Annotated in this window: 101 protein-coding genes and 1 tRNA gene (2 of these 102 only partly in view); 48 read left to right on the forward strand and 54 right to left on the reverse strand. The window is 72.8% G+C overall.

Annotation, left to right across the window (positions count from 1 at the left end; translation table 11 throughout):
- From HD595_RS01030 to HD595_RS01040, 3 genes are all read left to right on the forward strand, one after another.
- On the forward strand, positions 1–621 hold the 3' portion of the coding sequence (locus HD595_RS01030) for a VOC family protein (RefSeq protein ID WP_253765058.1). The gene continues 153 nt to the left of window position 1, outside the view; 621 of the gene's 774 nt are visible here — the last part of the coding sequence; the start codon falls outside the window, past its left edge; it ends in the stop codon at positions 619–621.
- Positions 618–1817, forward strand: coding sequence for a cytochrome P450 (locus HD595_RS01035; RefSeq protein WP_253765059.1), 1200 nt, complete (start codon positions 618–620; stop codon positions 1815–1817). Before HD595_RS01030 ends, HD595_RS01035 begins: the two co-directional genes overlap by 4 nt.
- 83 nt (positions 1818–1900) lie before the next feature.
- On the forward strand, positions 1901–4177 hold the full coding sequence (locus HD595_RS01040) for an ATP-binding cassette domain-containing protein (RefSeq protein WP_253765060.1): 2277 nt from the start codon (positions 1901–1903) through the stop codon (positions 4175–4177).
- On the opposite strand, the gene HD595_RS01045 is transcribed toward HD595_RS01040, so the two are convergent.
- Positions 4151–4654 carry a DUF6790 family protein gene (locus HD595_RS01045; protein WP_253765061.1) on the reverse strand — a complete coding sequence of 168 codons (504 nt, stop codon included), beginning with the start codon at positions 4652–4654 and terminating at the stop codon, positions 4151–4153. The genes HD595_RS01040 and HD595_RS01045 overlap by 27 nt on opposite strands.
- Positions 4655–4834: 180 nt before the next feature.
- On the opposite strand from HD595_RS01045, the gene HD595_RS01050 reads away from it, so the two are divergent.
- The gene (locus tag HD595_RS01050; RefSeq protein ID WP_253765062.1) at positions 4835–5575 is read left to right on the forward strand and encodes a metallophosphoesterase family protein; all 741 of its coding nucleotides are present in this window, start codon (positions 4835–4837) and stop codon (positions 5573–5575) included.
- A 12-nt stretch (positions 5576–5587) separates the two neighbouring features.
- On the opposite strand, the gene HD595_RS01055 is transcribed toward HD595_RS01050, so the two are convergent.
- From HD595_RS01055 to HD595_RS01065, 3 genes are all read right to left on the reverse strand, one after another.
- Complete coding sequence (locus HD595_RS01055) at positions 5588–6472, reverse strand: SAM-dependent methyltransferase (RefSeq protein WP_253765063.1); 885 nt, start codon at positions 6470–6472, stop codon at positions 5588–5590.
- 645 nt (positions 6473–7117) lie between these two features.
- Complete coding sequence (locus tag HD595_RS01060) at positions 7118–7336, reverse strand: tautomerase family protein (RefSeq protein ID WP_253765064.1); 219 nt, start codon at positions 7334–7336, stop codon at positions 7118–7120.
- 213 nt (positions 7337–7549) lie between these two features.
- Positions 7550–8209, reverse strand: coding sequence for an ArsR/SmtB family transcription factor (locus HD595_RS01065; RefSeq protein WP_253765065.1), 660 nt, complete (start codon positions 8207–8209; stop codon positions 7550–7552).
- Between the two features lie 68 nt (positions 8210–8277).
- Between HD595_RS01065 and HD595_RS01070 the strand changes: the two genes are divergently transcribed.
- From HD595_RS01070 to HD595_RS01080, 3 genes are all read left to right on the forward strand, one after another.
- Positions 8278–9891: an MFS transporter gene (locus HD595_RS01070; protein WP_253765066.1), complete on the forward strand. Its 1614-nt coding sequence runs from the start codon at positions 8278–8280 to the stop codon at positions 9889–9891.
- 56 nt (positions 9892–9947) lie between these two features.
- Positions 9948–10754, forward strand: a complete 807-nt coding sequence (locus HD595_RS01075) for a serine/threonine-protein kinase (RefSeq protein ID WP_175599181.1) — start codon at positions 9948–9950, stop codon at positions 10752–10754.
- A 277-nt stretch (positions 10755–11031) separates the two neighbouring features.
- Positions 11032–11244: a hypothetical protein gene (locus tag HD595_RS01080; protein WP_253765067.1), complete on the forward strand. Its 213-nt coding sequence runs from the start codon at positions 11032–11034 to the stop codon at positions 11242–11244.
- Positions 11245–11276: 32 nt separating this feature from the next.
- Here the strand turns inward: HD595_RS01080 and HD595_RS01085 are convergent, their stop codons facing one another.
- Both HD595_RS01085 and HD595_RS46550 read right to left on the reverse strand, forming a co-directional pair.
- Positions 11277–12023: a lysophospholipid acyltransferase family protein gene (locus HD595_RS01085; RefSeq protein WP_253765068.1), complete on the reverse strand. Its 747-nt coding sequence runs from the start codon at positions 12021–12023 to the stop codon at positions 11277–11279.
- Positions 12016–13224, reverse strand: a complete 1209-nt coding sequence (locus HD595_RS46550; protein ID WP_253765069.1) for a cytochrome P450 — start codon at positions 13222–13224, stop codon at positions 12016–12018. Before HD595_RS46550 ends, HD595_RS01085 begins: the two co-directional genes overlap by 8 nt.
- A gap of 55 nt (positions 13225–13279) precedes the next feature.
- Between HD595_RS46550 and dhaK the strand changes: the two genes are divergently transcribed.
- The 3 genes from dhaK to HD595_RS01105 all read left to right on the forward strand — a co-directional run bounded on the left by dhaK (position 13280) and on the right by HD595_RS01105 (position 15505).
- Positions 13280–14260, forward strand: a complete 981-nt coding sequence (gene dhaK, locus HD595_RS01095) for a dihydroxyacetone kinase subunit DhaK (RefSeq protein WP_253765070.1) — start codon at positions 13280–13282, stop codon at positions 14258–14260.
- Positions 14260–14958: a dihydroxyacetone kinase subunit DhaL gene (gene dhaL, locus HD595_RS01100; RefSeq protein WP_253765071.1), complete on the forward strand. Its 699-nt coding sequence runs from the start codon at positions 14260–14262 to the stop codon at positions 14956–14958. Before dhaK ends, dhaL begins: the two co-directional genes overlap by 1 nt.
- Positions 14959–15127: 169 nt before the next feature.
- Positions 15128–15505 carry a PTS-dependent dihydroxyacetone kinase phosphotransferase subunit DhaM gene (locus HD595_RS01105; RefSeq protein ID WP_253765072.1) on the forward strand — a complete coding sequence of 126 codons (378 nt, stop codon included), beginning with the start codon at positions 15128–15130 and terminating at the stop codon, positions 15503–15505.
- A 17-nt stretch (positions 15506–15522) separates the two neighbouring features.
- On the opposite strand, the gene HD595_RS01110 is transcribed toward HD595_RS01105, so the two are convergent.
- The 5 genes from HD595_RS01110 to HD595_RS01130 form a co-directional block, all read right to left on the reverse strand.
- The gene (locus tag HD595_RS01110; RefSeq protein ID WP_253765073.1) at positions 15523–17214 is read right to left on the reverse strand and encodes a thiamine pyrophosphate-binding protein; all 1692 of its coding nucleotides are present in this window, start codon (positions 17212–17214) and stop codon (positions 15523–15525) included.
- A complete protein-coding gene (locus HD595_RS01115) occupies positions 17211–18020 on the reverse strand; it encodes a cyclase family protein (protein WP_253765074.1) in 810 nt (269 codons plus the stop codon). The genes HD595_RS01110 and HD595_RS01115 overlap by 4 nt, the downstream gene beginning before the upstream one ends.
- Before the next feature lie 75 nt (positions 18021–18095).
- Positions 18096–18980, reverse strand: coding sequence for an endo alpha-1,4 polygalactosaminidase (locus tag HD595_RS01120; protein ID WP_253765075.1), 885 nt, complete (start codon positions 18978–18980; stop codon positions 18096–18098).
- Between the two features lie 88 nt (positions 18981–19068).
- Positions 19069–19641 carry a hypothetical protein gene (locus HD595_RS01125; protein ID WP_420540679.1) on the reverse strand — a complete coding sequence of 191 codons (573 nt, stop codon included), beginning with the start codon at positions 19639–19641 and terminating at the stop codon, positions 19069–19071.
- Positions 19642–19681: 40 nt separating this feature from the next.
- Positions 19682–20110, reverse strand: coding sequence for a CBS domain-containing protein (locus HD595_RS01130; RefSeq protein WP_253765076.1), 429 nt, complete (start codon positions 20108–20110; stop codon positions 19682–19684).
- Between the two features lie 175 nt (positions 20111–20285).
- Between HD595_RS01130 and HD595_RS01135 the strand changes: the two genes are divergently transcribed.
- Together HD595_RS01135 and HD595_RS01140 are read left to right on the forward strand one after the other, a co-directional pair.
- Positions 20286–21680 carry an aminopeptidase P family protein gene (locus HD595_RS01135; protein WP_253765077.1) on the forward strand — a complete coding sequence of 465 codons (1395 nt, stop codon included), beginning with the start codon at positions 20286–20288 and terminating at the stop codon, positions 21678–21680.
- 157 nt (positions 21681–21837) lie between these two features.
- On the forward strand, positions 21838–23385 hold the full coding sequence (locus HD595_RS01140) for an alpha/beta fold hydrolase (RefSeq protein ID WP_253765078.1): 1548 nt from the start codon (positions 21838–21840) through the stop codon (positions 23383–23385).
- Between the two features lie 52 nt (positions 23386–23437).
- On the opposite strand, the gene pdxR is transcribed toward HD595_RS01140, so the two are convergent.
- A complete protein-coding gene (gene pdxR, locus HD595_RS01145) occupies positions 23438–24835 on the reverse strand; it encodes a MocR-like pyridoxine biosynthesis transcription factor PdxR (protein ID WP_253765079.1) in 1398 nt (465 codons plus the stop codon).
- A gap of 69 nt (positions 24836–24904) precedes the next feature.
- Between pdxR and HD595_RS01150 the strand changes: the two genes are divergently transcribed.
- On the forward strand, positions 24905–25642 hold the full coding sequence (locus tag HD595_RS01150) for a metallophosphoesterase (protein ID WP_253765080.1): 738 nt from the start codon (positions 24905–24907) through the stop codon (positions 25640–25642).
- Positions 25643–25654: 12 nt separating this feature from the next.
- Here HD595_RS01150 and HD595_RS01155 read toward each other — a convergent pair whose 3' ends face one another.
- Positions 25655–27052: an FAD-binding oxidoreductase gene (locus HD595_RS01155; protein ID WP_253765081.1), complete on the reverse strand. Its 1398-nt coding sequence runs from the start codon at positions 27050–27052 to the stop codon at positions 25655–25657.
- 97 nt (positions 27053–27149) lie between these two features.
- Here HD595_RS01155 and HD595_RS01160 point away from each other — a divergent pair, with 97 nt between their 5' ends.
- The 4 genes from HD595_RS01160 (at position 27150) to HD595_RS01175 (ending at position 30685) form a co-directional block, all read left to right on the forward strand.
- Complete coding sequence (locus tag HD595_RS01160; RefSeq protein ID WP_253765082.1) at positions 27150–27818, forward strand: 4'-phosphopantetheinyl transferase family protein; 669 nt, start codon at positions 27150–27152, stop codon at positions 27816–27818.
- Positions 27819–27911: 93 nt separating this feature from the next.
- Positions 27912–28370 carry a MarR family winged helix-turn-helix transcriptional regulator gene (locus HD595_RS01165; RefSeq protein WP_253765083.1) on the forward strand — a complete coding sequence of 153 codons (459 nt, stop codon included), beginning with the start codon at positions 27912–27914 and terminating at the stop codon, positions 28368–28370.
- An 88-nt stretch (positions 28371–28458) separates the two neighbouring features.
- Complete coding sequence (locus HD595_RS01170; protein ID WP_253765084.1) at positions 28459–29109, forward strand: LppX_LprAFG lipoprotein; 651 nt, start codon at positions 28459–28461, stop codon at positions 29107–29109.
- A gap of 4 nt (positions 29110–29113) precedes the next feature.
- Positions 29114–30685, forward strand: a complete 1572-nt coding sequence (locus HD595_RS01175; protein WP_253765085.1) for an MFS transporter — start codon at positions 29114–29116, stop codon at positions 30683–30685.
- Between the two features lie 83 nt (positions 30686–30768).
- On the opposite strand, the gene aspS is transcribed toward HD595_RS01175, so the two are convergent.
- From aspS to cmk, 3 genes are all read right to left on the reverse strand, one after another.
- Positions 30769–32040 (reverse strand): aspartate--tRNA(Asn) ligase, encoded by a 1272-nt coding sequence (gene aspS, locus HD595_RS01180; protein WP_253765086.1) that lies wholly within the window; start codon positions 32038–32040, stop codon positions 30769–30771.
- Between the two features lie 326 nt (positions 32041–32366).
- Complete coding sequence (gene der, locus HD595_RS01185; protein WP_308211089.1) at positions 32367–33782, reverse strand: ribosome biogenesis GTPase Der; 1416 nt, start codon at positions 33780–33782, stop codon at positions 32367–32369.
- 32 nt (positions 33783–33814) lie between these two features.
- Positions 33815–34534: a (d)CMP kinase gene (gene cmk / locus HD595_RS01190; protein WP_253765087.1), complete on the reverse strand. Its 720-nt coding sequence runs from the start codon at positions 34532–34534 to the stop codon at positions 33815–33817.
- 477 nt (positions 34535–35011) lie between these two features.
- On the opposite strand from cmk, the gene HD595_RS01195 reads away from it, so the two are divergent.
- The 3 genes from HD595_RS01195 to HD595_RS01205 are packed head-to-tail and all read left to right on the forward strand — an operon-like array spanning position 35012 to position 36681.
- Positions 35012–35851, forward strand: coding sequence for a glycosyltransferase family 2 protein (locus HD595_RS01195; RefSeq protein WP_253781002.1), 840 nt, complete (start codon positions 35012–35014; stop codon positions 35849–35851).
- Complete coding sequence (locus HD595_RS01200) at positions 35848–36057, forward strand: glycosyltransferase family 2 protein (protein WP_253765088.1); 210 nt, start codon at positions 35848–35850, stop codon at positions 36055–36057. Before HD595_RS01195 ends, HD595_RS01200 begins: the two co-directional genes overlap by 4 nt.
- Before the next feature lie 33 nt (positions 36058–36090).
- Positions 36091–36681 carry a glycosyltransferase family 2 protein gene (locus HD595_RS01205; RefSeq protein ID WP_253765089.1) on the forward strand — a complete coding sequence of 197 codons (591 nt, stop codon included), beginning with the start codon at positions 36091–36093 and terminating at the stop codon, positions 36679–36681.
- Here HD595_RS01205 and HD595_RS01210 read toward each other — a convergent pair.
- From HD595_RS01210 to HD595_RS01250, 9 genes are all read right to left on the reverse strand, one after another.
- Positions 36669–37772 (reverse strand): prephenate dehydrogenase, encoded by a 1104-nt coding sequence (locus tag HD595_RS01210; protein WP_253765090.1) that lies wholly within the window; start codon positions 37770–37772, stop codon positions 36669–36671. The two genes, HD595_RS01205 and HD595_RS01210, sit on opposite strands and share 13 nt — an antisense overlap.
- Positions 37773–37823: 51 nt before the next feature.
- Positions 37824–38183, reverse strand: a complete 360-nt coding sequence (aroH, locus tag HD595_RS01215) for a chorismate mutase (protein ID WP_175599203.1) — start codon at positions 38181–38183, stop codon at positions 37824–37826.
- Between the two features lie 73 nt (positions 38184–38256).
- Positions 38257–40110 (reverse strand): pseudouridine synthase, encoded by a 1854-nt coding sequence (locus HD595_RS46555; RefSeq protein WP_253765091.1) that lies wholly within the window; start codon positions 40108–40110, stop codon positions 38257–38259.
- Positions 40107–40613: an SMC-Scp complex subunit ScpB gene (scpB, locus tag HD595_RS01225; RefSeq protein WP_308211357.1), complete on the reverse strand. Its 507-nt coding sequence runs from the start codon at positions 40611–40613 to the stop codon at positions 40107–40109. Before scpB ends, HD595_RS46555 begins: the two co-directional genes overlap by 4 nt.
- Before the next feature lie 343 nt (positions 40614–40956).
- A complete protein-coding gene (locus tag HD595_RS01230; RefSeq protein WP_253765092.1) occupies positions 40957–41820 on the reverse strand; it encodes a segregation and condensation protein A in 864 nt (287 codons plus the stop codon).
- The gene (locus HD595_RS01235; protein ID WP_175591871.1) at positions 41817–42758 is read right to left on the reverse strand and encodes a ParA family protein; all 942 of its coding nucleotides are present in this window, start codon (positions 42756–42758) and stop codon (positions 41817–41819) included. Before HD595_RS01235 ends, HD595_RS01230 begins: the two co-directional genes overlap by 4 nt.
- Positions 42759–42874: 116 nt before the next feature.
- Positions 42875–43780, reverse strand: a complete 906-nt coding sequence (locus tag HD595_RS01240) for a site-specific tyrosine recombinase XerD (protein WP_253765093.1) — start codon at positions 43778–43780, stop codon at positions 42875–42877.
- Between the two features lie 64 nt (positions 43781–43844).
- Entirely contained in the window at positions 43845–44456 is a 612-nt protein-coding gene (locus HD595_RS01245; RefSeq protein ID WP_253765094.1) for an NUDIX domain-containing protein, read from the reverse strand.
- Positions 44453–46117 carry a CTP synthase gene (locus HD595_RS01250; RefSeq protein WP_253765095.1) on the reverse strand — a complete coding sequence of 555 codons (1665 nt, stop codon included), beginning with the start codon at positions 46115–46117 and terminating at the stop codon, positions 44453–44455. The genes HD595_RS01245 and HD595_RS01250 overlap by 4 nt, the downstream gene beginning before the upstream one ends.
- A 110-nt stretch (positions 46118–46227) precedes the next feature.
- Between HD595_RS01250 and HD595_RS01255 the strand changes: the two genes are divergently transcribed.
- The 3 genes from HD595_RS01255 to HD595_RS01265 are packed head-to-tail and all read left to right on the forward strand — an operon-like array spanning position 46228 to position 48929.
- The gene (locus HD595_RS01255) at positions 46228–47070 is read left to right on the forward strand and encodes an acyltransferase (protein ID WP_253765096.1); all 843 of its coding nucleotides are present in this window, start codon (positions 46228–46230) and stop codon (positions 47068–47070) included.
- Positions 47071–47086: 16 nt separating this feature from the next.
- Positions 47087–48235: an NAD(P)H-dependent flavin oxidoreductase gene (locus tag HD595_RS01260; protein ID WP_253765097.1), complete on the forward strand. Its 1149-nt coding sequence runs from the start codon at positions 47087–47089 to the stop codon at positions 48233–48235.
- A 55-nt stretch (positions 48236–48290) separates the two neighbouring features.
- Positions 48291–48929, forward strand: coding sequence for a DUF4126 domain-containing protein (locus HD595_RS01265; RefSeq protein ID WP_253765098.1), 639 nt, complete (start codon positions 48291–48293; stop codon positions 48927–48929).
- A 360-nt stretch (positions 48930–49289) separates the two neighbouring features.
- Here the strand turns inward: HD595_RS01265 and HD595_RS01270 are convergent, their stop codons facing one another.
- Positions 49290–50123 carry an alpha/beta fold hydrolase gene (locus tag HD595_RS01270; protein WP_253765099.1) on the reverse strand — a complete coding sequence of 278 codons (834 nt, stop codon included), beginning with the start codon at positions 50121–50123 and terminating at the stop codon, positions 49290–49292.
- 138 nt (positions 50124–50261) lie between these two features.
- On the opposite strand from HD595_RS01270, the gene HD595_RS01275 reads away from it, so the two are divergent.
- Both HD595_RS01275 and HD595_RS01280 read left to right on the forward strand, forming a co-directional pair.
- On the forward strand, positions 50262–50873 hold the full coding sequence (locus HD595_RS01275) for a hypothetical protein (RefSeq protein WP_253765100.1): 612 nt from the start codon (positions 50262–50264) through the stop codon (positions 50871–50873).
- Positions 50874–50987: 114 nt separating this feature from the next.
- A complete protein-coding gene (locus HD595_RS01280) occupies positions 50988–51503 on the forward strand; it encodes a Uma2 family endonuclease (RefSeq protein WP_253765101.1) in 516 nt (171 codons plus the stop codon).
- A gap of 15 nt (positions 51504–51518) precedes the next feature.
- Here the strand turns inward: HD595_RS01280 and HD595_RS01285 are convergent, their stop codons facing one another.
- The 6 genes from HD595_RS01285 to HD595_RS01310 are packed head-to-tail and all read right to left on the reverse strand — an operon-like array spanning position 51519 to position 57380.
- A complete protein-coding gene (locus HD595_RS01285; protein WP_253765102.1) occupies positions 51519–52073 on the reverse strand; it encodes a hypothetical protein in 555 nt (184 codons plus the stop codon).
- 31 nt (positions 52074–52104) lie between these two features.
- A complete protein-coding gene (locus HD595_RS01290) occupies positions 52105–53076 on the reverse strand; it encodes a glycosyltransferase family 2 protein (protein WP_253765103.1) in 972 nt (323 codons plus the stop codon).
- Positions 53073–54302 carry a hypothetical protein gene (locus tag HD595_RS01295; RefSeq protein ID WP_253765104.1) on the reverse strand — a complete coding sequence of 410 codons (1230 nt, stop codon included), beginning with the start codon at positions 54300–54302 and terminating at the stop codon, positions 53073–53075. Before HD595_RS01295 ends, HD595_RS01290 begins: the two co-directional genes overlap by 4 nt.
- Positions 54299–55324 (reverse strand): hypothetical protein, encoded by a 1026-nt coding sequence (locus HD595_RS01300; RefSeq protein WP_253765105.1) that lies wholly within the window; start codon positions 55322–55324, stop codon positions 54299–54301. The genes HD595_RS01295 and HD595_RS01300 overlap by 4 nt, the downstream gene beginning before the upstream one ends.
- Before the next feature lie 17 nt (positions 55325–55341).
- A complete protein-coding gene (locus tag HD595_RS01305) occupies positions 55342–56361 on the reverse strand; it encodes a hypothetical protein (RefSeq protein WP_253765106.1) in 1020 nt (339 codons plus the stop codon).
- Positions 56358–57380 (reverse strand): GNAT family N-acetyltransferase, encoded by a 1023-nt coding sequence (locus HD595_RS01310; RefSeq protein WP_253765107.1) that lies wholly within the window; start codon positions 57378–57380, stop codon positions 56358–56360. The genes HD595_RS01305 and HD595_RS01310 overlap by 4 nt, the downstream gene beginning before the upstream one ends.
- Positions 57381–57533: 153 nt before the next feature.
- Between HD595_RS01310 and HD595_RS01315 the strand changes: the two genes are divergently transcribed.
- The 4 genes from HD595_RS01315 to HD595_RS01330 all read left to right on the forward strand — a co-directional run bounded on the left by HD595_RS01315 (position 57534) and on the right by HD595_RS01330 (position 61409).
- Positions 57534–58532, forward strand: coding sequence for an NAD-dependent epimerase/dehydratase family protein (locus tag HD595_RS01315; protein ID WP_253765108.1), 999 nt, complete (start codon positions 57534–57536; stop codon positions 58530–58532).
- Positions 58529–59713 carry an ATP-grasp domain-containing protein gene (locus HD595_RS01320; protein ID WP_253765109.1) on the forward strand — a complete coding sequence of 395 codons (1185 nt, stop codon included), beginning with the start codon at positions 58529–58531 and terminating at the stop codon, positions 59711–59713. The genes HD595_RS01315 and HD595_RS01320 overlap by 4 nt, the downstream gene beginning before the upstream one ends.
- The gene (locus HD595_RS01325) at positions 59703–60629 is read left to right on the forward strand and encodes a hypothetical protein (protein WP_253765110.1); all 927 of its coding nucleotides are present in this window, start codon (positions 59703–59705) and stop codon (positions 60627–60629) included. Before HD595_RS01320 ends, HD595_RS01325 begins: the two co-directional genes overlap by 11 nt.
- Positions 60630–60704: 75 nt before the next feature.
- On the forward strand, positions 60705–61409 hold the full coding sequence (locus HD595_RS01330; RefSeq protein WP_253765111.1) for a hypothetical protein: 705 nt from the start codon (positions 60705–60707) through the stop codon (positions 61407–61409).
- 9 nt (positions 61410–61418) lie between these two features.
- Here the strand turns inward: HD595_RS01330 and uvrB are convergent, their stop codons facing one another.
- The gene (uvrB, locus tag HD595_RS01335) at positions 61419–63527 is read right to left on the reverse strand and encodes an excinuclease ABC subunit UvrB (RefSeq protein ID WP_253765112.1); all 2109 of its coding nucleotides are present in this window, start codon (positions 63525–63527) and stop codon (positions 61419–61421) included.
- A 134-nt stretch (positions 63528–63661) separates the two neighbouring features.
- On the opposite strand from uvrB, the gene HD595_RS01340 reads away from it, so the two are divergent.
- From HD595_RS01340 to HD595_RS01365, 6 genes are all read left to right on the forward strand, one after another.
- Entirely contained in the window at positions 63662–65263 is a 1602-nt protein-coding gene (locus tag HD595_RS01340; RefSeq protein ID WP_253765113.1) for an SPFH domain-containing protein, read from the forward strand.
- The gene (locus HD595_RS01345; RefSeq protein ID WP_253765114.1) at positions 65260–66510 is read left to right on the forward strand and encodes an SPFH domain-containing protein; all 1251 of its coding nucleotides are present in this window, start codon (positions 65260–65262) and stop codon (positions 66508–66510) included. Before HD595_RS01340 ends, HD595_RS01345 begins: the two co-directional genes overlap by 4 nt.
- Before the next feature lie 38 nt (positions 66511–66548).
- Positions 66549–67322 (forward strand): sporulation protein, encoded by a 774-nt coding sequence (locus HD595_RS01350; RefSeq protein WP_253765115.1) that lies wholly within the window; start codon positions 66549–66551, stop codon positions 67320–67322.
- Between the two features lie 117 nt (positions 67323–67439).
- Positions 67440–68486, forward strand: a complete 1047-nt coding sequence (locus HD595_RS01355; protein ID WP_253765116.1) for a hypothetical protein — start codon at positions 67440–67442, stop codon at positions 68484–68486.
- A 5-nt stretch (positions 68487–68491) separates the two neighbouring features.
- Positions 68492–69106 (forward strand): hypothetical protein, encoded by a 615-nt coding sequence (locus tag HD595_RS01360; RefSeq protein WP_253765117.1) that lies wholly within the window; start codon positions 68492–68494, stop codon positions 69104–69106.
- A gap of 9 nt (positions 69107–69115) precedes the next feature.
- Positions 69116–69916, forward strand: coding sequence for an inositol monophosphatase family protein (locus tag HD595_RS01365; RefSeq protein ID WP_253765118.1), 801 nt, complete (start codon positions 69116–69118; stop codon positions 69914–69916).
- 2 nt (positions 69917–69918) lie between these two features.
- Here the strand turns inward: HD595_RS01365 and HD595_RS01370 are convergent, their stop codons facing one another.
- Complete coding sequence (locus tag HD595_RS01370; protein ID WP_253765119.1) at positions 69919–70374, reverse strand: hypothetical protein; 456 nt, start codon at positions 70372–70374, stop codon at positions 69919–69921.
- Between the two features lie 29 nt (positions 70375–70403).
- The gene (locus tag HD595_RS01375; protein ID WP_253765120.1) at positions 70404–71576 is read right to left on the reverse strand and encodes an ArsB/NhaD family transporter; all 1173 of its coding nucleotides are present in this window, start codon (positions 71574–71576) and stop codon (positions 70404–70406) included.
- Between the two features lie 57 nt (positions 71577–71633).
- Here HD595_RS01375 and HD595_RS01380 point away from each other — a divergent pair, with 57 nt between their 5' ends.
- Positions 71634–77228, forward strand: a complete 5595-nt coding sequence (locus HD595_RS01380; RefSeq protein WP_253765121.1) for a WD40 domain-containing protein — start codon at positions 71634–71636, stop codon at positions 77226–77228.
- Between the two features lie 126 nt (positions 77229–77354).
- On the opposite strand, the gene HD595_RS01385 is transcribed toward HD595_RS01380, so the two are convergent.
- The 9 genes from HD595_RS01385 to polA all read right to left on the reverse strand — a co-directional run bounded on the left by HD595_RS01385 (position 77355) and on the right by polA (position 89389).
- On the reverse strand, positions 77355–78311 hold the full coding sequence (locus tag HD595_RS01385) for a pentapeptide repeat-containing protein (protein WP_308211090.1): 957 nt from the start codon (positions 78309–78311) through the stop codon (positions 77355–77357).
- 124 nt (positions 78312–78435) lie between these two features.
- Positions 78436–79650 carry an HD domain-containing protein gene (locus tag HD595_RS01390; RefSeq protein ID WP_253765122.1) on the reverse strand — a complete coding sequence of 405 codons (1215 nt, stop codon included), beginning with the start codon at positions 79648–79650 and terminating at the stop codon, positions 78436–78438.
- 238 nt (positions 79651–79888) lie between these two features.
- Positions 79889–80236: a PadR family transcriptional regulator gene (locus HD595_RS01395; protein WP_253765123.1), complete on the reverse strand. Its 348-nt coding sequence runs from the start codon at positions 80234–80236 to the stop codon at positions 79889–79891.
- 67 nt (positions 80237–80303) lie between these two features.
- Positions 80304–80906, reverse strand: coding sequence for a dephospho-CoA kinase (gene coaE, locus HD595_RS01400; protein ID WP_253765126.1), 603 nt, complete (start codon positions 80904–80906; stop codon positions 80304–80306).
- Positions 80907–80938: 32 nt separating this feature from the next.
- Entirely contained in the window at positions 80939–81391 is a 453-nt protein-coding gene (locus HD595_RS01405) for a GNAT family N-acetyltransferase (RefSeq protein WP_301309817.1), read from the reverse strand.
- Positions 81392–81443: 52 nt separating this feature from the next.
- Complete coding sequence (locus HD595_RS01410) at positions 81444–82580, reverse strand: epoxide hydrolase family protein (protein WP_253765128.1); 1137 nt, start codon at positions 82578–82580, stop codon at positions 81444–81446.
- A 372-nt stretch (positions 82581–82952) separates the two neighbouring features.
- The gene (gene rpsA / locus HD595_RS01415) at positions 82953–84434 is read right to left on the reverse strand and encodes a 30S ribosomal protein S1 (RefSeq protein WP_175591840.1); all 1482 of its coding nucleotides are present in this window, start codon (positions 84432–84434) and stop codon (positions 82953–82955) included.
- A gap of 213 nt (positions 84435–84647) precedes the next feature.
- Positions 84648–85796 (reverse strand): polysaccharide deacetylase family protein, encoded by a 1149-nt coding sequence (locus tag HD595_RS01420; protein ID WP_253765129.1) that lies wholly within the window; start codon positions 85794–85796, stop codon positions 84648–84650.
- A 902-nt stretch (positions 85797–86698) separates the two neighbouring features.
- Entirely contained in the window at positions 86699–89389 is a 2691-nt protein-coding gene (gene polA / locus HD595_RS01425; protein ID WP_253765130.1) for a DNA polymerase I, read from the reverse strand.
- 116 nt (positions 89390–89505) lie between these two features.
- On the opposite strand from polA, the gene HD595_RS01430 reads away from it, so the two are divergent.
- From HD595_RS01430 to HD595_RS01455, 6 genes are all read left to right on the forward strand, one after another.
- On the forward strand, positions 89506–89889 hold the full coding sequence (locus HD595_RS01430) for a PaaI family thioesterase (RefSeq protein WP_253781006.1): 384 nt from the start codon (positions 89506–89508) through the stop codon (positions 89887–89889).
- Between the two features lie 579 nt (positions 89890–90468).
- Positions 90469–91608 carry a branched-chain amino acid ABC transporter permease gene (locus HD595_RS01435; protein WP_253765131.1) on the forward strand — a complete coding sequence of 380 codons (1140 nt, stop codon included), beginning with the start codon at positions 90469–90471 and terminating at the stop codon, positions 91606–91608.
- Positions 91609–91619: 11 nt separating this feature from the next.
- Complete coding sequence (locus HD595_RS01440) at positions 91620–92606, forward strand: branched-chain amino acid ABC transporter permease (protein ID WP_253765133.1); 987 nt, start codon at positions 91620–91622, stop codon at positions 92604–92606.
- Positions 92596–93552, forward strand: a complete 957-nt coding sequence (locus tag HD595_RS01445; protein ID WP_253765136.1) for an ABC transporter ATP-binding protein — start codon at positions 92596–92598, stop codon at positions 93550–93552. Before HD595_RS01440 ends, HD595_RS01445 begins: the two co-directional genes overlap by 11 nt.
- Complete coding sequence (locus HD595_RS01450) at positions 93549–94424, forward strand: ABC transporter ATP-binding protein (RefSeq protein WP_420540680.1); 876 nt, start codon at positions 93549–93551, stop codon at positions 94422–94424. The genes HD595_RS01445 and HD595_RS01450 overlap by 4 nt, the downstream gene beginning before the upstream one ends.
- 96 nt (positions 94425–94520) lie before the next feature.
- Complete coding sequence (locus HD595_RS01455; RefSeq protein ID WP_253765137.1) at positions 94521–94931, forward strand: hypothetical protein; 411 nt, start codon at positions 94521–94523, stop codon at positions 94929–94931.
- Positions 94932–95019: 88 nt separating this feature from the next.
- On the opposite strand, the gene HD595_RS01460 is transcribed toward HD595_RS01455, so the two are convergent.
- Positions 95020–96315 carry an ABC transporter substrate-binding protein gene (locus HD595_RS01460; RefSeq protein WP_253765139.1) on the reverse strand — a complete coding sequence of 432 codons (1296 nt, stop codon included), beginning with the start codon at positions 96313–96315 and terminating at the stop codon, positions 95020–95022.
- Positions 96316–96686: 371 nt separating this feature from the next.
- Here HD595_RS01460 and HD595_RS01465 point away from each other — a divergent pair, with 371 nt between their 5' ends.
- On the forward strand, positions 96687–97352 hold the full coding sequence (locus tag HD595_RS01465; RefSeq protein WP_253765140.1) for a hypothetical protein: 666 nt from the start codon (positions 96687–96689) through the stop codon (positions 97350–97352).
- 22 nt (positions 97353–97374) lie between these two features.
- On the opposite strand, the gene HD595_RS01470 is transcribed toward HD595_RS01465, so the two are convergent.
- Positions 97375–97959 carry an ANTAR domain-containing response regulator gene (locus HD595_RS01470; RefSeq protein ID WP_308211091.1) on the reverse strand — a complete coding sequence of 195 codons (585 nt, stop codon included), beginning with the start codon at positions 97957–97959 and terminating at the stop codon, positions 97375–97377.
- A 115-nt stretch (positions 97960–98074) separates the two neighbouring features.
- Between HD595_RS01470 and HD595_RS01475 the strand changes: the two genes are divergently transcribed.
- The 3 genes from HD595_RS01475 to dapD all read left to right on the forward strand — a co-directional run bounded on the left by HD595_RS01475 (position 98075) and on the right by dapD (position 99891).
- Positions 98075–98148 (forward strand) — tRNA-Leu (locus HD595_RS01475).
- Positions 98149–98435: 287 nt separating this feature from the next.
- Entirely contained in the window at positions 98436–98855 is a 420-nt protein-coding gene (locus HD595_RS01480; RefSeq protein WP_253765141.1) for a pyridoxamine 5'-phosphate oxidase family protein, read from the forward strand.
- 73 nt (positions 98856–98928) lie between these two features.
- Complete coding sequence (gene dapD / locus HD595_RS01485; protein ID WP_253765142.1) at positions 98929–99891, forward strand: 2,3,4,5-tetrahydropyridine-2,6-dicarboxylate N-succinyltransferase; 963 nt, start codon at positions 98929–98931, stop codon at positions 99889–99891.
- A 401-nt stretch (positions 99892–100292) separates the two neighbouring features.
- Here dapD and pyk read toward each other — a convergent pair whose 3' ends face one another.
- The 4 genes from pyk to HD595_RS46560 form a co-directional block, all read right to left on the reverse strand.
- Positions 100293–101723, reverse strand: a complete 1431-nt coding sequence (gene pyk / locus HD595_RS01490) for a pyruvate kinase (RefSeq protein ID WP_253765143.1) — start codon at positions 101721–101723, stop codon at positions 100293–100295.
- Between the two features lie 35 nt (positions 101724–101758).
- On the reverse strand, positions 101759–102106 hold the full coding sequence (locus tag HD595_RS01495) for a DUF2784 domain-containing protein (RefSeq protein WP_253781009.1): 348 nt from the start codon (positions 102104–102106) through the stop codon (positions 101759–101761).
- Positions 102106–103821, reverse strand: a complete 1716-nt coding sequence (locus HD595_RS01500) for a S8 family peptidase (protein ID WP_253765144.1) — start codon at positions 103819–103821, stop codon at positions 102106–102108. The genes HD595_RS01495 and HD595_RS01500 overlap by 1 nt, the downstream gene beginning before the upstream one ends.
- 64 nt (positions 103822–103885) lie before the next feature.
- Positions 103886–105109 (reverse strand): cytochrome P450, encoded by a 1224-nt coding sequence (locus tag HD595_RS46560; protein WP_253765145.1) that lies wholly within the window; start codon positions 105107–105109, stop codon positions 103886–103888.
- A 55-nt stretch (positions 105110–105164) separates the two neighbouring features.
- Here HD595_RS46560 and HD595_RS01510 point away from each other — a divergent pair, with 55 nt between their 5' ends.
- Positions 105165–105308: a hypothetical protein gene (locus HD595_RS01510; protein WP_253765146.1), complete on the forward strand. Its 144-nt coding sequence runs from the start codon at positions 105165–105167 to the stop codon at positions 105306–105308.
- Between the two features lie 73 nt (positions 105309–105381).
- On the opposite strand, the gene HD595_RS01515 is transcribed toward HD595_RS01510, so the two are convergent.
- Both HD595_RS01515 and gltB read right to left on the reverse strand, forming a co-directional pair.
- A complete protein-coding gene (locus tag HD595_RS01515) occupies positions 105382–106860 on the reverse strand; it encodes a glutamate synthase subunit beta (RefSeq protein ID WP_253765147.1) in 1479 nt (492 codons plus the stop codon).
- Between the two features lie 14 nt (positions 106861–106874).
- The gene (gltB, locus tag HD595_RS01520) at positions 106875–111383 is read right to left on the reverse strand and encodes a glutamate synthase large subunit (RefSeq protein ID WP_253765148.1); all 4509 of its coding nucleotides are present in this window, start codon (positions 111381–111383) and stop codon (positions 106875–106877) included.
- 222 nt (positions 111384–111605) lie between these two features.
- Between gltB and HD595_RS01525 the strand changes: the two genes are divergently transcribed.
- Positions 111606–113150: a bis-aminopropyl spermidine synthase family protein gene (locus HD595_RS01525; RefSeq protein WP_253765149.1), complete on the forward strand. Its 1545-nt coding sequence runs from the start codon at positions 111606–111608 to the stop codon at positions 113148–113150.
- Positions 113151–113236: 86 nt separating this feature from the next.
- Here HD595_RS01525 and HD595_RS01530 read toward each other — a convergent pair whose 3' ends face one another.
- Both HD595_RS01530 and HD595_RS01535 read right to left on the reverse strand, forming a co-directional pair.
- A complete protein-coding gene (locus HD595_RS01530; protein ID WP_253765150.1) occupies positions 113237–113896 on the reverse strand; it encodes a DUF1045 domain-containing protein in 660 nt (219 codons plus the stop codon).
- Positions 113897–114033: 137 nt separating this feature from the next.
- Positions 114034–114942, reverse strand: partial view of an RNA-guided endonuclease InsQ/TnpB family protein gene (locus HD595_RS01535; RefSeq protein ID WP_253765151.1) — the 3' portion only. 312 nt of this gene lie beyond the right edge of the window; the window shows 909 of its 1221 coding nt (coding positions 313–1221); its start codon lies beyond the right edge, outside the window; it ends in the stop codon at positions 114034–114036.

The following is a 114942-nucleotide window of genomic DNA, read 5'->3' on the forward strand; positions in this document are numbered from 1 at the left end:
GGCAAGCTCGTCGCGGCGGTCGCCTACCACCAGATCGACACCCCCTACCACCGCCCGTACGGACCGGACGGGCAGCACGGCATGCCGGCCATCTGGACCGTCTACTTCACCACCGACGACGCCGAGGCGCTCAACGAGCGGGCGCCGAAGGCCGGCGGCGAGACCATCATGACCCCGATGGAGGTCATGGGCCTGGGCAAGATGGCCGTCTACGCCGACCCGGCCGGCGCCGCGTTCGCCGTGTGGGAGCCGATGGCCATGAAGGGGGCCGAGCTGATCGGGCAGCCGGGCTCGGTGCGCTGGGTGGAGCTGGTCACCACGGACGTGGAGGGCTCGGCCGCGTTCTACCGCGACACGCTGGGCCTGACCACCGCGCCCGGAGACGGCTCCCCCGTCTGGCAGGTGGCCGGGAAGACCGTGGGCGGCGTGCGCAAGCTGGGCGAGACCGGGGCGGTGCGGCCGTATTGGGCGGTCACGTTCGGCGTGGAGGACTGCGACGCGACGGCGCGCAAGGCCGTCGAGCTGGGCGGCTCCGTGGAGAACGCGCCCGCCGACACGCCGCTGGGGCGCCGGGCCGACCTGCTCGACCCGCACGGCGCAGGGTTCTCGGTGGTGTCATGAGCGCCGAGCCGGTGGTCGAGGTCAATCCGTTCGAGTGCCCGATGCAGTCGATGCGGGAGAAGCCGCAGGTGCACGACGAGCTGCGGGCCGGCGGGCCGCTGGTGCGGGCGCAGGCGCCCGCGGGCGGCCCGGTGTGGGTGGTCACGGACTTCACGCTGGCCAAGTCGGTGCTGGCCGACCCGCGCTTCGTCAAGGACCCGGGGCTGGCGCCGGAGGCGTGGCACGGCATCGAGGACGGGCTCGACAACCCCGAGCCCGAGTACCGGCCGTACACGCTGATCGCGGTGGACGGCGAGGACCACCGGCGGCTGCGCCGCGTCCACGCCCCCGCCTTCAACCCGCGCCGGCTGGCCGCGTCCACGGACCGCGTCACCACCATCGCCCGCAACCTGTTCACCGACCTGGCCGACGCCTCGGACGCCTCCGGGCAGCCGGCCGAGCTGATCGACGGGTTCGCCTACAACTTCCCGCTGCTGGTGATCTCCGACCTGCTCGGGGTGCCGGTGACCGACCCGATCATGGCCAGGAAGGCCGTCAGCGCGATGAAGCAGCTCGCGCTGGGCACCGCGAGCGACGCGGAGTACGACACCTCGTCGCTGGAGGAGCTGCTCTCCCAGGCGGTCGGGTCGGCGATGGAGGGCACGGCCGACACCATGACCAGGGTGCTGTACGAGCGGGGGCTGGCCGAGTTCGGCGAGCTGCCGCCCGACAAGCTCGTCTACATGATCATGGGGTTGATCTTCGCCGGGCACGACACGACGGGCTCGTTCCTCGGCTTCCTGCTGGCCGAGACCCTGGCCGGGCACCTGGCGAAGGACGCCGACGCGGGCGAGTTCGTGGAGGAGATGCTGCGCGAGCACCCGCCGGTGCCGTACACGCTGTGGCGCTTCGCCGCGCAGGAGGTGGTGCTCGGCGGGGCGGTGCTGCCGCCGGGCGCGCCGGTCCTCATCGACATCGAGGGCATCAACGCGCACCGCGAGGACCCGGCGAGCCGCCGGCTGACCTTCGGCGACGGGGCCCACTACTGCATCGGCGAGCAGCTCGCGCAGCTCGAGTCGCGGGTCATGATCCAGGTGCTGCGGGACGACTTCCCGCACGCTCGGCTGGCCGTGCCGTTCGACGACCTGCGCTGGGGCCGCAAGGGCTCGCAGACCGCGCGCCTGACCGAGCTGCCCGCCTGGTTGCGGCCCCGCTGAAATATGCGGTCAGGAAGTGACCGGGTTCTCCTCTAGCGTGAACACGGAGGCCATGTAACTCGGATACAGAGGCGGGGAACGATATGCAGCCGAAGTACATCACGATTCTCGGAGCCCGCGAGAACAACCTGAAGAACCTCTCGGTCGAGGTGCCGAAACACGAGATCACCGTTTTCACCGGTGTGTCCGGATCGGGGAAATCGTCGCTGGTTTTCGACACCATCGCGGCCGAGTCCCAGCGGCAGCTCAACGAGACGTTCACCGCCTTCGTCCGCAACCGGCTGCCCAAGTACGGGCAGCCGGACGCGGACACCATCGAGGGCCTGTCCACCGCGATCATCATCAACCAGAAGCGGATCGGCGGGAACTCCCGCTCCACGGTCGGCACCATCACCGACCTGTACGCGCTGCTCCGGCTGCTGTTCTCCCGCGCCGGCGAGCCCTACGTCGGCTACTCCAACTCCTTCTCCTTCAACGACCCCGCCGGCATGTGCATGGACTGCGAGGGCCTGGGCCGGCGGGTCCAGCTCGACCTGGACAAACTCCTCGACAAGTCGCGCTCGCTCAACGAGGGCGCCATCGACCATCCGGCGTTCGCGGTCGGCGGATGGTTCTGGAAGTTGTACGCCAATTCCGGCCTGTTCGACAACGACAAGAAACTCCGCGATTACACCAAGCAGGAATGGGAGGCGCTGCTCTACGGCGCCGAGGGCTCCGTCCCGCTCGAATGGCAGGGCGGCCAGATCAATTCCAAGTACGAGGGCCTCGTCCCCAAGTTCGACCGGCTCTACATCCGCAAGAGCCCCGAGGAGATGAGCGCCAAGAACCGCACCGCGCTGGAGCGCGTCGTGTCGGTGTCGGCCTGCCGCACCTGCAACGGCCAGCGGCTCAACAAGGAGGTGCTGGCCTGCCAGATCAACGGCCGCAACATCGCCGAGTTCTCCGCCCTGGAGATCGGCGACCTGATGCAGGCCGTCAGGGAGGTCACCTCGACCCGGGTGACGACGTTGCGCGACAACCTGCTCGAACGGCTCGGCCACATGGTCGACCTCGGGCTCGACTACCTCACCCTCAGCCGCGAGACCTCGACGCTGTCGGGCGGCGAGTCGCAGCGCATCAAGATGATCCGCCACCTCAACAGCTCCCTGGTCGAGGTCGCCTACATCTTCGACGAGCCGACGATCGGCCTGCACCCGCACGACGTCTACAAGCTGACCAGCCTCATGCGCCAGCTCCGCGACAAGGGCAACACCGTGCTGGTGGTCGAGCACGACCGCGACGTCATCGAGATCGCCGACCACGTGATAGACCTCGGCCCGAAGGCCGGGCGCCACGGCGGCGAGATCGTCTACCAGGGCGACATCGAGGGCCTGTACCAGGCCGACACGCTCACCGGAGCCTGCATGCGCAAGCTGCTGCCGATCAAGGAGGAGTTCCGGCAGCCCACCGGGCACCTGACCGTCGCCAACGCCACGATGCACAACCTCAAGAACGTCACCGTGGACATCCCGACCGGCGTGCTGACGGTCGTCACCGGCGTGGCCGGCTCCGGCAAGAGCACGCTGATCCACAAGGTCTTCCGCGAGCAGCACCCCTCGGCGGTCATCATCGACCAGTCGGCCGTGACCACCAACCGCCGCTCCAACCCGGCGACCTACACCGGGTTCATGGACGAGATCCGGCGGCTGTTCGCCCGGGCCAACAAGGTCAGCGCGTCGCTGTTCAGCTTCAACTCCTCCGGGGCGTGCCCGGCCTGCCAGGGCGAGGGCGTCATCTACACCGACCTCGCGTTCATGGACCCGATGATCACGCTGTGCGAGGTGTGCTCGGGCAAGCGGTTCACCGAGGAGGTCCTGAGCTACAAGCTGCGCGGGCGCGACATCAGCGAGGTGCTGGCGCTGAGCGCGGCCGAGGCGGCCGACTTCTTCGCCCGCGAGCCGAGGATCGCCGAGACGCTGCGCTCGATCGTGGACGTCGGGCTCGGCTACCTCCAGCTCGGCCAGCCGCTCAACACCCTGTCGGGCGGCGAGTGCCAGCGCATCAAGCTGGCCACCGAGCTGGGCAAGAAGGGCACCGTCTACGTCATGGACGAGCCGACCACCGGCCTGCACATGTCAGACATCGACAGCCTCATGGCGGTCATCAACCACCTGGTCGACACCGGCAACTCGGTCATCGTCATCGAGCACAACCTCGACGTCGTCAAGAACGCCGACTGGGTCATCGACCTCGGGCCGCGCGGCGGCAGCTCGGGCGGGCAGATCATGTTCGAGGGCACGCCGCGCGCGCTGCTCGACGCCGAGAACTCGCTGACGGCCGAGTGCCTGCGCGCGTCACTGAACGGCGGCCGCCAGTCCTGACCGCTGGTAGCGGCGGTGGACGAGGAGCAGGACGACGGCGACCAGCGGCTGCAGGATGTCGGTCGGGATGGTCCAGACGTTGTTGGGCGCCGTGTTGCCGTGGGCGACGAGCTGCATGACATGGCCGATGGCGTCGCCCCAGTAGAGCACGGTCATGGCGATCACGGCGGCGTTCATGAACGACCCCCGGTTCCAGATGCTCAGGAAGCCGATGAGGCCGACGGCGATGTCGGCCCAGCCGACCTCCCACTGGAAGGCGCTGTGCGCGAATCCGATGCTGTCGGCGACCTCGGGCGCGTACGGGCCGATGTGCGACAGGCCGCCGAGCATCGACAGCACCCCGCCGCCGGCCACGAACCACAGCAGCCACAGCTCGACCACGCGGGGCCGGGTGCGCCGCGCCGGGGCGCGGTCGAGCAGGCTGTGGAGCAGCGCGCCGACGACGAGGCCGAGGAAGGTGACGACGAAGAACGCCATGTCAGCACCCTAGGAACCCGGCGGCGGGGCGCCGGGCACCGGATGGGGCGTGTCGCGGCGCTCTCCACGCATCCGTCGCCGCCGCCCCGCGCGCCCGGACCGTCCGCGACCGGGCACGCGCTGATCGCTGCTCGCGAACGCGGCGCACCGCCGCCCCCGCGCCCGGCCATAGTGAGGGGCATGCGCGTAGCCGTCCTGTCAGATGTCCACGGCGTCCTGCCCGCCCTCGAAGCGGTGCTCGCCGAGCCCGACGTGGCCGCCGCCGACCTGCTCGTCCTCACCGGCGACATCGCGGCGGGCCCGCTACCCGTCGAGACCCTCGACCTCCTGACGTCCCTCGGCGAGCGGGCGCTCTGGCTCAACGGCAACGGCGACCGCGAGCTGGTCGAGGCGGCCCAGGGCAAGGCGGTCCCGTACCCCATCTCGGTATGGGCCGCCGGACAGCTGCGCGACGACCAGGTCGCCCTGCTCGCCGGGCTCCCCGACCGGCAGGTGCTCGACCTCGGCCGGCTCGGCGTCACGCTGTTCGTCCACGCCACGCCACGCCGGGACGACGAGATGATCCTCGTCGACAGCACGCTCGACCGATGGGCCGAGGTCCTGGCCGGCGTCACCGCCGACACGGTCGTGCTGGGCAACACCCACATGCCGTTCGTGCGACTGGTGGACCGCACGCTCGTCGTCAACCCGGGCGCGATCGGCATGCCGTACGGCACGGCCGGCGCCCACTGGGCGCTGCTCGATTCCGAGACCGGCGGGGTGACCCTGCGCCGCAACCCGTACGACGCGGAGGAGGCGGCGCGGCGGCTGATCGCGGAGAGCGGCTTCGACGGGATCGAGACATGGGTGGCCGACTACGTGAGGACCATTCACTCCGACGCCGAGGCCCTGGCGGTGTTCGCCGAGATGGAAGGCCGCTGACGAGTCCCGCCCTCACCCCTCCATGCGCGCGTGAACGTAGAGGAACCCGTGCTGTGAGCTCAGCAGCCGCTCCGGGACGGGGCCGGGCAGCCAGGGGCAGCGGCCGTCGGCCAGCATGCCGCTGTCGTAGGTCTCGACGCGCCACCCGTACGGGCCCAGCCACCCGCGCGGGTCGACGGGGCCGCTGAAGGCCCCGAGGGCGCGCATGTAGGCGAAGAACCGGTCGCCGTAGCCGGCGGTGTAGTAGCCGGGCCCCGTGACGTCGGCCGCCAGCGCCGAGCCGGGCGCCGACACGGCCGACAGGTCGGCTGCCAGCCGGTCGAGGGCCGTGCCGCCGAAGAAGTAGGTCAGGCCCTCGGCCAGCCACAGGGTGGGCGCCCCGGGGTCGAACCCCGCCTCCATGAGCTGCCCGCACCAGCGGCGGGTCAGGTCGGCGGTGACCACGCGGTGGTGACGGTGGGCGAGCGCCCCGGCGGCGGCCAGCATGCGCACCTTGGCGCGCTGGCGCCGGGGGTCGCCGTCCACCTCGAACAGCACGAGATCGGCCGGCAGGGCGCAGCGCCAGGCCCGGGTGTCACAGCCGGCGCCGAGGACCACCACCTGCCGCACCCCGCGCGCCACGGCCCCGGCCAGCACCTCGTCACCGAACCTGCCCCGGATGGCCACGGCGCCACGGGTCATGCCGATCAGGTCGAGCGCCCGCGCCCTGCGCACGGTGGCGTCGTCGACGAACAGGTGCGCGTACGGGTCGGCGAGGATCGGCTCGGGCAGCGCGCACTCCTGGGCCCTGACCGCGGCGGCGATGTCGCTGGTCTGGACGACGTCGAGGTCGAGCCGGAGCACGAGGTCGAGGTCGAGGTCTAGGCCGGCGTCGGGGAAGGCGGGGGCGTCGGGCACGCGGACTCCTTACGGGAGAGGGCGTGGATACGCACCGTACTGTAGCAAACACTTTGCGCATCCATTACCAAGAGCGAGAGTATGCGCACTCTTGGTCATGAGTCGACGATTCTGCGCCGGTTTCCCGTTCAGGCGTCAGGCGAGCGGGCGGCCTCGCGCTGCACGGGCACAGCGCCCGGTTGCGCGGGTGCAGCGCCCAGTGGGACGGCGCCCGGCGGCGCAACGGATGCCGGGGCGGCGGATGTCGGAGCGACGACGTGGGGGCGGCGGGCGGCCCGGCGGGCATCCAGATCGGTGAACTGCGGCTGCTCGGGACGGACGTCGCGGACGCCACATGACGGGAGTCGCCGATCTCCGGCCGATACCGGTGGGTCCGTGACCTCCATCCTGCGGCGGAGGGCTTCAACGTGGCCCAGATGTGTGCCCGACTGGTCCGCTATCTCCGCACCGGCTCGCACAGCGTCCGTACTACGACGCGGGCCTGCGACTGCACCGCCTTGTCGACGCCATCAAGCTCTCCGCGGACACGGGCACCCGCCAATCCGTGAGCTGACCGGCCCAGGCCAGTCCATGAGCCGACCGGATCAAGCCGATCCGTGAACCGACCGGATCAAGCCGGTCAAGGGCACTCATCCCGGGAGCATGTCACCTGCCCGCGGCCGCCGCCTTCACGTCCTCGGTCGTCATCGGCTTCCCGCCGACGCCCCAGTCGCCGCTCTTGACCTCCTCGACGATGACCAGGGTCAGGGGGCGCATGTTCTCACCCTCGATCTCGACCATCGCGTCGGTCAGCTTCTCCACCATCTCGGCCTTCTGGGCGTCACTGAACACGCCCTCGATGACCTTCACACTGACGAGTGGCATGGGTCCCCCTCCCCGCGCGGCACGCCAGGCCCCCGGCGCCGCTCAGCGGAGATGCCCCCTGCGACTCTCGAACAAACCCGACAGACCTTCCACCCGGGCCACCCAGCACGCCCCCCACCGGCCGGGAGGCTCCTCCATTCCAGACGCCCCTCCCTAAAGGACCCTCACGCCGGACGGCCCTCCTGGAGGACCTTCCATGCCAGACGGCCCTCCCTAAAGGACCCCCGCGTCCGAACCCTCTTCGCTGCCTTGCCCCGCCGCGCCGTCGTCGGCGCCGTCGGACAACCCCACCGGGAACGTGTCGAAGTGCACCACCACGTGACCGAGCGCCGGATCCGGCTTCCCCCCGGAGCGTTCCTGCCGCTGATCCGCCATCACGCGGTACCGGTCCAGCACCTCCAGTACCTCGTCCCGCATGTCCTCGGCCTCCTGCGGCGTGAGCCGGAGCGATCGGCGGCCGAAGCCGCTGGCCTGGACCCACTCCTCGGGCGCCGTCGTCGCCTCCGCGCGCCACCGCGCCAGTTCGGCGCCGCGCTGCCGGATCAGGTCGTCGATCAGGAACGAGAACGCGCTCGCCGCCTCCGGGTCGTCCTGCGACGGCTCCCCGTACGAGAAGCCGCCCGGCACGATGCGCCAGTACTTCTCCTTGCCCTTGCCCAGCTCCGGCGCCGTCTCGATCATGCCGTGCCTGGCCAGTTCCCTGAGGTGGTAGCTGGTGGCGCCGGTGTTCTGCCCCACCAGCGCGGCCAGGCGGGTGGCCGTCGAGGGGCCGTGCTCGTCGAGCAGCTCGTACAGGCGCAGGCGCAGTGGGTGGGCGAACGACTTCAGCGCCTTGGCGTCGAGGGTCCGCGCGGAATGGCTCTTGCTTCGCATCGCTGTGCACACCTATCTTTGCAAAGAAATCTATGCACACTTTCCCTTACACACTATCGGAGGGAACCATGCCGGGTCTCGGGCGCGCGTTCACGTTCCTGTGGTCGTCCACGGCGTTGTCGAACGTGGCGGACGGCGTGCTGAAGGTCGGCGCGCCGCTGCTGGCGGTCTCGATGACCAGGTCACCGACGCAGGTCTCGCTGGTGGGAGCGGCGGTCACGCTGCCGTGGTTGCTGTTCGCCCTGCACGCCGGGGCGATCGCCGACCGCGTGGACCGGCGGCGGATCATGGTGCTCGCCAACACCGCCCGCGCCGGGGTGCTGGTGCTGGGCGGGGCGCTGGCCTTGACCGGGACGCTGAACCTGTGGGGGATGCTGGCGGTCCTGCTGGTCTCCGGGGTGTCGGAGGTCTTCGCGGACACCTCCGCCCAGTCGGTGCTCCCCATGACGGTGCCGTCGGACCGGCTCACGGCCGCCAACGGCCGCGTCGTGAGCGCTCAGATGATCGGCAACGAGTTCCTCGGGTCGCCGTTGGCGGGCTTCCTGGTCACGCTGCTGCCGGTCGCCGTCCTGGGCGCGCCCGCGCTGCTGTACGGGGCGGCGGGGGTGTTGCTGCTCGGCATGCGGGGGAACTTCTCCCCACGCCCGAGATCCCAGGAACACGCCAAGGAAGGCGCTGGGGAACGCATTGAGGGAGGCACTGGGGAACGCTCTGAGGAAGCCGCCCGACAAGGCGCCCGCGAAGACACCGGGGAAGGCGCTCGGAGAGGCACCGAGGAAAGCGCTCGGCAAGGCATCCAGGGAAGCTCCGGGGAGGGCGCCCGAGAAGGCACCGAGGAAGGCGCCAGCGAAGGCACCGGGCAAGGCGCCCGGAGAGGCGCCGAAGAGGGAACCGCGAAGGGCTCCGGAGAGGGCGCCGGGAGGAGCGGACAGGCCGCGGGTGCGGGGACGAGCGGACAGGCCGCGGATGCCGGGACGAGCAGGCAGGCCGCGGATGCCGGGACGAGCAGGCAGGCCGCACGTACCGGTGGGCTCGGGCGGGACATCCGGGAGGCGATGCGCTACCTCTGGGCGCACCGGTTCCTGCGCACCCTGGCGATCTCCGCCGGCCTGCTCAACACCGTCAGCGCCGCCTACTTCGGCGTCCTCGTCCTCTGGCTCGTCGGCCCGGGGTCGCGCGTGGGGCTCGCCCCCGAGGGTTACGGCCTCATGATGTCGGCGATGGCCGTGGGCTCCGTGGGCGGGTCGCTGGTGGCCGAGCGGCTGGCCGGGATGCTCGGCGAGGGCCGCACCCTGGTGGTCGCGTGGCTGGTGTCGGCCCTGCTCTACCTGGTGCCCGTGCTGGTGCCCGTCGCGTGGGTGCTCTACCCGACGGCCGTCCTCTGGGGAATCGCCGGCGCCGTGGGGAACGTGCTCGTGGTCTCCATCCGCCAGCGGCTCATCCCGTCCGCGCTGCTGGGCCGGGTCAACTCCGCGTACCGGTTGGTCGGAATGGGCGGGATGCCCGTGGGGGCCGCGCTCGGCGGGCTGCTGAGCGAGTTCGCGGGGCTGCCGGTGCTCTTCCTGGGGGCCGCGGGCGTCGCCCTGGCCGCCGTCGGGCTGGTGTGGCGTGTCGCACGAGGTCCAATTTCCATGCCGTTGACCAGCGATCATTCAGTTCGCCGCACATCCGCGTCTGTTTAGGCACACTATGACCGGTGGCGAGATGACATGATTACCTCGGGCAACGAGGGGATGGCATGCGGGAGATCGGCGGACGGTACCTCCTGACCGAGGAGGCCGGTCGTGGCGGTATGGGAGTCGTCTGGCGGGCATTCGACCAGCTACTCCATCGTGAGGTCGCGCTCAAGGAGCTGACGCTGACCGGTGAGGCCGAGATGGTCCGCCGGCGTGTCCTCCGGGAGGCCAGGATGGCCGCCCGCCTCACACACCCGAACATCATCACCGTTCACGACCTCATCGAAGAGGGCGGCAAGCTCTGGATCGTGATGGAGTACCTCGACGGGCTCTCCCTCCACCAGTTGCTCTCACAGGTGGGCACGCTGCCCGCCCAGTCCGTGGCCGCGATCGGCCAGCACCTGCTCGCCGCGTTACGCACGGCCCACCAGGCGGGGGTGCTGCACCGCGACGTGAAGCCGGCGAACGTCATGCTGACGGGCGACCGCGTGGTGCTGACCGACTTCGGCATCGCCACCGCGGAGGGCGACATCCGGATGACGACCTCGCGCAGGCTGCGGGGCACTCCCGCGTTCATGGCGCCCGAGCGGCTGCACGGCGGGCCGGCCAGCAAGGAGGCCGACATGTGGTCGTTCGGCGCGACGCTGTACAGCGCGGTGGAGGGGCAGCCGCCGTACCCGGGGCAGGACGCGGCCACGGTGCTCGGCATGGCCCGCAGCGGCGGCTACCCGCCGCCCCGCCGCGCCGGAGTCCTGCGGCCGCTCATCGAGGGGCTGCTGCATCCCGACCCGGTACGCCGCTTCACGCCGGAGCAGACGGCGGGCCTGCTGGCGGGCATGCGCGCCAGCAGCTACCAGGCCGCCATCTAGAACGATCCCGGCAAAAGCGGTCCGGGCAGTTCCACCGCGGGCGGGCGTCCCGAGACGGGCCGCCCCCGATCCCGGTCGCGCGATGAATGTTTCACGCCCGGCGGCCGCCGTCCTCCCGTCGGCCCTGCTCAGGTCCGCCCCCACTCCCCCGGACGGTCGCGCGCCTGTCACGCGCGGGCGGCGGGTGCGATAGTGCGATCACCGCTCACCACCCCGTGAGCCGGTCCGCGGACCATCCGCGGCGCGTCCCTCGTGCGATGCCCCTGGGAGGAATCGGATGCGCAAGGTACGGGCCCTACTCGTCTCCGCCGCCGTGGCCACCGGCGTGCTCCTGTCCATGACGGCCGCGCCGGCGCAGGCCGAGAGCATCCGGTACGTCTACTACCTGCAGTCCGACTGCTACAACGGCGGCAGCCTGGGCATCCAGTGGGGCTGGTGGACGTCCTTCCGCTGCTCCTACGAGAACGACCGCTGGTACCTCTACGCCTGAACCGAACACACCCGGACCGGCGGGGGCGCGCGCTACTCCTCCTTGGCGCGGGCCTCGGCCTCGGCGGCGTCCATGGCGGCGGCCTCCTCGGGGGTCGGCGCCGTGCCGCCCAGATGCGCCGGCTGCCACCACACGCCCGGCGGGATCTCCGGGTACGTGCGCTGCGCCCGGTCCACCAGGGCCGTCAGCCGGCCGTGCAGGTCGGCCGTGTGCGCGTTGACGTCCTCGCCGCGCTTGGGGTGCATCGGCTCCCCCACGATGATCGTGATGGGCACGTGCCGCTGCGTCAGCTCCTTCGGCCGGCCCTTGGTCCACAGGCGCTGGCTGCCCCACAGCGCCACCGGGATGACCGGCACGTTGGTCGCCTGGGCCATGCGGATGGCCCCGTTCTTGATCTCCTTCACCGTGAACGACCGGCTGATCGTCGCCTCGGCGAAGACGCCCACCACCTCGCCCGCCTTCAGCTTGCGCAGCGCCGTGGCGTACGAGCCGGCGCCCGCGCCCCGGTCGACCGGGATGTGGTGCATGCCGCGCATGAGCGGCCCAGAGATCCGGTGCTCGAACACGTCCTGCTTGGCCATGAAGCGCACCAGCCGCTTGGACGGCACCGCGGCGAACCCCGCGAAGATGAAGTCGAGGTAGCTGATGTGGTTGCTCACCAGCACCGCTCCGCCGGTCCGCGGCACGTGCTCGGTGCCCTCAAGGTGGAAACGGTAGTCGAGCACGCGAAAGAGGGTCCGCGCGGCGGCGATCACCGGCGGGTACACGATCTCAGCCATGTGCCGAAGGTAGCCTAGGTTTCACCCTGGTGGGCAGCCGCACCATCCCCTGGACGTTGGCGTGGGCGGTGCGCGTGATGCCGCCGGGGTCCACGTCGTAGTCCGGATCCACGGCCCGGACGAGCTCCTCCAGCGTGACCCGCGCCTCCAGCCGGGCCAGCGGCGCGCCCAGGCAGTGGTGGCGGCCCGCGCCGAAGCTGATCGCCCTGGAGGTGTCGCGGGTCAGGTCGTAGACACCGGGTTCGGGGAAGACCCGCTCGTCGCGGTTGGCCGAGCCGATGAGCAGCCACATCCGCGTCCCGGCCGGCAGGAGCGTGCCGTACAGCTCGGTGGGCTCGGTGAGGCGGCGGGCCGTGCCGTGCGCGGGGGTGTCGAAGCGCAGCGTCTCCTCCATCCACGGCACGACCGCCCCGCCGAACGCGGCGGCGCGCTGGGCGGGGTGGCGCCAGGCCCAGTACCACGCGGCGTTCAGCAGGTGGGTGGTGGTCTCGGAGCCGGCGCCCACGAGCAGGAACATGAACGCCACGATCTCCTCGTCGCTCAGCCCGCCGTCGGCGACGAGCACGGAGACGAGGTCGTCGCGCGGCGCGGCCCGGCGCTCGGCCACGATCGAGGCGTAGTACCCGCCCAGGGAGAGCAGGTCGCCCACGGCCTCCTCCGTCATCGCCCCCGGCCCGCCCGCCCCGCCCTCGGAGCGGCCGGTCAGCGGCGCCGAGCGGCGGCGCACGCCGGCCCGGTCGGACGGCGGCACGCCCATCAGCTCGGAGATCACGTCGAGCGGGATCCGGGCCGACAGCTCCCGCGCGAAGTCGAAGGAGCCCTTCTCCACGGCCTGCGCGACGTGCCTGCGGGCGATGTCGCGGATCATGGGTTCGAGCGCGGCGACGCGGCGGGCCGTGAAGCCGCGCGCGACGATCGCCCGCATGCGGGTGTGGTCGGGCGGGTCCATGGCCACGAACGACAGGTAGGCGCGCGCCTGCGGCCCCCACGCGCCCCGGTCGAGCATGGGGCCGTGGTCGCTGGAGTAGCGGGCGCTGTCGGCCAGCGCGGCGGAGACGTCGGCGTGGCGGGACAGCGCCCAGAAGCCGCGCTCCGGGTTGTGGTACAGCGGCGACTCGGCGCGCAGGCGCGCGTAGACGGGGAACGGGTCCGCGTTCACGTCCGGGTCGTACGGATCGTAGGCGAGGCTGGGAGGCTCCACGCCCCACCACGCTACGACGCTTGCGACGGGCTGAAAACGGGCAGATGTTGTGACCATGAAGAAGCTCATCAACGCCGCGGAGTCGCTGGTCGACGACGCCTTGGCCGGCATGGCGGCGGCGCACCCGGCGCTGCGGGTGCGCGAGCGCGTCGTGCTCCGCGCCGAGGGGCCGCTCCCGGGCAAGGTCGGGCTGGTCTCCGGCGGCGGCTCGGGCCACGAGCCGCTGCACGCCGGCTTCGTCGGGTACGGCATGCTGGACGCGGCGTGCCCGGGCGAGGTGTTCACCTCACCCGTGCCCGACCAGGTCATGGAGGCCACCCGGGCGGTCGACGGCGGCGCCGGCGTGCTGCACGTCGTGAAGAACTACACCGGCGACGTGCTGAACTTCGAGATGGCCGCCGAGCTGTGCGACGACGTCACGGTGGCGAGCGTGCTCGTCGAGGACGACGTGGCCGTCCAGGACTCGCTGTACACGGCGGGACGGCGCGGCACGGGGGCGACGGTGTTCGTCGAGAAGATCGCGGGCGCGCTGGCCGAGGAGGGCGCGCCGCTGGCCGAGGTGGCGCGCGTGGCGGAGGAGACGGGGCGGCGCAGCCGGTCGTTCGGCATCGCGCTCACCTCCTGCACGACCCCCGCCGCCGGGAGGCCGACGTTCGACCTGCCGGCGGGCGAGGTGGAGCTGGGCATCGGCATCCACGGCGAGCCGGGCCGCACCCGGGCGCCGTTCGCCCCGGCCGGGGAGCTGGCCGCGGTGGCGATGGACGCGATCCACGGCGACCTGCCGCTGGAGGGCGACCTGCTCGTCATGGTGAACGGCATGGGCGGCACGCCGCTGCTGGAGCTGTACGTGGTGTTCGCCGAGGTGGAGGCGTGCGCGCGGGGCAAGGGGGCGCGGGTGGCGCGCTCGCTGGTCGGCAACTACGTGACGAGCCTGGACATGCAGGGCTTCTCGGTGACGGTGTGCCGGCTGGACGACGAGCTGACGCGGCTGTGGGACGCGCCGGTCGAGACGCCGGCGCTGCGCTGGGGACGCTGATGGGCGCCGGGACGGGGGCCGGGACGGGGGCCGGGGGTGGCGGCGGGCTGGACGCCGCGTTCTTCGTGGCCTGGCTGGAGGAGGCGGCCGGGGAGATCGCCCGGCAGCGGGACCGGCTGACCGAGCTGGACGCCGCCATCGGCGACGCCGACCACGGCACGAACCTCGACCGCGGCTTCTCCGAGGTCCTGCGGACTCTGCGGGAGACGCCGCCGGCCTCGCCCGCGCAGGCGCTCATGGCGGCGGGGGCGACGCTGATCCGCCGCGTGGGCGGGGCTTCCGGCCCCTTGTACGGCTCGGCGTTCCGGCAGATGGGCAAGACGCTGGACGGCGGCGAGGCGCCGCGGCCGTCGGTGACGCCGGCGGAGCTCGCCGAGGCGTTCTCGGCGGGCGTCGTCGCGGTGGAGCGGCTGGGCAAGGCCGCCGCGGGCGACAAGACGATGATCGACGCGCTGGCCCCCGCGTCGCGGGCGCTGTCCCATGCCGTACGGGACGGGCTGGAGGTTCGCGAGGCGCTGACGCGGGCGGCCCGGGCCGCGGCGGACGGGGCGCGGGCGACGGTGCCGATGACGGCGCGCCGGGGGCGGGCGAGCTACCTGGGCGAGCGCAGCGTGGGGCACGAGGACCCGGGGGCGGCGTCGTCGGCGCTGATCGTGACCGCCCTCGCCACCGCGGCCTCACGGACGGCGGCGGGTTGATGACCGCGATGAGACCGACGGCCGGAACCACGGGCCGGATGCGGGACCGGACCGCAGGACGGGTGGCCGGTCCGACCGCAGGACGGGTGGCCGGTCCGACCGCAGGACGGGTGGCCGGTCCGACCGCAGGACGGGTGGCGGGGCCGACCGCGGGCCGGGGGGCAGTCTGATGGTCGGGGTGGTGCTGGTGGCGCACAGCGCCGGGCTGGCGGAGGAGACGGCCGCGCTGGCCCGGGGCATCGCCGGGGAGGAGGTCCCCGTGACGGCGGCCGGGGGCACCGAGGACGGTGGCCTGGGCACGAGCGTGGACCTCGTGGAGCGGGCGATGCGGGCCGCCGACCGGGGCGACGGCCTGGTGCTGATCGCCGACCTGGGCAGCTCGGTGCTGACGGCCCGCCTGGTGGAGGAGCCGGGCCGGGTCGTGCTGGCCGACGTGCCGTTCGTGGAGGGCGCGATCGCCGCGGCGGTGGCCGCGAGCGCGGACCTCCCGCTGGAGGCGGTCCTGGAGGCGGCCGAGGAGGCGCGCGGCTTCAGGAAGCTGACCTGAGCGGTCCCACGACCGCCTCAGTGGCCCCTGAACGCCTCCTCCAGCCACCACGACGCCCGGTCCCGCGTCACCCGGGCGTGCACCAGCAGGGGCCGTTCACGAGCCCCCTCCAGCCACTCCCCCACGCCCGGAAGGTCACCGGGCCCCGTCACCGTGACCGCGTCGAACCCGTACCCCCGTCCGATCGCCGCCAGGTCCGCCGGCGGGAACGTCACCAGCCCGAGCGGGTGCCCGTGCGGCCCGAAGTGGTGGACCTCCGCCCCGTACGCCTCGTCGTCGTACACCACGACCACCATCGGCAGCCCGAGCCGCACGACGGTCTCCAGCTCCGACGCGCCCATGAACGCCCCGCCGTCGCCCAGGGCGGCGACCGTGAGCCGGTCGGGCCGCGCGACGGCCGCGCCGACGGCGGTGGCCAGCCCCAGCCCGACCGACTGGAACGCCTGGGTGAAGCAGAAGCCCCGCTCGTCGGGCACGTCCAGGAACATCGACGGGTAGCCCATGAAGTTGCCCGAGTCGACGGCCACGGTGCGCTCGGCGGGCAGCAGGTCGTCCAGGGCGATGGTGAGCGTGCGCGGGTCGATGCGGCCGCCGCCGCTCCCGTCGGTGTACGGCACGGCGCGCCAGCGACCCTCGGCCGCGAGGCGCGCGGCGATCTCGGGCGACCGGTAGCCCCGCTCGCCGTCGGGCTCCCGGGCCCCCTCGGCGGTGACGGCGGCGATCACCGCGCGGGCCGTGGCGGCCGTGTCGCCGATGACGCCCAGCCGTACGGTGCGGTGCAGGCCGATCGCGGCGTCGTCGAGGTCGACCTGGACGAGCGTCGTGTCCGGCCCGATGAGGGCGCCGTGGCGGGTGGTCCACATGTTGAGGGCGCAGCCCCAGCCGACGAGGAGGTCGGCGCCGCGGATCAGCTCGGCGGCGACCGGCGTGGCGAAGCCGCCGCTCACGTCGAGGTCCCACGGGTTGCCCCGGAACAGCCCGCGCGCGACCGCGGACGTGGCGAGCAGGGCGCCGGTGAGGCCGGCCAGCTCCTCCAGCTCCCGCCGGGCGTGCCGGGCGCCCCGCCCCGCGACGAACACGGGCCGCCGCGCCGTGGCGAGCAGGCCGGCCAGGTCCGTGACCTCGCGGAGCCGGGGCACGGTGTGCGCGGGGTGCGGCCCCGCCGCCGCGGCCCGCCCGCCGGCGACGATCTGGTCCAGGAACTCGCCCAGCCGCCCCCGCCACGGCACGGCGTCGGCCTGCGCGCCGAGCGGCAGGTTGAGCAGGACGGTGCGCCGCTCGTGCCAGGCGGTGCGGAAGGCGAGGACCGTCTGGTCGACCGCGTCGGCGCCGGAGGGGATCCGCAGCGGCACCGCTCCGACGGCCCGCGCCAGGGCGTCCTGGTCGATGTGGAAGTTGGAGCGCGCGTCGGTGGCCTCGCCCGCGAGCACGACCAGCGGGGTGCGGCTCTTGGCGGCCTCGGCGACGCCCGTCATCGCGTTGGTCAGGCCCGGCCCCTGGTGGACCGACACGATCCCGATCTTGCCGCTGGTGCGGGCGTAGGCGTCGGCCGCCGTCGCCGCGCCGCCCTCGTGCCGCGTGGCGACGAAGCGCGCGCCGTGCGCCACGAGGGCGTTGGTGACGTGGAAGTTGCCGCTTCCGACGACGCCGAAGACGACCTCGGCGCCGAGTGAGGCGAGCGTCCGCCCGACCGCCTCGGCGACGATCATCCGGCCTGCCCGGCCTCGGGTCCGGCCGGTGTCTCGTGTTCGACGAGGGCGAGGACGCGGACGGGGCTGCCGGAGCCGCCGACGATGGGCAGCGGCGGCGCGATCACCACGGCGCCCGTGACCGGGAGCCGGTCGAGGTTACGGAGCTGGGTCAGGCCGTACTTGCCGGCGCCCAGCAGGAAGGAGTGGCACGGGAACGCCGGGTCGAAGGAGTGGGCGGCGCCCGCGTCGGTGCCGACGGTCTCGACGCCGATCCCGAGGACGGGCGTCTGCTCGGCGATCCAGCGCGCGCACTCCACCGAGACGCCCGGCGTGTGGGGGCCGCTCTCGTCGGCGTTGAGGAACGCGGCCTGGTCGCCCGAGCGGGTGTCCCAGCCGGTGCGGTAGAGCAGCCAGCCGCCCTCGGGCAGCGGGCCGTTGGCCCGTTCCCACTCCTTGACATGCGCGATCTGGAGCAGGAAGTCGGGGTCCTTGCCCGCCTCGGCGGAGAAGTCGAGGACGACGGCGGGGGCGAGCAGGCTGCGCGGCGGCACCTGGGAGACGTCCTCGCCGTCGCGGGCGGTGACCCAGTGGATCGGCGCGTCGAAGTGGGTGCCGGTGTGCTCGCCGGTGTGGATGTCGTTCCAGTACCAGGCCGGGCCGCGGTCGTCGTAGCGGCTGATCTCCTCCAGCCGGAACGGGATGGTGTTGCCGAACGGCTCGGGCAACCGGAGGATCGGCGTCTCCTCGGACAGCGGGGCGGTCAGGTCGATCACCTCGATCCGCCCGTCGCGCACGCTCTCGATGAGACTCCGCAGCACCGGCATGTCGTCCTCCTCGGGTCGCCTGGGTGCATCCTCCTACGCCGCCCCGCCCAGGTCGAGCAGCTTCGGCGTGGCGGATCAGACGCCGCGGCAGGGGGTGCGCTCGGGGCCGAGCTCCAGCCTCTTGCGCAGGGAGTTGAAGTTCTGCGCGTTCGAACGAGGACAGAAGCGGCTGACCGGCAGCGCGTACTCGACCTGGAACACCGCCTTGCCGGCCTGGACGAACTGGTCGTACCCGTACTCGCCGTCGTTCTGCGCGGTGGTGCACTCGTCGTTGGACCAGCACTCCTCGTTGAGCGCGAAGTCGAAGTACGGCAGGAGCCGCGGGATCTGCTCGACGTCGTTCTTGAGCGCGACCGACAGGCCCCGCCTGTGCGCCTCGTTGGCCAGCCAGGTGTTGTAGGCGAGCTGGTCGGACGCCCTGATCGGGAAGCCCGTGTCGTTCGAGAAGCCGTCGACGTTGTCCGGCTCGACGGCGTCGAACCCGGCCGCCCGGCACATGTCCAGGCGGGCCTTCATGATCTCGCCGAGCCGGCCGCGGTACTGGCGGATGTCGAGCCAGCGCTCGCCCGGCCAGCCGTCGAGTTCCTTGCCGACCACGGACGCGGGGAACCGCCCGGCGTCGGGACGCCAGTCCTCCAGCGAGCCGGCGCTGATGTAGCAGACGACGCCCCGGCCCGGCCTGTCGGCCTTCAGCGCCCTGACGACGGCGCCGTCCCTGGCGTCGAAGCCGTCGATGTCGTACATCTGCACGTCGAGGAACGGCCGCGCGGGCAGGGAGGAGAGCTGCCACTGCCAGCTCGTGTCCAGGGCGGGCCGGTAGCAGGAGTCGCACGCCACGGGTGGAGGGAGGGCGGCCGCGGCGGGTGCGGGCGCCATCGCGTGAGCGATGCCGCCGGTGAGGGCGGTGGCGGTGAGGGCGACGGCGAACGAGACCGTGACCGTGATCGAGCTGTTGCGCATGGCGGAAGGCTCGTATCCGGCCGGACGGGACCGCAACCGCCTTGCCCGAAGGCATGGACGGCGTTTGCCCGGCGCTGGGCGGTCCGCCTCAGCCGCGGGTCCACCCGGTGCAGCCGTAGGTCTGGAACGCCTTGTCCGTGGGGGCTATGACGACGGTGGCCGGGCCGCGGGGCATGTCGGCCGCGATGACGTCGTCGGCCCGCGCCGTAGTGCCCCGCAGGCGCGCCCAGTAGCACATGGGCTGGCCCTCGACGGGGCCGGACGTCCGGTAGGTGCCCGGCTGGATGTCCACGCCGACGAGCAGCGTGCGCCGCGCGCCCGCGGGTCCCTCGGCGAGGGCGGTCACGACGGCACCGGACGGTGACGGCGCGGCGGGCGCGCCGGTGGCCGGGGGCGCTGCGGGCGGCTGCCCGCCGGGCGGCGCGCCGGTGGCCTGCGGGACCCCGGACTGGACCCCGGGCGGGACCGCGGACTCCGAGGGCGGCTCCATCCGCATCGTCATGCGCGGCAGAGGCTCGGCGGCCGTCTCCGTCGCGCCCAGCCCCGCGACGAACCCGATGAGGAACCCCACCAGACCGGTCAGCCCCGACACCAGCAGGATGACGACAGGGCTGCGGGAGGCCCGCGGATAGTCCTCCGGTCGGTCAGGTCCGTACATCACCGATCAAGCGTCCCACCCGTGTCAACGGCCGGGCGGGCCGTCACCGGTGCAGGTAGTCGACCAGCGACGCCTTCTCCGTCTCCAGCTCCTCGATCGCGCTCTTGACCACGTCGCCAATGCTGACGATGCCCGCCAGCCGCCCCTCGTCGACGACCGGCACGTGCCGGAAGCGATGGGTCGTCATGGTCTTGCGCAGCTCCTCGACGTTGTCGGCCATGCCGACGGTCCGCACCTCCGACGTCATGATCGACGAGACGGGCAGGTCGAGGACGCCGGCGCCCCTGTCGTGCAGGTGACGCACGATGTCGCGTTCGGACACGATCCCGGTGATCGTGGCGCCGTCGGAGGAGACCACCACGGCGCCGATGTTGTGCTCGGCCAGCGCCGCCAGGAGCTCGCGGACCGTCGCCTCGGGCGGCACGGTCGTCACCTGGCTCCCCTTGTTGCGCAGGATCGTCTTGACGAGCATGTGCACCACCTCGGCTCTCAGGTACCCGCCGGGCGCCGCTGCCAACCGCCCGTCCGGGGTGTCTACCAGGCAAGCAACCCGGTGGGGACACCGTCAAGGGTTCCCGTAGGCTGCCTGCGTACCGAGGTCCCTCCGCCGGGAGGGGCCGCCCGACCAGCCGTCAGGACCCTCACCCATGACCGAACAGCTCAACACCGGAAGCCACGACCTGCCCGTCACCGAAGCGCTGGCCGCGTTCATGCGCACGGGGTGGGCCGACACCCGGCGCGCCGACGTCGAGCCGCTGCCGGTGGCGCCGTGGGCGGCCAAGCGCCGCGCCGCGCTGGCGGCCCGCTTCCCGGGCGAGCGGCTGGTCGTGCCGTCGGGGACGTTGCGGACGCGCAGCAACGACTGCGACTACCGGTTCCGGCCGCACAGCGCGTACGCGTACCTGACGGGCGCGGGCGAGCCGGACGACGTGCTCGTCGTGGAGCCGTCCGGCGAGGCCACGCTGTACCTCCGGCCGCGCTCGCCGCGCGAGGAGGGCGAGGAGTTCTACCGCGACCGGCGCTACGGCGAGTTCTGGGTGGGCCGGCGGCCCGACCTGGCGGAGGCGGCGCTGCTGTACCAGATGGAGTGCGCGCACATCCGCGACCTCGACCTCAAGGGGCCGGCCCGGGTGCTGCGCGGCGTGGACGCCCGGATCGATTCGCTGGTGCCGGCCGGCGGGGGTGACGCGGAGCTGGAGTCGTTCCTGTCGGAGATGCGGCTGGTCAAGGACGAGTGGGAGGTCGGCGAGCTGCAGGCGGCCGTGGACGCCACGGCGCGCGGCTTCGAGGACGTGGTGCGCGCCCTGCCGGCGGCGCTCGGCCATCCGCGCGGCGAGCGGTACCTGGAGGGCGTGTTCGGGCTGCGCTCGCGGCTGGAGGGCAACGCGGTGGGCTACGAGAGCATCGTGGCCTCCGGCGCCCACGCCTGCGTGCTCCACTGGATCCGCAACGACGGGCGGCTGCGCGGCGGCGACATGCTGCTGCTCGACGCGGGCGTCGAGACCGACACGCTGTACACCGCCGACGTCACGCGCACGCTGCCGCTGTCGGGCCGCTTCGGCACGGTCCAGCGGCAGGTGTACGACCTGGTGTACGAGGCGCAGCAGGCCGCGATCGCGACGCTGCGGCCGGGCGCCCGCTTCCGCGACTTCCACCTGGCGGCCATGCGGGTCGTCTCGGAGGGGCTGCGCGACTGGGGGCTGCTGAAGGACCCGGTGGACGCGCTCATGGAGTCGGGGCTGTACCGGCGCTACACGCTGTGCAGCAGCGGCCACATGCTGGGCCTGGACGTCCACGACTGCGCGCGGGCGCGGGCCGAGACGTACCTGGACGGGGTGCTGGAGGAGGGTCAGGTGCTGACCGTCGAGCCGGGCCTGTACCTCCAGCCGGACGACCTCACGCTGCCGGAGGAGTTCCGCGGCCTGGGTGTCCGCATCGAGGACGACCTGGTGATCACGGCGGACGGCGCCCGCCTGATGTCGGACGCGCTGCCGCGCCGGGCGGACGACGTCGAGTCGTGGATGGCGTCGCTGCTGGGCTGAGCCCGTCCCCGCGCCCGGACGGCTGCCGGAGCCGCCACGGGAGAGCGTCGCGGCCCGCGTGCCCACCGCCGCGGGTATGACAGGAATCTCCTCCCTGAGTCTGATGACCTTGTCGGGGATCTGGTCGATGATCAGGTCCCCGACGATTGGACTCGCCGTGCGAAGACCCCTCCTGGTCCTCACCCTCCTGTCCGCCGTGGCCACCGCCCTGCCGGCCGTCCCGGCCTCGGCGGACGCCCCGGCCTCGGCGGAGGCCCCCATCGCGTGGGCGCCCTGCGCCGAGGACCCGACCGCCGAGTGCGGCACGCTCACCGTGCCGGTCGACTGGAGCAGGCCGGCCGGTGAGACGTTCCAGCTCGCGCTGGCCCGGCGCAGGGCGAGCGACCCCTCGGCCCGGATCGGCTCCATGGTGATCAACCCCGGCGGCCCGGGCGGCTCCGGCGTGGACGCCGTCGTGGACAAGCGGCTCACCTTCACGCCGGAGATCTCCCGACGCTTCGACGTCGTCGGGTTCGACCCGCGCGGCGTGGCCCGCAGCCATCCGATCACGTGCTCGTACGAGCTGGCCACGCAGGCGCCCGACCCGCTGGAGCTGAAGAGCCAGGCCGAGTTCGACGCCCTGCTGGCCCACAACGAGCGCTACCGGCGCGACTGCCGCGCCCGCACCGGGCCGCTGTTCGACCACGTCGACACGGGCAGCGTGGTGCGCGACCTCGACGCCCTGCGCGCCGCCCTCGGCGAGGACAAGCTCACCTACTACGGCGTCTCGTACGGCACCCTGATCGGCCAGCTGTACGCCGAGCGCTACCCCCGGCGCGTGCGCGCCCTGGCCCTCGACAGCGACATGGACCACAGCCTCGGGACCACGGCCTTCCTCGACACCGAGGCGTGGAGCTCCCAGGACTCCTTCGACGAGTTCGTCTCGTGGTGCGAGCGCACCGCGTCGTGCGCGCTGCACGGCAAGGACGTGCGCGCCGTCTGGCGCGGCCTGCTGGAGCGGGCCGCCCGGGGCGAGCTGCCCCTGCCGGGGCTGCCCGACGTCAAGCTGACCAGGCTCGACCTGATCTCGCAGGCGTTCGGCGCGTTCTACGGTCCCGCGTACAAGGAGCTGGCCGAGTTCCTCGCGGCGCTCGACGGCGGGACGGGCACGGCGCGGCCGATCATGGCGCCGCCGGCCGACGACCCGCCGGAGACCGTCAACGACGCGAGCCAGGTCTTCTGCCAGGACTACCTGCTGCCCGTCCGCGACTACCGCGAGTACGCCCGGCACCTGCGCCGCTCGGCGGCCATCGCGCCCGACATGCTGGTGAGCGCGGCGGCGCATCCGCTGACGGCGGCCTGCCTCGGGCAGCCCGCGCCGATCCCCGACCCGCAGCACCGGCTCCGCGTCGACGGCAGCCCCACCCTGCTGCTCGGCAACGCCCTGCACGACCCCGCCACCCCCTACCCGTGGGCGGTCGACGCCGCGCTGCAGATCGGCCGCGAGGCCCGGCTGCTGACGTACGAGGGCTGGGGGCACCGGATCTACGGCCGCGGCGACTGCCCGACACAGGCCTTCGACGCCTACCTGATCGCGCGGACGGTCCCGGCGAAGGGCGCGCGCTGCCCGGCGGTGCCGCCGGCCGAAGTGACGTCGCTCGCCGATCGCCGGCCGATCGGTCCCCTGCCCGGGCTTCCCGGCTACACCTCCGACCTGGCGCGGTAACGCGTCCCACGAGGTGACGTCCCCTTCGGCGGGACGTCACCTCTCCCGCGCGTCACAGCAGGCGGGCCTGGGTGAAGGCCGCGGTCAGTGCGTCGAGAGCCGCCGGGTAGGCGCGTTCGGCCGGTGCCGCGAAGCCGACCAGGACGCCCTCGGGGCGGCCCACGGGGTCGTGGTGGAGCTCGGTGAGGCCGCGCACGGCGACGCCGCGCCGGGCGCAGGCCGCCAGCAGCCGCTCCTCGGTCGAGCCGCCCGCGGCGAGCGTGACGAGGGTGTGCAGCCCGGCGGGGACCCCGTGCGCGGTGAGGCCCGGCAGCGCCGCGACGCGGTCGAGCAGCAGGTGGCGGCGTCTGCGGTAGCGCAGCCGGGCGGCCCGGATGTGCCGGTCGTAGGCGTGGCCGGCGATCAGGTCGGCCAGGACGAGCTGGCCCAGGGTCTCGGTGTACAGGTCGGCCTCCTGCTTGGCCCGCACCACCGGCGCCACCAGGTGGGGCGGCAGGACCAGCCAGGCCAGGCGGAGCGCGGGGCCGAGGGTCTTGGAGGCGGTGCCGCAGTAGACGACGTGGTCCGGGGCCGTGCCCTGCAGGGCGCCGACGGGCTGGCGGTCGTAGCGGTATTCGCCGTCGTAGTCGTCCTCGACGACCAGCGCGCCGGTGGCCCTGGCCCAGGCGGTCAGCGCCTGGCGCCGGCGGGCGTGCAGCGGCACCCCGGTCGGGTACTGGTGGGTGGGGGTGAGGAACGCCGCCCCCGTGCCCGAGGTGAGCGCGTCGATCCGGGCGCCGTGGTGGTCCACGGGCAGGGGCCGGACGGTGATCCCGGCGCGGCGCACGACGTCGCGGAAGAGGTTGTGGCCCGGGTCCTCGGCGGCGGCCGTACGGGTTCCGGAAGCGGCGAGCACGCCGCTGAGCAGGCTCAGCCCCTGGTAGTAGCCGGAGACGACCACGATCCGGTCCGGGCCGGCGACCACTCCCCGGGTGCGGCCGAGATAGCCGGCCAGCGCGGTGCGCAGCTCCGGGTGGCCCTGCGGGTCACCGGCGCCGAAGACGTCCGGCCGGGCGGCGGCGAGGACGCGGCGGGTCGCGGCGAGCCAGGCGCGGGCGGGGAAGGCGCTGACGTCGGGCAGACCGGGACGCAGGTCGTGCCGGGGCGCGGCCGGCGCTCCGGGCCGGGTCGCGGACGCCGGGACCGGCTGGGGGACGTCGGCGACGGTGGTGCCCGATCCGGCGCGGATCGTCAGGTAGCCCTCCTCGGCGAGCTGGTCGTAGGCGGCGCTGACGGTGCCCCGGGCCAGGCCGAGCTGGTGGGCCAGCCCCCGGGTCGAGGGCAGGCGCGTGCCGGGCGCCAGCCGGCCCGTCCTGACGGCGTCGCGCAGGGCGTCCTCCAGGCGGCGCCGCCGCCCGCCCTCCCCGCCCAGCTCGACGTGGAGGTCCCAACTGGCCCAATGTTCCGGCATGTGACCGGATCTTAATGCTGGTCCAGTGTGTCGGTAGGGTCCGGTCCAGACGACGGAAGGACGACAGCCATGATCGTGGTGGCCCATCTCAGCGACACGCACATCGACGGGGAGCCCCGCAGCATCCAGCGCACGCGCAGGGTCGCGGAGTTCCTCGACGAGCTGCCGTACGACTTCGACGCGGTCCTGGTCACCGGCGACGTCGCCGACCACGGCCGCGCCGACGAGTACGAGGAGGCGCGCAAGCTGCTCGACCTGCGCCACCCCACGTTCTTCTGCCCGGGCAACCACGACGACCGGGCGGAGTTCCGGCGCGTGCTCCTGGGCGAGGCGCCGGGCGGCGGCCCGGTCAACCAGCTCCACCGCACCCCGAGGGCCGTGTTCGCGCTGTGCGACTCGACCATCCCCGGCGAGGACGGCGGCCACCTGGCCGACGAGACCCTCGACTGGCTCGCCGCCGCCCTGGACGAGACGCCCGGCGACGTGCCGGTGTTCGTCGCCTTCCACCACCAGCCGATCGTCCTGCACCACCCCTACCTGGACGCCATCGGCCAGCGGGCCCCGGAACGCCTCGCCGCCCTGGTGGAGCGGCACCCCAACGTCGCGGCGGTGCTGTTCGGCCACTGCCACGCGGCGGTCGCCTCCAGCCTGGGCGGCCGTCCGCTGCGCTCGGCGCCGGGCGTGGTCAACAGCCTGCGGCTGCCATGGGAGGCGGACGTGGTGGACCTCGACGTCCCGCCGTCCCTGGCCGTCCACATCCTCGGCGACGACGGCGTCTTCCAGACGACGTACCGCACGGTGCTCTGACCCGGCCGAGGATCAGGGCGGGCGGATGTTGGCGTTGAGGTGGAAGACGTTGCCGGGGTCGTAGACCGCCTTCACCGCCGCCAGCCGGGCGTACTTCGCCGCCCCGTACGCGCGGCGCACCCGGTCCGCGTCCGCCTCCACCTGGAAGTTCACGTACGAGCCGGGGCCCGTGGCGTGCGGGAGCATCGCCTGCCAGGCGGCCCGCGACCACGCCCGCCCGGCCGGCAGCGCCTCGGGCGTCGGCGTCAGCGCCATGAACGACAGCGTGTGGTGCGGCGCCCGCGACCCGCCGTAGGCGGTGGCGGCGTCGTCCATGTCCGAGAACGCCCCGTCGAGCCGGAACGCCGGCACGAACGACATCGGCGAGGTCTTGCGCGCCGCCTGTTCGTTCAGCGTGGCCGCCGCCCCGGGGCCGATCACGGTCACGTCCAGCGCCCGCTCGTAGGCGTGGACGCCCCAGGGGGCGGCGTCGTCCAGGAGCCTCTGCAGCCGCGTGTACGGCATGGCCTCGGCGAACGCGAACAGCGGCCGCAGCGCCCGCGCCGCCCGCGCGGCCGTGGCCGCGTGCTCCTCCGCCGAGCCGAAGCCGGCGATCAGCAGGGCGTGGCCGAGCCGGCCCCGGTGCCGCGGCGGCACGAGCGGCAGCGGGGGCGCGCTCAGGCCGCACGCCGTCAGCACCCCGGCGCGCCGGGGCAGCCCGGCGATCGTCTCCTCGGCCGCCGCCAGCGCCTCCGTCCCGCGCTCGATCTCCCAGAACAGCAGCGCGAGGTGGACCTCGGGCCCCACCGGGTGCAGGCGGAAGGTGAAGCCCGTGACGACGCCGAAGTTGCCGCCCCCGCCGCGCAGGGCCCAGAACAGGTCGGGGTGGTCGCGGGGCGAGGCGTGGACGTACTCGCCTCCCGCCAGCACCACGTCGGCCGACAGCAGGTTGTCGGCGGTGAGCCCGTGCGTCCGGGTCAGCCAGCCGAACCCGCCGCCCAGCGTCAGCCCGCCGACGCCCGTGTGGCTGACCGTGCCGCCTGGTGTCGCCAGGCCGTACGCCTGCGTGGCGGCGTCGAGGTCGGCCCAGGTGGCGCCGCCCTCGCAGACGGCGCGGCGGGTGCCCGGGTCCACGCGGACGCGGCGCAGCGCGCTCAGGTCGAGCATGAGGCCGCCGGAGGTCACGGCTGAGCCGCCGAAGTTGTGGCCGCCGCCGCGTACCGAGATCTCCAGTTCCTCCTCGCGGGCGAACCTGACGGCCGCCGACACGTCGCCGGGGCCGGCGCAGCGGACGATCGCGGCGGGCCGGTGGTCGACGGCGCCGTTCCAGACGGCGCGGGCGGAGTCGTAGAGGGCGTCCTGCTCCGTGATCACGCGCCCGGCGCAGCGCTCGCGCAGCGCCTCCAGCTCACGCCTGATCAGCCGAACCATGGCGCACCCCCGGCCGTTCCCCGGAGCTGGGCGGACATCACCCCATCCTAGTTTTCGGGGGCTCAGCCGGGCGTCGCCCACCGGTGAAATCCTGGTCATGCGCTCCGGTCCGCCGTTCCCGGCCGCGGCCCGCCGCCGGGGCCGTAAGATCGCGAAGGTGACGATCGGCCCCGTGGCAATGGGGGGACGCCCCGACCAGGTGCGCGCCCCCGAGGACTGGCTCACTCCCGTCGAGAGGGAGCGGGCCGCGCGGTTCGCCTTCGCCGCCGACCGCGCCGCGTTCGTCGCCGCCCACCTCCTCGTACGGCAGTGCGCGGCCGCCGCTCTCGGCGCCCGCCCGGAGGAGCTGACGCTGGCGCAGCACTGCGACGTCCACGGCCCCGGCCACGGCCGGCCGTCGATCGAGCAGGCGCCCTCCCTCGGCGTCAGCCTCAGCCACACGCGCGGCTACGTCTGCGCGGCGGCGGGCGACGGCCGGGTGGGCGTGGACGCGGAGCGCGTGCCGGCGGGCCCGTTCGACGCGGCGCTGGCGGAGATCGCGCTGACCCCCGCCGAGCTCCGGCGCGTCACCGGCAACGACGCGCTGATCCGCCTGTGGGCGCGCAAGGAGGCGCTGATCAAGCGGGGCGAGCTGGCGCTGGACCGGCTGCGCGCCGCCGAGATCGACTGGACGGGGCGCCACGTGCTGGAGTGGACGGCCGAGGAGGACGTCGTGGTGGCCGTCGTCACAGACATGCCCTGTCGCCGGCTGCCGCTTCCCTCGTAAGCTGGACAGATGTTCTGCAAGAAGGCTCCGGACCTCCGGCCGGCCTGTTGATCATCGAAGTGGCATCACTCAGCGTGCGCTAGATTGGAGATCATGAGCGCGCCCCGCTGGCTTTCCCCCGCCGAACAGCGTGCCTGGCGCACCCAGCTTGCCGTGCACAAGCTGCTCATGCACCGGCTCGACCGTGAGCTGCAGGAGCACTCACTGTCCGTGAACGACTACGAGATCCTGGTCAACCTCTCGGAGAGCCCGGGCCGGCGCATGCGCATGAGCGACCTGGCCGACGCCACGATCCAGTCGCGCAGCCGCCTGTCCCACCAGATCTCCCGCATGGAGGCCAAGGGCCTGGTGTCGCGCGAGGAGTGCCGCGACGACCGGCGCGGCACGTTCGCGGTGCTGACCGAGGAGGGCTGGGAGACGATCCAGCGCGTGGCGCCCCACCACGTGGCCAGCGTGCGCGAGCACTTCATCGACCGGCTCACCGACGACCAGCTCGACGCCCTGGAGCAGGCGTACCGGCCGATCGTCGAGCACCTGAAGAAACTGCGCTGACGCCGCGCCGGGGCCCGCTCGGGCGCCGACACCCAACCGATACCGGCGAGCCGCGCGCGCGGATCCGGCCGCTCGCTACGATCCGCTCATGCTGAGAAAGCTGCTGCTCGTCGTTCTTGTCGCGCTCGTGTCGGCCTGTTCGTCGGGTGGCGGCGCGGAGCTTCCCGCCGGCCCCGACCTGATGAAGAAGGCGTCGCAGGCCATGAAGACGGTCAAGTCGGCCTCGTTCACCATCAGCACCGAGGGCAAGCCGAAGGTCCCGCTGAAGCAGGCCGACGGCCGCCTCACCGCCGCCGGCGACGCCGACGGGACGATCACGCTGGAGGTGCTCGGCAGCCTCCAGGAGATCACCTTCGCGCTCGTCGGCGACACCGTCCACTTCAAGGGGCCGACCGGCGGGTTCCAGAAGCTGACCCGCAAGGAGCTGGCGCAGCTCTACGACCCCTCGCTCATCCTGAGCCCCGACAAGGGCGTCCCCCAGTTGCTCGCCACCGCCGGCGACCCGCGCGTGGAGGCGGAGGAGAACGGCGCCTACCGGGTCGCGACGACGTTCTCCGGCCCGGTGCTCGGCACGCTGGTGCCCGGCGTCACCCAGGGCGTCAACGGCACCGTCTGGGTGGACAAGGCCACCAGCCGGCTCACCAAGGTGGTGCTGCCGCTGCAGGACGGCACGGTGACGGTCGCGTTCAGCGACTACGACGCGCCGGTCACGATCACGCCGCCGCCCTCGGCGGGATGAGCTGATGGGCCTCCTCCACAGCGGGGAGCGGCCGGTGCGGGCGGCCCGCGGGGTCGCCCTGGGGGTCGGCGGCGCGGTGGTGCTGCTCGCCGCGCTCGACGCCTACGTGGTCGTGACCGTGCTCATCGACATCGCCGAGGACATCGGCATCCCGGTCAACCGCCTGGAGCGGGTCACACCGGTGGTCACCGGGTTCCTGCTGGGGTACGTGGCGGCGATGCCGCTGCTCGGCCGGCTCTCCGACCGTTACGGCCGCAAGCCCCTCATCCACCTCTGCCTGGCGGCCTTCGCCGTCGGCTCGGTGCTGACGGCGCTGGCGGCCGGCGAGGTCATGGTGGTCGCCGGCCGGACGATCCAGGGCGTGGCGGGCGGTGCGCTGCTGCCGATCACGATGGCGCTCATCGGCGACCTGTGGGAGGAGCGGGAGCGGGCCACCGCGCTGGGCGCCGTGGGCGCGGCGCAGGAGCTCGGCAGCGCCCTCGGCCCCCTGTACGGCGGGGCGCTGGCGAAGATCTCCAGGACGTCGTTCCTGGGGGTGGAGCTGGGCGGCTGGCACGCCATCTTCTGGATCAACGTCCCGCTCGCCGTCCTGGCCGCCGTCGCCGTCCAGGTCACCGTCCCCTCACCCCGCCCGAAGGAGGTCGCGGGCGATCCGGAGACCGGGGCCGTTGCGGCGGCCGCTCCGGCCGTGGAGCGGATCGACGGGAAGGGCGGGGCGCTGCTGGCGCTCGCCCTGGCCCTGCTGGTGGCCGGCCTGTACAACCCGGACCCGGCCAAGGCCGTGCTCCCGCCCTGGGGGCTGCCGCTGATCGGGGCCGGTCTGCTGGTGGGCGCGGTGTTCGTCCGGTGGGAGATCCGCTCCCCCGTACGCCTGCTCGACCTGTCCGGCACCCGCAAGGGCCCGCTGCTGGCCACCCTGGGCGTCAGCTTCCTGACCGGCGCGGCGCTGCTCGTCACCATGGTGTTCGTCCAGTTCACCGCGCAGACGCTGCTGGAGATGGAGGCGCTGGACGCGGCCTGGCAGGTGCTGGGCCGGTTCCTGATCGCGCTGCCCGTGGGCGCCCTCGCGGGCGGGCTGCTGGCGCGCCGGCTGGGCGACCGGAGCGTCGCGGTGGCCGGCCTGCTGGTGGCCGCGGCCGGCTACGCGCTGATGAGCCGCTGGCCCCTCGACCTGGCCGCCGCCCGCACGCAGATGGACGTCGACCTGGTGATCGCCGGACTCGGCCTCGGCCTGGTCATCGCCCCGGTGTCGGCCGCCGTGCTGCGCGTGACACCGGCCGCCCAGCACGGCGTGGCCTCCGCCGCCGTGGTGGTGGCCAGGATGATGGGCATGCTGATCGGCATCGCGGGCGTGTCGGCCTGGGGGTTCTACCGGTTCCAGTCGCTGACCGCGCACCTGGACACGCCGCTGCCGTTCGGCGTCGACCCGGCGGTGTACGCCCGCAGGATGGCGGACTACCTGGCCCGGGTCGACGCCGCGCTGCACCTGGAGTACACCGAGATGTTCCTGGTGACGGCGGTGCTGTGCCTGCTCGGCGCCGCGGCCGCCCTCTTCATGCCCCGGCGCGGCGCCTGAGCGGGCGGCGCGCCGGGGCGGGGACGCGGCGGCCGGGCGGACGACGCGTCAGGGTGAGAGGCGGTGGCTGAGCCGGCCGCGCGTCAGGGTGAGAGGCGGTGCAGGTCGCGCGGGAACAGCGCCGCCTGCCTGATGTTGGGCGCGCCCGTCAGGCGGGCCGTCCAGCGTTCGAGCCCGATCGCGAACCCGCCGTGCGGCGGCATCCCGTGCTCGAACGCCTTCAGATACCCCTCGTACGGCTCCACCGGCTCGCCCCGGGCGGCCAGCGCGTCCAGGTAGTCCTGGTGGCGGTGCAGCCGCTGCCCGCCCGTCACCAGCTCCAGCCCCCGGAAGAGCAGGTCGAACCCGTTGGAGTGGCCGGGCCGCGCCGGGTCGGGATGCGTGTAGAAGGGCCGCTTGGCCATCGGATAGCCGGTGACGAACAGGAACTCCGAGCCGTGCTCGCGCAGCGCCCACTCCGACAGCCACCGCTCCTGCGCGGGCGACAGGTCCGGCTCGCCGTCCCCGCCGCTGAGGCGCTTGGCCTCGGTGAAGTGGACGGCCGGGATCTCGGCCGGCACCTCGGGCAGGGCGACGTCCAGGGCCTCGACAGCGCGGGCGGCGCGCAGCCGTACCGCCTCCAGCATGCCCGCCAGGGCCTCGCGCAGGACGGCCATCACGTCGCGGTGGTCGCCGACGAACCCCAGCTCGGCGTCCAGGCTCGTGTACTGGGCCAGGTGGCGCACGGTGTCGTGCGGCTCGGCCCGGAACACCGGCCCGACCTCGTAGACCCGCTCGAACAAGCCCACCATCGCCTGCTTGAAGAACTGCGGCGACTGGGCGAGGTAGGCGGGACGGCCGAAGTAGTCGACGGCGAAGACGTTCGCCCCGGACTCGGTGGCCGAGGCGACGAGCTTCGGCGTGTGGATCTCGGTGAACCCGAGCCCGTCGAGCGCCGCCCGGAACCCGGCCACGCTCGCCGCGGAGATCTCCAGCGGCGCCCGCAGCAGCGGGTGCCGCAGCGCGACGGGCGCGTGGTCGAGGACCACCGGCAGCTCGGCCGGGACGACGGGCCGGTAGAGGCCGAACGGCGGCGCCTGGGTGGGCTCCGCCAGCACCTCGATGCTGGGGCCGGTGAGCTCGGCTCCGCCGGGCGCCTGCGTGCCGGACCGGACGACCCCGGTCACCCGGACGACGCTCTCCTCGGCCGGGAGCGCCGTCCCACGCGGGACGACGACCTGGGACACGCCGCGCCGGTCGCGGACGAGGAGGAAGGACACGGACTTCAGCCGCCGGCGGCGATGGACCCATCCGGCGATCGTCACTCGCTGGCCGGCGTGCTCCTTGAGCTCCGCCGACAGGACACGAGAGATCATCACAACTCCTTGGAGGATGTGCGTGATCCCTTGGGAGTGCGGGGGAGAAGGGAGCTCCCGGTGCCACCGCACTTTCGCCGCCCCGGCGAGGGGACGGCCTCGGCGACCCTGTGACGGGGGTCAGGCCGGCGGGGCATTTCCTCCCCGCACTCGGGAGTGTCTTCACCGGGAGGCGTGGGACCGCCTTCACAGCTGCCGGCGGCTCTCTCGGCCCGCGCGGTCTCCCGGCTACTCGTCTCCGTCCACGTGTTAGCCGTGGATGTTAGCGGCCGGCCCGGGGACGGGGCAACGGATTAACCCGCGGCCCCGCCCCCCGGGACGACCGGCTACTTGCGCTGCTGGGAGGAAGAGGAGGCGCCGCCCTTGCGCTTCTCGCGGATCTTCATGGTCACCTCGATCGGCGACCCGGCGAAGCCGAACTCCTCGCGGATGCGCCGCTCGACGAAGCGCCGGTACGTCTCCTCCAGCCACCCGGAGGTGAACAGCACGAACTTCGGCGGCTCGACCGACGCCTGGGTGGCGAACAGGATCTTCGGCTGCTTGCCGCCCCGCACCGGCGGCGGCGTCTGCTGCACCAGCTCGGTCAGGAACGCGTTGAGCCTGGCCGTCGGCACCCGCGTGGACCACGACTCCAGCGCCTTCTCCAGCGCGGGGACGAGCCGGTCCACGTGGCGGCCGGTGCGGGCGGAGATGTTGACCCGCAGCGCCCACGGGGTGCGCACGAGCTGCCGGTCGATCTCCTTCTCCAAGTAGTAGCGGCGGTCCTCGTCGACGAGGTCCCACTTGTTGAACGCCACGACCATGGCCCGGCCGGACTCGATCACCAGGCCGATGATCCGCAGGTCCTGCTCGGTGAGTGGCTCGCTGGCGTCGATGAGCACGACCGCCACCTCCGAGCGGTCCAGCGCGGAGCGGGTGCGCATGGCGGCGTAGAAGTCGGCGCCCTGCAGCTCGCGGTCGCGCCGCCGGATGCCGGCGGTGTCGACGAAGCGCCAGGTGCGCCCGCCCAGCTCGATCAGCTCGTCCACCGGGTCGCGGGTGGTGCCGGCTATCGGGTCGACCAGCACCCGCTCCTCGCCGGCGAGCTTGTTCAGCAGCGACGACTTGCCGACGTTGGGCTTGCCGAGCAGCGCCACCCGGGCCGGGCCGCGCTCGGTGGCGAAGGTCTCGCGCGGCGTCTCGGGCAGCGCGTCGAGCACGACGTCGAGCAGGTCGCCGCTGGAACGGCCGTGCAGGGCCGAGACGGGGTACGGCTCGCCGAGGCCGAGCGACCACAGCCCGGCGGCCTCCAGTTCGAGCTGCTGGTTGTCGACCTTGTTAGCGGCCAGGATGACCGGCTTGCCCGCCTGGCGCAGCACCGAGCCGACGATCTCGTCGGCGTCGGTCGCGCCCACGGTCGCGTCGACCACGAACACGATGACGTCGGCCAGCTCGACCGCGACCTGCGCCTGCTCGGCGATGCGCAGCCCCATGCCGGTGGCGTCGGGGTCCCAGCCGCCGGTGTCGACGACCGTGAAGCGCCGGCCACGCCAGTTGGCCTCGTACGTCACCCGGTCGCGGGTGACGCCGGGCACGTCCTCGACGACCGCCTCGCGGCGGCCGATGATGCGGTTGACCAGCGTGGACTTGCCCACGTTCGGGCGGCCGACGATGGCGACGACGGGCAGCGGGCCGCTGTCGTCGTGGTCTTCGGACAATGCGAGGTCGTCGAGATCAGCCTCGACCCAGTCCCCCGTAGACACGTTGTTTCATCCTTAGTGAGTCCCGCACCTGTTCAGGCGCGCTCGTAGTGGTGGCCGGCGGGGCCGCTCCGCGCCGCGGAACCACCCCGCTCCTCGACCAGTCTCAGCACCTCCGCGATGACCTGCTGCAGGTCGAGCGCGGTGGTGTCGAGCTCGATGGCGCCATCCGCCAGCGAGAGAGGATCGGTCTTGCGCGTCGAGTCGATCGTGTCGCGCCTGGCCAGCTCGGCCTGCTGGGCCTCGACCGTGGTGGTCTCGGCCCCTCCGCCGGACAGCTCCGCGTGACGGCGCCGCGCGCGGGCCTCGGCGCTGGCGGTGAGGTAGATCTTGAGCGTGGCGTCGGGCGCGACGACCGTGCCGATGTCACGGCCTTCGACCACGATGCCGCCGTCGCCGATGATCTGCCGCTGCAGGGCGACGAGCCGGGCCCGCACCTCGGGCACGGCCGCGACCTGCGAGACGGCCCCGGTGACCCGGGCGCCCCGGATGGGGCCCGCCACGTCGACGCCGTCGACGTGGATGGTCGGGGCGTCGGGGTCGGTGCCGGAGACGATCTCGGGCTCGACGGCCCGCGCCGCGACCGCGTCGGTGTCGGCGGGGTCGACGCCCTGCTCCAGCACCCACCAGGTCATCGCCCTGTACATGGCGCCGGTGTCGAGGTAACGCAGCCCGAGGGCCTTGGCGACCCCGCGCGACGCGCTCGACTTGCCCGACCCCGAAGGGCCGTCCATGGCGACGACCAGACCGGCCACGGCCTCTCCTCCACGCTGTCCCGACCCGAACAGGCCCCTGCGGCCCGCAGCGGTCCACGCTGTTCACTCGACCTGAAGAGGCTACCGCCTCGCGCCCCTTCCGACGTCCGCGCGCCCCGGACGAGGCCGTCCCACCGCGCGGCCGCCGGGGACAGCTCCGGTCCTCCCACGCAGCCGCCGGGGGGAGATCCGGTCCTCCCACGCGACCGCCCGGAGGCAGATCCGGCTCCGCCGCGCGACCCCCCGGAGACAGATCCGGCTCCGCCGCGCGACCCCCCGGAGGCAGATCCGGTCCTCCCACGCGACCGCCCGAGGGCAGATGCGGTCCCGCCGCGCGACCGCCCAGGGACAGTTCCGGTCCTTCCCCGCGACCGCCGGGGGCAGGTCGGTCCTGCTCCGCGGCTGCCACGCCGGCCTTGTCGTCCGCCCCGGCGCGGGGGACGACTAAGGGTGGGCATTTCGGAAAGAGACCGGTACATGGATGAACGGGTGACGGTGGTGGTGGCCACCAGGAACCGGAGGCGCGCGCTGGCCGGGTCCCTCCCCCACCACCCGCGCCCCGTCATCCTCGTCGACAACGGCTCCACCGACGGAAGCCCCGGCTTCGTGCGCCGCCACTTCCCGCACGTCACCGTCGTCGAGGCCGGGCGCAACCTGGGCGCCCCCGCCCGCAACGTGGGCGTGCGCATGGCGGGCACCCCGTACGTGGCCTTCGCCGACGACGACTCCTGGTGGGCGCCCGGCGCCCTGGCCCGCGCCGCCGACGTCCTGGACGCGTGTCCGCGCCTGGCCGTGCTGGCCGCCCGCGTCCTGGTCGGCCCGGAGGAGCGCCTGGACCCGGTGTGCGAGGAGATGGCCCGCTCCCCGCTCGGTCATGAGCCGGACCTGCCCGGCCCGAGCGTGCTGGGCTTCCTCGCGTGCGGGGCCGTGGTGCGCGCGGACGCCTTCCTGGAGGCCGGCGGGTTCGACGACGTGATCTTCTTCTTCGGCGAGGAGGAGCGCCTGGCCGTGGACCTGGCCGCCAGGGGCTGGAGGCTCGCCTACGTGGACGACGTCGTCGCCCACCACCACCCGTCGCCGTCCCGGGACCCGCGCGGGCGCAAGGAGCTCGCCACCCGCAACTCCGTGCTCACGGCCGTGCTGCGCCGCCCGTGGAGCGTCGTGGCGCGCCGCTCGCTGGCCGCCCTGCGCCAGGGCCCGAACGGCTGGCGCGGGCTGCGCACGGCCGTCCCGAGGCTGCGGCCCGCGTTGGCACAGCGCCGCGAGCTGCCCCCGGCGGTCGAACGGGCGCGCCGCCTGCTGGAGGACGGCCGATGACACCGGCGCCAGGAAGCCGAGGCGGCGCGGCCGGCGACCCGCGAGTCGCTCACAGCGCGGACGACGCCCGCGCGCAGGCCGTCACCGCCACGTACCCGGACGTGGACGTGGTGGCGCTGTGCGAGAACCTCGGCGCGGTCGGCCGCGACATCGGCGCCAGGCGGCTGGACACCCCGTACGTGGCGTTCGCCGACGACGACACCTGATGGGCGCCCGGCTCGCCGGCCCGGGCCGCCGACGTGCTGGACGCGCACCCGTCCCTGGCCGTCGTCGCGGCCCGCATCCTCGCCGAGCCCGGCGCGCGGGAGGACCCGATCGTGCCCGAGCTGCGCGACTCCCCCGTGCGCGGGCCGTCCTGGCTGCCGGGACCGGCGCTGGGCAGCTTCCTGGCGGGCGCGTCCGTGCTGCGCCGCGACGCGTTCCTGCGGTGTGGCGGGTTCTCGCGGCGGCTGTGGCTGGGCGGCGGGGAGGAGCTGCCGGCCGTCGATCTGGCCACCGCCGGGTGGGAGCTGTGCTACCTGGAGGGGCTGACCGTCCACCACGAGGCGTCCCGCAACCGCGACCCCCACGCCCGGCGGCGGGTGGGGCCGCGCGACACGCTGTGGTCCACGTGGCTGCGCCGCCCGGTGGGCGCGGCGCTGCGCCGCACGGTGCGGCCGGCCCGGATCGTGCCGCGCGACCGCGTCTCGCCGCCGGCGGCCCTGGACGCGCCGCGCGGCCTGCCGTGGGTGCGCGCCGAACGCCGCAGGGTGCCCGCGCGGGTGGAGGCCCGGCTGGTCAGCCTGGAGGAGTCGCAGGCCACCTCACGGGCCCGCCGCTACATCTCCTGACCGGGTCCGGGGACCTGCCAGCCCCGCTCGTGCAGGGCCCCGGTGAGGACGGGGGCGGCGTCCGGCTGCACCGACACCTCGGCGATGCCCAGCGGCAGGCCCGGCGCGTGCTCCAGCCGCACGTCCTCGACGTTGACCCCGACCTCGTCGCACACCTGGAACAGCTTGGCGAGCTGGCCGGGACGGTCGCCGATGACCACCTGGACCACCACGTAGGAGGAGGCGGGACCGCCGTGCTTGCCCGGGATGCGCCCGTGGCCCGCGACGCCCCGCTTGAGGAGCTGGGTGATGTCGGAGGAGGCGGTGCCGTCGCCCTCGGCCACCGCGCGCAGCGCGGACGCCGCCTCGGCCAGGTCGCGGGAGACGGCCTCCAGCACCTCGGCGACGGGCGCCGCGTTGCCGGACAGGATGCCGAGCCAGAGGCCGGGGTCGCCGCCCGCGATCCGGGTGACGTCGCGCACGCCCTGCCCGGCCAGCCCGAGCGCGACCTCGGAGGCGTCGGCCAGGCGCGCGGCCACGGCCGAGGCGGTCACGTGGGGCGCGTGGGAGACCACGGCGACGGCCCGGTCGTGGTCGCCGGCGTCGACCTCGACGGGGTTGGCGCCGCACAGCTCCACCAGGCGCAGCACCGCCGCCCGCGCCTCCGGGGAGCTCTCGGGCGTGGGGCAGAGCGCCCACGGCCGGCCGAGGAACAGGTCGGCCCGCGCCGCTCCCGGGCCGGACTTCTCCCGCCCGGCCAGCGGGTGCGAGGCGACGTACGCGCCCAGGTCGCAGCCCAGGCGGCGGGCCTCGTCGATGGGCAGGGCCTTGACGCTGGCCACGTCGGTGTAGTGGCCGGCGGCGCCGGCCTCCTGGAGGGCGAGCAGCTCGGTGGCGACGTGCGCGGGCGGCACCGCGATCACCGCCAGGTCGGCCCGATCGCCGCCGGCGTGCCACTCCTCGCCGGCTCCCAGCTCGCGGGCCAGGCGCACCGCGCCCTGGTCGCGGTCGGCGAGCAGCACGCGCACCCCGTGCCCGCGCAGCGCCAGCGCCACGGAGGTGCCGATGAGACCGGTGCCGACGACGAGCACGGTGCGCAGTTCGGAGGCCATGTCGATGTCCTGGTCGAGGTGTGGTGGTCGGGGCCGGGTGGAAGGGCGCCGCTACTGGGCGATGTCCTGGCGCAGGGCCACGGCGCCGCGCAGGTAGACGTGCTGGATCTCCGAGCGCGGCTTGTCGGTCTCGACGTGCGCCATGAGCCGCACCACGCGCGGCAGCGCGCCCGGCACGTCGATCTCGGTGCAGCAGATGAGCGGCACCTCGTGGAAGCCCAGCTTACGCGCCGCCAGCGCCGGGAACTCCGACGTCAGGTCGGGTGTGGCGGTGAACAGCACGCTGATCACGTCGTCGGTGGTGAGCTGGTTGCGCTCCATCAGCGTGGCGACGAGCTCGGTCGTGCCCTCGATGATGGCGTCACGGTCGTCGGAGTCCACCTGGATCGCGCCGCGGATCGCCCGCACCATGGTGATCTGTCCCCTCTGGATAAGCGGTGGAGCCCGTGCGGACCTCCGCACGGGCTCCTGCGTACTGATCAGGTTACAGCTTCACGGCCGCGTAAAGCTCACCGACCTCGTGCAGCGTGAGCGCGCGCACGGTGCCGGGCTTGGTCCGGCCGAGCTTGACCGGCCCGAACTCGATCCTCGCCAGGTCGATGACCCGGTGTCCGGCCTCCTCCAGCAGGCGCCGCACCACGTGCTTGCGGCCCTCGTGCAGCACGACCTCGACCAGCGCCTGCTGGCCGTGCTCCTGCACGATCTTGAAGTCGTCCACCTTGACCAGGCCGTCCTCCAGCTCGACGCCCTGCCTGAGGCGGCGGCCGAGGTCGCGCGGGATGGGACCCGGCACCTTGGCCCAGTACTTCTTCTGCACGCCGTAGCTGGGGTGGGTCAGCCGGTTGGCCAGCTCGCCGTCGTTGGTGAGCAGCAGCAGGCCCTCGGTCTCGGTGTCGAGCCGGCCCACGTGGAACAGGCGCGGTGCCAGCTCCTCGACGTAGTCGGCCAGGCACGGGCGGCCCTGCGGGTCGCTCATGGTGGACACGACGCCGATGGGCTTGTTCAGGGCGTAGTAGACGAGGTCGGGGGCGGTCGGGATGCGCTTGCCGTCGACGTGGATGACCTGCGTGGCAGGGTCGACCTTGGCGCCGAACCTGCGCACGACCTGGCCGTTCACGGTGACGCGGCCGTCGCCGATCATCTCCTCGCAGGCGCGGCGGCTGGCCACGCCCGCCTGGGCGAGCACCTTCTGCAGGCGAACGCCGTCGGGGACCTCCGTGGTGTCGCGCTCGTCGGTGTAGCCCTCGGGGTAGAAGTCGCGGTCGCGCATCGGCTGACGGGCCGTCTTGAACCGGTCGCGGGGCGCCTCGCCGCCGCGGCCCGCCGTCTGCGCGCCGCCGCCCGAGCCCGCGGGCCGCCCGCCCCGGCCGGCGCCGGAGGAGCCGCCGTACGAGCCGTGGCCGCCGTAACCGTCACGCCGCGAGCCGCCGCCCGCGGACGAGGGCCGGCCGCCGGAGGGGCGGCCGATGGTCTGGACGCCGTCGCGGCGGGAACCGCGGGGCTCCTCGCGGCGGCCGTAGCGGGCGCGCCCGGTGCTGGGAGCGTCCTCGCGCCGGCCGCTGCGGTCGGCGCGGAAGGAGGAACCGGCGCCGGGCCGGGACTCGCCGCGGGCGTCGCCCTCGCGGTCGTCACGACGGCCGGCACGGAAGCCGCCGTCGCGGTCGTCGCGGCGCTCGGGACGGAAGCCGCCGTCACGCCGGTCGGAACGGAAGCCGGAACGGGGGGCGCCGTCGCGGTCGTCACGACGGTCGGAACGGAAGCCGCCACGGTCGTCGCGGCCGGCGGAGCGGTAGGACGGGCGCTCGTCGCGGCGGTCCGGGCGCTCGTCACGGCGGTCGGTGCGGTCGTCGCGCCGGTAGCCGCCGCGGGCGTCGGAGCGGTCCGTACGGTAGCCGCCGCGATCGTCGGAGCGGTCGGAACGGTAGCCGCCGCGGTTGTCGGAGCGGTCGCCGGAGCGCTCGCCACGGTAGCCGCCGCGGTCGTCACGGCGGTCGTCGCGCCTGTCGGAACGGAAGTCGCCCCGGCCGTCGCGCGGGCCGGAGCCGGAGCCGCGACGCTCGGAACGGAAACCGTCGCGGTCGTCACGCCGCTCGGAGCGGAAGCCGCCGTCACGGCCCTCGGAGCGGAAGCCGCCTCGCTCGCCGCCGGAGCGGTCGCGGGAGGCGGAGTCGCCGTACCGGGCGCGGGCGCCGCCGCGATCGGCACGGAGGGAATCGCGGCCGGAACCACCGCGGCTGTCGTCGGAGCGGAAGGCGGGACGCCCGCCGCGGCCGGTGGAGCCGCCGGTACGTCCTCGACCGCGTCCATCACCGGACGGGGTGCTGCGCCTGTTGATCACTTTGTCGTCTCCTCGAGATTCTCCACGTCGTCCGGGAGGAACGGAGCCAGCTCGGGGAGCTCGCTGAGGTCCTTCAGTCCCAGACGTTCAAGGAAGTATGAGCTTGTCCGGTAGAGCACTGCCTGGCTCTCCGGGTCGGTGCCGGCCTCCTCGACCAGCCCCCGCGCGACGAGCGTCCGCATGACGCCGTCGCTGTTCACGCCGCGGACCGCGGCGACGCGGGCGCGGCTCACCGGTTGCCGGTAGGCCACGACCGCGAGTGTCTCCAGCGCGGCCTGGGTGAGCCGCGTCTGCTGGCCGTCGCGAACGAACCGCTCGACCAGGGGTGCGCAGTCGGCACGCGTGTAGTAACGCCAGCCGCCCGCGACCTGTCTCAAATCGAAACCCCGCCGGGCTTCGGTGTATTCCGCCGCCAGCGATCTGAGGGCGGCGGCCACCTCGTGGGTGGGGCGTTCGAGCACCTGCGCCAGCGTCACCTCGGGGACGGGGACGTCCACGACCATGAGGATGGCTTCGAGCGCGGCGTGCAGGCCGGGCGCGGGCGTGGCGTCGTCCTCCGGCTCGTCCAGGGCCTCCTCCGGCGCCTCGGTCAGATCGATGACCGGCTCGGGGGCTTCCGGCGTGGCCGGCTCGGGAGCTTGAGGGGTGGCCGGCTCGGAGTCGGCGGGAGCTTCGGGGGCGGCCGACTCGGGGTCGGCGGGAGCTTCGGGGGCGGCCGGCTCGGGGTCGGCGGCGGCCAGGGAGCCCGGCAGGGTCATCCAGGCCGGCAGCGCCGCCTCCGGTGACCTGCGCGGCTGCGGCGGCGCGTCGGCCGGGTGGTCGTCCGCGTGCTCGCCGGGGCGGTCGTCACTCATCAGCAGCCTTCTCCGCCTTCTCCGCGCTGAGCGCGCTCTCCTCGTAGTCGTCGCCCACCGCGACGTCGCCCTCGTCGCTGCCCGTCCAGGTGACGTGCAGGTCGCCCAGCGGCTCGACCTGGTCGAAGCTGACCGCCGCCTCACGGAACAGCTCCAGGACGGCGAGGAAGCGGGCGATGACCTCGAAGGTGCCGTCACAGTCGGCGACCAGGGCCCGGAAGGTGGCCCGGCGCATGCGCCTGAGGCGCTGGACCAGGATAGCGGCTTGCTCGCGGACGCTGGCCAGCGGTTGGTAGATGTGGCCGACGGCGACCGTGGGCGGCGCCTTCGGGGTGAACGCCCTGGCCGCGATCCTGGCGAGCTGTTCGGGGCCGATGCCGAGGATCAGCTCCGGCAGCAGTTCGGCGAAGCGCGGCTCCATCGGCACCGCGCGGGGGTAGCGCAGCGCCTCGTCGGCCATCCGGCCCGCGAAGACCTTCGCGACCTCCTTGTACGCCTTGTACTGCAGCAGCCGGGCGAACAGCAGGTCGCGGGCCTCCAGCAGCGCGAGGTCCTCCTCGTCCTCGACCTCGCCGCTGGGCAGCAGCCGGGCCGCCTTCAGGTCGAGCAGGGTGGCCGCGACCAGCAGGAAGTGGCTGGTCTGGTCGAGGTCCCATTCGGGGCCGCGCGAGCGGATGTAGGAGATGAACTCGTCGGTGACCTTGGACAGGGACACCTCGGTGATGTCGAGCTTGTGCTTGGCGATCAGCCCGAGCAGCAGGTCGAACGGTCCCTCGAAGACGTCGAGGTGGACCTGGAAGCCGGACGTGCCGGTCTGCTCCTCGTCCTGGACTGCGCTCCCCCGCTCTGGCGTCACCTGGCCATTGTGGCAGGCGCCGGCCAGCGCGAGAGCACTTCGCGGGCCAGCTCACGGTAGGCGCTGGCGCCGAGGGAGGACGGGTCGAAGGTGGTGATCGGCTCGCCGGCGACCGTCGCGTCGGGGAAGCGGACGGTGCGGTTGATCACGGTGTGGAAGACCTTGTCGCCGAACGCCTCGACGACGCGGGCCAGCACCTCGCGGCCGTGCAGGGTGCGGGCGTCGTACATGGTCGCCAGCAGGCCCTCGATCTCCAGCTCGTCGTTGAGGCGCTCCTGGACCTTGGAGATGGTGTCCATGAGCAGGGCGACGCCGCGCAGCGCGAAGAACTCGCACTCCAGCGGCACCATGACGCCGTGGGCGCAGGTGAGCGCGTTGATGGTGAGCAGGCCGAGCGACGGCTGGCAGTCGATGAGGCAGACGTCGTAGTGCGGCAGCAGCGGCTTGAGCACGCGGCCGAGCACCTGCTCGCGGGCGACCTCGGTGACGAGCTGGACCTCGGCGGCCGACAGGTCGATGTTGCTGGGCAGCAGGTCGAGGCCCTCGACGCCGGTCTCCAGCAGCACGTCCTCGGCGGTGACGTTGCGCTCCATCAGCAGGTTGTAGACCGTGAGGTCGAGCTGGAGCGGGTTGATGCCGAGCCCGACGGACAGGGCGCCCTGCGGGTCGAAGTCGACGAGCAGGACCTTGAGGCCGTACTCGACGAGCGCGGCGCCGAGGTTGATGGTGGTCGTGGTCTTGCCGACCCCGCCCTTCTGGTTGACCATCGCGACGACCCGGGCCGGCCCGTGCACCTCCGGCGGCACGGGCTCCGGGAACACCGGCCGGGGGCGCCGGGTGGGGCCCAGGTTCACGCCGGTGGAGGGCGTGTCGGTCTTCGTGTCACCCCAGGGGTTGTCGGGGGTCCCCGGGGTCGAACCGTTGGTCGTCACAGTCACCAGCTCGAACCTCCCTGACGATCCCGAACCGGACCGTCCGGACGGACACTATGGCGTCATCACTAAACGCGGCAAGGCGGCACGCCGAACCGTGGCACGCCGCAAAAGACTATAGATCACTGCCGGGCGCGGGGGTGCGCGGCGGCGTACACCTCACGGAGCTTGTCGACCGTGACCAGCGTGTAGACCTGGGTGGTCGTCACCGAGGCGTGGCCGAGCAGCTCCTGCACCACCCTAACGTCGGCGCCGCCGTCGAGGAGGTGGGTTGCGAAGGAATGACGGAGTACGTGCGGGGATATCCCGTGGAGTCCGGCTCGTTCGGCGGCGGCCTGGAGCACCTCCCAGGCGCCCTGGCGGGTCAGGCGCCCGCCGCGCGCGTTGAGGAAGACCGCGGGCGTGCCGCGGCCGTGGGCCAGCAGGCCGGGCCGGGCCCGGACGAGGTAGGCGTCGAGCGCCGAGCGGGCGTAGCGGCCGAGCGGGACGATCCGGGTGCGGCCCCCCTTGCCGCGCAGCCGTACCTGGTCCTCCTCCAGGTCGTCCACCGCCAGGCCGACGGCCTCCGAGATGCGCGCGCCCGTGCCGTACAGGAGCTCCAGCAGGGCGCGGTTGCGGAGGGTCAGCGGCGCGCCGTCGGGGCCGGAGGCGGCGATGAGCCGCTCGACCTGGTCGACGGCGATCGCCTTGGGCAGCCTGCGGAGCTGGCGCGGCGGGCGCACCTGGTGGGCCGGGTCGTGGGCGGTGACGCCCTCGCGCAGCGCGAAGCGGTGCAGCCCGCGCACGGCGGACACCGCCCGCGCGGCCGAGCTGGCCACGAGGGCGGGGTGCTCGCCGTCGCCCTCGCGCAGCGCGGCGAGGAAGCCGAGGACGTCGTCCTCGCCGACCTCGCCGAGCGTGGCGCGCCCGCGCGAGCGCAGGTGCTGGACGTAGCGGCTCAGGTCACGGCGGTAGGAGGCCAGCGTGTTGGCAGCCAGGCCCCGCTCCACCGCCAGATGGGCGAGGTAGCTGGACAGCACCGCCTCCACGACTCGGTCCTTCCGTCACACGCTGGGCCGTCACATTCCGAGACCGTCACGCCTCGGGCGGGCGTCATGTCTCGGGGGCGTCGGCGGGGCGCAAACCGGTGAAGCCCTCGGCCGATGCCGCGTACGCGGCGAGGATACCGGCCACGGCCGGGGAATTGTGGATCATTCCCGTGAGCGCCAGCCGGACCGCGTCGGCCAGCGGCACCCACTCGACCGCCATGCCGATCTCCTCGTGCTGCGGGACGAAGCCGTTCTCCTCCTCGGGGATCGGCGTCAGGCCGCGGGCGAGGAAGATCCGGATGCGCTCGTCGGTCATCCCGGGCGAGACGAGCAGGTCGACCAGCGTGTGCCAGGTCGCGGCGCGGTGGCCGGCCTCCTCGGCCAGCTCCCGCGCCGCGGTCTCGGCCAGCGGCTCGCCCTCCACGTCGCGCAGGCCGGCGGGCAGCTCCCACAGCAGCCGGCGCACCGGGTGGCGGTACTGGCGGATCATCAGCACGCGGTCGTCCTCGTCGAGGGCGACCACCGCGACCGACCCGACGTGCCGGGCGTAGTCGCGGTCGGCCACCGTGTCGCCGGGCATCCGTACGGTGTCGGTGACGACCTGGAACACCCGGCCCTTGAAGCGCTCGACGGAGGAGATGACCTCCCACGCCTCCGGCGTGTCCTCCACCCTCACTTGGCGACCTTGGAGGTCACGCGGCTGTCGGCGTAGACGAGGGCGGCGCCGATCAGGCCCTTGAACATCGGGTTGGCGCGCGTCGGCCGCGAGCGGAACTCGGGGTGGGCCTGGGTGCCGATGAAGAACGGGTGGACGTCGGCGGGCAGCTCGGTGTACTCGACCAGGCGGCCGTCGGGCGACAGCCCGGAGAAGACCAGCCCGACCTTCTCCAACCGCTCGCGGTAGGCGTTGCTGACCTCGTAGCGGTGACGGTGGCGCTCGTCGGCCTTGGCCTTGCCGCCGTAGAGCTGGCGGGCCAGCGTGCCCTCGCCGAGCTTGGCGGTGTAGCTGCCGAGCCGCATGGTGCCGCCCATGTCACGCTCGCCGGCGACGACGTCCTCCTGGTCGGCCATCGTGGAGATGACCGCGTGCTTGGTCTCGGGGTCGAACTCGGCGGAGTTGGCCTCGGCGATGCCGGCGAGGTTGCGCGCCGCCTCGATGACCATGCCCTGCATGCCGAGGCAGATGCCGAGCAGCGGGATCTTGTTCTCGCGGGCGTGGCGGATGGCGCCGATCTTGCCCTCGATGCCGCGCACGCCGAACCCGCCGGGGATCAGCACGCCGTCGACGCCGTCGAGCTCGCGCGCGGCGCCGTCGGGGGTCTCGCAGTCGTCGCTCTTGACCCAGCGGATGTTGACGCGCGCGTCGTTGGCGAACCCGCCGGCGCGCAGCGCCTCGGTGACCGACAGGTAGGCGTCGGGCAGGTCGATGTACTTGCCGACCAGCGCGATCGTGACCTCCTTGGCGGGGCGGTGGACGCGCCGCAGGAGCTGGTCCCACTCCTTCCAGTCCACGTCGCGGAACGGCAGGCCGAGCCGGCGCACCACGTACGCGTCGAGGCCCTCGGCGTGCAGCACCTTGGGGATGTCGTAGATGGAGGCGGCGTCGACGGCGGAGACGACGGCGTCCTCGTCCACGTCGCACATCAGGCTGATCTTGCGCTTGATCGCCGTCTGCACGGGGCGGTCGGAGCGCAGCACGATCGCGTCGGGCTGGATGCCGATGCTGCGCAGCGCGGCGACGCTGTGCTGCGTGGGCTTGGTCTTGAGCTCGCCGGAGGGGCCGATGTAGGGCAGCAGCGACACGTGCAGGAAGAACACGTTGTCGCGGCCGACCTCGTGCCGGATCTGGCGCACGGCCTCCAGGAACGGCAGCGACTCGATGTCGCCGACCGTGCCGCCCACCTCGGTGATGACCACGTCCACGTCCGGGCCGGCCATGCCCCGGATGCGGTCCTTGATCTCGTTGGTGATGTGCGGGATGACCTGGACGGTGTCGCCGAGGTACTCGCCGCGCCGCTCCTTGGCGATGACGTTGGAGTAGACCTGGCCGGTGGTCACGTTGGCCGAGCCGTGCAGGTCGGTGTCGAGGAACCGCTCGTAGTGGCCGACGTCGAGGTCGGTCTCGGCGCCGTCGTCGGTGACGAAGACCTCACCGTGCTGGAACGGGTTCATGGTGCCGGGGTCGACGTTGAGGTAGGGGTCGAGCTTCTGCATGGTGACCCGGAGACCGCGGCCCTTGAGCAGGCGGCCCAGGCTGGATGCCGTGAGCCCCTTGCCGAGACTGGAGGCGACACCGCCGGTGACGAACAGATGCTTGGTTTGCGATGCGCTGCGCAAAGGGGCTCCCGTGGCTCGAGGCGTGGTCGAACTGTCCACGGGCTCTCAGGATATCAAACAACGTCCCCGACATGCCCGAACGGTATGACCTAGCGGTAACTTTGGGCGCTATGTCATGCGTACGGCGGGCCATGGGCACGCTGATCCACCGTGCCTACGCGGCGATCCGCGATGCCGGGGCCATCACCCCGGCGAGTCCCGGGGGGCACGCGTTCCGCGGTCTGGGCGAGGGAGCCAAGATCGCCTTCCCGCCGGGAGCGATCTTCGGCGAGCGGTGGATCGAGATCGGCGCCCATACGCTCGTCGGCGAGCGGGTGTCGCTGTCGTGCGGCATGATGCCGGGCGTAGACCTCGGGCCGGGCTCGATCCTGCGGATCGGCGGCGGCTGCTCGATCGGCCGGGGCTCGCACATCGTGGCGCACCACTCGATCGACATCGGCGACGACGTCTTCACCGGCCCGTACGTCTACATCACCGACCAGAACCACGTCTACGACGACCCGGACGTGCCGATCGGGCGGCAGTGGCCGCGCAACGCCGCGGTCGCGATCGGCGCGGGCTCGTGGCTGGGGGCCGGAGCGATCATCCTGCCCGGCACGCGGCTCGGCCGGCACTGCGTGGTGGCGGGGGGCGCGGTGGTGCGGGGCGAGTTCCCTGACCACAGCGTGGTGGCGGGGGTGCCGGCGCGGCTGGTGCGCACGTACGACCCGGAGCTGGGCTGGCACGCGCCCGGCGACCGCCCCGAGCGGGGCGGCCGTTCGGAGCCGGCCGGTCGTTCGGAGCCGGCCGGTCGTTCGGAGCCGGGCGGTCGTTCGGAGCCGGGCGGTCGTTCGGAGCCGGGCGGTCGCTCGGAGCCGGGCGGTCGTTCGGAGCCGGACGTCATGGACGCGGTCGCCACGGGGACGGACGGCGTGGAAGCGGATCATCCGGGGCTGGACCGAACATCGTTCTGACGGTTAGCGTCGGTGCATGCGCACCGCCATCTGTGAGCGTCTCGGCGTCGAGTTCCCGCTGTTCGCCTTCAGCCATTGCCGCGACGTCGTGGCCGCGGTGACCAACGCCGGCGGCTTCGGCGTGCTCGGCGCCATCGCGTACACGCCCGAGCAGCTCGACACCGAGCTCACCTGGCTCGACGAGCGGGTGGGCGGCCGGCCGTACGGGGTGGACGTGCTGCTGCCCGGCAAGGTCGACGCGCAGGCGCTCGACCGCGAGGCGCGCCTGGCCGACGCCGTCCCCGAGCGGCACCGTGACTTCGTCGCGCACCTGATGGCCAAGTACGGCGTGGGCGGAGCGGGCGGGCCCATCGGCGGGCCCATCGGCGGGCCCGCGGCCGGGTCGGCCGACGAGGTGGGCCGGCGGGTCACCGCGGCCGGCGCGGCCGGGCTCATCGACGTGGCGCTGAAGCACCCCATCGGCCTGGTCGCCAGCGCGCTCGGCCCGCCGCCGCCCGAGCTGGTCGCGCGGGCCCGCGAGGCCGGGGTGCCGGTCGCGGCGCTGGTCGGCACCGTCGAGCACGCGCGCAGGCAGGTGGAGGCGGGCGCGGACATCATCGTGGCGCAGGGCACCGAGGCCGGCGGGCACACGGGCGAGATCTCCACGATGGTGCTGGTGCCGCAGGTGGTGGACGCGGTCGGGCCGGTGCCGGTGCTGGCGGCCGGCGGGATCGCCTCCGGGCGGCAGATGGCCGCCGCCATGGCGCTTGGCGCCGAGGGCGTGTGGTGCGGCTCGGTCTGGCTGACCACCGAGGAGGCGGAGACGGCTCCGGCGGTCAAGCGCAAGATGCTGGCCGCCTCGTCGCTCGACACCGTGCGGTCCCGCTCGCGCACCGGCAAGCCGGCCCGCCAGCTCCGGTCGGCGTGGACGGACGAGTGGGACTCCGGCCAGGAGAGCCCGGGGCCGCTGGGCATGCCGCTCCAGCTCCTCGTCGCCGAGTCGGCGATGGCCCGCATCGGCGCGGCGGCCGAACGGGGCGAGCCCGGGGCGCTGGAGCTGGCCAACTACTTCGTCGGCCAGGTCGTGGGCCAGCTCGACCAGGTCAGGCCGGCGCGCGAGGTGGTGTACGCGATGGTGAGCGAGTTCGCCGACGCGGTGGAGCGGCTCGGCCGGCTGTCCGGCTGACCCCTCCCCCGCCTTCGGGGACGCGGGGCGGGCGTCCGCGGGGCAGACTGGATCCATGCTCGCTGCTCTCACAGGGCTCGGATTGTCGACGGCCGCCGGCCTGAACGCCTACATCCCGCTGCTCGTGGTGGGAGTGCTGGCCAATCTCACCGACGCGGTGAAGCTGCCCGACGGCTACTCCTGGCTGTCGAACTGGGGCGTGCTCGCCGTCATCGCGGTGCTCCTCGTCGCCGAGATGGTGCTCGACAAGGTACCGGCCGTCGACTCGGTGAACGACATGATCCAGACCGTGGTGCGTCCCGCGTCCGGCGGCGTGGTCTTCAGCGCCACCAGCGCCGCGGCGCAGCTCGACCACTCCACGTGGATGGCCGAGAACCCGTGGGCCGGATGGGTGCTCGGCATCGTGCTGGCCCTGGCCGTGCACGCCCTGAAGGCCGCCGCCCGCCCGGTGATCAACGTGGGCACGGCCGGTGCGGGCGCTCCCGTGGTCAGCACGGTCGAGGACGCGGGGTCGCTCGGCATGAGCCTGGCTGCCGTGTTCGCGCCGGTCCTGGTGATCATCGGGGTGGTGGTGTTCGGGCTGCTCGCGTGGTGGGGCATCCGCAAGGCCCGGCGGGTACGGGCCCGCCGCAGGGCCGCGCGCGCGTCGTCCGCGGACCTCACGTCACCGTCCCTGGACCCGCGCCGCCCCTGAGCGCGCCGTCCCAGCGGCTCCTGGAAGTTCGCGTCGCTCCCAGACGCCGTCCCTGGACCGCACCGTCCTGGGCCCGCGCTCTCCCTGGCCCCGCGCCGTACCCGGACCCGCGCCGCTCATGGGGGTCCGTCGCCCCTGGAGCCGTGTCATCCGCTGGGGTGACGGGGGCTCCGCCGCGAGGGTGACGATCCGCCGGTCCGCCCGGCCGTACGATCGCCGTGCGTAAGTGACGGGAGGACGCGTGTGGGCGCTCAGTGGCCCCCGCCTCCGCGCCCACACGTTCCCCGCCCGGACTTCGCTCGCCCGCACATCAGGTCAGCCGCGTGTGAGGCGTTCGCCGCGCGAGCCCGCCGGGCGGCCTCAGTGCTCCGGCGTCAGGTGCTCGGCCAGGATCTCCCGCACCCACCCGCTCACGACCTCCACGAACTCCGCCGGCCGCTCCTCGTGCAGCCGATGGCTGGAGCCCTCCCAGCACACGACCTTCGACCCGGGGTGCTTGAGCAGCCCCGCCTCCCAGACCGCCCGCACCGGGTCGGCCCAGATCGACAGCACCGGGCAGCGGCGGCGGGCGAGGTACTCGTCGCTGGCCGGTCTGACGCCCATCGAGCCGGGCAGCGCGAACATCGCCTCGAACGCCTGCGCCAGCACGTGCGCGGGCATCCCGTCCAGCCTGCGCCGGTGCCAGCGCCGGATGACGGCGGGCGTGGCGGCGTTCGTGCACCACCGGTCGAGCCGCAGCGCCACCTCGGTGGCCCGCTCGCCGCGCAGCCCCTCGATCGTCCGGGAGAAGCCGCGCGCGACCTCCGGCCCGATGCCGTACCCGGGATCGACGGCGACGACGCCGGCGACCCGGTCGGGATGCTCGACGGCGAGGATGGAGACGACCTGGCCGCCCATGGAGTGCCCCACGGCGAACACCTCGGGCACGCCCAGGGCGTCCAGCAGCGCGACGAGGTCCGCGGCCATGGCGTGCGGGGTGTTGCCCTCGGCGGGGACCGACGAGTAGCCGTGGCCGCGCAGGTCCACCGCGATCACCCGGTGCTCGGCGGCGAGCGCGTCTATGTGCCAGGACCACTGGTGGGAGTCGGCCCCCCACCCGTGCACCAGCAGCAGCGGCGGCCCGCCACCGGCCCCGTCGTCGGTGTGGAACAGCCTGACCGCGCCCTGGTCCGTCTCGACCGTCGTGTACGGCACCGGCTCGCCTCCTCGCGTCCGCTCTCCCGAGGAGGGAACCACAGCCCCGGCTACCGATCAAGAGCTTGCTTGGTCACCGGCCCGCCACGCGCGCGTCCCCGGCGGACTATCCTCGAAGGGGTAACGGCGAACCAGGAGGTGGGCGCAATCGGCGAGGTCCTTCTGATCGTGCTGGCGATCCTGGCCTTCCTCCTGCTGCTGACCGGCGTGGGCGTGTACGTGCTGGTGAAGGTGGGGCGCAAGGCCGCGGTCAAGGCGAAGCAGGCCACGACCCGGCTGACCACCCACGTCAACGCCATGGGCGTCGGCGAGGCGGCCGAGGTCGAGCGGCTCCGTCTCGACCTGCGGCGCGAGGTGTCGCTGACCCGGCAGGCCATCGAGACCGCGCAGCAGCAGGGCTGGGGGCTCGGCGACCTGCCGCAGCTCCTCGCCGACCTGTCCCGGCAGGCCGACGTCCACGACGCGCAGCTCGGCATGTACGCCCAGCAGCTCCGCGTGTCCGCCTACATCGACCACGCCACGCTCGGCAAGCTCCGCGAGCACCAGGCCAAGCTGACGGCGATGTGCGCGCGCATCCGCGCCGACCTGCTCGGCCACCAGGTCCAGCACGCCTCGGCCGGCATCGACGACCTGCGCGCCCGAACGGACCTGGAGATCGAGGCCCGGCGCACGACCGCCGTCCCCGACCCGCTGGACGAGATCGACCACCTCTACCGGCGCACGATGGAGCAGCGCAAAGAGCCCTCCTGACGACCGCGTCGCGTGGCATTCTCACCACGACGGGTAGTCGTGCGAGAGAGGCGCGTGGTGGGCGATCTTCCCGAGTGGTTGTACCCGGGGCCTCCCGGCGGCTGGGAGGCCGACATGCTGGACCGGCTCCCGGCCGGCGCCCCCCGCGGTGTCGAACTGATCGACGGCGCACTTGTGTGGACGCCTCCGCAGACCGCCTCCCACATGCTGACCGTGCGGCTCCTGGAGCAGGGGTTCCAGGTTCCCGGAGGGCTCGCCGTCGCCTGGGGGATGACCGTCACTCTGGATTGTCGCCAGCGGCCCAGAGCCGACCTCCTCATCGTGCGCAGAGCGGCTCTTACCCTGGCGACCAGGACATTCTTTCCCGAAGACGTTCACCTGGTGGTCGAGGTGGCGTCGGAGCCGTCGATCGACCGAGACCGCACCACCAAGCCAGCCAAGTACGCCCAGGCGGGCATCAAGCACTTCTGGCGGGTGGAGGAGGAAGACGACCAGCCCGTGGTGTACACCTTTGAGCTGGAGCCCGCGGTCAAGGCGTATGTGCCGACCGGTATCCACCGCAAGCGGCTGCAGACCTTCATCGGTTTCGAGCTCGACATCGATCTCGACCTCAAGCGGGTCATCGGCTGAGCAGTCGCCGGGCCCTTACCTCCCCCAGTCGTACACGGCGGCCACGATGCGTTCCATGCTCGCGCCCTCGTTGTACAGCGCCCGCGTCGCCTGGGCCTGAGCGGTCGTAGGCAGGCGGCCCTCCAGCAGCACCGGCAGCGACAACCGGCGCAGCAGCAGCTCGCCCTCCGAGACCCAGTGCGGGCGGCGCACCGCCGCCACGTTGACCCGCAACGCGTGCTCGTTGCCCGGCGGCACATGCGGCCGGTCGGTCTCCACCGCGATGAAGCGGAAGCCGTTGGCCAGGTCGCAGGGGCCGCAGCCGACCGGGCCACGGCCCAGCCCGCCGCCGCACTCGCCGCAGGTCAGCCGGTCGTAGGCGGCGTCCACGACGCGCCACTGGTGCCGGTCGGGCTCGTCGGTGACCAGCTCGGCGATCGCCCGCTCCTCCTGCGGCCCCACCTCCGGGAACTCCCGCGCCAGGAACGCCCGCCAGCCCTCCTCGACGATCTCGTCCACCAGCCGCGCGCAACGGGCGCAGCCGGGCGCCCCCGCGGGCTCCCAGAGGGCGCACTCCTCGCATCGCCTCATGCGGTCACCGTATCCGGGGCCCGGGCGGGGCTCAGCTGGTGATCCGCTCCCCCGTGCGGACAGGCGGGGGCAGGCAGGGCAGGCCGCCGCTCAGTGTGTCCTCGGGGCGTACGGTCAGGTTGGAGTCTTTGATCCAGTACGTCGGCATGCGTCCGGAGTCGCGCAGGAGCCGGTGAAGGTAGCGGCCCACCAGGGCCACCGACGCGAGGGTCAGCCCGGCGAGCAGGAGCTGGGCCGCGGCGACGAGCGGCAGGCCGTACCCGAGCAGCGCCGCCACCGCGAGCAGCGGCGCGAGGAGGCCGCCGAGGGCCGCCGCGGCGTAGACCGCGTTGAGCGGCCGGACGGAGAAGCCGAAGAACAGCTCGAAGGAGTGCCCGGCCAGCCGGGCCAGGCGCAGCCGTGAACGACCCGCGGTCCGCGGCCGGTGCGTGACGGGCACGGCGGCGTACCGGGCGCCGACCAGCGGGACGGCCGGGATGAACCAGGGCAGCCGCAGCTCGGTGATCGTGCGGGCCACGCCCGTGCGCACGAGCCGGAAGGTGGAGGCGCCCCTCGGCATGTCGATGCGGAACACCCGCCGGGCCGCCCAGTGCAGGCCCGCCGAGCCGGCCTTGCGGACCAGCGGGTCGCGCCGCCCGCGCCGCCGGCCGAACACCACGTCGTACCCCTCTCCGGCCTTGGCCAGCAGGGTCCAGATCTCCTCGGGCGGCACCTGGAGGTCGGCGTCGCACTGGACGGTCCAGGGCCGCCCCGCGTAGCGGAAGCCGGCCGCCATGACCGCGTCGATGCCGAAGTTGCGGGTGAACGCCACGTAGCTCACCCGCGGGTCCGCCTCGGCCAGGCGGCGGATCCGGTCGAGGGAGTCGTCGGTGCTGCCGTCGTCGACGAAGAGGATCTCCAGGTCGCCGATCTCCGCGAGCGCGGCGGTCAGCTCGGCGTGGGCGACCTCCACCTGCGGTCCTTCGTTGAAGCAGGGCACCAGCACGGTCAGCCCGGTGTTCACATGTGCCTCCTCAGCACCGTTCCGAGGACGAATCCCTGCGCTCCCAGCGCGTACACCGCTCCGGCCGCCCCGGCGAAGGGGATCACCAGCGCGCCGAGCGCGGCGACCACGGCCCAGGACAGGACGACGGCCTTCGCGCAGGCGCGCAGCCCGGCCCGGCCGGTGTTCTCCAGCACGAACACCACCAGGCCGGCCAGCGCGTTGGCGGGCAGCAGCGACGCCAGCAGCGCCCCGAGCGCGACCAGGGAGCGGGTGCCGGCCAGGCCGCCGGCCAGCGCGACCCCCGCGAGGAGCAGCCAGACCCCGCTGACCGCGGTCGACAGCGCCGCGACCCGCCGCGCGAGCGCGCGCACCTGGCCGGCTCCGGCCGAGCCCATCCGCAGCGCCAGGCGGGGCTGGTAGATCCGCTGCAGCGTGTAGACCACGGATGTGGCGAAGCCCCAGCCGAGGATCATCATGTAGAAGTCGCCGCTCTGGTCCGCGTGCGGGGTGAGCGACAGCTCCACGAAGAGCGTCCCGACCGTGGCGTTGCCCATGACGTCGACCGCGCCCATCAGCACCACGGTGCCGGCCACGACGCCGCGCAGGGTCCGGCGCGGCGTCCGCTCGGGCCCGGGCGCGGCGGGGCTGGTCGCGGTCGCGCGCGGCAGGCCGCGCAGCAGCGCCAGGTTGAGCGCCGTCACGAGGGTCAGCAGCCCCGCGAGGTAGCCGGTGGGCCGGATGTGCGCGGTGAACGCCAGCCCGGCCATGCCGATCATCCCCACGCCGAGCAGCGCGAAGTGGGCGGTGTCGCGGGCGTACCGGCCGAGGGCGCGGTGCAGGGCCACCCCCAGCATGCCGCAGCCGAGCGAGACGTAGTAGGCCACGCTCAGCAGGTACACGGTGACCGTGGCGTGCGGGGCGAGGACGAGCCCGGCCGCGGCGGCCGCGGCGAAGGGCAGCGGGACGCGGGCGACGACGGCGCGCAGCATCCCGGCGATCTGGTCGCGGGTGCGGCGGGCGCGCGGGATGAGCGTGAGCGCGGCCTTCTCCGGGCCCGACTGGACGACCATGCTGAGCCAGCCCGCCGCGCCCACCGCCGCCGCGTACGCGTTGAAGTCCTCCCGGCTCCACGCGGCGACCAGCACGGCCGCGGAGCCGTACAGCAGGAGGCGGAAGGTGGCGCGCCCGCCCAGCAGGGTGAGCAGGCGGCGCGGGCCGATGCTGTGCAGCGTGGCCGCGGTCACGAGGCGTCCAGCCGGCCGCCCGGCCCGGGGCGGCGGTCGAAGGCGGGGTCGGGGTCGGCGGCCAGGTCTGCTGCCACGATCTCGCGCAGGGGACGCTCGCCGGTCTTCAGGTAGGCGAGCAGGGCCTCCCTGACGCCCTCGTCGCCGAACCGCTCGCGCACCCCGGGCACCGACGGCCCCTTGTCCACGCCGAACAGCGCGCCGAAGAGAGCCCTGACCTGATCGGCGGTGAACGACCGGGGCGGTGTCAGCAGCTCCTCCACGGCTGAAGGCTCCGGGTCGGGGGCGGGGGCGGCCTCCAACCAGGTGGTGGAGCGGCCCGCGGTGGCCAGCCAGCGGCGCAGGTGGCCGATCCGCTCGGCGACGACCGCGGGATCCGCGCCGGCCAGCCTGGACGCGGCGAGCCCGGCGTCGTAGCAGGTCGCGTGGAGCGCCGCGCACACCTTGGAGAAGGCCGGCGGCTTGACGGGCAGCCGGTCGAGGGGGACGTCGCTGACCCGCTCGACGGCGGCGCGGGCCTCGGGTGAGCTGCGGGCGGCGGCGACGAGGGCGTCGAAGTCCTTGTACCAGCGCGCCAGCGTGGCCCGGTCGGGCGCGTCGGGGACCGGCTCTGGTCCGGCCTGCGCGCGTACCCAGCGGACCATGCGGACCGGCATGAACGCCGCCAGCGGATCGCCGTCCGCGTCCGGCCTCTCCGGATCACGGCCGATGTCCCCCGGCCGCGGACCGTCGGCCGCGGCGGCGGACACCGGGTCGGGGTTCGCCGCCAGCGGTCCACGGCCGCCGTCGCGGCCCGGCGGGGGAAGCCGGTCCTGCGCGGTGTTCCGGCCCGGCGGGGCAAGCCGGTCCTGCGCGGTGTTCGGCACGGGCGGCGGGCCGGGCCGGAACACCGCGCCGCAGGAGCGGCAGGAGTAGCGGACCGGCCGCAGGGGCCGCCGGATCAGCGAGGGGTGCGGATGTCCGCACTGCACGCAGGCCGATGCCGCGCCCGCGGCGGAAACGTCCGCGTCAGAAACGTCCACGTCAGCAACATCCAAGGTCAGAGGGGTACGGCCAGCGCCGACGAGGGGACCAGGTCGGCGCCGAGGGAGCTCTTGGCCTCGGCCTGCCCCTTGCCGAGGACCAGCCCCGTCTTGCCGGCGGCGACGGCCCACTCGACCATCCGGACGTAGCCGTCGAAGTAGAGGTGCTTGCGCCCGCCGTCCTCCGGCGTGACGGCGCCCCAGCTCAGGCAGACGGGCCAGCGGGGGTGGTCCAGGATCAGGGACAGGCCGAGGAGCCGCCCCTCGCGGTCGCGGTAGGCGATCGCCACGACCTCGTCGCCGCCGACCAGGGCCTCCAGGTACGGCAGCGGCAGGGGCGCGAGGGGGAAGAGCCGGTTGCGGTGCTTGAGGTCGTTGGCGGCGCGCAGGGCGGCGGCCTCCTCGGCGGTGACGAGCTCGCGGGCGGGACCGACGCCGATCGACAGGCCGGGGTCGGCGGCGAAGCTCCTGGCACGGCGCCTGAGGGATTCGCGGCGGGCGCGGTCGAGACCGGCGTACCAGCCGTCGAGGCCGGTCCACGGGGTGGCCAGCCGGGCGAGCGGCGCGGTCGGCAGGGTGACCCGGAGCAGGCCGGGCAGCAGCTCGGGCTCGCCGGGCGACACCTCGCGCCACACGACGCTCCGCCAGCCGGGGCCCAGCTCGCGGCGGACGCCGCGGACGTAGCCGCGCAGCAACTCGCGCCGCCGTTCCGGTTCGAGGTCGCCGGCGAACCACCATCCCTTCTGGGAGCGGTTGCCGGGCGCGTGGACGTCGAGGATCCCCGCCGGGTCGCGGCGGGCCGCGGCGTAGACGCCTCTGCTGGGCCGGATGCCGCGCAGGGACGCCGACACGGCGCCGACCGCGACGCCGTCCTTGCGCAGGACCGTCAGGAGGACGGGGGCCTGGGCCGCCCAGGCGTAGGCCCGCAGCAGGTCGTAGCGCCAGGTGACGCACTGGCCGGCCGCGGTGCGCAGCCGCTCCCAGCCGGCGGGCTCGGGGTCCTCGCGGGGGTCGAGGATCTGCAGGGTGAGGCTCATCCCATCGCCCACCGGGGAACGGCGACCAACGCCATCGGGACGTAGTCGAATCCCAGGGACCGCTTGACGTCGGCCATGCCCCGCCCGCACAGCAACTGCTTCCTGCCCGTCTCGACGGCGGAGCGCACGATGCGGACGTAGCTGTCGAAGTAGAGGCCCTTCAGGCCGCCCTCCTCGGGGCGCAGGGCCGCCCACGGGCCGTACACGGGCGCGTCCGGATGCTCGTACACGATCGCGAAGGCCAGCAGCCGCTCCCCCGAACGGTAGGAGATCACGTTGACGTCCTCGCGGCGGAGCAGGGCGGCGAAGTACGCGGCGGGCAGATCGGCGCGGGGGTCGAGGCGCGCGGCCAGGCGTGCCGTGTGCGTCCGGTTCAGCTCGGCCATCTCGGACGGGTCGAGGTCCGGCCGGGCGGTGCCCTGGTCCACGACCACGCCGGCGGCCTCGGAGATCCGCCTGCCCTGGCGCCGCAGCTCCTGTCTGCGGCCCTTGGTGAGGGAGCCGAGCCAGCCGTCCACCGACGACCAGCGCAGCGGCATGACCATGCTGCCCGGCGACTCCCGGACGAACGCGCCCCGGCGGGCGACGAGGGGCAGGCAGGGGCCGGTCACCATGCGGTACAGGGCGCCGGCGAGCCCCCATCCGAGGTGCTCCCGCGCCGCACGCTCGAACCGCCGCAGCAGCAGCGCCCGGGTCTCCGGCGTGACGTCCTCGGCGAAGTGCCAGGTCGGTCCGTTGGAGTGGGCCGGCAGGCGGACGTCGAGGAGGATCGGCTCCCGCCTGGGCCGCGGCTGCCGGGTGGAGTTCGGTAATCGCAGGCCGACGCAGACCGCCCCGACCACCCCGGCGACGCGCGGGCCGTCGCGGAAGACGGCCAGCAGGGGGCGCGCCCATGATCCCTCGGACGACGCGGCGATGACGTCGTAGGCCCAGACGGCGGTCAGGCCCTCGGCCTGCCGGAAGTCCTCCCAGCCGGGGGGCTCGGGGTCATGGCAGGGGTCCAGCAGTTCCAGGTGCACGCGATGGCCCTCGATGGCGAAATGATCACAACATGGACACGAAGCATTGATTGGACATGATTGTCGCAGAATATGTCTCCAGTGATCACCGTCGTGCGCGTCCGACACCCTTGATGCGCGCCCAAAACCGTGCACTCATACTCAAGGGACGGCATGAAGGTTGGAGTAACCGGCGGAAATGGGTTCATCGGCCGGTATGTGTGCGAGGAACTCGCGTCGCGCGGCCACGTTCCGCTCGTATTCGATCACAGAGGGCGTGCTGAGCACGACCTGCCCTGGGAGGTCATGCGGGGCGACATTCGTGACGCCACCGCCATGACGGAATTAGCGGCACATTGTGACGCAATCGTACATTTAGCGGCTGTTCTCGGCACTCAGGAGACCATCACCAATCCGCGGCCGGCCGCCGAGACCAATCTCATGGGCGGGCTCAACTTCCTGGAGGCCATCGCCCAATACGACCTGCCCGGCGTCTACATCTGCGTCGGCAACCACTGGATGGACAACAGCTATTCCATCTCCAAAACCGCGGTCGAGCGGTTTGTCCGGATGTTCAACGCCCACCGCGGGACGCGGGTGAACAACGTCCGGGTGGTCAACGCCTACGGCCCCCGCCAGCAGGCCGCGCCGCCGTTCGCCCCCGGCAAGGTCCGCAAGATCACCCCTGCCGTCGTCTGCCGCGCGCTGAGCGGCCTGCCCGTCGAGCTGTACGGCGGCGGCACCCAGGTCTCCGACATGGTCTGGGTGGGGGACGTGGCGCGGGCGCTCGTCGCGGCCCTGGAGGCGGCCGCCGCCGGAGAGGTCCTCGACCACGTCGTCGAGGTGGGCCCCACGACGTCGTCCAGCATCCGCGAGGTCGCCGAGCTGATCATCGACCTGTGCGTGGCCCGCGGCTACCCGCGCGTGGACATCGCCGACCTGCCGATGCGGCCCGGCGAGACGCCGGGCACGGCGGTGACGGCGCAGACCAAGACCCTCCTGTCGGTGGGCATCGACCCCCGTTCGCTCGTCTCCCTCGAAGAGGGCATGGCGCGGACCGTGGACTGGTTCATCGACAACCGCGGGATCCACTGGGACGTCCCGGGCGCGACGGCCGGCCCGGCGGTCAGCACAGAAGCCGCCCCGGCGACCGGCACGGTGGCCGGGGCGTGAAGCGGCTCGTCATCCTGGGCGGCTCGGACGGGACGATCAGTTCCTTCCGGGCCGCCCGGCGGCTCGGCCTGGCCACCGTGTGCGTCGACATGCGCGCCGACGCCCCGGGGGCGCGCGAGGCCGACGAGTTCCTGCACATCAGCACCCGGGACGTGGAGGCGGTCACGGCCGCGCTCCTCGGCCGTGACGACGTGGCGGGCGTGCTCGCCCCCGGGACCGACATCAACCTGCCGGCCCTGGTGGAGGTGACGCGACGGCTCGGCCTTCCGTGCGGGCTGTCCGACGCCGCCCTGCGGGTGTCGGTGGACAAGGCGTACTTCCGCGAGGTCTGCGCCCGGCTGGGCCTCGGCGGGCCCGCGTACGTCAGCGGCAGCGCCCGCGAGGTCATGCGCGAGGCCGGGCGGCTCTCCTTCCCCGCGATCGTCAAACCCGTCGACTCCGGGAGCTCCCGGGGGATCACGGTGTGCGCGGACCCGTCCGGGCTGGCCGGCGCCGTCGAGGCCGCCGCCGCCGTCTCCCCGTCCGCGACGGTGATCGTCGAGGAGCTGGTGGCGGGCCGCGACCTGTGCGGGGAGGCGTTCCTCCAGGACGGCCGGGTGGCCCTGCTCGGGCTGAGCGACCGCGTGGTGGCGGCGCCGCAGGTCGTCGCCGTCGGCCACGACATGGCGCCCCGCGACGAGACGCTGACCGCGGAGGTCACGCGGCAGCTCGAAGCGGTCTGCGCCGAGGTGGGCTACACCGACGGCCCGCTCAACCTCGACCTCTTCGTCACCGGCGACGCCGTCGTGCTCATCGAGATGGGCGCGCGGATCGGCGGCAACGGCATGGGCGAGGCGCTCGGCCTCATGTACGGGGTGGACACCGTGGCGGCCGCCGTCCTGCTCGCCATCGGCGAACGCCCGGAGCTGACGCCCCGGTGGAGCCGGCACGCGTCCGTCCGCATGCTGCGCTCCCGGTCGGCGGGCACCCTCCTGGCGCTCGACGGGCTGAGCGAGGCGCTGGCGCTGCCCGGCGTGTCCGACGTGGTGGTCACCACCCGGCCGGGCGAGCCGGTCGTGCCGTACACCGAGTGCCGGGCCAAGCTCGGGTACGTGCTGGCCTCCGGGGATTCGGCCACCGCGGTCGCGGAGGTGCTGGCGGCCGTCGAGGACACGGTCCGGGTCAGCGTCGATGCCCGCTGACTTCTCGGCACGGCGCTGGGAACGGGCCCGCCGCCGGGTGGTCGCCTCGGCCTTCCTGCGGGTGCCCTTCTACCGCGACCAGTGGGCGGCGGCGGGGCGGGCCCTGGACGAGCCGGAGCCCACGCCGTCCGCCGCGCTCCCGGGGCAGCTCCATCGCCTGTGCCCGTTCGCGCGGCCGTTCGACCCGTCGCGGGAGCCGTCGCCGTGGATCGGCGACGGGCGGGACCTGCGGGACGCCCTCGCCGTGGCGGGCGCGCCGCGCCGGGCGCCCGTGCTGGAGGTGCGGCCCGCCATCCTGGACCGGCGCACGCTGGCCGGGGGTGCGCTGCCCTGGGGGGACGTGCTGCCCTGGGGCGACGCGCTCTCGTGGGGTGGCGGCCGGCCGTACGGGGTGCTGCTCGCGCCCGAGGCCAGGGTTGTGGACGAGGCGCGCCGTCGTGCCCTCGACGCCGCCGCGCTCGGCCTGGCGGCCGAGGCGGGCCGGGCGATCGTGGTGGGCGAACGGGCCGCCCTGGACGCGGTCCTGCCGCGGCTGGAGGGGGTACGGGTCCACGCCGTCCAACGCGTGTCACTGGGCCAGGCCGTACGGACGGCGCAGGGCGCGGCGGCGGTGGGCATCGCCGGAGGCGTGGCGGGCGCGCCGGTGGGTGACCCGGCCGGGGTGGGCGCGGTGGTCGCGCACGACCCGCATCTGGGCTATCTCGCGGCCGTCGCCCCCGGCTGCGGACGGGTGCACCTGCTGTGGCGGCACCTCCACGCCCGCCCGTTCGCGGGGCCCGGCGGCCCGGCGGTGGCGTTCACCGCGCTGCGCCGGCGAAGACCCGTGCTGGTCGACGTGGTCCCCGACGACGCCGGGACGCTGACCACCGCGCTCTGCCCCGAGCACGGCACCCCCGTCGTCACCTCACCCGCCTAGCCCGGCCGGCCGGCCGTCATCCCCTGCCCCGCGCTTCCACCGAGATCCTCCTTCACGACGTACTGACGGGAACCCATGCTGCTCACTCCGACCCCGAGGCCGACCACCTCGTTCTGGCGCGACAACGCCGCCGCGCTGCTCATGGGAGCCGTGGCGGTCGCGCTCGCCGGGCTGGTCCGGTTCGTCATCCCCTACGAGCGGGAGATCACCTCGGCCTGGACCCTCCTGGTCAAGCTGACGCCGCAGATCGCCGCCTGCCTGGCCGTGGCGTGGCTGGACGTGGCGTGGGCGCGGTGGCTGCGGCTGCACCTGGTGGCGCTGCCCGCGATCTTCCTGGGGTTCCTCTGCTACTTCGTGCCGAAGACGTTCATGACCGCGCTGGACATGGTGGACGGCACCGCCGAGTTCGAGGACCTTTACTTGCACGTGGTCGTGTTCGTGCCGTACCTCATCATCGCGCTCGTGCTGGCGTTCCGGGCCGGCGGCGGCTCGCGGGAGGGCGTGCTGCGGGCCGGGGCGGCCATGACGATCCTGCAGATGTCGGGGCTGGAGGACCTGATGGCGGTCCTGATGAACCGGCGGCTGGACGGGATCCCCGAGGTCTGGGACTGGGCCCACCACATGACGGTGCGGCTGGGCCATCCGGCGACCCGTGACGAGGCGTACGCGTTCATCGTCGTGCACGTGGTGCTCGCCGTGCTGGCGCTGGCGCTCCCCCGGCGGTGGTTCGCCGCGCTCGGCCGCCGGCTGCGCCCCGGCCGGGCCCGCCGCGGCGCCTGACCGGCCCCGTCAGCTGATCCCGGCCTCCTTCATGTCGCGCAGCTCCCGCTTGAGCTCCTTGATCTCGTCGCGCAGCCGGGCCGCCACCTCGAACTGCAGGTCGGCGGCCGCCTGGTGCATCTGCTCGGTCAGCGACTCGATCAGCGACTCCATCTGCGCCCGCGGCATCTCGCCCGCGATGGCCTTGGCGTGCTGGCCGGCCTGCTTGGCGGCGAAGCCGGGCACCGGCGCCTTGCCGCGCGACTGCTGCCGCCCGCCGCCCATGAGCTGCTGGGTGTCGGCGTCCTCGCGCTGCAGCGAGTCGAGGATGTCGGCGATCTTCTTGCGCAGCGGCTGCGGGTCGATGCCGTTGGCCTGGTTGTAGGCGACCTGCTTGGCCCGGCGCCGGTTGGTCTCGTCGATGGCCCGCTCCATCGACGGCGTGATCTTGTCGGCGTACATGTGGACCTGGCCCGAGACGTTGCGGGCCGCGCGGCCGATCGTCTGGATGAGCGAGGTCTCCGAGCGCAGGAAGCCCTCCTTGTCGGCGTCGAGGATGGCCACCAGCGACACCTCGGGCAGGTCGAGGCCCTCACGCAGCAGGTTGATGCCGACGAGCACGTCGAACTCGCCGGTGCGCAGCTCGCGCAGCAGCTCGATACGGCGCAGCGTGTCGACCTCGCTGTGCAGGTAGCGCACCCGGATGCCGAGCTCCAGGAGGTAGTCGGTGAGGTCCTCGGCCATCTTCTTGGTCAGCGTGGTGACCAGGGCGCGCTCGTCGCGCTCGGCCCGCTCGCGGATCTCGTGGACCAGGTCGTCGATCTGCCCCTTGGTGGGCTTGACGACCACCTCGGGGTCGACCAGGCCGGTGGGGCGGATGACCTGCTCGACGACGTCGCCCTTGACCCGGCCCAGCTCGTACGGGCCGGGCGTGGCCGACAGGTAGACGGTCTGGCCGATGCGCTCCAGGAACTCCTCCCACTTCAGCGGCCGGTTGTCGAGCGCGGACGGCAGCCGGAAGCCGTGCTCGACCAGGGTGCGCTTGCGGGAGGCGTCGCCCTCGTACATGGCGCCGATCTGCGGCACCGTCTGGTGCGACTCGTCGAGGACGAGCAGGAAGTCCTCGGGGAAGTAGTCGAGCAGCGTGTTGGGGGCGCTGCCGGGCTCGCGGCCGTCCATGTGCCGCGAGTAGTTCTCGATGCCGGAGCAGGTGCCGATCTGCCGCATCATCTCGATGTCGTACGTGGTGCGCATGCGCAGCCGCTGCGCCTCCAGCAGCTTGCCCTGGCGCTCCAGCTCGGCGAGCCGGTCGGACAGCTCGGCCTCGATGCCGCGCACGGCCGCCGTCATGCGCTCCTCGCCCGCGACGTAGTGGGAGGCGGGGAAGATGTAGAGCTCCTCGTCCTCCGTGATGACCTCGCCGGTCAGCGGGTGCATGGTGGACAGCTTCTCGATCTCGTCGCCGAACATCTCGATGCGGACGGCGAGCTCCTCGTACTTCGGGATGATCTCGATCGTGTCGCCGCGCACCCGGAAGGTGCCCCGCGTGAAGGCGAGGTCGTTGCGGGTGTACTGCATGTCGACGAGGCGGCGCAGCAGCCGGTCGCGGTCGATGTCCATGCAGACGCGCAGCCGGGTCATGCGGTCGACGTACTCCTGCGGCGTGCCCAGGCCGTAGATGCAGGACACCGAGGCGACCACGATGGTGTCGCGGCGGGTGAGCAGGGAGTTGGTGGCCGAGTGGCGCAGCCGCTCGACCTCGTCGTTGATCGAGGAGTCCTTCTCGATGTAGGTGTCGCTCTGCGGGACGTACGCCTCGGGCTGGTAGTAGTCGTAGTACGACACGAAGTACTCGACGGCGTTGTTGGGCAGCATCTCGCGCAGCTCGTTGGCGAACTGGGCGGCCAGCGTCTTGTTGGGCTGCATGATGAGCGCGGGGCGCTGCAGCCGCTCGATCAGCCACGCGATGGTGGCGGTCTTGCCCGTGCCCGTGGCGCCCAGCAGCACGCTGTCCTTGGCCCCGGCCGTGACGCGGCGCTCCAGCTCGGCGATGGCCGTCGGCTGGTCGCCCGAAGGAGTCATCTCGGTGACGACCTCGAAGGGCGCCACCTTCCGCTGCAAATCAGTGACCGGTCGCATGCTGCCCACTGTAGGTCGCGCCACCGACAGAACCGCCACGCGGCCTGCCCCGGCGTACGGGGGCCGCGCTGCAAGCGAATAGCAAGTCGTACCCGATACGGTCGAAACCGCCTGTAGCGGAAAAGGAAGGTGCTATGTCACGACCCAGAGAGGCGCTCATCCAGGCAGGCCAGGGCATGGCCCAGGCCGTCATGCAAGGAGGCGACCTCCGGCAGGCGGCCGGTCAGGCGGCCGGCCAGCTGATGAACCAGGCGGGTCAGGCCGGCCAGCTCGTCAACCAGGCCGGCCAGCACGGGTTCGCCCTCGACCCCCGCGACTTCGCCGCCGCCCGTGACGGCGGCGCGTCGGTGGGGACGCTGATCGAGGCGAGATCCGCGTCGCTGAACGAGGCCGGCGAGATCGTCAACCGCAGCTTCGCCGAGAACGGCATGCACGTCATCTCGCCCGTGGTGATCCCCAAGGGCACCACCGCCAAGGTGGTCGTGCCCCTGGGCGTCCTCGTGCTGCTCGGCCTGATCGGCGCCCTGGGCAACGTCATCCCCCGCACCGAGCTGGTCTTCGGCCCCCACTACTGGTTCGTGCTCGTGCTGGCCGCGGGGTTCCTGTGGTGGCGGCGCAGTGTCGTCATGGTGCCCGAGGGCTGCAAGGCGCTGATCACCAAGTTCGGCAAGCTCGTGCAGATCGCCGACCCGGGGCGGGTCACGCTGCTCAACCCGTGGAAGCGGGTCAGCTACATCGTCAACACCACCCGCGAGTACCCCTTCAACGCCCCCATCCGCGAGGCGCCGACCCAGCAGGGCGTCAAGGCCAGCGTGGACCTGTTCCTGCAATTCAGGATCGAGAACCCGGCGGAGTTCATCTTCGTGCTCGGCTCGGTCAGCGGCTTCCAGTCCAAGCTGCAGAACGCCATCAGCGAGGTCACCCGCTCCCTCATCTACGCCCAGCGCGCCGAGGACATCTACGACCTGGTGGGCGAGAGCACGCTCGGCATGCTGGAGAGCCTCAACCAGCAGTTCCTGCCGGCCGTCCGGCTCACCGACGTCAACATCACCCACGCCGAGCCGTCCAGCCAGGAGTACCGGATGGACCTCGCGGCGCCCGAGATGGTGCGGGTCGCCAAGGAGGCCTACACCTACGAGTACGAGCTCCAGCTTCGCAAGGAGCAGAACGAGGGCGACCTGGTCAAGGAGCTGGCCGGGCTCCAGGAGACGCTCAGCGCCATCCAGGCGGAGATCGCCGGCTACCAGGCCCGCATGGACACCGCCCTCGAACGCGCCTCCCACCAGGCCAAGGCGCAGGCCAGGCAGCGGCTGGTCGAGGCGGAGTCCACGGCCAACGCCAACGCGGCGCTGCTGGAGGCGCAGGCCCTGGACATCCGGGCGCTGAGCGCGGCCGAGGCGCCGGAGATCCTCGACTACCGCTTCCAGCAGGACCTGCTGGACAAGCTGGAGTCGGTCTCCTCGCGGCTGCCCCAGGTGGTGCAGGTGGGCGAGCAGAGCGACATCGACTTCCTTGAGCTCGCGCAGCAGCTCGTCGGCGGCCGGGGGGCGGCGCTGTTCTCGGCGGAGGACATGGCGGCGATCCGGAGCCGGCTGGCGGAGATCGGCGAGCGCGTGCGCGCCCGCGAGGCCGAGATCGCGGCCCTGCTCGGCAGAGCGGGAACGGCGGCGGACCCCGCCGTGCCGGCCGACGAGGTGACCGGACTGGACGTGACGACGGAGGGTGGGGCCCGATGAGCGGCGGCCGCGAGTTCTCGAAGATCAAGGAGTCGCTGGCCTCCTGGTCGGACATCCGCCAGCTCCTGCGCGGCGGCGAGCAGGGCCAGCTCGTGCCCGTCGTGATCCCCAAGGACCGGCGCGGGTTCGCCTGGATGACGCTGGTGTTCCTGGCGGTGTACTTCGCCGGGATGGCCGTGGTGACCGACCTCAAGGCCCTGCCGGCGCTGGCCGCGGTGCTGCTGCTGCTGATCTCCGCCGTGCTCGTGTGGCGCAAGGCGATCATCGAGATCGAGGAGGGCACGACCGGCGTGCGCAGCCGCTGGGGCGCCATCACCGGCACCCTGCCGCCAGGACGGCACTACCTGTGGCTGCCGTGGGACCGGGTGGACGCGGTGGTCGACACCTCCACCGAGATCCCGTACACGGCGCCCATCGTGGCCTGCCCGACCGCCGAGAACGTGCCGCTGAAGTCGATCGAGTTCTTCCTGAAGTTCCGCATCGTCGACCCGGTCGCGTTCGTGCGCACCATCGGCGCGGGCAACTTCGACCTGGTGCTGGCCAGCGCCGTGCAGGACGCCATCCGCCAGCGCAGCCGCCGCGTCCACACCGAGCACGCGTACGACCTGCGCGGCTCCGACGTGGGCGACATGCAGGAGGCGCTCAACCGCCAGCTCGGCCGCTACGGCGTGCGCGTCACCGGCTCCAACATCCCCGACGTGCAGCTCCCCGACCAGTACCAGCAGCACCTGGCCACCCGCGAGAAGGTCGCCAAGGAGCTGTCGGCCTACGAGCGCGAGTGGGAGCTGACCCGCAAGCGGCGCATCGACACCCTGCTCATGGAGATCGAGCGCTCCAAGAAGACCCGCGACGCCCGCGTGGTCGAGGTCAAGGCCGCCTACAACACGGCGCGCAAGGACGTGGCCCGCATGCTGGAGGAGCAGGAGACCGAGGCGCAGCGGGTGCGCTGGGAGATCGAGGCGCGCGGCCGGGCCGAGCTGACCGCCGCCGAGAACGAGGCCAAGGCGCTGCGCCGGCTCGCCGAGTCCTACCGCGACAACCGGGCCGTGCTCCAGTACGAGCTGGCCCGCCGGCGCCTCGACGTGGGCGCCAAGCTCGCCGAGAGCGCCCCGCAGCCGCTGGTGGTCCGCACGCAGCAGGGCTCGGGCGACTCCTCGGCCCTGTCCACGATGCTGCTGGCCCAGTACCTCCCCCGGCTGTCGGGCCAGCCGTCGCCCAACGGCTCCGCGCCGTCCGCGCAGCGCTGACCCCCACCGGCAACCGAACCGCAGAGGAGAAGAACCCCATGGTGTTCCGCAAGCTGATGGCCGCGTTCGGCGCGGGCGTCGAGGTCGACACGGTGCTGTCCGGCACCACCGTCCGTCCGGGAGAGCCGCTGCGCGGCGTGGTGAACTTCCGGGGCGGCGGCTCCGACTACAAGGTCGAGGGCATCCACCTGGACCTGACCGCCGTGGTCGAGGTGGAGAGCGGCGACAACGAGTACAAGACCACCTACAGCTTCCTGCGCCGCCAGGTCGCGGGCGGCTTCCAGCTCGCCGCGGGGGCGCAGCACAGCCAGCCGTTCGAGCTCCAGGTCCCGTGGGAGACGCCGATCAGCGCCGTCGGCGGGCACCCCCTGCACGGCATGCGGCTCGGCGTGCAGACCGAGCTGGCGCTGGCGGGCGCGCTCGACAAGGGCGACCTCGACCCCCTGTTCGTCAACCCGCTTCCGGCGCAGGAGCACCTGCTCGGCGCCCTCGACCGGATGGGCTTCCACTTCAAGAAGGCCGACCTGGAGCGGGGCACGCTGTACGGCTCCACGATGCCGTTCTTCCAGGAGATCGAGTACCACGCCGGCGGGCAGTGGCGGCGCCACTTCAACGAGCTGGAGCTGACCTTCATCGCGGGTCCGCAGCAGATGGACGTCATCCTGGAGGCCGACAAGCGGGGCGGGTTCCTGACCTCCAGCCACGACGCCTACAACCGCTTCACGGTCCGCTACGACACCGGGCCGGGCGCGGCCGACGCGGCCCTGCACCACGGCCTGGAGCAGATGGCCCGCCACCGCGGCTGGTTCTGACCCGCACCGCGGAGGGAGGGGGCCACGGCACCCTCCCTCCCGCGTGGTGGCACGGGCTTGGGACGATCGTTACCATGGCGCTCGGGGACTGAACGATCGTCGGATGCGGGGCCAGCGATGTCACGGTTCAGGGCGGCGTGGAGCCGGGTCGCGCCATGGGCGGCCCAGAACGCCGACGGCGCGATCGCCCTGGTCCTCGCCGTCGTCGTCGGCGTGCTCGGCATCATGCCCGACGACATGTTCGGCAAGCCCCCCGAGGGCGACAAGGTGCAGCAGCAGCTCGTCAGCGCCGCCACCCTGGTGATCCTCGCGCTCGTGGCCACCGCGCTGCTGCGCGACCGCGTCCGGCAGGCGCCCGTCGAGGAGACGATCACCTCCGGCGCGCTCGCCGACCTGCCCGTGCGACTGGCCCGCCTGGAGGAGATCGACGGCCTGGTCGCCGGCACCCGCAAGGCGCTGGACGCGCTCCAGCTCGTCCGGGTGCTGGGCAGCCGCCAGGAGATCGCGCAGGCCCACGCCGAGGCGCGCAAGGACACCACCCGGTGGAGCTTCAGGGGCGGCACCGGCACCTACCTGCGGGCCGTCACCCTGCCCGAGTGCGTGGCCGCGGCCCGCCGCGTCAAGCGGCACCTCACCGTGCGGATCGAGATCGTCGACCCGACGAACGCCGAGGTGTGCGAGACGTACGCCCACTACCGGCGGTCCTTGTCGGACGCGCCCGACGGCACGGGCGAGACGTGGACGACCGACCGGGTCAGGAAGGAGTCGTACGCGACGATCCTGGCCGCGTTCTGGCACCGCCAGCGTTACGGCCTGCTCGACATCGGGGTGGGACTGTCGGCCACGATGACGACGTTCCGCTGGGACATCTCGGCGACCCGCCTCCTCATGACGGTCGAGGACCCCAACCGGGCGATGACCGCCCTGGCCGGCACGTTCTTCTACGAGAACTGCGACACCGAGCTGCGGCTCAGCTTCGAGCAGGCGCGCCGGGTGCCGCTGGAGAAGTACAAGAAGGTGCCGCTCAGCGACGAGCCGACGGTCGAGGAGGTCCAGGACCTGTTCGAGCGGATCGGGGTGCCGCTGCCGCGCTCGTACAACGAGCACGACGTGGTGGACATCGCCCGCAAGGCGCTGCGCGCCCTCAACCCGTACGCGGGGTGAGCGGCGTGACCCACGACGAGGTCTACGAGGAGCTGACCGGGGGCCGGGCCCGGGAGTGGACGCTGCGGGCGCTGTCCGGGGCGGTGCGGGCGGTGCGCCACCCGCTCGGCTTCGTCTGCCTGCCGCTGGAGCGCCGGGGCGGCGACGGCGTGTGCGTCCACCTGTGGTCGGGGGCGCTGGCCCACGCCGAGAGCACCACCTCGCAGATCCACTGCCACAGCTGGGACCTGTTCAGCCACGTCCTGTACGGCCAGATCCGCAACGTCCACGTGGACGTCACCGACGCCGGCCCGGACGCCACCCACCGGGTCTTCGAGGTGGTCAGCGACGTCACGGGCGACCACCTCACCCCGACCGGCCGCACCGTGCGCCACGCGACGGGCCTGGTCGAGGCGTTCGGCCCCGGCGACAGCTACACCCTGGGCGCGGGGCGCTTCCACAGCAGCCTGGTGCCCGAGGGCGGGGAGGCGGCCACGATCGCCCTGGGCCGGGGCCGGCCGGGCAGCCGCGACCTGTCGCTCGGCCCGCTGGCCGGCCGCGGCCACCACGTCGCCAGGCAACCGCTCGACGCCGAGGAGACGGCCCGCGCCGTCGGACTGATAGCCGCCCACCTGACCTGAGGGGTGCCGATGGACCTACAGCACGCGCGCGCGGTCGCCGTCGAGGCCGCCGAGGCCGCGGGGCGGCTGATCCGGACGGGAGCGGGCGGCGCGCTGGGGGTCCGCGCGAAGGGCCGCTCCGGCGACGTGGTGACCGACCTCGACCTGGCCTCGGAGAAGCTGCTGCTGGAGCGGGTCCTGACGGCGTTCCCGTCGCACTCGGTGATCGCCGAGGAGTCGGGGCTGCTGGGGGCGCGCGACGGGGAGTGGACGTGGCTGGTCGACCCGCTCGACGGCACCAACAACGTGGCGATCGGCCTGCCGGCGTACGTGGTCGGGCTGGCCCTGTGCCGGGCGGGGCGGCCGGTGGTGGGCGTGGTGCACGACCCGGTGGCCGGGCAGACGTGGTCGGCGGTGCGGGGCGACGGCGCGCTCACCTCCTCGGGGGCGCGGCTGTCCGCGCCGTACCAGCCGTCGCCGCACGGCCCGCTGCTGGCCTGGACGCAGGGCTACACCGTCGCGCGCGGCGACGCCGTCGTGCGGGAGCTGAAGGCGCGGCTGGAGGGGCACGCCCGCCGGATGCTGCAGCTCTGGGCGCCGTTGCTGCAGTGGGCGATGCTGGCCAGGGGCGACATCGACGGCTTCGTCGGCTACCGGGCCGAGGCGGTGGACCTGCCGGCCGGGGCGCTGCTCGCGCGGGAGGCGGGCATCGAGATCCGGGCGCTGGACGGCGGGCCGTTCGCGGAGGGCTTCGGCGGGGCGCCGGAGGACCGCAGCTTCGTCGCCGCCCATCCGCGCGCCCTGCCCGCCCTCCTCGACCTGGTCCGCTGACCTTACTTGACCTTGTACTCGCACAGTCCCTTGGCGGCGACGACCTTCCTGCCGTCGACGCTGATACGGCAGGAGCCCTCGGTGATCTGGCCGTCCGTGGTCTGCACCCCACCGGCCACGACGGACACGAGCTTGCCGACCTTCTGCTCGGCGGGGGTCAGCTCCAGCGTCACGGTCTTCGACCAGGGCAGCGTCATGCCGCCGGTCTCGGTGCCGTTGAAGTCGCCGACGTACATGATGGGCTGAACGGCCCGGCCCTCGCCGAGGACCTCCAGCTTGACGGTCCGGACGGCCGTCGGCCCCTCGGCCGGCGCGCTCGGGGCGGGTTCGGAGGAGGACACCGCCGACGGCGCCGTGCTGGTGGACGACGTCGCGCCGCCGCACCCCGCCAGGCCGGCGACCGCGGTCACCCCGGCGACGAGCAGCCCGACCTTCTTATGGGGCATGGTGTGACTCATGGGGCCATTGTTGCGAACTTAACACCTGCTCAGGAAGTGGTGACGAGCGCCCAGACCGTGACGAGCAGCCCGACGACGGCGAGTCCGGCGCCGGTCCCGAGGAAGCGGCGCATCGGCACGGGCACGTCGTGGCGCCGGCACGACTCGAACCACAGCAGCGTGGCCAGCGAGGCCCAGGGGGTGATGACGGGGGCCACGTTCGTGCCGACGAGCAGCGCGAGGAGCTGGTCCTGCTGACCCGAGGGGATGACCTGCTCGACGGCCTTGTACGCGGGCAGGTTGTTGATCGCGTTGGCCAGCCCGCCGCCGACGGCGGCCGTGCGGTACGGGTCGGGGGTGTCGCCCAGCAGCAGGCTCATGAGGTCGGCCAGGCCGTACCGGCTGAGGGTGGGCACCACGAGGAACAGGCCGGTCACGAAGATGAGCAGCTGCCAGGGGATCAGGCTCCACCTGAGCCGCCCGCGGTCGCGCACGGCGTAGGCGGCCACGACGATCAGCGCCGCGGCGGGGGCGGCGACGCCCACGTCCACCTTGAGCAGGAGCGCCACGATGAACAGGACGCAGGCCGCGGACGAGGCGGCGAACAGCACGCGGTCGCCGACGGGCTCCAGCAGCGGCGGCGTGTAGCGCAGGTCGCGGCGCTGACCGCGGCGCCAGTAGAACACCCACAGGAACACCATGGTCACGGCGATGGAGGCGATCTGCGGCGCCCACATGCGGGCGGCGAACTCCTGGGCGTTCAGGCCGATCTTCTGCATGCCGAGCAGGTTGGTGAGGTTGGAGACCGGCAGCAGCAGGCTCGCGGTGTTGGCCAGCCAGATCGTGGTCATGGCCAGGGGCAGCGGGGCGATGCGGGCCTTGGGCGCCAGGGCCAGCATGACCGGGGTGAGCAACACCGCAGTCGTATCAAGATTCAGAAATATCGTGACAAAAGAGGCGAAAGCCGTGCAGAGCAGGAAGAGGGCGACATAGTTACCGCGGCCGAGCACCGCCATCCGCGCCGCGATGACGTCGAAGACCTGAGCCTCCTTGGTCAGCTCGGCCAGCACGATGATCCCCACCAGGAACACCAGCAGGGGTCCGATGTCGTCCATGCTCTCGGCCGCCTCGCGCAGCGGCAGGAGCCCGGTCGCCACGAACAGCACACCGAGCGCCAGCAGGCCGATCCTGATCCAGTCGAGCACGCCGAGACGCCGCCACACCCGACGATGATCGCACATCGCCTCCAAAACGCCGACGCCGCGAGGGATACTGAGCAGATGTCACGCGACGGCAGGCCGACCGAGATCTTCGTCAGCTACTCCCCCGCCGACACGGCCTGGGCGACCTGGATCGCGTGGGAACTCGAAGCCGCCGGCTACCGGACCATGATCCAGGCGTGGGACTTCGTGCCCGGCACGAACTTCATCGACTTCATGGACCGCGGCGTCAGCGAGGCGCACCTCGTCGTCGCCGTGCTGTCGCGCAACTACCTCACCTCCCGCTACGGGCGCCTGGAGTGGCAGGCCGCGCTGCGCGCCGACCCCGACGACCCGTCGCGCAAGCTGGTCACGATCCGGCTGGAGGACGTCCATCTGGAGGGTCTGCTGTCCACCATCACCTGGGTCGACCTCCTCGGCGTGACCGACCCCGACCAGGCGCGGGCGCGGCTGCTCGGCCGCGTCGGCGAGGCGCTGGCCGGCCGGGCCAAGCCCGACGTGCCGCCCGCCTTCCCCACCTCGGCCCAGGCCGGCGCGCCGGCGCCCGACCCGACCCTGCCGGCACCGGCCGAGCGCTCCCGGGCCCGCCGCACGCCGGTGACCGCGCCGAAGTTCCCGCCCGCGGCCGGGCCCGGGCACCGGCGCGAGTCGCTGAGCGTCCTGCACATCGGCGGGCCCCGCTTCGGCCGGGCGCTGCCCGACCCCGGCGAGCCGTTCACGCCCGAGGACATGCAGGCGCGCATCTGGGCCGACCTCACCTCGATGTACGACCGGGGCATGCCGCGGCCCGACCTCATGGTGGTCAGCGGCGATCTGACCGAGTCGGGCAGCCTCGGGCAGTTCGCCCAGGCCACCCGGTTCGTGACCGACCTGCGGCTGCTGCTCGGGCTGGAGCCGCACCGCCTCGTCCTCGTGCCCGGGCCGCGCGACGTCACCAAGGCCGCGGCCAGCGCCTACTTCCTCACCTGCGAGGCCGACGACGTCAGCCCGCAGCCGCCGTACTGGCCGAAGTGGCGCCACTTCGCGGGCCTGTTCGACGAGGTCTACCAGGGCCTCGACGACCGGGTCTTCGACGGCGGGCAGCCGTGGACGCTCTTCCAGGTGCCCGACCTGAAGGTGGTCGTGGCCGGGCTCAACTCGACCATGGCCATGAGCCACCTGGAGCGCGACGCGTACGCGCAGCTCGGCGAGGCGCAGGCGGCCTGGTTCGCCGAGCGGCTGCGGCCGTACGAGGAGAGCGAGTGGCTGCGGCTCGGCGCGATGGGCCACCCGCCGGCGGCGCTGCGCGACGCGCCCACGTTCGAGCGGCTGCTCGCCCACCGGCTCAACCTGCTCTTCCACGGCACCGGACGCGACCCGGCCGGCGCGGCCGACGGCGAGGTGGCCCTGGCCGCGCCCCGGCCGGGCCGCCACCAGGTCGTCGAGATCACGCCCGGCGGCATCCGCACCTGGCTGCCCGACCGAGAGCCGGTGAAGGCCACGCGGAGCTGGCGGGCCGCCCGGGCGCCGTTCGCCGGCGAGGCCCCGCAGGTGCCGCGCCCCCGCCAGGAGCCGCCGGAGCGCGAGCCCAGCCCGGTCGAGCTGCTGCTCGACCGGATCAGCGAGGTGTGCGAGGCCCGGCACGAGCGCGCGCGGATCCGCCGCTTCCCCACGCACCTCGTCGTCACCCATCCCGACGACGGGTTCGTCCGGCTGACCATGATCGGCGCGCACGTGGGCCGGGTGGACGAGGAGGCCGCCGAGGCGTTCGCCCGGCAGGCCCACGCGGCCGGGCTCCAGGGCGAGCTGGTCTACCAGGGGCCGCCGCCCGAGCGCGCGCTGCGCGACACGTTCGTGCGCCGAGGGGTCCTGCTGCGCAGCTTCACCGAGTTCCAGGGACTGCTCGACCTGTCCGGGTACGTCGCCGAGCAGACCGCCCGGCTGACCGGCGACCGGCGCTACCCGCCCGGCCTCTACGTGCCCCAGCGCTACCGCGAGCTGGACCGCCCCGGTCACCCGGTCAGGGACGGGCTCACCGACGAGCTGATGCGGCTGCTCGCCAGCGACCACGGCCGGTTCCTGCTGCTGCTCGGCGACTTCGGGCACGGCAAGACGTTCGCGCTGCGCGAGCTCGCCCGGCGCCTGCCGGCCGAGCTGCCGCACCTGACGCCGCTGTTCATCGAGCTGCGGGCGCTGGACAAGGCCCACTCGGTGGACGCGCTCGTGGCCGCCCACCTCGCCACCCACGGCGAGGAGCTGATCGACCTCAAGGCGTTCCGCTACCTGCTGCGGCAGGGGCGCATCGTGCTGCTGTTCGACGGCTTCGACGAACTGGTCGCCCGGCTCACCTACGACCGGGCCGCCGACCACCTCGCGACCCTGCTCGCCGCGGCCGAGGACAAAGCGAAGATCGTGGTGGCCAGCCGCACCCAGCACTTCCGCTCGCACGGCCAGGTGCTGCGCTCGCTCGGCGAGATGGTCGGCGTGCTGCCGCAGCGGCGGCTGCTGGCCGTCGAGGACTTCTCCCGCGACCAGATCCACTCCTACCTGGTCAACCGGTACGACGACGGCGACGAGGCGGCGGCGCGCATGTCGCTGCTGGAGAGCATCGAGGACCTGCTCGGCCTGGCGCAGAACCCGCGCATGCTGAGCTTCATCGCCGACCTCGACGCCGACCGGCTGCGCACGGTGGCCCGGGCTCGCCACACCACCAGCCCCGCGCAGCTCTACCAGGAGATCCTCACCTCCTGGCTGACGTTCGAGGCGCGGCGGGCGGCGCTGCCCGGCTCGGCCGCGGGCCTGACGCTGGAGGAGCTGTGGCGGGCGATCACGGCCCTGGCGCTGCGCCTGTGGGAGTCGAACGAGGCGCTGCTCGGCGTGGAGGAGCTGACCGAGTTCGCCGAGACGCTGACGGACCTGGCGGGCGGGCAGATGTCGGCGGCGCACGCCGCGTACGCGATGGGCTCGGGCAGCCTGCTGGTGCGCACCGACGAGGGCATGTTCGGGTTCATCCACTCCTCCGTGATGGAGTGGCTGGTCGCCAGGCACGTCGCCGACACCCTCGACGACCCGGTGACGCTGGCGCGCGGGCCGCTGACGCCGCTGAGCGTCGAGTTCCTGTGCGACCTGGCCGACGTGCGGGCCCTGCGGGCGTGGGTGAACGACCCGCCGCCCGGGCGGCACGCCGGCGCCAACGCCGTCAAGATCGCCGGCCGGCTGCGCACCCCGGCGCAGTCCGATCTGCGCGGCGCCAACTTCAAGGGCGAGGACCTGTCGGAACGCGACCTGCAGGAGGTCGACCTGACCGGCGCCGACCTGTCGGAGACGACGCTGGCCCGCACCAACCTGTCCAGGGCCGTCCTGCGCGACGCCCGGCTCACCGGCGCGCGGCTCGACGGCGCCTCGCTGGCCGGGGCCGACCTGCGGGGCGCCGACCTGTCCGGCACCCGCCTGGTCCACACCGACCTGAGCGACGTGACCGCCGACGGCGCCCGCTGGCACCGCGCGGCGCTCATCCACGTCACCGGCACGCTGCCCGACCTGCCGGGCGCCGCCGTGGTGCCCGGCACGCCGGTCGAGGTGCAGCTCGCGCCCGCCGCCATCGGCGTCCCGTACGGCTACCACTTCCAGACCAGCCGCCTGCCCGAGCCGATCGCCTACAGCCACGACGGCACCACGATCGCCATCGGCAACGAGGACGGCGGCGTGCTGCTCTGCGCGGGCGGCGCGCCCGTGCGCACCCTCCAGGGCCACCACGGCCGCGTCTACGCCGTCTCCTTCGCCGGCGACCTGCTCGCCTCCGGCGCGAGCGACGGCAGCGTGCTGCTGTGGGACGCGGTGACCGGCACGCTGCTGCGGCGGCTGGAGGGCCACCCAGACGGCGTCTGGCCGGTACGCCTCAGCCCCACCGGCGAGCTGGTGGCGGCGGGCGGCGGCGACGGCGTCGTGCGCGTCTGGGAGACCGCCACCGGCCGCGAGGCCCACCGCCTGGCCGGGCACCGGGCGCCCGTCTACACGGCCTCGTTCGGGCACGCGGAGCTGGTGACCGGCGACTCGGCGGGCGTCGTACGGGTCTGGGACCTCGGCTCCGGCGAGATGACGGCCACCCTGGACGGCCACGACGGCGCGGTCTACCGGGCGGTCCACAGCCCCGACGGCACCCTGCTGGCCACCGGCGACGAGGCCGGCACGGTGCGGCTGTGGGACACCGCGACGTGGACCCTGCGCCGCGCCCTCACCGGTCATGCCGGGTCGATCTACTGCGTCGCGTTCTCCCCCGACGGCACCCTGCTGGCCACCGGCGACACGGCCGGGGCCGTCCGCCTGTGGGACCCGGTCGCGGCCGAGCCGCGCGGCCCGCACACGATCCACTCCGCGAGCGTCTACCAGGTGACGTTCAGCCCCGACGGCCGCACCATCGCCAGCGGCGACTCCAACGGCGTGGTCCGGCTGCAGGAGGTCGGCGCCACGACCCGCGTCGAGCTGACCGGCCACCGCAGCTCCGTCTGGCCGTTCGCGTTCCGTCCCGACGGCCAGCAGCTCGCCACCAGCAGCAACGACGGCACGGTCCGCCTGTGGGACCCGGCGAGCGGCAAGTGCCAGCGGATTCTGCGCGGGCACGGCCGGCGCATCTCGTCGGTGCGCTTCAGCGCCGACGGCACCATGCTGGCCACCAGCGGCAACGACGGGGTCGTGCGCGTGTGGGAGGCGGCGACCGGGCGGCGGCTGCGCGAGTTCACGGGCGCCTCCGACCGGCTGGTCTCGGCGCTGTTCTCGCCCGCCGGGCCGGTGCTCGCCACCTCCAGCAACGACGGCGGCGTCCACTTCTGGAACGCCACCACCGGCGAGTACGAGCGCGAGCTCAACGCCGAGACCGACCACGTGTGGGCCGAGGCGTTCAGCCCCGACGGCACCCTGCTGGCCACGGCCAACGACGACGACAGCGTGCGCGTCTGGTACCGCGCGACCGGCCGCCTGGTCAGCAACCTGGCCGACCACCGGGGCCGGGTCCGCTCGATCGCGTTCAGCCCCGACGGCCGCCACGTGGCGACCGGCTGCGACGACCGGCTGGTCCGCGTCTGGCACGTCGAGTCCGGCGGCCTCGTCGCCACCCTCGACGGGCACAAGGACCGGGTGTACGCGGTGGTCTTCTCACCGTCCGGCCGCTACCTGGCCAGCGCCAGCAACGACGGGACGGCCCGGGTGTGGGAGCTGCGGCCCGGCCAGCCCTGGCAGCCGGTGCTGCGGCACACCCTGGCCGAGCACGCCGGGCGGCTGTGGTCGGTGGCCTTCGACCTGACCGGGGAGCGCCTGGCGACCGCGGGCGACGACCTGACCGTGCGCGTGTGGGACACGGTCACGGGGCGGCTGCTGCACGCACTGAAGGGGCACACGCGGAGGGTGTGGTCGGTGGCCTACAGCCCGTCCGACCCCGACCTGCTGGCCACGGCCGGCGACGACGGCGTGGTGATCCTCTGGAGGGGGGAGGACCGCCACGCCACGCTTCTGGGTTTACCGGAAGGCTGGGCGGCGCTGTCGCCGAGCGGCCGGTACAAGGTGGAGGGAGAGTTGGCGGGGCAGTTCTGGCACGTGATCGGGATGTCCCGGTTCGAGCCGGGAGAGCTGGATCCGTACCTGCCGGACGTCCGGCCCGTACCCCTCGACGCGCCCTTCTGACGCGCCCGCCCTCGGGAGGCGCCCACCGAGGTCCGGCGGGCGCCCGGGGCGGGGTCATCTCTGGTCACGGCCTCGGCCCTGTCTCCGGGCGCGCCTGCCGACGTGCGGCGGGCGCCCGGGGCGGGGTCACTTCTCGTCGCGGCCCCGGCCCTTCGGACGGCCGCCGCGCCGCCCGGCGGGCGCGTCCTGACGGCCGCCGCGCCCCCGCCCGCGCGGCTGGGCGTCGCGTCCTGTGCTCCGGGCGGGGGCGCTCTCCGTGGCGCTCCAGTGGGCGGGACGGGTGAGCCCGGGCGGGATGCGGGTGGCCGCGTCGCCGCGGGCCGCGTTGAGCTGGGGCTGCGTGAGGAAGACGCTGCCCGTCAGGTCGGCCCCGGACAGGTCGGCCCCTCTGAGGTCGGCCCCGATGAGGTCGGCCAGCCGGAGGTCCGCTCCCCTGAGGTCGGCCCCGATGAGGTACGCGCCGCGCAGGTCGGCGCCGTACAGGTCGGCTCCGCGCAGGCGCGCCCCGATGAGGTCGGCGCCCCGGCGGTCCTTCTTCCGGTCGCGCCCGCCCTGACCGCCCGCCCGCGCGGGCGCCCGGACGAGCTCGCTCACGCGCAGCAGCAGCGGGTTGACCCGCCCGCGCCACTCGGCCACGTCGAGACCCGTCAGCTCCTCCGGGCCCAGCCGGGTGAGGGCGTCGATCTCGTCCCTGGCCCGCAGGACCTCCTCGCGCACCGGCGCCGCCCCGGGCAGCGTCAGGGCCTCGGTGAGGTACCACAGCAGCTCGTGCAGGTGCCGTACGACCGGGAACACCGCGAACATCCGCCCGGCCGTGCCCGGCTCGCTCCGCCAGTCGTGCCCGCCGAAGGTGACCTGGGAGACCTTCTGGCCCGCGCCGAAGCAGTCGTACACCGTGCACCCCGGGAACCCCTCGTCCCGCAGGTGCCGGTGGATGCCGCAGCGGAAGTCGTCCTGGAGGTTGTGGCAGGGCCGGCCCGCGTCCTTGTCGACGGCGAAGTCGGCGGACCTGGCGAACGGCAGCGCGACGCAGCACAGGGCGAAGCAGCTCGCGCAGTCGGCCCGCAGGTCCTGCGGTCGCATACCGGCGCCCGGAGCTTCGGCGGCGACCTCAGCCGCGGTGCCCTGAGCCCGGGTGTCCTGAGCCCGGGTTTCCTCCCCGCCCGTCATATCCTGCCCCGTCCCCCCGATCCGAACTCCCGCGATCCTACCCGCCCGGTGAGCGGTGGGACTCCGAGACGCCCAGCCGTTCCCGCAGCGCCCGGACGCCGGAGGCCAGGACGGGCGGGACGGTGATCAGGAGGGTGAGGGCGTCGGCGAGCCGGGTCGCCGCCGCGTCGGCCGTCAGCCAGAGCACCGGCGGGCCGAGCACCGCGCAGACGCGGGCATCGGTCGCGAGCACCCACCGCAGCGCCCGCACGGCCCGTGCGCGGGCACCGCGCCAGGCCGCCGCACCCCAGGCACCCACCGCGGCGATCCCCTGGCGGACGGCGGTCCGCGGGTCTGCCGCGGTCCATGGGTCTCCGGCGGCGACCCCTTGACCCGCTGCCGTCCGCCCCGCTGCCGTCCGCCCCGCTGCCGTCCGCCCTGCGACCGTCCGATCCGCGACCGTCCGATCCGCGACCGTCGTCCGGCGCCGCAGGACGATCGCCATGCGGGGCATGCCCCTGAGCAGTCCCGCCACGAAACGCGCACGCTCCAGGCCCCCGTCCGCCCGGCGCAGCTCTCCCAGCCACTCCTCCAGCCACCGGCCACGCGAGCCGGAAGGCAGCATGATCGCGGCGGCCTCCACCACGCCGAAGGAGACCCGGACGCCGTCGCGGGCCAGGGCCGACAGCCTCGCCTCGGCCAGCCTGCGCAGCTCGCGCTCCATCCCGCGCATCCCCAGCCGCGCCGCGGCGGGCGCGAACACCCGCAGGGTCTGCAGGCTCTTGGCGCGCTGCTTGGCCGGGGAGATCCAGCGCATCGTGCGCTGGTTGTGCAGCCGGTCGGCCAGTTTCAGCGTCAGCACCCGGGCGTCGGCGCGCCGCTCCCACTCCACGGCCGTGCGCCCGGCCTCCGCGTCCGCCTCCAGCCGCCCCAGGTCCCGCACCAGGGCGGCGATCCGCGGGCCGAACTCCCTTTCCAGGCCGGCCGCCGGGCAGGCGGTGTCGCGGAGCACGTCATGGAGCAACGCGGCGCACAGCAGCTCGTGGTCCGCGCCGAGGTCGGCGAGGATCGCCGCCACCGCGACGGGGTGGGTGATGTACGGATCGCCGCTGTGGCGGTTCTGGTCCCGATGCCAGAACGCGGCGGTCGCGTGGGCCCGCTCGACCACCCGGAGCTGCTCGGCGTCCAACCGCCCGGCCAGACGGGTCCGTAACCGCTCGAACGACCCCTCGCGGGCCGAACCGCCGCCGCGGCGAATCGTCAGGACGCTCATGAGCCGTCACCTGACGCGCGGCGGGAGGCCTCCCGGGCGCTCACGCCGACCTTCCCGGCGCCCGGCGACGCATGAGGCCGCCCACGGCCGCAGACCTTCCCACCGCACGGCCGCCCATGGTCGCGAGCCTTCCCACCGCACGGCCGCCCATGAGACCGCCCATGGTTGCCCTTCCCGACGGGCCGCTGGCCGGAGCCGCCGTCGCGCGTCGCACGCTGTCGCCGACATGCCCGGCGGTTCATGACGCGCCCCCCGCCGAGCCCAGGGGACGCGCCCAGTCGGGGACGAGTTGGCGGCGGGAGCGGTAGGCCGCGGCGATCGCGTCCCGGGCCTGCTCGGCGCCCCCGGAGGTCAGCAGGTAGTAACGCCGGCGGGGGCGTCCCTCGCGAACGTGGACCTCGGGGTCCTCCCACCGGCTCTCCACCCAGCCGAGCTCCTCCAGCGTCGCCAGGATCGGGTACACCGTGCCGCTCGCCAGCCCGGCCTCCGCGCACACGTCGAGGCCGTACCGCTCGCGGGCCGGGTCGGAGAGGAACACGCGCAGCACGTCGCGTACGGACGTCGTCATGCGGGGCCTTCTCGGCATATCTCGAACTCTACATAGCCCCCCGAGCGGCGGACATGTCCGTCCGGGACAGGAACGTCTACCCCCGTCAGCCGCGGGCGGCGCGGCGCAGGAGGTCGTCCCACACCTCGTCGACCCGGGCCTGCAACGCGTCGAGCGAGCCCTCGTTGTCGATCACGATGTGCGCGACCGCGAGCCGCTCCTCGCGGGTGGCCTGGGCGGCGATGCGGGCCCGGGCGTCGCTCTCGGCCATGCCGCGGTGCTCGGCCAGGCGGGCGACGCGGGTCTCGTCGGAGGCGTCCACGACGATCACCACGTCGTACATCGGGGCCAGCTTGTTCTCGGCCAGCAGCGGCACGTCGTACACCACGATCGCGTCCTCGGCGGCCTGCCCCTGCAGCTCGGCGACCCGCTCCCCCACGAGGGGATGAACGATCGCGTTGAGTGCGGCGAGCCGGTCGGGGTCGCCGAAGACGATGGAGCCGAGCTTCTCGCGGTCGAGCGAGCCGTCGGCGCGCAGCACCTCGTCGCCGAACGCCGCCTGCACCCGCGCCAGGCCGGGCGTGCCCGGCTCGACGACCTCACGGGCGATCTTGTCGGCGTCGATCACCATGGCGCCGTGGGCGGCCAGCCGCCGCGACACCTCGCTCTTGCCGGATCCGATGCCGCCGGTCAGTCCGATCTTCAGCACCCGCAAAGCCTATCGGCCCTCCTGCCCGATGCTCACCGCCGCAGGTGGACGAGTGTCAGGTGGTCGTCCATGCGCTCGCGGTGGGTCTCCCGGTAGCCGAGCCGGCGGTAGAGCCGCAGGTTGCCCTCGGACAGGTGGCCGGTGAACAGGTCGAACGCCGACGCCTCCGGCACCTGCTCGTGCAGGGTCCGTAACAGGGCCGTGCCCAGCCCCCGCCCCTGCTGGTCGGGCGCCACGACGAGCCGCCCCACGAGGCAGGTGGCGCCGGACAGGCGGCCGCGGACGGAGCCGACGACCCGTCCCCCGTCGACGGCCTTGAGCACGACGCCGGCGCGGATCGCCTCGCGGACCTGCTCGACGGACTCGACCAGCGGCGGGATGAACGGATCGCCGTAGAGCTGGGCCTCGGTGACGTACGCCGCCCGCTGCACCGTGAGAATCTCGCCCGCGTCGGCTTCCGCGGCCCGCTGGATCTCCACGCGCAGCACCCTAGCGGAGTGCCTTCGTCCAGGCACGGGTCCGCTCGAAACGGGTACGTCAGGCGATCAGGGCGAAGAACGTCCGGAGGCTCTCGACCAGGGACTCCGGCGTCGCCATGGCCACCATGTGGCTGGGACTGTGCTCGCCCGCCCAGTGGACGACGCGGTTGCGGCGCGCGGCGAGCCGGCGGAACAGGTCGGGACCGCCGTGTGAGATGCCCGTCGGGACGCCGGTCTGGTCGATCGGCAGGCCGGCCGCCCCTTCGTAGTACGTCCAGGACGACGAGCCGCCCGTGCCGGTGAACCAGTAGACGCTCGCGTTGGTCAGCAGCAGGTCGCGGGCGACGGGCTCGGCCACCTCGCCGTCGCCGGCAGGCCATCCGTCGAACTCCTTGAACCGTTCGACCAGGTACGCCAGCTGCATGACGGGCGAGTCGGCGAAGCCGAAGGCCAGTGTCTGCGGCCGGTTGGCCAGGTACGGGCCGTAGCCGCTGCCTCCCGCCCAGTTCTCGCCGATGTGGCGGGCGGTCTCCCGCTCCTCGTCGGTCGCGCCCTCCAGCTCGGCGGGGTCGCCGGTCGGTATGCCCAGGCCGGCGGTGATGTGCGAGCCGATGACGTGCTCACCGTCGAGGGCGGCCAACTGTGGGGTGACGAGCGCCCCGGCGTCGTTGCCGTGAGCCCCGTACCGCTCGTAGCCGAGCCTGCCCATCAGCTCCGCCCAGGTACGGGCGACGCGTTCGATGCTCCAGGCCCGCTCGCCGGTGGGCTCGGGGAACGGCGAGAAGCCGAACCCGGGCAGCGACGGCGCCACCACGTGGAAGGCGACGGAGGGGTCGAGCCCGTGCGCGCGGGGGTCGCTGAGCGGGCCGATGACGTTCATGAACTCGGCGACGGAGTTCGGCCAGCTGTGCGTGACGATCAGCGGCACCGCGCCGGGCTCGGGCGAGCGGGCGTGCACGAAGTGGACGGTCTGGCCGTCGATCTCGGTCGTGTACTGGGGAAAGGCGTTGAGCCGCGCCTCCTGGGCGCGCCAGTCGAAGCCGTCGGCCCAGTACGCGGCCAGGTCCCGCAGGTGGTCGACCGGGACGCCCCGGCTCCAGCCACCGGGCAGTTGCCGGGCCCAGCGGGTGCGGAGGAGGCGGTGGCGCAGGTCGTCAAGGTCGGCCGGGGGAATGTCGATCACGAAGGGCTTCATGCCTGCCACGGTAGGAGGCAAAGCGGAAGATTTCGTTCCGCGTTCTGCCGCCGCACAAGATGAGGCCTGCGGACGAGGCGGCGCACCCGAGCGATGCCGCATCCCGGTGAGGCCGCATCCCCGGACGAGGCCGCATCCCCGGACCGCTCGCACGGGGGATAAGGCCGCACCCCGACAAGGCCGCACACCAGAACGAGGGCGGCGCCCCGAGGAGGCCCAGGCCCCACCCCAGACGAGGCCGCACCCCGGGTAGGCCCCGCTCCCCGGATGAGGCCGTACCCGGATGAGGGCCGCGGAGGAAAAGCGGGAAGCCCCGCACGGATGATCCGTGCGGGGCTTCCCTCAGGACGTGCCTGTGGTGGAGCCGCTACCTCAGCTCTGGCCGCCGGCCAGCTTCTCCCGAAGCGCGGCGAGCGCCTCGTCGGAAGCGAGAGCGCCACCCGCGGGAGCGGAGGAGCTGCTCGACGAAGGAGCCGCGGACTCACCCGTGTAGGACGAGGGAGCGGCCTCGCCGGCCTCCGCCTCGGCCCGACGGGCCTCCTCGATCTGCTTCTTGTGGGCCTCGAAGCGAGTCTGGGCCTCGGCGTACTGCCGCTCCCACTCCTCGCGCTGCTTGTCGAAGCCCTCGAGCCACTCCCCGGTCTCCGGGTCGAAGCCCTCGGGGTAGATGTAGTTGCCCTGGTCGTCGTAGGTCGCCGCCATGCCGTACAGCGTGGGGTCGAACTCGACCTCAGTGCCGACACCCTCGTTGGCCTGCTTCAGCGAGAGGCTGATGCGACGGCGGTCGAGGTCGATGTCGATGATCTTGACGAAGATCTCGTCGCCGACCTGGACGACCTGCTCCGGGATCTCCACGTGGCGCTCGGCCAGCTCGGAGATGTGGACCAGGCCCTCGATGCCCTCCTCGACCCGGACGAACGCACCGAACGGCACCAGCTTGGTGACGCGACCCGGCACGACCTGGCCGATCTGGTGGGTGCGGGCGAACTGCTGCCACGGGTCTTCCTGGGTGGCCTTGAGCGACAGGGAGACGCGCTCGCGCTCCATGTCGACGTCGAGGACCTCGACCGTGACCTCCTGGCCGACCTCGACGACCTCGGAGGGGTGGTCGATGTGCTTCCAGGACAGCTCGGACACGTGGACCAGACCGTCAACGCCGCCGAGGTCCACGAACGCACCGAAGTTGACGATCGAGGACACGACGCCCTTGCGGACCTGGCCCTTCTGAAGGGTGTTGAGGAACGTCTGGCGAACCTCGGACTGCGTCTGCTCAAGCCAGGCGCGACGCGACAGAACCACGTTGTTGCGGTTCTTGTCGAGCTCAATGATCTTCGCCTCGAGCTCGCGGCCGACGTACGGCTGCAGGTCGCGGACACGCCGCATCTCGACCAGGGACGCCGGGAGGAAGCCACGGAGGCCGATGTCGAGGATGAGACCACCCTTGACGACCTCGATGACGGTGCCGGTGACGATGCCGTCCTCGTCCTTGATCTTCTCGATCGTGCCCCAGGCCCGCTCGTACTGAGCGCGCTTCTTGGACAGGATCAGGCGGCCCTCCTTGTCCTCCTTCTGGAGAACCAGGGCCTCGACGTGCTCGCCGACCTCCACGACGTCAGCAGGATCGACATCGTGCTTGATGGAAAGCTCGCGCGAGGGGATGACACCCTCGGTCTTGTAGCCGATATCGAGAAGGACCTCGTCTCGATCGACCTTGACGACGGTGCCCTCGACGATGTCACCGTCGTTGAAGTACTTGATGGTCTCGTCGATCGCGGCGAGGAAGGCTTCCTCGGACCCGATGTCGTTGACCGCTACCTGCGGGGTGCTCGAGGTGGCCTCAGTGCTGGACGTCATGTGTGGAAGTGCTCCGAACGCGGACAGGATGTCGATGTGGCGGATGCGCGGCAGGCCCTCTTCCGCATCAAGCCGAGGAGTTACGACATCGACGTGACCGAGCGCGAGCCCGCTCCGTCTGAGGCGCGCGCGAGCCCACAGCGCAGCGATCAGCATATGAGACGTCGGCCACGGGGTCAATCCAAGTCACGCACGCCACCTGATCGACAAGCGTCAGTAGGCGATGATGCGGCCGCGCCACTTGGCGTCGATATTACCCTGAAGCCGCGTCGGGACGGAGATCCGCCCGGGGTCGCCATCCGAGACGTAGCGGTCGTCGGGGTGCTTGTCCAGCCACTCCAGCCAGTACTGCGAGCACCATTTGCGACACTCGCCCTTTTTGCCATTGCTCTGGATGCGCTGGATCGCGCCGGGGCGGAACTTTTTCGCGTAGGGCGAAAGCGACGGCTCGGCCCCGGCCAGGAAGACGCCCGTGAAGTCGTACCGCGTGCCGTCCCACTTGCCCTTGCGGGCCAGCTCCCGCGGGTGCGGCGCCACGCCGAAGGGCAGGGCGAGGGTCCGCGGGGTGCCCGCGCCGAGCTTCTCCAGCATCCGCTGCACCTTGACGATCTGCTTCTGGACCGTCTTCTTCGGCAGCACGCCGAGGTTGGGGTGGGACCAGGTGTGGTTGGCCACCTCGAACCCGTGGCCGACGAGCCAGCGCACGGCCGCCGCCTGCGACGCCTCGTCCCGCAGCCCGAACGGCTCCCGATTGACCCAGAACGTGGCCGTGGGCCGGAACGACGGGTAGCGCCGGGCCACGTCGAGGATGACCCCCGCCGCGGTGTCGGGCGCCGGGTTGCCGGAGGCGTCCAGCCGGAAGTGGCTCGGGTGCCCGTCGTCGAAGGTCAGCACGACCGGGAACTTCCCGGCGGGCACCCGGATGTCGCCCGCGACGAACTCGGCCGCGGTGATCGGCACGTAGCCGCGCTTGGCCAGGCTCTCCAGCTCCTGCCGGAGCTGCTTGGGGGTGCGGTCGATGGAGGCGTAGCGCTTGCTGATGATGCGGTGGTACATCAGCACCGGCACCACGCCGGCCTCGTTGGCCTTGACCTGGCGGGCGAACTCGGGCGTGGCCGCCACGCCGGGCGGCTGCCCCGCGGGGGACGCCGAGGGGCCCGGTGAGGGACTCCCCTGGGGCGGGGTGGGGTCGTGGGGCGGTTTCGCGGTCGGCGGCGCCGCCAGGGCGGCCTGGGGGCGCGGGACGCGCTCCCCGTGGGAGGGGACCACCGTCAGGCCGACGATGGCCACGGCCACCACCACGACGTTCGCGACGCCGATGAGAGGGCCGACGACCGGGGGGAGGGACGACGCTGACCGCACAGAACTCCCGTGCACTCGGGGGACCTAGCCTTCAGGGTAGTGCAGGGCCACCCGGAGAGCGGCCCTCCGTACGGAGGCCCATCTGCCCGGCTATATCGCGAGGAAACCGCCTGAGGGAGCGAAGAACACCCGTCCCGGCACACAACCGGACACCTCTCCCCTGCTCCGGGCGCCACTCATGTCTCCCGTTTCCGTTCTCCCCGGGTTGCGGTCCCCTGCCTCGCCTCCCCATCCCGGCCCCCGCCTCCTCGACCGGTCCACGCGCGATGCGACCTCAGCCCGCTCCAGGCCCGCCTGTTGCCGCGCCCCGATGGTGGCGTGGGGGCATGGGGCAGGTTCGCCGGGTGCACGCGGGGCCGTCCAGGGGTGGCGTGGGGCCTCGCCGGGTGCGCGCAAGGGGTGGGGGGCGTCACTGGGGACGTGCCGGGCCTCCCGGAGGCGGCGCGATGGACCTCAGCCCGCTCCGGGCCCACCTGTTGCCGCGCCCGATGGTGGTGTGGGGGGGCATGGGCGGGCGTCGCCGGGCGCATGCCGGGCCATCCAGGGGTGGTGTGAGGGCCTCGCCGGGTGCGCGCAAGGGGTGAGGGGGCGTCACTGGGGACGTGCCAGGCCTCCCGGAGGCGGCGTGAGGGCGTCGCCGGAGGCTTGCCGGGCCGTCCAGGGGCGGCGTGAGGGCGTGGCCGGTCGCCGGGGGGTGTGCCGAGCCGTCCGGGGGCGGCGTGGGAGGCGCGGCGGCATGGGCTCGCGCGGTCACTGTCGGGTGCCCGGAGCCCGCGCCGCGACATCAGCGGGCCGCGAGCAGTGCGGCCGAAAACGCGCTCACGCCGGCCCGGTCAGGCGCCCTTTCACCTGGCCGGGCCGGGGCCGCGAAGTCGTCGCCACGGCGGTGACGGCGGCGAGCGTCAGTGACCCGCGTCCTCCCACGTACGGCCCACGCCGACCGACACCTCCAGCGGCACCCGCAGGTGGTAGGCCGCGTTCATCTGGTCGCACACGAGCTGCCGCAGCGCCTCCAGCTCGCCCGGCGCCACCTCGAACACCAGCTCGTCGTGGACCTGCAGCAGCATCCGCGAGGCCAGGCGTTCCTCGGCGATGGCCTGGCGGACGTGCAGCATGGCGACCTTGATGATGTCGGCCGCCGAGCCCTGGATCGGGGCGTTGAGCGCCATCCGCTCGGCCATCTCGCGGCGCTGGCGGTTGTCGCTGGTCAGGTCGGGCAGGTAGCGGCGGCGGCCCATGATGGTCTCGGTGTAGCCGTCGTTGCGGGCCTGGCGGACGATGTCCTGCAGGAAGTCGCGCACCCCGCCGAACTCCTCGAAGTACTCCTCCTTCAGCGCCCGCGCCTCGGCCACCGGGATGTTGAGCTGCCCGGCCAGCCCGAAGTCGGACAGGCCGTAGGCCAGGCCGTAGTTCATGGCCTTGATGCGCGCCCGCAGCTCGCCGTCGACCTGCTCCGGCGGCAGGTCGAAGACGCGCGCCGCGGTGGCCTGGTGGAAGTCGTGGCCGGACTCGAAGGCCGCGATCAGCGACTCGTCGCCCGACAGGTGGGCCATGATGCGCAGCTCGATCTGGCTGTAGTCGGCGGTGAGCAGCGTCTCGTAGCCCTCGCCCACCACGAAGCCCTGCCGGATGCGCCGGCCCTCGGCGGTGCGGATGGGGATGTTCTGCAGGTTGGGCTTCTCGGACGACAGCCGGCCGGTGGCCGCGATGATCTGGTTGAAGGTGGTGTGGATGCGCCCGTCGTCGGCGACCTCCTTGATCAGGCCCTCGACGGTGGTGCGCAGCTTCTGCTGGTCGCGGTGGCGCAGCATGATGGTCGGCAGCTCGTGCTCGGTCTGGGTGGCGAGCCAGGCGAGCTGGTCGGCGTCGGTGCTGTAGCCGGTCTTGATCTTCTTGGTCTTGGGCAGGTTGAGCCGGACGAAGAGGATCTCCTGGAGCTGCTTGGGCGAGCCGAGGTTGAACTGCTCGCCGACGACCCGGTGGGCCTCCTCGACGGCGTGCTTGACCGCGGCGCCGAACTCCGCCTCCAGGCCCGTGAAGTACGCGCTGTCGACGGCGATGCCGGCCCGCTCCATCTCGGCAAGCACGGTCACCAGCGGCAGCTCCACGTCGGCCAGGAGCTGGGTGCCGCCGCGCCCGGCCAGGAAGCCCTCCAGGGCGTCGGCCAGCTCGCGCACCACGTGGGCGCGCAGCGCGAGGTCCTTGGCCGGGGCGTCCTCGTCGTCGCCGAACAGCGCGGCCTGGCCGTCGGACTCCTCCTCGGCCCGCAGGTCGCGGTTGAGGTAGCGGCGGGCGAGGTCCTCGAGCGTGAACGTGCGCTGCCCCGGCATCGCGAGGTAGGCGGCCAGCGCGGTGTCGCAGGCCAGCCCGCGCAGCGTCAGGCCCTGCTCCCACAGCGCGAGCATGGGGCCCTTGGCGTCGTGGACGGCCTTGGGCCGGGTCTCGTCCTCCAGCCAGGCGCGCAGCGCGGCCTCGTCGGCCTCGGTGAGCTTGACCGGGTCGATGTGGGCGGCCGTGCCGTCGGGCGAGGCGATCGCGATGCCCTCGACGCGGCCGGCGCCGCGCCCGTAGGAGCCGCGGAAGGCCAGCCCGGCGCGGCCCTCGGGCATCGCGGCCAGCCAGCCGGCCACCCGGTCGGGGCCGAGCAGGACGGTCTCGACCTCGAAGCCCTGGTCGGGCTCGCGCTCGCCGGAGCCGAGCGTCTTGAAGACGCGCTCGCGCAGCTCGCCGCGGATCTGGAGGCTGTCGAAGAGCTTGTTGACCTCCTCGCGCTCCCAGGCGCCCTGCTGGAGGTCGGCCAGGTCGACGTCGAGGGCGACGTCGCGCAGCAGCTCGGTGAGGCGGCGGTTCATGAGCACCTGGGCGACGTGCTCGCGCAGCTTGTCGCCCACCTTGCCCTTGACCTCGTCGACCCGGTCGATCAGCGCGGTGAGCGAGCCGAACTCGCGCACCCACTTGGCCGCGGTCTTCTCCCCCACGCTCGGGATGCTGAGCAGGTTGTCGCTGGGGTCGCCGCGCAGCGCCGCGAAGTCGGGGTACTGGGCGGGCGTCAGGCCGTACTTCTCCTCGACCGCCTCCGGCGTGAACCGGGTCATGTCGCTGATGCCGCGGCGGGTCATGAGCACGGTGACGTGCTCGTCGACGAGCTGGAGCGCGTCGCGGTCGCCGGTGACGACCAGCACGTTCATGCCCTCGGCCGAGGCGCGGGTGGCCAGCGTGGCGATGAGGTCGTCGGCCTCGAAGCCGGCCTTGGACAGGTGCGGGATGCGCAGCGTGTCGAGCAGCTCGTAGATGAGCTGCATCTGGCCGCGGAAGTCCTCGGGCGTCTCGCTGCGGTTGGCCTTGTAGGCGGCGTACTCCTCGTGCCGGAACGTCGGCTCGGACCGGTCGAAGGCCACGGCCACGTGCGAGGGCTGCTCGTCGCGCAAAATGTTGGTCAGCATCGAGGTGAACCCGTAGACCGCCTCGGTGTGCTGACCATCGGTGGTCATCAGGTTGGCGTCCTTGAGCGCGTAGAAGGCGCGGTAGGCCAACGAGTGCCCGTCGAGCAGCAGCAGGCACGGTCGGCTGGGGGTCACTTCAACTTTCGGCACACCCGCAGCCTAGTCTGCGACTGCGACAGAAAACCGCTGCCCCGAAGACTGGAGGCCACCTCTTGACGCAGACGGACCCCGCCGACGTGACGCAGGCGGACCCCGCCGACATCGGCATGTTCAACGCCTTCCACGAGGGCACGCTCCCCGAGCGCATGGGCATCGAGTTCGTGGAGGCCGGCGCGGAGCGGGTCGTGGCCCGCATGCCGGTGGAGGGGAACACGCAGCCGTACGGGCTGCTGCACGGCGGCGCCTCGGCGGTGCTGGCCGAGACGCTGGGGTCGGTGGGCGCGGCGATCCACGCGGGCCCGGAGCGGATCGCGGTCGGCATCGAGCTCAACGCGACCCATCACCGCTCGGCCACCTCCGGCCACGTGACGGGCGTGGCCACGCGGCTGCACGGCGGCCGGACGCTGGCGACGTACCACATCGAGATCACCGACGACCAGGGACGACTCGTCTGCACGTCGCGTTTGACCTGTATGTTGCGCGATCGTTGAACGCCACGCGCTCACGTCTCCCTTTGCACAGGGCACCCGTGGGTCGCTACCGTTGTTCCCGAGCAGAGCCCGCAGGGGCGACCGAGTAGATAACGTGTGAGGCCGGGGAAGCCCCGCACGGTCCCAAAGGTCGCCCCTCGGGCTCGTTCTCGTTACGGGGCCGCGCCCGAGGCGCCGGGGCGGCGCGCGGGGCCGGTCGTCACCGGCCTGTCACAGCAGGGGCGTCGGCGTTAGCGACGATTCACCGCCTGACCTGCTGCGTTGTTTGCTCACGCCTGCGACACGCACATGTCACTAATTGGTGACGGACGATAGATAAGGCACTCCTTCCCGCAATAAGCTCCCGCAACAGCATCGAGTTGTGCCTGCGATGCGCGCGTGTCGAGATGGAGGGGCACCCATACCCCGCCTTGACCTATAGAGGGAGCACCATTGCGCAGAGCCGTGATCGCGTTCACGGCCTTTCTGAGTGGACTCGTCCTCCTGCTCACCGCCCCGGCCCAAGCGGCCACGGCGGACCAGGGCCTCAGAGGAACGCTCACATTCCAAGGCCAGCCAGTGAATGGCGTGAAAATCGTCGTGACCACCGAAAGCGGACAACCCGTCGCGGCGGTCACCACCAACGCGCAAGGTACGTGGCAGGTGCCGGTCGACAAGGCCGGCCGGTACAAGGTCACGCTGGATGTCGCCACGCTGCCCAAGAACGCGGCGGTCCGGGGCGGGAACAACGTCCGGACGCCGACGGTGTACGAGGGCAACATGTCCACCGTGCTGTTCGCCCTGCAGCCCAAGGCGGCGCCGGGGCAGCCCGCGGAGGAGGAAGGCGGCGAGAGCAGCTTCTGGACCCAGGCGGCGCAGCTCGCCTTCGAGGGCCTCAACCTCGGCCTCATCATCGCGCTCGCGGCGCTCGGCCTGTCGCTCATCTACGGCACGACCGGCCTGACCAACTTCGCCCACGGTGAGCTGGTCACGCTCGGCGCCATCCTGGCCTACGCCTTCAACGTCGGCGTCGGCCTGCACCTCATCCCCGCCGCGGTGATCGCGGTGATCCTCGCCGGCGGCCTCGGCTACGCGCAGGACCGGTTCTTCTGGGGGGCGCTGCGCAAACGGGGCACCGGCACCATCGCCATGATGATCATCTCGATCGGTGTGGCCCTCTTCCTGCGCTACGTGTTCCTCATCTTCTTCGGCGGCCAGAACGAGGCGTTCGCCCAGTACACCGCCCAGCCCGGCATCGAGATCGGCCCGATCTCGGCGGCGCCCAAGAACTTCGTCGCCATGGGCATCGAGCTGCTCGTCCTCGTCGTGGTCGGCGTCGCGCTGCTGCGCACCCGCACCGGCAAGGCGGCCCGCGCCGTCGCCGACAACCCGGCGCTGGCCTCGTCGTCCGGCATCAACGTCGACCGGGTCATCCGCATCATCTGGACCATGGGCGGCGCCATCGCCGCGCTGGCCGGCATCATGCTCGGCCTCTCGCAGAACCTGAAGTACACGATGGGCCAGGACATCCTGCTGCTCATCTTCGCCGGCGTCACGCTCGGCGGACTCGGCACCGCGTTCGGCGCCCTCGTCGGCTCCCTCATCGTCGGCCTGTTCATCCAGCTGTCCACCCTCTGGGTGCCGCCGGAGCTCAAGTCGGTCGGCGCGCTCGCCGTGCTCATCATCGTGCTCCTCTTCCGGCCGCAGGGCATCCTCGGCCGCCGAGAGCGGATCGGCTGACGGGGGGAACCATGGACTGGGTAACGATCATCTCCACCACCGTCAAGGCCGCCGTCGGCGTCGAGACGGTGCTCTACGCGCTCGCCGCCATCGGCATCAACGTCCACTTCGGTTACACGGGCCTGCTGAACTTCGGCCAGGCGGCGTTCATGGCCGTGGCCGGCTACGGCCTCGCGGTCACCGTCACCGTGCTCGGGCTCCCGTTCTGGGTCGGCATCGGCGTCGGCCTGCTGGCCGCCGTGCTGCTGGCGGTCATCCTGGGCATCCCGACCCTGCGCCTGCGCGCCGACTACCTGGCCATCGTCACGATCGCGGCGGCCGAGATCATCCGGCTGATCTTCCGGTCGGTGGCCTTCAAGGACGTCTTCGGCGGCTCCGACGGCCAGCGCGGCTTCTCCGAGGGCTTCTACGCGCTCAACCCCTTCCCCGAGGGCGACTACGGCTTCGGGTGGTTCACCTTCAACAACCGGGTCACCTGGGTGCTGTTCGTCGGCTGGATCCTCATCGCCCTGTCGTGCCTCATCGTGTACCTGCTGATGAAGAGCCCGTGGGGCCGGGTGCTCAAGGCCATCCGCGAGGACGAGGACGCGGTGCGCGCCCTCGGCAAGAACGTCTTCTCGTACAAGATGCAGTCGCTCATCCTCGGCGGCGTCATCGGCGCGCTCGGCGGTTTCATCTACGGCCTGGCCTTCGCCTCGGTCCAGCCGGACATCTTCGGCACCGAGACCACCTTCTTCGCGTACACGATCGTCATCCTCGGCGGCGCGGCCCGCGTCCTCGGCCCCGTCGTCGGCTCGATGATCTTCTGGGTGCTGCTGGTCCTGGTCAACGGCATCCTGAGCGGCGCGGTCGAGGCCGGCTACCTGCCCTTCATGGCGCCCACCCAGGTGGGCCCGGTGCGCTTCCTCCTGGTCGGCATAGGACTCATCCTCTTGCTCGTCTACCGGCCACAGGGCATCTTCGGTGACAAGAGGGAGATTGCAATCGATGCACGCTGACAGCACCGCCGGCACCGTGACCGCGACGACCGAGCGCAAGGCCGCGGCCCTGGCCGCGTTCAAGGACCTCGCCCGCGACCCCGGCGTGCCCAAGCCCGACCCGATCCTCGTGGTGGACAAGGTGGTGCGCCGCTTCGGCGGCCTGACCGCCGTCGAGGTGGAGCACGTCGAGATCCAGCGCGGCTCCATCACCGCGCTGATCGGCCCGAACGGCGCCGGCAAGACGACCTTCTTCAACCAGCTCACCGGCTTCGACACCGCCGACGCCGGCGAGTGGACGTTCAACGGCCGGCCGATGAACGGCGTGCCCGCCCACAAGGTGGCCCGCGCCGGCATGGTCCGCACCTTCCAGCTCACCAAGGCGCTGTCGCGGCTCACCGTCATGGAGAACATGCGGCTCGGCGCCCAGCAGCAGAAGGGCGAGAGCTTCTTCCGGGCGCTGCTGCCGAACCTGTGGCGCGGCCAGGAGGACGAGATCACCGAGCGGGCCGAGGACCTGCTCACCAGGTTCAAGCTCGCCGCCAAGCGCGACGACTTCGCCGGAGCCCTGTCGGGCGGCCAGCGCAAGCTGCTGGAGATGGCCCGCGCGCTCATGGTCCAGCCCGAGCTGGTCATGCTCGACGAGCCCATGGCCGGCGTCAACCCGGCCCTGACCCAGTCGCTGCTCGGTCACGTGAAGGACCTGCGCGAACAGGGTATGACGGTGCTGTTCGTCGAGCACGACATGGACATGGTCCGCGACATCAGCGACTGGGTCATCGTCATGGCCCAGGGCGCGGTGATCGCCGAGGGGCCGCCGGACACCATCATGTCCGACCCCCGCGTCATCGACGCCTACCTGGGCGCGCACCACGACGCGCCGCTGTCGGAGACGGAGCTGCAGGAGCAGCTTCACGAGGCGGAGGCGGAGCTCGAGGCAGAGATCGAGGAGGAGACTCAGAAGTGAACACCGTCCCCGAGTCCTCGAAGGCCGAGCAGCCCGCTCAGGAGGGCGCAGAGGCCCCCGAGACCGCCGCCGCGGCGACCGCGACCGCCGAGGAGCCCGCCACGTCCCGGCAGGCCGTCACGGACCGCTCGGCGCACCTGCAGGGCGCGGAGAGCGCCGTGCTGCGCTGCGACGAGCTGATCGCCGGCTACCTTCCCGGCGTCAACATCCTCAACGGCTCCGACCTGTACGTCGGCGAGGGCGAGCTGATCGGCATCATCGGCCCCAACGGCGCCGGCAAGTCGACGCTGCTCAAGGCCATGTTCGGGCTCGTCACCATCCGCAGCGGCACGGTGAAGCTCAAGGGTGAGGACATCACCAACATGAAGGCGCACCAGCTGGTCTCGCGCGGCGTGGGCTACGTCCCGCAGACCAACAACGTCTTCCCGAGCCTCACCATCGAGGAGAACCTCGAGATGGGCGCCTTCCAGGTGCCCGGCAAGTTCAAGGAGCGCTTCGAGTTCGTCGCCGAGCTGTTCCCCGCGCTCAAGGAGCGGCGCAAGCAGCGCGCCGGCTCCCTGTCGGGCGGCGAGCGGCAGATGGTGGCCATGGCCCGGGCGCTCATGACCGAGCCGTCGGTGCTGCTGCTCGACGAGCCGTCGGCGGGTCTCTCGCCCAAGCTGCAGGACCTGGTGTTCATCCAGGCGCAGCAGATCAACAAGGCCGGCGTCACGGTCATCATGGTCGAGCAGAACGCCCGGCGCTGCCTGCAGATCTGCCACCGCGGCTACGTCCTCGACCAGGGCCGCAACGCCTACACCGGCACCGGCCGGCAGCTCGCCAACGACCCCAAGGTGATCGAGCTGTACCTCGGCACCCTGGCCAAGGCGTAGGGGTCGCTTTCCCGACATAACGGTTCTCGGTAACGGTTCTCGCACAACGGCGGAGGGGCTCCCCACGGGGGCTCCTCCGCCGTTTCAATGACGGGTGTGAGACGAATCGTGGTGACCACGCTGCTCGTGCCGCTCCTGTCGATCCTCGCCGCCTGCCAGAACACGCCCGCCGCCACGGCCGGCAGGTACAGCACGGGCGGGGATCCCACCGACGACCCCTGCGCCCGGGTCGTCTCCGCCATCGGGTACGCCGACCTCCTCCTGAGGCCCAGAGGGCAGGAGGAGGGCCAGTACTTCGAGGACGCGGTGCTGGGGCGCCTGGCCGAGGCCCGGGGCATCACGCTGCAGTACGGCCCCGCCCTGCCCGCATCGCTGGCGCCCGCCGTGCGGGACGTCGAGGACGCGACGGCGGGGCTGTCCCGCGCCGACGTGCCCCGCGCCCGGCAGGTGGAGCTGCTGAAGAAGTACCGCGCCGCGGCCGACCGGATCAGGGCCGGCTGCGCCTGACCTGGCCGCACGGCGAAGGGGCCTTCGGAAAGACGGCGAAGGGGCCCGGTCCGTGCGGACCGGGCCCCTTCGAAGGCTCGCGCGAGCGTCAGCCGGCGATGTTGCCGGTGCGGTACTCGAGCGCCTTGGTGGCGTACTTGTTGTCCTTGCCGTACTGGTAGATGCCGATCGTGGCGACGGCCGGGTCACCGGCGTCGTTGAACTCGACCGGGCCGCTGACGCCCTCGTAGTCGATGTCCTTGCCGGCCTTCAGCAGCTCGACGCAGGACTTGAAGTCGTTGCACTTCTCGCCGCCCTTGCTGACCTCGGCCAGCTTCTTGGCGATGTCGGTGCCGGCGTCGCTCTTGGCGGCCTCGGCGGCCAGCGCGAGCAGGTTGGTCGCGTCGTACGACTCGGGTCCGTAGCTGAAGTCCTGCAGCTTCGGGTTGGTCGCCATGAGCTTCTTCTGGAACTCCTCCGGAGCCGCGGCGCCCGGGATGGTGCCCTTGACGCCCGTGAGGGTGCCCGGAGGCATCTTCACGTAGTTGGTGTTGGAGGTGTTGCCGTCGACCATGTACCACTTGTGCTTGCTGGCCGGCATGCCCTGCTTGACCAGCTCCTGCACGACCTTCGAGGTCTCCTCGAAGCCGATGAGCACGATGCCCTTCGGGTTCTTGGCCTTGATCTTCGCCACGTCGGCGGAGAAGTCGGCGGCCTTCGGGTCGTAGTCGACCCGCTCGACGACCTGGCCACCGGAGTCGGTGACGGTCTTGGAGACCTGGTCGGCCAGGCCGGTGCCGTACGAGTCCTGCATCGCGAGGATGCCGACCGTGTCGTTGCCGTCGGCCACCACGAGGTCACCCAGCACGCGGCCCTGCAGCTTGTCCGGCGGGGACGTGCGGAAGTACAGGCCCTTGTCCTCGATCGTGGTGAACTTGTCCGAGGTGTTGGCGGGCGAGAACTGGATCACACCGGCACCGGTGATCTTGTCGATCACCGACTCCGACACCGACGACGACGCGGCGCCGATGATGGCGTCGGCCTTCTGCGCGAGCAGCTTGTCGACCGACTGCGAGGCGATGTTGGTGGTCGTGTCACCCGAGTCGGTGTCGTACTTGACCACCGGCTTGCCGAGCACGCCGCCCGCCTCGTTGATCTCCTTGAGCGCAGCGTCCACGCCCGCGATCTCGGGCGGGCCGAGGAAGGCCAGCGAGCCCGTCTGCGGCAGTAGCGTGCCAAGCGTGAGCGTGCCGTCACCCTTAGCCGCGGGGGCCGCGGAAGACGGCGCCGCCGCGGACTCGGACGGCTGAGTGGCGGTGTCGCTGCCACCACCGCAAGCCGTAAGAGCGAGGCTGGCGGCAGCGGCGACTGCCAGCGCCCGCCCCACGGGAGCAATGCGGACCATGAAGTGTCTCCTTCATCTCCAGGCCGGGATCGGTCAGCACCGCCGACGTTCCCGTTCGAATGACGGAAACGTACAAAACCGCCATGGCCTGGAACCAGATGCCGTCCTGAACTGTCGGCACTTGGATGCGGAGTCGTAACCAGTCCTCAACTTACGAGAGCCGCTCAAGGTTGCCTAATGTGCGTGCAGTGAAGCACTTTAGGGTCCCCCTGGTCATGGTGGTTATGCTGTCGGGTTGCGGCAGTCCCGGCAGACCGGCCGAACCCTCGTCACGACCACCCTACGGGGTGTCCGTGTCGCTGGCCCAATGGCGCTCCGACGAGCCGGCGCACGCCATCGAGGTCGCTGTCCGCAATACCACGGACACGCCTGTGCATTTCGCCGATGTCCAACTGATCTCGCCGTCATTCAAAACTCTTCCACCGGAAAGCAAGGACTCCACCATCGGGCGCACCGAGCGCACCGATCTCCGCATTCCCTACGGGGAGGCGAACTGCTCGCCCCAGGGGTTGCCGGAGGTCCGGCCCGCCACGGTCGCGGCCCGCGTCCGCGTCGGCTCGGAGCCGCTGCGCAGGGTCGTCTTCCCGGTGCCGCACCCGGACCCGTTGCTGGCCCGGCTGCTGCGCGAGGAGTGCTCGGCGTTCCTCGTCAAGCAGGCGGCCGACATCGCCTTCGGCCCGGACTGGAAGCGGGACGGCGACCTGATGCGCGGCACCCTCGTGCTGACCAGGCGCGGGGCGGGCCGGGTGGCGGTCGGCTCGGTGGACGGCACGACGCACTACATCGTGACGCCCGCCCGCCGGGCCAAGCCGCTGGTGGTGCTGGAGGCCGGGGCCGCGCGGGCCGAGGCGCCGATCGCGCTCTCACCCGGCCGTTGCGACCCGCACGCGTTCGCCGAGGCCAAGAAGGCGTTCCTGTTCCCCGTGCGCGCCTCGGTGGACGGCGGCGAGGAGCGCGTGGTCATCGTGCAGCCGCCGGCCGACCGGCAGAAGGAGCTGATCGACTACGCGCTGGAGGTGTGCGGCCTGAAGAAGTGACCCTCCGGGCCGCGCACAATTCCTAAGCGCGGGGCGCCGCGTCGTCGATGACGATCTGCGCGACCTCGCGCATGCTCAGCCGCCGGTCCATGGACGCCTTCTGGATCCACCGGAACGCCTGCGGCTCGCTCCACCCGTGGGCCGCCATGAGCAGCCCCTTGGCCCGCTCGACCAGCTTGCGGGTCTCCAGCCGCTCGGAGAGGCTCGACACCTCCGCGCTCAGGGCCACCATCTCCTCGTGCCGGCTGACGGCCATCTCGATGGCGGGCACGAGGTCGGCCTTGGTGAACGGCTTGACGAGGTAGGCCATGGCCCCCGCGTCCCTGGCCCGCTCGACCAGGTCGCGCTGGGAGAAGGCGGTCAGGATGAGGCACGGCGCGATCCGGTCGGCCGCGATCCGCTCGGCGGCCGAGATGCCGTCGAGGACGGGCATCTTGACGTCGAGGATCACCAGGTCGGGCTTGAGCTCGGCGGCCAGCCTGATGGCCTGCTCACCGTCACCGGCCTCCCCGACGACGACGTAGCCGTCCTCCTCGAGCATCTCCTTGAGATCGAGGCGGATCAGCGCCTCGTCTTCCGCGATCACCACTCGCCGCTGCGTACTCACGAGCAGAAGAGTACCGATGTCCGCTAGATTAGAGCCACGTCGGTGCTGGCCGGCCGCCGAGTTGGGCTACGCTTTGGCCGTGCGAGACTGTTGATCCGGTCTTGGCCGGATTTTTGCCTCGGTATCCCAATTGGCAGAGGAAGCGGATTCAAAACCCGCGCAGTGTGGGTTCGAGTCCCACCCGAGGCACCTGACGAACCGCTCGGCGCGACCGCCGGGCGGTTCTGTCGTCTCCGGGGTCCGGTCCTCGGCGCACGAGACCTTGGCCGGGCGCCCCCCTTCCCGCGCCTGGCGGCCGTACGACGACGGCTGGTCAACCGGGCCGCGAACGCGGTGACAGCGGGCCAGGACGGCCGGTATCGCCGCAAATTTCGGTAAAAACTCTCTGAGGTGCACCGATACGGGGCTCTTGTGGCCTATGTGACATGCGTAGGAAATGTCGCGAGCGGTGATGTATCCCGGCAGGAGGTGGGACGATGGCGCTGAGCGAGGCCGAGCGGCAGGCGTTCCTTGCCGGCGCGCACATCGCGGCGCTGTCGGTCGAGGCCGGCAAGGAGCGGGCGCCGCTGGTCGTGCCCGTCTGGTACGCCTACAGCCCCGGCGGCGAGGTGTGCCTGCTCACCGGCGGCGACTCGCGCAAGGCCAGGCTGATCGGCAAGGCCGGCCGCTTCGCGCTGCTGGTCCAGCGGTCCAGCCCGACCTACCGGTACGTGTCGGTCGAGGGCCCCGTCGTCGGCTCAAGCCCGACCACGCCGGAGGACCTCACGCTGATCGCGGCCCGGTACCTGGCGGCCGACGCGCTGCCCGGCTACGTGGGCGGCTCGGACACGCGGGCCCTGGTGACGTTCCGGATGCGACCCGAGCGCTGGCTCTCCGCCGACCTCGGCTCCGTGTGACGCCGGGCGCGCGGAAGCCCGGCGACGCGCCCGCCTCCGCCTCGTCCTTCCCGGTGACGGTATTTTGAGGCCCGTGACTGCTATCGACCCCACCGTGACCGGCGCGTACGGCATCGGCCTGGCCACCGTCGCCGCCGACGGCACCGTTCTCGACACCTGGTTCCCGGCGCCCGAGCTGGGCGAGCCGCCCGCGGCCGGCACCGAGCGGCTCGACGCCGCCGCGGCCGGCGACCTCGCCTCGCTGGTCGGCCCCGACCCGCTGCGGGGCGTGGAGGTGGTGGCGGTGCGCACCGGCATCGCCAAGCTCTCCGAGCCGCCCGCGGACGCCCACGACGCCTACCTCAGGCTGCATCTGCTGTCGGCCCGCCTGGTCAGGCCGCACGGGCTGAACCTGGACGGGTTGTTCGGCGTGCTGGCGAACGTGGCGTGGACCAACCACGGGCCGTGCGCGGTCGAGGGCTTCGAGCAGACGCGGCTGCGGCTGCGGGCGAGGGGCCCGGTCACGGTGTACGGGGTGGACAAGTTCCCGCGGATGGTCGACTACGTGCTCCCGGCGGGCGTCCGCATCGCCGACGCCGACCGGGTGCGACTCGGCGCGCACCTGGCCAGCGGCACGACGGTGATGCACGAGGGCTTCGTGAACTTCAACGCCGGAACGCTCGGCGCCTCGATGGTGGAGGGCCGCATCTCGGCCGGCGTGGTCGTGGGCGACGGCTCGGACGTGGGCGGCGGCGCGTCGATCATGGGCACGCTCTCGGGCGGCGGCAAGGAGGTCATCTCCATCGGCGAGCGCTGCCTGCTGGGCGCCAACGCCGGGGTGGGCATCTCGCTGGGCGACGACTGCGTGGTGGAGGCCGGCCTGTACGTGACGGCCGGCACCAAGGTGGGCCTTCCGGACGGGCGCGTGGTCAAGGCCAGGGAGCTGTCCGGGAGCAACGGTCTGCTGCTGCGCAGGAACTCGCGCACGGGCGCGGTCGAGGCGGTGCCGCGTACGGGCCAGGGCATCGAGCTGAACGCGGCCCTGCACCAGAACTGACGCCTGCGGACGGCCGGGCCCCGGGAAGGGTCCGGCCGTCGGTCTCGGGGCCGCGCTCGGTCAGGGTCTCGCTCAGTCGTGCGCCGGACGCAGGAGCGGCGACATCACGTCGGCCGTCTCCTCGCGCCGCTCGACGACCCGCCACCGCCGCCGGGTGGCGCGCACCGGAACGGCCGCGGAGGGCGCCGGCGGGCGGGGACCCGGCGAGTTCGTACCGGAACGGCCGCGGAGGGCGCCGGCGGGCGGGGACCCGGCGAGTTCGTATCAGGACCGCCGCGGGCGGCCGAGCCGTCACCGTGGCGTCGGAGACGGTGGGCTCATCAGGGGGCGGCCTGGCCCGGGCACCGTCGGGGAGACGAGCGAGTGCCGCGGCCGGGCCGCCTCAGCACACCGAGGGGCGGCTAGTTGCCGTGGGAGACGGCCGAGCCGATGGTGTGGACGCGCAGGGCGTTGGTGGAGCCGGGCGTGCCGGGAGGGGACCCGGCGACGATGACGACCTTGTCGCCCTTCTCCAGCCGGCCGAGCGACAGCAGCGACGCCTCGACCTGCCGCACCATGTCGTCGGTGTGGTGGACGAACGGCACGTGGAACGTCTCCACGCCCCACGTCAGCGAGAGCTGGCCGCGCACGTGCGGCGCCGAGGTGAAGGCGAGCAGCGGGATCGGCGAGCGGTAGCGGGCCAGGCGGCGGGCCGTCTCGCCCGACATGGTGAACGCCACCAGGGCCTTGGCCCCGACGATGGCGCCGACCTCGGCCGCGGCCCGGGCGATGGCGCCGCCGGTGGTCTCGGGCATGCGCTCCAGGGTGTGGGTGGCGTGCAGCGAGTGCTTCTCGGCGGCGCACGCGATGCGGTCCATGGTGGACACGGCCTCGATCGGATAGTTGCCGACCGAGGTCTCGCCGGAGAGCATGACCGCGTCGGCGCCGTCCATGACCGCGTAGGCGACGTCGGACGCCTCGGCGCGGGTGGGGCGCGGGGCGCTCATCATGGAGTCGAGCATCTGGGTGGCGACGATGACCGGGCGGGCCTTCTCGCGGCACAGCTCGATGATGCGCCGCTGCACGATCGGCACCTGCTCCAGCGGCAGTTCCACGCCGAGGTCGCCGCGGGCGACCATGATGCCGTCGAACGCCTCGACGATCTCGGGCAGGCGGTCGACGGCCTGCGGCTTCTCGATCTTGGCGAGCAGGGGCAGGCGGACGGCCTCCTGCTCCATGATGTTGCGCACCACGTCGGCGTCGGAGGGACGGCGGACGAACGACAGGGCGATCATGTCGAAGCCCGTGCGCAGCGCCCAGCGCAGGTCGGCCTCGTCCTTGTCGGTGAGGGCGGGCGCGCTGACGTTGACGCCCGGCAGGTTGAGGCCCTTGTTGTCGGAGATCATGCCGCCGATGACCACGCGGGTGGTCACCCGGTCGCCGTCGACGCGGGTGACCTCCAGCACGAGGCGGCCGTCGTCGACGAGGATCGTGTCGCCGGGGCGCACGTCGCCCGGCAGCCCCTTGTACGTCGTGGAGACCTGGTCGCGGTCGCCCGGCACGTCCTCGGTGGTGATGGTGAAGACGTCGCCGAAGCCGAGCCGGACCGGGCCCTCCTCGAACTTGCCGACGCGGATCTTGGGGCCCTGCAGGTCGGCGAGCACGCCTACGCCGCGGCCGAGGTCGGCCGCCACCTCCCTGACCCGGTCGTAGATCTCGCGGTGCACCTCGTGGGTGCCGTGGCTGAGGTTGAACCGGGCCACGTCCATGCCGGCGGAGATCAGCTCGCGCAGGCGTTCAGGGGACGACGTGGCGGGGCCTAGGGTGCAGACGATTTTCGCGCGACGAGTCACGAGTCCTACCTTAATTGGTACAGACCACTTGGCAGTCACGGACGACGGAGAAGGTAGCCGCCGTAGCTCACCGCGATCACGGCCGCGAGGGCCGCGCGCGCCACGCCGGTGTACTGCTCCGGGTAGATGACTCCCTCGATGTAGTGGTCGATGAAGCCGCTGGGAGGCAGGGCCGGCAGACCGGCCCCGCGGCGGCCCCAGTCTTCCAGGACCGTCAGCGGGCAGTCGACGCCCGCGACGACGGACAGCAGTGCCCAGCATACGACGGCCGCATGAGCCCAGATCGTCCGCCTCCACCTCCAGGCGAGGAACCCGCCCACGGCGAGGTAGGCGAGGAAGGCGAAATGCGCCGCCATCGCCAGGTCCGCGACCAGGCGATACATCACCTCTTCACGGTAACCGCCCGCAGCGCGTCCACGACCCCGTGGCCGTAGAAGCCGTTCTTGGCCTTCCCGCCCTCGCAGGTCTGCGTCTCGCTCTCGCCGTACACCTTGTAGACGTACGCGCGGGGCCGCGGGCACGCCTTGTGCTGGGCGGTGGCGTAGAGCAGCCGCTGCGTCTCGGCGGGGTCGAGTTGGAGGCCGCCCTTGCCGGGCTTGCCGAAGCGGCTGACGAGCAGGGCCGCGACGCCGGTGGCGTGGGGCGCGGCCATGGAGGTGCCCTCCATGTACTGGTAGTACGAGCACACGCCCTTGGAGCAGTCGCGGACGACCTCGGCGGTCTTGGGCTTGCCGGAGCCGTCGAGCTTGCCGGCGGCGCGCAGCGCCGCCTCCGGGGCGGCGGCCAGGATGCCGCGGGTGGCGGAGGTGCCCTTGCCGTCGAGGGTGTCGCCGCCGGGCGCCGCGAGGTCGGTCTGCTCGGTCCCGTAGTCGCTGTAGATGGCCTTGCGCCCGGACGGGCCGACGGAGGAGATCGAGATGACGCCCTTGGACTCGGCGGGCACGTTGAGGCAGGAGTTGTCGACCTTGCGGATCTTCTCGTCGCCGCGCGGGTAGCCGGGGCTGTCCTTGTCGAGCTTGGGCTTGCCGAGGTCGGTGGCGCCGTTGCCGAGGGCGGAGACGAGCGTGACTCCCCTCTTGCGGGCGTAGTCGAGGGCGCGCTGCATGCCGGTGATGATGGCGCGCTGCTCCAGTTGCTCCTTCTTGCCGTCGGCCTTGTTGTGGGCGCAGTTGAACAGCCACGGGTCCACGTAGTAGCTCATGTTGACGACGTCCACGCCGATGTCCCCGGCGTAGGTGAGCGCGTCGAGGCTGGCCTTGAGGAAGAAGTACCCGGAGTCCTGGCCGGCCCGGATGTTGACCAGGCTGACGCCGGGGGCGACGCCGCCGATGCCGATGCCGTTGATCGGCGAGCCGATGGTGCTGGCGACGTGGGTGCCGTGGCCGTCGTCGTCGCGGTCGACGGGGTCCTTGCAGCCGCTGACCTCGCAGGGGCCGTCGAGGGTGTCGCCGTTCACGTCCTTGGGCCGGTCGGTGACGAAGTTGCGGCTGAGGGCGCGGTCGAAGTTCGGGGCGATGTCGGGGTGGGTGCCGTCGACGCCGGTGTCGATGATGCCGACCAGCACCTTCCTGGTGCCGCCGGTCTTGGCGTGCGCTTTGTCGGCGCCGATCATCCGCATGTCCCACTGGCGGGGGGCCAGCGGCTCGCCGGAGGAGTCGCCGTTCGCGATCGACGGCCCGTCGGGGAAGGCCCGCGAGCCGAGGCGGCTCCCGGAGGCGGCGGGGGCGGTGAGGGCGCCGCTGGGGTCGGACAGGGCGGAGGGGAAGCCCCGCCAGGAGGCGCCGGTGGACGAGGCGTAACCGATCGCCCGGTCGGTGGACACGCCGACGACGGCCGGGTCGTCGCCCAGCGCGCCGACGAACGCGTCTCCCCCGCCCTCGGCGATCAGGTAGCCGAGCCTGGGGTCGCCGCCGACGGCCTTGCCGCCCGCGCGGTCCACGGCGGAGCGGGCGTCCCCCTGGTGCCCGCCGGCGTAGAAGACGAGGTAGGAGGCCATCGGCGCGGCGGCGGTCGTGGCGTCGGGCGCGCCGGCGGGCGCACAGGCGGCGATGGCGGCCGCCGTGGTGAGCACCGTGAGGCCAGCGACAAGTCCCCGCATTCTTCCCCCATTCGCCCGCATACGCAGATTTCGCATCCTTCCGCCACACGGCACAGGATGCAACTCATGCGCCGACGGGCGCCGACGGGGTGAAGCGCACGGGCATCGACTCGTACCCGGAGATGAAGTTGGCCGGACGGCTCGCCGGCTCCGCCGCGCCGACCGGCTCCATGTCGGGCATCCGCCGCAGCAGCCGCTCGACCATGGTCCTGACCTCCAGCCGGGCCAGGCTGTTGCCCAGGCAGAAGTGGCTGCCGAAGCCGAAGGCGATGTGGTCGTTGGGGGTGCGGGCCACGTCGAAGCGGTACGGGTCGGCGAACACCGTCTCGTCGCGGTTGGCCGACGGGTAGAGCAGCAGCACCTGGTCGCCGGCGCGCAGGCGCTGTCCGCCCAGCTCGGTGTCCGCGACGACGGTGCGGTTCATGTTCTTGATCGGCGAGACCCAGCGCAACATCTCCTCGACCGCCGCCGGGATGCGGGCCGGGTCCTCGGCCAGGGCGCGGCGCTGGTCGGGGTGGACGAGGAGCTGGTACACGCCTCCGGACAGGACGTGGCGGGTGGTCTCGTCGCCGCCGATGAGGATGAGCAGGCACTCGTACAGCAGCGAGTCGTGGGCGAGGCGGTCGCCGTCCACCTCCGCGTGGACGAGGGTGCTGATGAGGTCGTCGCGGGGGCAGGCGCGCCGGTCGTCGATGACTCGGTTGGCGTACGCCTCGTACTGCTCGAACGCCTCTCCGGCGCGGACGAGCAGCTCGCTGTCGGCCTGCCCGACCAGGCCGCGCAGCATGTCGTCGGACCAGCGCATCAGCGCGTCGCGGTCCTCGGGGGCCACGCCGAGGGCGTCGCCGATGACGATCAGCGGGAGCGGCGCGGCGATGTCCCAGACGAAGTCGCACTCCCCGCGCTCGCACACCCGGTCGAGGATCTGGTCGCACAGCCGCTCGATCCGCTCGGCCTGGGCCGCCACGCGGCGCGGCGTGAAGCCCCGGCTGACGAGCCGGCGGCGCAGCAGGTGCGCGGGGTCGTCCATGTCGATCATCATGGGGAGCGGGCCGGAGTCCGGCCGGATGCCCTGGGCGTTGGAGTAGGCGCGGGGGTTGAGGGAGACCCGGCGGACGTCGCGGTACGACGCGACGCCCCACACCTTCCCGTCCCAGTAGACCGGGGCGTTCTCCCGCATCCAGCGCAGCTCCTCGTGCGGGTCGCGGCCCCAGAAGGCGCCGCTGGTGAGATCGATGGCGTCGTTGACCGGATGGTCGACGGCGTGCCTGACCGGGTGATCCGTCACCGCTCGTCCTTTCGCCGTGGCTCGTGCGACACCACTCAACCAACCAAGCGATAGGTTGACAAGCCCCGAGGACGCGTCGCTCGCCGTCGAGGCGCTCACGACGGCCTGCCCTCGTGGTCGCAGGTCGGACGCGAGCACGGTCTCCCCCGCCCGGCTCGCGGTGGACCACGTGCGGGTCCACCGGAAGCCGCCGGCCTGACGAGGACCGCACCAGACGAGAGCGCCCGCCCGGAACAGGTTCCGGGCGGGCGCTCCGCGGTCGGGGCGGCGTGTCAGACGAGCGGGCGCGCCGTCGGCAGGATCGGGTACGGCAGCGCCGTCTCCCCCGTCAGGTACCGGTCGACGCCGGAGGCGGCGGCCCGGCCCTCGGCGATGGCCCAGACGATGAGCGACTGGCCGCGGCCCATGTCGCCCGCCACGAAGACGCCGTCCACCTTCGACATGTACGTCTTGTCGCGCGTGACGTTGCCCCGGGCGTCGTAGAAGCCGTCGCCCGCGACCTCGGCGAGGTCCTCCAGCAGGGCACCCTTCTCCGGGCCGAGGAAGCCCATGGAGAGGGTGACCAGCTCGGCCGGGATCTCCCGCTCGGTGCCGGGGATCGGCCTGAAGCCGTTCTGCGGGCCCTCGACCTCGACCAGGCGCAGCGCGCGGACGTTGCCGGCCTCGTCGCCGACGAACTCGGTGGTGGAGACGGCGTAGACGCGGTCGCCGCCGCCGTCCGCCAGCTCCTCGTGCGCGCTCTCCATCTTGAACAGGATGGGGAACGTCGGCCACGGCTGGCTGCCCGGCCGCGACGCCGGCGGCCTCGGCATGATCTCCAGCTGGGTGACCGACAGCGCGCCCTGGCGGATGGCGGTGCCGATGCAGTCGGCTCCGGTGTCGCCGCCGCCGATGACGACGACGTGCTTGCCCTCGGCCGTGATGGGCGACTCGGCGAGGTCGCCCTCCTGCACCTTGTTCGACAGCGGCAGGTACTCCATCGCCTGGTGGACGCCGTTCAGCTCGCGGCCGGGGACGGGCAGGTCGCGCCACTGGGTGGCGCCGCCCGACAGCACCACCGCGTCGAACTGCTCGCGCAGCTCGGCGGCCGTGACGTCCACGCCGACGTTGACGCCGGTGCGGAACTCGGTGCCCTCGGCCCGCATCTGGGCCAGGCGGCGCTCGATGTGCCGCTTCTCCATCTTGAACTCGGGGATGCCGTAGCGCAGCAGGCCGCCGATGCGGTCGGCCCGCTCGAAGACCACCACGTCATGCCCGGCGCGGGTGAGCTGCTGGGCGGCGGCCAGCCCGGCGGGGCCGGAGCCGACCACGGCGACGCGCTTGCCGGTCCTGCGGGCCGGCGGCTGCGGCGTCACCCAGCCCTCGGCGAACGCCCGGTCGATGATCTCGACCTCGACGCGCTTGATCGCCACCGGGTCGGAGTTGATGCCGAGCACGCACGCCGCCTCGCACGGGGCGGGGCAGAGCCGGCCGGTGAACTCCGGGAAGTTGTTGGTGGCGTGCAGCCGCTCGATCGCCTCGCGCCAGTCGGTGCGGTAGACGAGGTCGTTCCACTCGGGGATGAGGTTGCCCAGCGGGCAGCCGTTGTGGCAGAACGGGATGCCGCAGTCCATGCAGCGGGCCGCCTGCTTGGTCAGCTTCTCCTGCGGGAAGTCCTGGTAGACCTCCTGCCAGTCGCTGATGCGGACGTCCACGGGGCGGCGCGCCGGCAGCTCGCGGTCGTACGTGAGAAACCCCTTGGGGTCGGCCATCGGTTACGCCTCCCTTAACCCTGAACCGCGGCGGACATGACCGCCTCGTCGACGTCGCGGCCCTCGATGCGGGCGGCCTCGGCCGCGCGCAGGACCCTCTTGTAGTCGGTCGGCATGACCTTGCCGAACCGGCCGAGCGCGGAGTTCCAGTCGGCGAGCAGCTCCTTGGCCGCCGGCGAGCCGGTCTCGGCGAAGTGCTTCTCGACCGTCTCGCGCAGGAACTCGGCGTCCTCCTCGGTGAGCTCCTCGATGGCCACCATCTCGCGGTTGACCCGCTCGGGCCGCAGGTCCAGCAGGTAGGCGACGCCGCCGGACATGCCGGCCGCGAAGTTGCGGCCGGTGGGCCCGAGGACGACGGCCCGGCCGCCGGTCATGTACTCGCAGCCGTGGTCGCCGACGCCCTCGACGACGGCGGTGGCCCCGGAGTTGCGCACGCAGAACCGCTCGCCGACGACGCCGCGGACGAACACCTCGCCGGAGGTCGCGCCGTACAGGGCGACGTTGCCGGCGATGATGTGGCCGTCGAGCGGCGCCTCGTCGTGCGGGCGGACCGTGAGCCGGCCGCCGGACAGGCCCTTGCCGAGGTAGTCGTTGGCGTCGCCGGTCAGCCGCAGCGTGACGCCGCGGGGCAGGAAGGCGCCGAACGAGTTGCCGGCCGAGCCGGTGAACGAGATGTCGATCGTGTTGTCGGGCAGGCCGGCGCCGCCGTACCGCTTGGTCACCTGGTGGCCGAGCATGGTGCCGACCGTGCGGTTGACGTTGCGGATGGGCAGTTCCAGCGTGACCGGGGTGCCGTGCTCCAGCGCGCCCTCGGCGAGCTGGATGAGCGTGTTGTCGAGGGCGTGGCGCAGCCCGTGGTCCTGCTCGACCGTGCGGCGCAGCGGGGTGCCCTCGGGCAGCTCGGGCCGGTGCAGGATCGGCGACAGGTCGAGCCCGTTCGCCTTCCAGTGGTTCTCGGCCGCCGACACGTCGAGCAGCTCGACGTGGCCGATGGCCTCGTCCAGCGAGCGGAAGCCGAGCTGGGCGAGGTACTCGCGGATCTCCTCGGCGATGAACTCGAAGAAGTTCACCACGAACTCGGGCTTGCCGCTGAAGCGCTTGCGCAGCTCGGGGTTCTGCGTGGCGACGCCCACCGGGCAGGTGTCGAGGTGGCAGACCCGCATCATCACGCAGCCGGATACGACGAGCGGAGCGGTGGCGAAGCCGTACTCCTCGGCGCCGAGCAGGGCGGCGATGACGACGTCGCGGCCGGTCTTGAGCTGACCGTCGACCTGCACGACGATGCGGTCGCGCAGCCCGTTGAGCAGCAGCGTCTGCTGGGTCTCGGCCAGGCCGAGCTCCCAGGGGGCGCCCGCGTGCTTGAGCGAGGTCAGCGGGGAGGCGCCGGTGCCGCCGTCGTGGCCGGAGATGAGCACCACGTCGGCGTGGGCCTTGGACACGCCCGCCGCGACCGTGCCGACCCCGACCTCGGCGACGAGCTTGACGTGCACGCGCGCCTCGGGGTTGGAGTTCTTCAGGTCGTGGATGAGCTGGGCGAGGTCCTCGATCGAGTAGATGTCGTGGTGCGGCGGCGGCGAGATGAGGCCGACGCCGGGCGTGGAGTGCCGGGTCTTGGCCACCCACGGGTAGACCTTGTGGCCGGGAAGCTGGCCGCCCTCGCCGGGCTTGGCGCCCTGGGCCATCTTGATCTGCAGGTCGGCGGCATTGACGAGGTACTCGCTGGTGACGCCGAAGCGGCCGGAGGCCACCTGCTTGATGGCCGACCTGCGCTCGGGGTCGTAGAGGCGCTCGGGGTCCTCGCCGCCCTCGCCGGTGTTGGACTTGCCGCCCAGGCGGTTCATCGCGATGGCGAGCGTCTCGTGGGCCTCGCGCGAGATCGAGCCGTACGACATGGCGCCGGTGGAGAACCGCTTGACGATCTCGGAGACCGGCTCGACCTCCTCGATGGGGATCGGCGTCCGGTCCGACTTCAGCTTGAACAGGCCGCGCAGGGTCATGAGCCGCTCGGACTGGGAGTCCACCAGGTCGGTGTACTCCTTGAAGATCTCGTAGCGGCGGGTCCTGGTGGCGTGCTGGAGCTTGAAGACGGTCTCGGGGTTGAACAGGTGCGGCTCGCCCTCGCGCCGCCACTGGTACTCGCCGCCGATCTGGAGGCTGCGGTGCGCGTTGGGCACGCGCGGGTAGGCGTGGCGGTGCCGCTCGGCGACCTCGCGGGCCAGCACGTCGAAGCCGACGCCGCCGAGCCGGGAGGTGGTGCCGGTGAAGCAGGAGTCGATGACCTCCTGGCTCAGGCCGAGCGCCTCGAAGATCTGCGCGCCGGTGTAGGAGGCCACGGTGGACACGCCCATCTTGGACATGACCTTGATGACGCCCTTGCCGTACGCCTTGATGAGGTTGCGCACGGCCTTGCGCTTGTCGCCCGGGATCACGCCGGTGTCGACGAGGTCCTCGACGGTCTCGATCGCGAGGTACGGGTTGACCGCGCCGGCGCCGTAGCCGATGAGCAGCGCCATGTGGTGGCACTCGCGGGCCTCGCCGGTCTCGATGACCAGGCCGATCTTGGTGCGGGTCTTCTCCTGGATCAGGTGGTGGTGGACCGCGCCGGTCAGCAGGAGCGCCGGGATCGGGGCCAGCTCGGCGGAGGAGCCGCGGTCGGACAGCACGATGATCCGCGCGCCCTCCGCGATCGCCTCGGACACCTCGGCGCGGATCTCCTCCAGGCGGTGCAGCAGCGCCTCGCCGCCGCCCGAGACCTGGTACAGGCCGGAGACGACGTGCGGGTGGAAGCCGGGCAGGTCGCCCTCGTCGTTGATGTGGATGATCTTCGCGAGCTCGTCGTTGTCGATCACCGGGTACGGCAGGACGAGCTGGCGGCAGGAGGTGGGGCCGGGGTCGAGCAGGTTGCCCTCGGGGCCGAGCACGCTGGCCAGCGAGGTGACCAGCTCCTCACGGATGGCGTCCAGCGGCGGGTTGGTGACCTGCGCGAAGAGCTGCGTGAAGTAGTCGAACAGCAGCCGCGGCTTCTCGCTGAGCACGGCGACGGGCGTGTCGGTGCCCATCGAGCCGATCGGCTCGGCGCCGGTCCTGGCCATCGGGCTCAGGATGATCCGCAGCTCCTCCTCGGTGTAGCCGAAGGTCTGCTGGCGCTTGATCAGCGCCTCGTGGGTGGGGATCTCCCGCTGGCGGGCGGGCAGCTCCTCGAAGCGGACCAGGCCGGCGTGCAGCCAGTCCTCGTACGGCAGCTCGGCGGCGAGCTCGGCCTTGATCTCGTCGTCCTCGATGATCTTGCCGCGGGCGGTGTCGATGAGGAACATCCGGCCGGGCTGCAGGCGGCCCTTGCGCACCACGTCGCCGGGGGCGAAGTCGAGCACGCCCGCCTCGGAGGCCAGCACGACCAGGCCGTCGGCGGTCACCCAGAAGCGGCCGGGACGCAGGCCGTTGCGGTCGAGGACGGCGCCGGCCAGCGTGCCGTCGGTGAAGGTGATCGAGGCGGGGCCGTCCCACGCCTCCATCATCGAGGAGTGGAACTCGTAGAAGGCCCGGCGGGCCGGGTCCATCTCGGTGTGGTTCTCCCACGCCTCGGGGATCATCATGAGCACCGCGTGCGGCAGGCTCCGGCCGCCGATGTGCAGCAGCTCCAGGGCCTCGTCGAAGCTGGCGGTGTCGCTGCCGTCCGGGTCGCAGATCGGGAAGAGCCGCGAGATGTCGCCCGGGATGTGCGCGGAGGCCAGCATCGCCTCGCGGGCGCGCATCCAGTTGCGGTTGCCCTTGACCGTGTTGATCTCGCCGTTGTGGGCGATGTAGCGGTACGGGTGGGCCAGCGGCCAGCTCGGGAAGGTGTTGGTGGAGAAGCGGGAGTGGACCAGCGCGATGGCCGTGTCGTAGCGCTCGTCGCTCAGGTCGGGGAAGAACGGCTCGACCTGCTCCGGAGTGAGCATGCCCTTGTAGACGATCGTCCGGGCGCTCAGCGAGGGGAAGTAGACGCGAGCCTCGTGCTCGGCGCGCTTGCGCAGGCAGAAGGCCAGCCGGTCGAGCTCGATGCCCGACTCGCCGGCCGGGCCGGCGACGAAGAGCTGCGCGAAGTGCGGCATGACCGCCCGCGCGCTGGGGCCCGGCAGGGCCCGGTCGACCGGCACGTCCCGCCAGCCGAGCACGGTCAGGCGCTCCTCGGCCGCGATCTCCTCGATCAGCCGCACGGCGGCGGCGCGCTCCTCCTCGCCGGCCGGCAGGAACGCCATGCCGGCGGCGTAGCGCCCGGCCTCGGGCAGCTCGAAGGGCACGTTCGCGCGCAGGAAGGCGTCGGGGATCTGCGTGAGGATGCCGGCTCCGTCGCCGGTGTCCGGCTCGCTACCCTTGGCCCCCCGGTGGTCGAGATTGAGCAGGGCCGTCAGCGCCTTCACCACGATCCCGTGCCCACGGCGGCCGGCGACGTCGGCCACCATGGCCACACCGCAGGCGTCATGCTCGTTGGCGGGGTGGTAGAGGCCCTGGGGCTCGGGGAACCCGAGGCGGGCAGCAGGCATTGAATCCCTCCCGTCGTCATCGTCTGTTCGAAACTGCTCAACAGGCGGGGACGACGTTGGCCCTGCTGCGTTGTGCGTAGAGATTACCGCACCCATCTCACATGGTGCCCGCTCTGTCCGCATTGCGAACATTGCCCCTATCTGGAGCTGGGCATTTCCACTGACGCAACACCGTAAACCATGGCTGAATTCCCATGCACGCGGGCCGATAAGGTTGCACTCATGGACCGTGACGGGTTGGAGCGGCTGCTCAGCGAGGCCGGGGTGGACAGCAGGCGGCTCAGGCACGCCCTCACCCTCCTGTGCGACGGCCAGTGGTGGACCCTGGCCGACCTGGTGCGCGACAGCGCCACCTCCCGGCGCACGGTCGAGGCGCTGCTGCGCGAGGTGCGGCTGGAGCGCTCCGGCGACCGGTTCCGGGTGCCGGCCGCCGACTCCCCCGCCTACCAGGACCTGCTGGCCATGGCGCCGCCGCCCGCCGACCCGGTCGCCCACCTGCTGCCCCACTACGAGCACGCGCTGGAGCGGCTGACCGGGTTCGTCGCCTCCGGGCCGCGCTCGCGCCAGGCGCTCGACCACGTCGCGGCCACGCCCGAGACCGTGCTGCGGCGGGCGCTGCTGCTCGGCGCCCGGTTCTGGCTGCCCGGGGCGCGCCTGCTGTGCGTGGGTGACCACGACCTGACCTCGCTGGCCGTCAAGCTCGTCCACCCCGAGACCGACGTCACGGTCGTCGACGTCGACGAGCGCATCCTGCGGCACATCGACGCGCAGGGCCTCGGGGTGCGCACCCGCTGGGCCGACCTGCGGCTCGGCCTGCCGCCGTCCGCCCTGGACCACGACCTGGCGATCACCGACCCGCCGTACACGCCGGACGGGGTCGGGCTGTTCGTGGCGCGCGCCCTGGAGGGGCTCAAGCCCGACGGGCGGGTGCTGCTGGCGTACGGCGCGAGCGAGCGCACGCCCGCCCTGGCGTTGAAGGTGCAGGGGGCGCTGGCCGCGCTCAACCTCGTCAACGAGGCGATCTACCCCGACTTCAACCGCTACGACGGCGCCGAGGCCATCGGCTCGGCCGCCGACCTGTACGTGCTGCGGCCCACCTCCCGCACCCGGCCCGCCGTGGCCGCCCGCGTCGAGCGGCTCTCGACCGCCATCTACACGCAGGGCCCGCAGTCGGTCGAGTCGGCCGCCGCCGCCCCGGCGCCGGCCGGGGCCGCGGAGGGGGCCGACCTGCTGGTGGGCGACTGGCCCAAGGAGCTGCCGCAGCCGCGGGTCAAGCTCACCACGTGGCTGGCCAAGCCGTACGCGGCGGCCGTCCGCCGGGTGGCCGTCGCGGTGCCGCCGGGTCTGGAGGCGGCGCTGCCACGCCTGCTCCTGGCCACCCGGGCCGAGCACGTACGGGCCGTCCTGTCCGCGCCGCCCGGCCCGCCGCCCGGCTTCCTGGCGGAGGTGTACGCGACGACGGTCACGGGCGAGACCGTGGAGGCCGCGCGCCGGCCGCAGCCGGACGACCCGGCGGGGGCGGTGCTGCGGCGGGTCCTCGACAACGCCCACGGGCGGCTGGCCAACACCTGGCGTGAGGCGCTCATCGCCCTGGCCAGGGAGCAGGGCACGGCGCTCACCAAGAACGAGGCGCGCGCCCTGATCCGTCAGGCCGCCCCGTGGGCCGAGGGCCTGACGCCGCTGGAGGCGCCGCTGCACCGGCTGTCGGCCCTCCCGGGCGAGGTCGCCGCCACGGTCGCCGCGCTGTCCGGCACGCTGCCGGGCTGACCCGCACACTGCCGGGCTGACCGGCGTCCGCGGGGCCCCTCCGCCGCGAGGGGGCCCGGCTTCCGGGTGGGAGTCGCGGCGGCGCGCTACGACGCCACGGGCGCCGGGTCGGCCGCCAGGGCGAACGTCTCCACCAGCTCCGTGCAGGTGCCGTGCTCGCCCATCACGCACAGCGCCAGCGTGTCGTAGGTCGCGGTGAAGTCCGCGGCCGGCGGCAGCGCGCCGTCCCCGGGCCGCCACGCCCGTTCACGGAACCGCGTGATCGTGATGTGCGGGCGGAACAGCTCGCCCACCTCGTCGTAGCCGTACCGGTCGAGGTTGTCGCGGGCCGGCGGCGGGGCGGTGAGCCGGTGCTCGGCCAGCACCCGGCCGACCGGGTCGAGGCGGCGCAGCCCCGTGCGCAGCGGGGCGACGGCGGCGATGACGTCCTCCTGCAGCCGCGTGAGGGCGTCCGACTTGACGTAGAACAGCTCGAACATGCCGTGCTCGTTGCCCACGAACCGCTCCCCCGCCAGGTGGAGCGCGGGGGTGCGCGCGGCGATGCCGCGCAGCAGCCGGACGGCCTCGGCGCGGTCGCCGGGCGTGAGGTTGGCCATGTAGAGCGAGATGTGCGGATAGGGTCCGTCCTCGCGCAGGACGAACTCCGTGGGGGCCGGTTCGGCGCAGCTCCGGCTCAGGTCGGCGGATCGGGCGTTGACGTCCGGTGGCGGGAGGAGCACCACGTCGTACACCGGGAGATCGTCCATACCGCTCATGGTAGGGACCGTTCGGAGAATTCGTGATCCTCCTTCCTGCTTCACCGGCATCTGCCTCGATCGCTCTAGGTCTTACGTCACCTCTACAGGCGGTTAGCGTCTCCGGGGAACTGCCCGGCGACGTGGATCTACGCCGCGTGGTGCTCGAGGCTCATGGCGTTGAGCAAGTTGCGGGCGGCGTTGACATCCCGATGGTGACCGAGACCGCACCGGCACGTCCACGACCTGTCGGCAAGCGTCAACTCCTGGTTGATGGCTCCGCATCCGCCGCACAGCCTCGAGGAAGGGAACCAGCGGTCAGCCGCCCACACATTCGATCCGTACCACGCGGCTTTGTACTCGATTTGGCGGAAGAACTCCCCGAACCCGAGATCGGAGATCGCTCGAGCGAGCCGCCGGTTCTTCACGAGCCCGGCGACGTTGAGGGTTTCGACAGCGATGGCTCGCTTGGATCTCGCGAGCATCGTCGTCGTCTTGTGCAGGAAGTCCGCCCTCCGGTTGGTCACCGCAAGGTGGACCTTGGCAAGCTTCTTGACCGCCTTCGCCCGGTTGCTCGAGCCAGGACGTTTCCTCGAGACCGCCTTGCCCGCTTTGCGCACCTTGCGGAGGGCGGCCTTGAGCGGCTTGGGAGCGTCGATCTGCAGTACAGTGCCGTCGTCGTCCACGATTGTGGCGAACGTCTTCACTCCGACATCGATCCCGCACGCCGGCATGTCGTCCGAGACCGCGCGCTGGGAGTTGATGTCGGTCCGGTCGATCTCGAGTTGGAACGACACCCACCAGCGACCCGCATGCTCGCGGACCGTGGAGCCGATGACCCGAGCCTGGCCATCCGCGATGCGATCGGTCAGCCACGACATGTCCTCGAGGGTGTGCACCTTGCCGACGCCTGGCAGCCTGACCATTCGAGTTGCCTCGGGCCTGGCGCGGTCAGCGTCGTAGCGGAACCTCGAGCCGTGTTTGCGCTTGCGCCAGCCTGGGAAGCCGACCTTTCGACCTTTGCGTCTACCGGATCTGGAGTCGAAGAAGTTCTTGAA

The organism is Nonomuraea roseoviolacea subsp. carminata, assembly GCF_024172185.1.
GTDB lineage: Bacteria > Actinomycetota > Actinomycetes > Streptosporangiales > Streptosporangiaceae > Nonomuraea > Nonomuraea roseoviolacea.

Coding starts and splice junctions, on each gene's coding strand:
- dhaL (WP_253765071.1), top strand. CDS start 14,260: ATGGGCGCCGGGACGGGGGCCGGGACGGGGGCCGGGGGTGGCGGCGGG.
- HD595_RS01080 (WP_253765067.1), top strand. CDS start 11,032: ATGCGCAAGGTACGGGCCCTACTCGTCTCCGCCGCCGTGGCCACCGGC.
- uvrB (WP_253765112.1), bottom strand. CDS start 63,527: ATGCGACCGGTCACTGATTTGCAGCGGAAGGTGGCGCCCTTCGAGGTC.
- HD595_RS01445 (WP_253765136.1), top strand. CDS start 92,596: ATGCACGCTGACAGCACCGCCGGCACCGTGACCGCGACGACCGAGCGC.
- HD595_RS01150 (WP_253765080.1), top strand. CDS start 24,905: ATGATCGTGGTGGCCCATCTCAGCGACACGCACATCGACGGGGAGCCC.
- HD595_RS01195 (WP_253781002.1), top strand. CDS start 35,012: ATGGATGAACGGGTGACGGTGGTGGTGGCCACCAGGAACCGGAGGCGC.
- HD595_RS01380 (WP_253765121.1), top strand. CDS start 71,634: ATGTCACGCGACGGCAGGCCGACCGAGATCTTCGTCAGCTACTCCCCC.
- HD595_RS01390 (WP_253765122.1), bottom strand. CDS start 79,650: ATGAGCGTCCTGACGATTCGCCGCGGCGGCGGTTCGGCCCGCGAGGGG.
- HD595_RS01210 (WP_253765090.1), bottom strand. CDS start 37,772: ATGGCCTCCGAACTGCGCACCGTGCTCGTCGTCGGCACCGGTCTCATC.
- HD595_RS01480 (WP_253765141.1), top strand. CDS start 98,436: ATGGCGCTGAGCGAGGCCGAGCGGCAGGCGTTCCTTGCCGGCGCGCAC.
- HD595_RS01340 (WP_253765113.1), top strand. CDS start 63,662: ATGTCACGACCCAGAGAGGCGCTCATCCAGGCAGGCCAGGGCATGGCC.
- HD595_RS01515 (WP_253765147.1), bottom strand. CDS start 106,860: ATGGCCGACCCCAAGGGGTTTCTCACGTACGACCGCGAGCTGCCGGCG.
- HD595_RS01075 (WP_175599181.1), top strand. CDS start 9,948: ATGCGGGAGATCGGCGGACGGTACCTCCTGACCGAGGAGGCCGGTCGT.
- HD595_RS01330 (WP_253765111.1), top strand. CDS start 60,705: ATGCTGCTCACTCCGACCCCGAGGCCGACCACCTCGTTCTGGCGCGAC.
- HD595_RS01355 (WP_253765116.1), top strand. CDS start 67,440: ATGTCACGGTTCAGGGCGGCGTGGAGCCGGGTCGCGCCATGGGCGGCC.
- HD595_RS01170 (WP_253765084.1), top strand. CDS start 28,459: ATGCTGAGAAAGCTGCTGCTCGTCGTTCTTGTCGCGCTCGTGTCGGCC.
- gltB (WP_253765148.1), bottom strand. CDS start 111,383: ATGCCTGCTGCCCGCCTCGGGTTCCCCGAGCCCCAGGGCCTCTACCAC.
- HD595_RS01325 (WP_253765110.1), top strand. CDS start 59,703: ATGCCCGCTGACTTCTCGGCACGGCGCTGGGAACGGGCCCGCCGCCGG.
- HD595_RS01530 (WP_253765150.1), bottom strand. CDS start 113,896: ATGGACGATCTCCCGGTGTACGACGTGGTGCTCCTCCCGCCACCGGAC.
- HD595_RS01065 (WP_253765065.1), bottom strand. CDS start 8,209: ATGCGAAGCAAGAGCCATTCCGCGCGGACCCTCGACGCCAAGGCGCTG.
- HD595_RS01060 (WP_253765064.1), bottom strand. CDS start 7,336: ATGCCACTCGTCAGTGTGAAGGTCATCGAGGGCGTGTTCAGTGACGCC.
- HD595_RS01085 (WP_253765068.1), bottom strand. CDS start 12,023: ATGGCTGAGATCGTGTACCCGCCGGTGATCGCCGCCGCGCGGACCCTC.
- HD595_RS01130 (WP_253765076.1), bottom strand. CDS start 20,110: ATGCTCGTCAAGACGATCCTGCGCAACAAGGGGAGCCAGGTGACGACC.
- HD595_RS01110 (WP_253765073.1), bottom strand. CDS start 17,214: ATGATCGTCGCCGAGGCGGTCGGGCGGACGCTCGCCTCACTCGGCGCC.
- pdxR (WP_253765079.1), bottom strand. CDS start 24,835: ATGCCGGAACATTGGGCCAGTTGGGACCTCCACGTCGAGCTGGGCGGG.
- HD595_RS01260 (WP_253765097.1), top strand. CDS start 47,087: ATGCGCACCGCCATCTGTGAGCGTCTCGGCGTCGAGTTCCCGCTGTTC.
- HD595_RS01115 (WP_253765074.1), bottom strand. CDS start 18,020: ATGCCGGTGCTGCGGAGTCTCATCGAGAGCGTGCGCGACGGGCGGATC.
- dhaK (WP_253765070.1), top strand. CDS start 13,280: ATGAAGAAGCTCATCAACGCCGCGGAGTCGCTGGTCGACGACGCCTTG.
- rpsA (WP_175591840.1), bottom strand. CDS start 84,434: ATGACGTCCAGCACTGAGGCCACCTCGAGCACCCCGCAGGTAGCGGTC.
- HD595_RS01175 (WP_253765085.1), top strand. CDS start 29,114: ATGGGCCTCCTCCACAGCGGGGAGCGGCCGGTGCGGGCGGCCCGCGGG.
- HD595_RS01440 (WP_253765133.1), top strand. CDS start 91,620: ATGGACTGGGTAACGATCATCTCCACCACCGTCAAGGCCGCCGTCGGC.
- HD595_RS01200 (WP_253765088.1), top strand. CDS start 35,848: ATGACACCGGCGCCAGGAAGCCGAGGCGGCGCGGCCGGCGACCCGCGA.
- scpB (WP_308211357.1), bottom strand. CDS start 40,613: ATGGTCGTGGACGTCCCCGTCCCCGAGGTGACGCTGGCGCAGGTGCTC.
- HD595_RS01495 (WP_253781009.1), bottom strand. CDS start 102,106: ATGTATCGCCTGGTCGCGGACCTGGCGATGGCGGCGCATTTCGCCTTC.
- HD595_RS01040 (WP_253765060.1), top strand. CDS start 1,901: ATGCAGCCGAAGTACATCACGATTCTCGGAGCCCGCGAGAACAACCTG.
- HD595_RS01280 (WP_253765101.1), top strand. CDS start 50,988: ATGCTGGACCGGCTCCCGGCCGGCGCCCCCCGCGGTGTCGAACTGATC.
- aroH (WP_175599203.1), bottom strand. CDS start 38,183: ATGGTGCGGGCGATCCGCGGCGCGATCCAGGTGGACTCCGACGACCGT.
- HD595_RS01155 (WP_253765081.1), bottom strand. CDS start 27,052: ATGGTTCGGCTGATCAGGCGTGAGCTGGAGGCGCTGCGCGAGCGCTGC.
- HD595_RS01525 (WP_253765149.1), top strand. CDS start 111,606: ATGGACCGTGACGGGTTGGAGCGGCTGCTCAGCGAGGCCGGGGTGGAC.
- HD595_RS01070 (WP_253765066.1), top strand. CDS start 8,278: ATGCCGGGTCTCGGGCGCGCGTTCACGTTCCTGTGGTCGTCCACGGCG.
- HD595_RS01385 (WP_308211090.1), bottom strand. CDS start 78,311: ATGCGACCGCAGGACCTGCGGGCCGACTGCGCGAGCTGCTTCGCCCTG.
- HD595_RS01135 (WP_253765077.1), top strand. CDS start 20,286: ATGACCGAACAGCTCAACACCGGAAGCCACGACCTGCCCGTCACCGAA.
- HD595_RS01105 (WP_253765072.1), top strand. CDS start 15,128: ATGGTCGGGGTGGTGCTGGTGGCGCACAGCGCCGGGCTGGCGGAGGAG.
- HD595_RS01500 (WP_253765144.1), bottom strand. CDS start 103,821: ATGCGGGGACTTGTCGCTGGCCTCACGGTGCTCACCACGGCGGCCGCC.
- HD595_RS01035 (WP_253765059.1), top strand. CDS start 618: ATGAGCGCCGAGCCGGTGGTCGAGGTCAATCCGTTCGAGTGCCCGATG.
- HD595_RS01430 (WP_253781006.1), top strand. CDS start 89,506: ATGTTCAACGCCTTCCACGAGGGCACGCTCCCCGAGCGCATGGGCATC.
- HD595_RS01160 (WP_253765082.1), top strand. CDS start 27,150: ATGCGCTCCGGTCCGCCGTTCCCGGCCGCGGCCCGCCGCCGGGGCCGT.
- HD595_RS01395 (WP_253765123.1), bottom strand. CDS start 80,236: ATGCCGAGAAGGCCCCGCATGACGACGTCCGTACGCGACGTGCTGCGC.
- HD595_RS01045 (WP_253765061.1), bottom strand. CDS start 4,654: ATGGCGTTCTTCGTCGTCACCTTCCTCGGCCTCGTCGTCGGCGCGCTG.
- HD595_RS01345 (WP_253765114.1), top strand. CDS start 65,260: ATGAGCGGCGGCCGCGAGTTCTCGAAGATCAAGGAGTCGCTGGCCTCC.
- HD595_RS01265 (WP_253765098.1), top strand. CDS start 48,291: ATGCTCGCTGCTCTCACAGGGCTCGGATTGTCGACGGCCGCCGGCCTG.
- HD595_RS01285 (WP_253765102.1), bottom strand. CDS start 52,073: ATGAGGCGATGCGAGGAGTGCGCCCTCTGGGAGCCCGCGGGGGCGCCC.
- HD595_RS01460 (WP_253765139.1), bottom strand. CDS start 96,315: ATGGTCCGCATTGCTCCCGTGGGGCGGGCGCTGGCAGTCGCCGCTGCC.
- HD595_RS01165 (WP_253765083.1), top strand. CDS start 27,912: ATGAGCGCGCCCCGCTGGCTTTCCCCCGCCGAACAGCGTGCCTGGCGC.
- HD595_RS01120 (WP_253765075.1), bottom strand. CDS start 18,980: ATGCGCAACAGCTCGATCACGGTCACGGTCTCGTTCGCCGTCGCCCTC.
- HD595_RS01305 (WP_253765106.1), bottom strand. CDS start 56,361: ATGAGCCTCACCCTGCAGATCCTCGACCCCCGCGAGGACCCCGAGCCC.
- HD595_RS01350 (WP_253765115.1), top strand. CDS start 66,549: ATGGTGTTCCGCAAGCTGATGGCCGCGTTCGGCGCGGGCGTCGAGGTC.
- HD595_RS01315 (WP_253765108.1), top strand. CDS start 57,534: ATGAAGGTTGGAGTAACCGGCGGAAATGGGTTCATCGGCCGGTATGTG.
- HD595_RS01365 (WP_253765118.1), top strand. CDS start 69,116: ATGGACCTACAGCACGCGCGCGCGGTCGCCGTCGAGGCCGCCGAGGCC.
- HD595_RS01410 (WP_253765128.1), bottom strand. CDS start 82,580: ATGAAGCCCTTCGTGATCGACATTCCCCCGGCCGACCTTGACGACCTG.
- aspS (WP_253765086.1), bottom strand. CDS start 32,040: ATGATCTCTCGTGTCCTGTCGGCGGAGCTCAAGGAGCACGCCGGCCAG.
- HD595_RS01050 (WP_253765062.1), top strand. CDS start 4,835: ATGCGCGTAGCCGTCCTGTCAGATGTCCACGGCGTCCTGCCCGCCCTC.
- HD595_RS01370 (WP_253765119.1), bottom strand. CDS start 70,374: ATGAGTCACACCATGCCCCATAAGAAGGTCGGGCTGCTCGTCGCCGGG.
- HD595_RS01255 (WP_253765096.1), top strand. CDS start 46,228: ATGTCATGCGTACGGCGGGCCATGGGCACGCTGATCCACCGTGCCTAC.